Annotated in this window: 115 protein-coding genes, 2 tRNA genes and 1 pseudogene (1 of these 118 running past the window's edge); 83 read left to right on the top strand and 35 right to left on the bottom strand. The window is 61.5% G+C overall.

Translation table 11 applies throughout. The annotated features are described in order from the left end of the window. Positions 1–930: the 5' portion of a FliM/FliN family flagellar motor switch protein gene (locus tag ACX3P0_RS12740; protein ID WP_459088950.1), read on the bottom strand. 42 nt of this gene lie to the left of the window's left edge; only the first 930 of its 972 coding nucleotides appear in the window; its start codon is at positions 928–930; its stop codon lies beyond the left edge, outside the window. After that, positions 927–1,802, bottom strand: coding sequence for a flagellar motor stator protein MotA (gene motA, locus ACX3P0_RS12735; RefSeq protein ID WP_459088948.1), 876 nt, complete (start codon positions 1,800–1,802; stop codon positions 927–929). The genes ACX3P0_RS12740 and motA overlap by 4 nt, the downstream gene beginning before the upstream one ends. Positions 1,803–1,942: 140 nt before the next feature. Between motA and ACX3P0_RS12730 the strand changes: the two genes are divergently transcribed. From ACX3P0_RS12730 to fliP, 14 genes are all read left to right on the top strand, one after another. After that, a complete protein-coding gene (locus ACX3P0_RS12730) occupies positions 1,943–4,372 on the top strand; it encodes a DUF1217 domain-containing protein (RefSeq protein ID WP_459088946.1) in 2,430 nt (809 codons plus the stop codon). Positions 4,373–4,379: 7 nt separating this feature from the next. Continuing rightward, positions 4,380–5,102, top strand: a complete 723-nt coding sequence (flgF, locus tag ACX3P0_RS12725) for a flagellar basal-body rod protein FlgF (protein WP_459088944.1) — start codon at positions 4,380–4,382, stop codon at positions 5,100–5,102. Between the two features lie 10 nt (positions 5,103–5,112). Continuing rightward, a complete protein-coding gene (gene fliI / locus ACX3P0_RS12720) occupies positions 5,113–6,516 on the top strand; it encodes a flagellar protein export ATPase FliI (RefSeq protein ID WP_459088942.1) in 1,404 nt (467 codons plus the stop codon). Further along, entirely contained in the window at positions 6,503–7,228 is a 726-nt protein-coding gene (locus ACX3P0_RS12715; RefSeq protein ID WP_459088940.1) for a hypothetical protein, read from the top strand. The genes fliI and ACX3P0_RS12715 overlap by 14 nt, the downstream gene beginning before the upstream one ends. A gap of 79 nt (positions 7,229–7,307) precedes the next feature. Continuing rightward, positions 7,308–7,688 carry a flagellar basal body rod protein FlgB gene (gene flgB / locus ACX3P0_RS12710; RefSeq protein ID WP_459077991.1) on the top strand — a complete coding sequence of 127 codons (381 nt, stop codon included), beginning with the start codon at positions 7,308–7,310 and terminating at the stop codon, positions 7,686–7,688. Between the two features lie 2 nt (positions 7,689–7,690). Further along, positions 7,691–8,104, top strand: a complete 414-nt coding sequence (flgC, locus tag ACX3P0_RS12705; protein ID WP_459077990.1) for a flagellar basal body rod protein FlgC — start codon at positions 7,691–7,693, stop codon at positions 8,102–8,104. Positions 8,105–8,106: 2 nt separating this feature from the next. Beyond that, positions 8,107–8,433: a flagellar hook-basal body complex protein FliE gene (locus ACX3P0_RS12700; protein WP_459077989.1), complete on the top strand. Its 327-nt coding sequence runs from the start codon at positions 8,107–8,109 to the stop codon at positions 8,431–8,433. A 10-nt stretch (positions 8,434–8,443) separates the two neighbouring features. Further along, on the top strand, positions 8,444–9,232 hold the full coding sequence (gene flgG, locus ACX3P0_RS12695; protein WP_459077988.1) for a flagellar basal-body rod protein FlgG: 789 nt from the start codon (positions 8,444–8,446) through the stop codon (positions 9,230–9,232). Between the two features lie 6 nt (positions 9,233–9,238). After that, positions 9,239–9,751, top strand: coding sequence for a flagellar basal body P-ring formation chaperone FlgA (gene flgA, locus ACX3P0_RS12690; RefSeq protein ID WP_459088938.1), 513 nt, complete (start codon positions 9,239–9,241; stop codon positions 9,749–9,751). Further along, entirely contained in the window at positions 9,748–10,992 is a 1,245-nt protein-coding gene (locus tag ACX3P0_RS12685) for a flagellar basal body P-ring protein FlgI (protein ID WP_459088936.1), read from the top strand. Before flgA ends, ACX3P0_RS12685 begins: the two co-directional genes overlap by 4 nt. Positions 10,993–11,003: 11 nt before the next feature. After that, complete coding sequence (locus ACX3P0_RS12680) at positions 11,004–11,579, top strand: MotE family protein (RefSeq protein WP_459088934.1); 576 nt, start codon at positions 11,004–11,006, stop codon at positions 11,577–11,579. Beyond that, on the top strand, positions 11,576–12,280 hold the full coding sequence (gene flgH / locus ACX3P0_RS12675; RefSeq protein ID WP_459088932.1) for a flagellar basal body L-ring protein FlgH: 705 nt from the start codon (positions 11,576–11,578) through the stop codon (positions 12,278–12,280). The genes ACX3P0_RS12680 and flgH overlap by 4 nt, the downstream gene beginning before the upstream one ends. A 22-nt stretch (positions 12,281–12,302) precedes the next feature. After that, the gene (locus ACX3P0_RS12670) at positions 12,303–12,797 is read left to right on the top strand and encodes a flagellar basal body-associated FliL family protein (protein WP_459077983.1); all 495 of its coding nucleotides are present in this window, start codon (positions 12,303–12,305) and stop codon (positions 12,795–12,797) included. Then, positions 12,794–13,525 carry a flagellar type III secretion system pore protein FliP gene (gene fliP / locus ACX3P0_RS12665; RefSeq protein WP_459088930.1) on the top strand — a complete coding sequence of 244 codons (732 nt, stop codon included), beginning with the start codon at positions 12,794–12,796 and terminating at the stop codon, positions 13,523–13,525. Before ACX3P0_RS12670 ends, fliP begins: the two co-directional genes overlap by 4 nt. A 100-nt stretch (positions 13,526–13,625) precedes the next feature. On the opposite strand, the gene ACX3P0_RS12660 is transcribed toward fliP, so the two are convergent. Then, on the bottom strand, positions 13,626–15,260 hold the full coding sequence (locus ACX3P0_RS12660; RefSeq protein ID WP_459088928.1) for a hypothetical protein: 1,635 nt from the start codon (positions 15,258–15,260) through the stop codon (positions 13,626–13,628). Positions 15,261–15,587: 327 nt separating this feature from the next. On the opposite strand from ACX3P0_RS12660, the gene ACX3P0_RS12655 reads away from it, so the two are divergent. From ACX3P0_RS12655 to ACX3P0_RS12575, 17 genes are all read left to right on the top strand, one after another. After that, on the top strand, positions 15,588–16,496 hold the full coding sequence (locus tag ACX3P0_RS12655) for a flagellin N-terminal helical domain-containing protein (RefSeq protein ID WP_459088926.1): 909 nt from the start codon (positions 15,588–15,590) through the stop codon (positions 16,494–16,496). A 205-nt stretch (positions 16,497–16,701) separates the two neighbouring features. Beyond that, the gene (locus tag ACX3P0_RS12650) at positions 16,702–17,634 is read left to right on the top strand and encodes a flagellin N-terminal helical domain-containing protein (RefSeq protein ID WP_459077979.1); all 933 of its coding nucleotides are present in this window, start codon (positions 16,702–16,704) and stop codon (positions 17,632–17,634) included. Between the two features lie 117 nt (positions 17,635–17,751). Next, a complete protein-coding gene (gene fliF / locus ACX3P0_RS12645; protein WP_459077978.1) occupies positions 17,752–19,377 on the top strand; it encodes a flagellar basal-body MS-ring/collar protein FliF in 1,626 nt (541 codons plus the stop codon). Next, positions 19,377–19,997: a hypothetical protein gene (locus ACX3P0_RS12640; RefSeq protein ID WP_459088924.1), complete on the top strand. Its 621-nt coding sequence runs from the start codon at positions 19,377–19,379 to the stop codon at positions 19,995–19,997. Before fliF ends, ACX3P0_RS12640 begins: the two co-directional genes overlap by 1 nt. Further along, positions 19,994–21,256, top strand: a complete 1,263-nt coding sequence (locus ACX3P0_RS12635) for a MotB family protein (RefSeq protein WP_459088922.1) — start codon at positions 19,994–19,996, stop codon at positions 21,254–21,256. The genes ACX3P0_RS12640 and ACX3P0_RS12635 overlap by 4 nt, the downstream gene beginning before the upstream one ends. Then, on the top strand, positions 21,253–22,632 hold the full coding sequence (locus ACX3P0_RS12630; RefSeq protein ID WP_459088920.1) for a chemotaxis protein MotC: 1,380 nt from the start codon (positions 21,253–21,255) through the stop codon (positions 22,630–22,632). Before ACX3P0_RS12635 ends, ACX3P0_RS12630 begins: the two co-directional genes overlap by 4 nt. Beyond that, complete coding sequence (gene fliK / locus ACX3P0_RS12625) at positions 22,629–24,068, top strand: flagellar hook-length control protein FliK (RefSeq protein ID WP_459088918.1); 1,440 nt, start codon at positions 22,629–22,631, stop codon at positions 24,066–24,068. The genes ACX3P0_RS12630 and fliK overlap by 4 nt, the downstream gene beginning before the upstream one ends. Then, positions 24,022–24,597, top strand: a complete 576-nt coding sequence (locus ACX3P0_RS12620; RefSeq protein ID WP_459089252.1) for a transglycosylase SLT domain-containing protein — start codon at positions 24,022–24,024, stop codon at positions 24,595–24,597. Before fliK ends, ACX3P0_RS12620 begins: the two co-directional genes overlap by 47 nt. A gap of 214 nt (positions 24,598–24,811) precedes the next feature. Continuing rightward, positions 24,812–25,480 (top strand): response regulator transcription factor, encoded by a 669-nt coding sequence (locus ACX3P0_RS12615; protein WP_459077972.1) that lies wholly within the window; start codon positions 24,812–24,814, stop codon positions 25,478–25,480. Between the two features lie 82 nt (positions 25,481–25,562). Further along, positions 25,563–26,819, top strand: coding sequence for a flagellar hook protein FlgE (locus ACX3P0_RS12610; RefSeq protein ID WP_459077971.1), 1,257 nt, complete (start codon positions 25,563–25,565; stop codon positions 26,817–26,819). Positions 26,820–26,850: 31 nt separating this feature from the next. Continuing rightward, on the top strand, positions 26,851–28,302 hold the full coding sequence (gene flgK / locus ACX3P0_RS12605) for a flagellar hook-associated protein FlgK (RefSeq protein ID WP_459088916.1): 1,452 nt from the start codon (positions 26,851–26,853) through the stop codon (positions 28,300–28,302). Positions 28,303–28,305: 3 nt separating this feature from the next. Further along, positions 28,306–29,355 carry a flagellar hook-associated family protein gene (locus ACX3P0_RS12600; protein WP_459077969.1) on the top strand — a complete coding sequence of 350 codons (1,050 nt, stop codon included), beginning with the start codon at positions 28,306–28,308 and terminating at the stop codon, positions 29,353–29,355. A gap of 22 nt (positions 29,356–29,377) precedes the next feature. After that, on the top strand, positions 29,378–29,725 hold the full coding sequence (flaF, locus tag ACX3P0_RS12595; RefSeq protein ID WP_459077968.1) for a flagellar biosynthesis regulator FlaF: 348 nt from the start codon (positions 29,378–29,380) through the stop codon (positions 29,723–29,725). After that, positions 29,722–30,189: a flagellar biosynthesis repressor FlbT gene (gene flbT, locus ACX3P0_RS12590; RefSeq protein ID WP_459088914.1), complete on the top strand. Its 468-nt coding sequence runs from the start codon at positions 29,722–29,724 to the stop codon at positions 30,187–30,189. Before flaF ends, flbT begins: the two co-directional genes overlap by 4 nt. Before the next feature lie 2 nt (positions 30,190–30,191). Continuing rightward, positions 30,192–30,596 carry a flagellar hook assembly protein FlgD gene (flgD, locus tag ACX3P0_RS12585; protein WP_459088912.1) on the top strand — a complete coding sequence of 135 codons (405 nt, stop codon included), beginning with the start codon at positions 30,192–30,194 and terminating at the stop codon, positions 30,594–30,596. 3 nt (positions 30,597–30,599) lie between these two features. Beyond that, complete coding sequence (gene fliQ / locus ACX3P0_RS12580; RefSeq protein WP_459077965.1) at positions 30,600–30,866, top strand: flagellar biosynthesis protein FliQ; 267 nt, start codon at positions 30,600–30,602, stop codon at positions 30,864–30,866. 199 nt (positions 30,867–31,065) lie between these two features. Next, positions 31,066–32,739, top strand: coding sequence for an MFS transporter (locus ACX3P0_RS12575; protein ID WP_459088910.1), 1,674 nt, complete (start codon positions 31,066–31,068; stop codon positions 32,737–32,739). A gap of 29 nt (positions 32,740–32,768) precedes the next feature. On the opposite strand, the gene ACX3P0_RS12570 is transcribed toward ACX3P0_RS12575, so the two are convergent. Then, the gene (locus tag ACX3P0_RS12570; protein ID WP_459088908.1) at positions 32,769–34,556 is read right to left on the bottom strand and encodes a chloride channel protein; all 1,788 of its coding nucleotides are present in this window, start codon (positions 34,554–34,556) and stop codon (positions 32,769–32,771) included. Positions 34,557–34,740: 184 nt separating this feature from the next. Between ACX3P0_RS12570 and flhA the strand changes: the two genes are divergently transcribed. The 7 genes from flhA to ACX3P0_RS12535 all read left to right on the top strand — a co-directional run bounded on the left by flhA (position 34,741) and on the right by ACX3P0_RS12535 (position 40,197). Then, the gene (flhA, locus tag ACX3P0_RS12565) at positions 34,741–36,828 is read left to right on the top strand and encodes a flagellar biosynthesis protein FlhA (protein WP_459088906.1); all 2,088 of its coding nucleotides are present in this window, start codon (positions 34,741–34,743) and stop codon (positions 36,826–36,828) included. Positions 36,829–37,021: 193 nt separating this feature from the next. After that, positions 37,022–37,783 carry a flagellar biosynthetic protein FliR gene (gene fliR / locus ACX3P0_RS12560; RefSeq protein WP_459077961.1) on the top strand — a complete coding sequence of 254 codons (762 nt, stop codon included), beginning with the start codon at positions 37,022–37,024 and terminating at the stop codon, positions 37,781–37,783. 3 nt (positions 37,784–37,786) lie between these two features. Then, positions 37,787–38,176, top strand: coding sequence for a hypothetical protein (locus ACX3P0_RS12555; RefSeq protein ID WP_459088904.1), 390 nt, complete (start codon positions 37,787–37,789; stop codon positions 38,174–38,176). Between the two features lie 60 nt (positions 38,177–38,236). Beyond that, entirely contained in the window at positions 38,237–38,803 is a 567-nt protein-coding gene (locus ACX3P0_RS12550; protein WP_459088902.1) for a rod-binding protein, read from the top strand. Between the two features lie 3 nt (positions 38,804–38,806). Continuing rightward, a complete protein-coding gene (locus tag ACX3P0_RS12545) occupies positions 38,807–39,232 on the top strand; it encodes a hypothetical protein (protein ID WP_459077958.1) in 426 nt (141 codons plus the stop codon). Positions 39,233–39,239: 7 nt separating this feature from the next. Further along, on the top strand, positions 39,240–39,758 hold the full coding sequence (locus ACX3P0_RS12540) for a hypothetical protein (protein ID WP_459077957.1): 519 nt from the start codon (positions 39,240–39,242) through the stop codon (positions 39,756–39,758). A gap of 154 nt (positions 39,759–39,912) precedes the next feature. Then, on the top strand, positions 39,913–40,197 hold the full coding sequence (locus ACX3P0_RS12535) for an SCP2 sterol-binding domain-containing protein (RefSeq protein WP_459077956.1): 285 nt from the start codon (positions 39,913–39,915) through the stop codon (positions 40,195–40,197). Between the two features lie 28 nt (positions 40,198–40,225). On the opposite strand, the gene ACX3P0_RS12530 is transcribed toward ACX3P0_RS12535, so the two are convergent. Both ACX3P0_RS12530 and ACX3P0_RS12525 read right to left on the bottom strand, forming a co-directional pair. Further along, positions 40,226–40,801 (bottom strand): GNAT family N-acetyltransferase, encoded by a 576-nt coding sequence (locus ACX3P0_RS12530; protein ID WP_459088900.1) that lies wholly within the window; start codon positions 40,799–40,801, stop codon positions 40,226–40,228. 92 nt (positions 40,802–40,893) lie between these two features. Further along, positions 40,894–42,027, bottom strand: coding sequence for a type III PLP-dependent enzyme (locus tag ACX3P0_RS12525; protein WP_459088898.1), 1,134 nt, complete (start codon positions 42,025–42,027; stop codon positions 40,894–40,896). A gap of 668 nt (positions 42,028–42,695) precedes the next feature. Between ACX3P0_RS12525 and ACX3P0_RS12520 the strand changes: the two genes are divergently transcribed. The 3 genes from ACX3P0_RS12520 (at position 42,696) to ACX3P0_RS12510 (ending at position 45,456) form a co-directional block, all read left to right on the top strand. Then, the gene (locus tag ACX3P0_RS12520) at positions 42,696–43,595 is read left to right on the top strand and encodes a LysR family transcriptional regulator (RefSeq protein ID WP_459088896.1); all 900 of its coding nucleotides are present in this window, start codon (positions 42,696–42,698) and stop codon (positions 43,593–43,595) included. 104 nt (positions 43,596–43,699) lie between these two features. Then, on the top strand, positions 43,700–44,368 hold the full coding sequence (locus tag ACX3P0_RS12515) for a DUF1007 family protein (RefSeq protein ID WP_459088894.1): 669 nt from the start codon (positions 43,700–43,702) through the stop codon (positions 44,366–44,368). A 26-nt stretch (positions 44,369–44,394) separates the two neighbouring features. Further along, complete coding sequence (locus tag ACX3P0_RS12510) at positions 44,395–45,456, top strand: nickel/cobalt transporter (RefSeq protein ID WP_459089250.1); 1,062 nt, start codon at positions 44,395–44,397, stop codon at positions 45,454–45,456. Positions 45,457–45,472: 16 nt separating this feature from the next. Here the strand turns inward: ACX3P0_RS12510 and ACX3P0_RS12505 are convergent, their stop codons facing one another. The 5 genes from ACX3P0_RS12505 to trhO form a co-directional block, all read right to left on the bottom strand. Then, on the bottom strand, positions 45,473–45,679 hold the full coding sequence (locus tag ACX3P0_RS12505; protein WP_459088892.1) for a hypothetical protein: 207 nt from the start codon (positions 45,677–45,679) through the stop codon (positions 45,473–45,475). 65 nt (positions 45,680–45,744) lie between these two features. Next, positions 45,745–46,743 (bottom strand): cation diffusion facilitator family transporter, encoded by a 999-nt coding sequence (locus ACX3P0_RS12500; protein WP_459088890.1) that lies wholly within the window; start codon positions 46,741–46,743, stop codon positions 45,745–45,747. A 39-nt stretch (positions 46,744–46,782) separates the two neighbouring features. Continuing rightward, a complete protein-coding gene (locus tag ACX3P0_RS12495) occupies positions 46,783–47,457 on the bottom strand; it encodes a GNAT family N-acetyltransferase (protein WP_459088888.1) in 675 nt (224 codons plus the stop codon). Between the two features lie 375 nt (positions 47,458–47,832). Further along, positions 47,833–48,570 carry a tellurite resistance TerB family protein gene (locus tag ACX3P0_RS12490; protein ID WP_459088886.1) on the bottom strand — a complete coding sequence of 246 codons (738 nt, stop codon included), beginning with the start codon at positions 48,568–48,570 and terminating at the stop codon, positions 47,833–47,835. Positions 48,571–48,802: 232 nt separating this feature from the next. Continuing rightward, positions 48,803–49,729, bottom strand: coding sequence for an oxygen-dependent tRNA uridine(34) hydroxylase TrhO (gene trhO / locus ACX3P0_RS12485; protein WP_459088884.1), 927 nt, complete (start codon positions 49,727–49,729; stop codon positions 48,803–48,805). A gap of 171 nt (positions 49,730–49,900) precedes the next feature. Between trhO and ACX3P0_RS12480 the strand changes: the two genes are divergently transcribed. Together ACX3P0_RS12480 and ACX3P0_RS12475 are read left to right on the top strand one after the other, a co-directional pair. After that, positions 49,901–50,785: an N-acetylmuramidase domain-containing protein gene (locus tag ACX3P0_RS12480; RefSeq protein WP_459088882.1), complete on the top strand. Its 885-nt coding sequence runs from the start codon at positions 49,901–49,903 to the stop codon at positions 50,783–50,785. Positions 50,786–50,870: 85 nt separating this feature from the next. After that, entirely contained in the window at positions 50,871–51,512 is a 642-nt protein-coding gene (locus ACX3P0_RS12475) for a 2-dehydro-3-deoxy-phosphogluconate aldolase (RefSeq protein ID WP_459088880.1), read from the top strand. 80 nt (positions 51,513–51,592) lie between these two features. On the opposite strand, the gene ACX3P0_RS12470 is transcribed toward ACX3P0_RS12475, so the two are convergent. Together ACX3P0_RS12470 and ACX3P0_RS12465 are read right to left on the bottom strand one after the other, a co-directional pair. Next, positions 51,593–53,419 (bottom strand): DUF882 domain-containing protein, encoded by a 1,827-nt coding sequence (locus ACX3P0_RS12470; RefSeq protein ID WP_459088878.1) that lies wholly within the window; start codon positions 53,417–53,419, stop codon positions 51,593–51,595. A gap of 354 nt (positions 53,420–53,773) precedes the next feature. Continuing rightward, complete coding sequence (locus ACX3P0_RS12465; RefSeq protein ID WP_459077945.1) at positions 53,774–55,291, bottom strand: sigma-54-dependent transcriptional regulator; 1,518 nt, start codon at positions 55,289–55,291, stop codon at positions 53,774–53,776. 189 nt (positions 55,292–55,480) lie between these two features. On the opposite strand from ACX3P0_RS12465, the gene ACX3P0_RS12460 reads away from it, so the two are divergent. The 9 genes from ACX3P0_RS12460 to ACX3P0_RS12420 all read left to right on the top strand — a co-directional run bounded on the left by ACX3P0_RS12460 (position 55,481) and on the right by ACX3P0_RS12420 (position 64,930). Continuing rightward, positions 55,481–57,328 carry a M3 family oligoendopeptidase gene (locus ACX3P0_RS12460; protein ID WP_459088876.1) on the top strand — a complete coding sequence of 616 codons (1,848 nt, stop codon included), beginning with the start codon at positions 55,481–55,483 and terminating at the stop codon, positions 57,326–57,328. Between the two features lie 16 nt (positions 57,329–57,344). After that, complete coding sequence (locus ACX3P0_RS12455; RefSeq protein ID WP_459088874.1) at positions 57,345–58,502, top strand: aminodeoxychorismate synthase component I; 1,158 nt, start codon at positions 57,345–57,347, stop codon at positions 58,500–58,502. Next, positions 58,451–59,113 carry an aminotransferase class IV family protein gene (locus ACX3P0_RS12450; protein ID WP_459088872.1) on the top strand — a complete coding sequence of 221 codons (663 nt, stop codon included), beginning with the start codon at positions 58,451–58,453 and terminating at the stop codon, positions 59,111–59,113. The genes ACX3P0_RS12455 and ACX3P0_RS12450 overlap by 52 nt, the downstream gene beginning before the upstream one ends. A gap of 67 nt (positions 59,114–59,180) precedes the next feature. Next, positions 59,181–60,080 carry a heme-dependent oxidative N-demethylase family protein gene (locus ACX3P0_RS12445; protein WP_459088870.1) on the top strand — a complete coding sequence of 300 codons (900 nt, stop codon included), beginning with the start codon at positions 59,181–59,183 and terminating at the stop codon, positions 60,078–60,080. Between the two features lie 137 nt (positions 60,081–60,217). Next, positions 60,218–61,663 (top strand): homospermidine synthase, encoded by a 1,446-nt coding sequence (locus ACX3P0_RS12440; RefSeq protein WP_459088868.1) that lies wholly within the window; start codon positions 60,218–60,220, stop codon positions 61,661–61,663. Between the two features lie 85 nt (positions 61,664–61,748). Then, a complete protein-coding gene (locus ACX3P0_RS12435; protein WP_459088866.1) occupies positions 61,749–62,132 on the top strand; it encodes a hypothetical protein in 384 nt (127 codons plus the stop codon). A 181-nt stretch (positions 62,133–62,313) separates the two neighbouring features. After that, complete coding sequence (gene hemH, locus ACX3P0_RS12430) at positions 62,314–63,378, top strand: ferrochelatase (protein WP_459088864.1); 1,065 nt, start codon at positions 62,314–62,316, stop codon at positions 63,376–63,378. 108 nt (positions 63,379–63,486) lie between these two features. Continuing rightward, positions 63,487–64,437, top strand: coding sequence for an SPFH domain-containing protein (locus tag ACX3P0_RS12425; protein ID WP_459077937.1), 951 nt, complete (start codon positions 63,487–63,489; stop codon positions 64,435–64,437). A gap of 28 nt (positions 64,438–64,465) precedes the next feature. Then, positions 64,466–64,930 carry an NfeD family protein gene (locus tag ACX3P0_RS12420; protein WP_459088862.1) on the top strand — a complete coding sequence of 155 codons (465 nt, stop codon included), beginning with the start codon at positions 64,466–64,468 and terminating at the stop codon, positions 64,928–64,930. A gap of 205 nt (positions 64,931–65,135) precedes the next feature. Here ACX3P0_RS12420 and ACX3P0_RS12415 read toward each other — a convergent pair whose 3' ends face one another. Then, positions 65,136–66,116 carry a KpsF/GutQ family sugar-phosphate isomerase gene (locus ACX3P0_RS12415; RefSeq protein WP_459088860.1) on the bottom strand — a complete coding sequence of 327 codons (981 nt, stop codon included), beginning with the start codon at positions 66,114–66,116 and terminating at the stop codon, positions 65,136–65,138. Between the two features lie 167 nt (positions 66,117–66,283). Between ACX3P0_RS12415 and ACX3P0_RS12410 the strand changes: the two genes are divergently transcribed. Then, positions 66,284–68,041 carry an outer membrane beta-barrel protein gene (locus ACX3P0_RS12410; RefSeq protein WP_459088858.1) on the top strand — a complete coding sequence of 586 codons (1,758 nt, stop codon included), beginning with the start codon at positions 66,284–66,286 and terminating at the stop codon, positions 68,039–68,041. Positions 68,042–68,093: 52 nt separating this feature from the next. Here the strand turns inward: ACX3P0_RS12410 and galU are convergent, their stop codons facing one another. After that, positions 68,094–68,963 (bottom strand): UTP--glucose-1-phosphate uridylyltransferase GalU, encoded by an 870-nt coding sequence (gene galU, locus ACX3P0_RS12405; RefSeq protein WP_459088856.1) that lies wholly within the window; start codon positions 68,961–68,963, stop codon positions 68,094–68,096. 288 nt (positions 68,964–69,251) lie between these two features. On the opposite strand from galU, the gene ACX3P0_RS12400 reads away from it, so the two are divergent. Next, complete coding sequence (locus ACX3P0_RS12400; protein WP_459089248.1) at positions 69,252–70,439, top strand: lytic murein transglycosylase; 1,188 nt, start codon at positions 69,252–69,254, stop codon at positions 70,437–70,439. A gap of 30 nt (positions 70,440–70,469) precedes the next feature. Continuing rightward, positions 70,470–71,678 carry an SGNH/GDSL hydrolase family protein gene (locus tag ACX3P0_RS12395; protein WP_459088854.1) on the top strand — a complete coding sequence of 403 codons (1,209 nt, stop codon included), beginning with the start codon at positions 70,470–70,472 and terminating at the stop codon, positions 71,676–71,678. A 19-nt stretch (positions 71,679–71,697) separates the two neighbouring features. On the opposite strand, the gene ACX3P0_RS12390 is transcribed toward ACX3P0_RS12395, so the two are convergent. Both ACX3P0_RS12390 and gltB read right to left on the bottom strand, forming a co-directional pair. Then, complete coding sequence (locus ACX3P0_RS12390; protein ID WP_459088852.1) at positions 71,698–73,152, bottom strand: glutamate synthase subunit beta; 1,455 nt, start codon at positions 73,150–73,152, stop codon at positions 71,698–71,700. Between the two features lie 34 nt (positions 73,153–73,186). Then, a complete protein-coding gene (gltB, locus tag ACX3P0_RS12385; RefSeq protein ID WP_459088850.1) occupies positions 73,187–77,923 on the bottom strand; it encodes a glutamate synthase large subunit in 4,737 nt (1,578 codons plus the stop codon). A 484-nt stretch (positions 77,924–78,407) separates the two neighbouring features. On the opposite strand from gltB, the gene ACX3P0_RS12380 reads away from it, so the two are divergent. Further along, entirely contained in the window at positions 78,408–79,460 is a 1,053-nt protein-coding gene (locus ACX3P0_RS12380) for a threonine aldolase family protein (RefSeq protein WP_459088848.1), read from the top strand. Positions 79,461–79,521: 61 nt separating this feature from the next. Here the strand turns inward: ACX3P0_RS12380 and ACX3P0_RS12375 are convergent, their stop codons facing one another. Further along, a complete protein-coding gene (locus tag ACX3P0_RS12375) occupies positions 79,522–79,992 on the bottom strand; it encodes an Hsp20 family protein (protein ID WP_459088846.1) in 471 nt (156 codons plus the stop codon). 509 nt (positions 79,993–80,501) lie between these two features. Between ACX3P0_RS12375 and ACX3P0_RS12370 the strand changes: the two genes are divergently transcribed. Beyond that, a complete protein-coding gene (locus ACX3P0_RS12370; protein ID WP_459088844.1) occupies positions 80,502–81,461 on the top strand; it encodes an alpha/beta fold hydrolase in 960 nt (319 codons plus the stop codon). Between the two features lie 2 nt (positions 81,462–81,463). On the opposite strand, the gene hisN is transcribed toward ACX3P0_RS12370, so the two are convergent. Then, on the bottom strand, positions 81,464–82,237 hold the full coding sequence (hisN, locus tag ACX3P0_RS12365) for a histidinol-phosphatase (RefSeq protein WP_459088842.1): 774 nt from the start codon (positions 82,235–82,237) through the stop codon (positions 81,464–81,466). A 92-nt stretch (positions 82,238–82,329) separates the two neighbouring features. Beyond that, on the bottom strand, positions 82,330–83,223 hold the full coding sequence (locus ACX3P0_RS12360) for an N-formylglutamate amidohydrolase (RefSeq protein ID WP_459088840.1): 894 nt from the start codon (positions 83,221–83,223) through the stop codon (positions 82,330–82,332). 209 nt (positions 83,224–83,432) lie between these two features. Between ACX3P0_RS12360 and cpdR the strand changes: the two genes are divergently transcribed. Together cpdR and ACX3P0_RS12350 are read left to right on the top strand one after the other, a co-directional pair. Further along, a complete protein-coding gene (cpdR, locus tag ACX3P0_RS12355) occupies positions 83,433–83,795 on the top strand; it encodes a cell cycle two-component system response regulator CpdR (protein WP_459078236.1) in 363 nt (120 codons plus the stop codon). Positions 83,796–84,002: 207 nt separating this feature from the next. Then, positions 84,003–84,077, top strand: a tRNA-Val gene (locus ACX3P0_RS12350). A 67-nt stretch (positions 84,078–84,144) separates the two neighbouring features. Here the strand turns inward: ACX3P0_RS12350 and ACX3P0_RS12345 are convergent. From ACX3P0_RS12345 to ACX3P0_RS12320, 6 genes are all read right to left on the bottom strand, one after another. Beyond that, positions 84,145–85,314, bottom strand: coding sequence for a tyrosine-type recombinase/integrase (locus ACX3P0_RS12345; protein ID WP_459088838.1), 1,170 nt, complete (start codon positions 85,312–85,314; stop codon positions 84,145–84,147). A gap of 540 nt (positions 85,315–85,854) precedes the next feature. Then, entirely contained in the window at positions 85,855–86,046 is a 192-nt protein-coding gene (locus ACX3P0_RS12340) for a hypothetical protein (protein ID WP_459088836.1), read from the bottom strand. Continuing rightward, positions 86,037–86,753 carry a hypothetical protein gene (locus ACX3P0_RS12335; protein ID WP_459088834.1) on the bottom strand — a complete coding sequence of 239 codons (717 nt, stop codon included), beginning with the start codon at positions 86,751–86,753 and terminating at the stop codon, positions 86,037–86,039. The genes ACX3P0_RS12340 and ACX3P0_RS12335 overlap by 10 nt, the downstream gene beginning before the upstream one ends. Beyond that, positions 86,746–87,003, bottom strand: coding sequence for a hypothetical protein (locus tag ACX3P0_RS12330; protein WP_459088832.1), 258 nt, complete (start codon positions 87,001–87,003; stop codon positions 86,746–86,748). Before ACX3P0_RS12330 ends, ACX3P0_RS12335 begins: the two co-directional genes overlap by 8 nt. Then, positions 87,000–87,404: a twin-arginine translocation signal domain-containing protein gene (locus ACX3P0_RS12325; protein ID WP_459088830.1), complete on the bottom strand. Its 405-nt coding sequence runs from the start codon at positions 87,402–87,404 to the stop codon at positions 87,000–87,002. Before ACX3P0_RS12325 ends, ACX3P0_RS12330 begins: the two co-directional genes overlap by 4 nt. Before the next feature lie 119 nt (positions 87,405–87,523). Beyond that, positions 87,524–88,135, bottom strand: a complete 612-nt coding sequence (locus tag ACX3P0_RS12320) for a LexA family protein (RefSeq protein WP_459088828.1) — start codon at positions 88,133–88,135, stop codon at positions 87,524–87,526. A 277-nt stretch (positions 88,136–88,412) separates the two neighbouring features. On the opposite strand from ACX3P0_RS12320, the gene ACX3P0_RS12315 reads away from it, so the two are divergent. Genes ACX3P0_RS12315 through ACX3P0_RS12290 form a run of 6 tightly spaced genes read left to right on the top strand, consistent with a single transcriptional unit; the run spans position 88,413 to position 92,906 of the window. Then, on the top strand, positions 88,413–88,619 hold the full coding sequence (locus tag ACX3P0_RS12315; protein ID WP_459088826.1) for a hypothetical protein: 207 nt from the start codon (positions 88,413–88,415) through the stop codon (positions 88,617–88,619). Then, a complete protein-coding gene (locus ACX3P0_RS12310; protein WP_459088824.1) occupies positions 88,616–89,509 on the top strand; it encodes a hypothetical protein in 894 nt (297 codons plus the stop codon). The genes ACX3P0_RS12315 and ACX3P0_RS12310 overlap by 4 nt, the downstream gene beginning before the upstream one ends. Then, positions 89,502–89,852: a hypothetical protein gene (locus ACX3P0_RS12305; protein WP_459088822.1), complete on the top strand. Its 351-nt coding sequence runs from the start codon at positions 89,502–89,504 to the stop codon at positions 89,850–89,852. The genes ACX3P0_RS12310 and ACX3P0_RS12305 overlap by 8 nt, the downstream gene beginning before the upstream one ends. Continuing rightward, positions 89,849–91,423, top strand: coding sequence for a DEAD/DEAH box helicase (locus tag ACX3P0_RS12300; protein WP_459088821.1), 1,575 nt, complete (start codon positions 89,849–89,851; stop codon positions 91,421–91,423). The genes ACX3P0_RS12305 and ACX3P0_RS12300 overlap by 4 nt, the downstream gene beginning before the upstream one ends. Beyond that, positions 91,420–92,334 carry a toprim domain-containing protein gene (locus ACX3P0_RS12295; protein WP_459088819.1) on the top strand — a complete coding sequence of 305 codons (915 nt, stop codon included), beginning with the start codon at positions 91,420–91,422 and terminating at the stop codon, positions 92,332–92,334. The genes ACX3P0_RS12300 and ACX3P0_RS12295 overlap by 4 nt, the downstream gene beginning before the upstream one ends. Then, the gene (locus tag ACX3P0_RS12290; protein WP_459088816.1) at positions 92,331–92,906 is read left to right on the top strand and encodes a hypothetical protein; all 576 of its coding nucleotides are present in this window, start codon (positions 92,331–92,333) and stop codon (positions 92,904–92,906) included. Before ACX3P0_RS12295 ends, ACX3P0_RS12290 begins: the two co-directional genes overlap by 4 nt. 62 nt (positions 92,907–92,968) lie before the next feature. On the opposite strand, the gene ACX3P0_RS12285 is transcribed toward ACX3P0_RS12290, so the two are convergent. Next, a complete protein-coding gene (locus ACX3P0_RS12285) occupies positions 92,969–93,217 on the bottom strand; it encodes a hypothetical protein (RefSeq protein WP_459088814.1) in 249 nt (82 codons plus the stop codon). A 59-nt stretch (positions 93,218–93,276) separates the two neighbouring features. On the opposite strand from ACX3P0_RS12285, the gene ACX3P0_RS12280 reads away from it, so the two are divergent. Together ACX3P0_RS12280 and ACX3P0_RS12275 are read left to right on the top strand one after the other, a co-directional pair. Next, the gene (locus ACX3P0_RS12280) at positions 93,277–93,570 is read left to right on the top strand and encodes a hypothetical protein (RefSeq protein ID WP_459088812.1); all 294 of its coding nucleotides are present in this window, start codon (positions 93,277–93,279) and stop codon (positions 93,568–93,570) included. Continuing rightward, positions 93,567–94,223 carry a hypothetical protein gene (locus tag ACX3P0_RS12275; RefSeq protein WP_459088810.1) on the top strand — a complete coding sequence of 219 codons (657 nt, stop codon included), beginning with the start codon at positions 93,567–93,569 and terminating at the stop codon, positions 94,221–94,223. Before ACX3P0_RS12280 ends, ACX3P0_RS12275 begins: the two co-directional genes overlap by 4 nt. A gap of 137 nt (positions 94,224–94,360) precedes the next feature. On the opposite strand, the gene ACX3P0_RS12270 is transcribed toward ACX3P0_RS12275, so the two are convergent. Both ACX3P0_RS12270 and ACX3P0_RS12265 read right to left on the bottom strand, forming a co-directional pair. Continuing rightward, on the bottom strand, positions 94,361–95,140 hold the full coding sequence (locus tag ACX3P0_RS12270) for a hypothetical protein (protein WP_459088808.1): 780 nt from the start codon (positions 95,138–95,140) through the stop codon (positions 94,361–94,363). Between the two features lie 74 nt (positions 95,141–95,214). Further along, positions 95,215–95,841 (bottom strand): hypothetical protein, encoded by a 627-nt coding sequence (locus ACX3P0_RS12265; protein WP_459088806.1) that lies wholly within the window; start codon positions 95,839–95,841, stop codon positions 95,215–95,217. Positions 95,842–95,892: 51 nt separating this feature from the next. Between ACX3P0_RS12265 and ACX3P0_RS12260 the strand changes: the two genes are divergently transcribed. From ACX3P0_RS12260 to ACX3P0_RS12215, 10 genes are all read left to right on the top strand, one after another. Continuing rightward, positions 95,893–95,969: transfer RNA gene (locus ACX3P0_RS12260), tRNA-Met, on the top strand. Positions 95,970–96,245: 276 nt separating this feature from the next. After that, positions 96,246–97,061, top strand: a complete 816-nt coding sequence (locus tag ACX3P0_RS12255) for a DUF4214 domain-containing protein (protein ID WP_459088804.1) — start codon at positions 96,246–96,248, stop codon at positions 97,059–97,061. 17 nt (positions 97,062–97,078) lie between these two features. Beyond that, positions 97,079–97,462, top strand: a complete 384-nt coding sequence (locus tag ACX3P0_RS12250; protein WP_459088802.1) for a hypothetical protein — start codon at positions 97,079–97,081, stop codon at positions 97,460–97,462. 2 nt (positions 97,463–97,464) lie between these two features. Then, positions 97,465–98,016 carry a hypothetical protein gene (locus tag ACX3P0_RS12245; protein WP_459088800.1) on the top strand — a complete coding sequence of 184 codons (552 nt, stop codon included), beginning with the start codon at positions 97,465–97,467 and terminating at the stop codon, positions 98,014–98,016. Beyond that, on the top strand, positions 98,016–98,552 hold the full coding sequence (locus ACX3P0_RS12240; RefSeq protein ID WP_459088798.1) for an Lcl domain-containing protein: 537 nt from the start codon (positions 98,016–98,018) through the stop codon (positions 98,550–98,552). The genes ACX3P0_RS12245 and ACX3P0_RS12240 overlap by 1 nt, the downstream gene beginning before the upstream one ends. A gap of 10 nt (positions 98,553–98,562) precedes the next feature. Continuing rightward, positions 98,563–99,132: a DUF4376 domain-containing protein gene (locus tag ACX3P0_RS12235; RefSeq protein ID WP_459088796.1), complete on the top strand. Its 570-nt coding sequence runs from the start codon at positions 98,563–98,565 to the stop codon at positions 99,130–99,132. 2 nt (positions 99,133–99,134) lie between these two features. Further along, positions 99,135–101,006, top strand: a complete 1,872-nt coding sequence (locus ACX3P0_RS12230) for a hypothetical protein (protein WP_459088794.1) — start codon at positions 99,135–99,137, stop codon at positions 101,004–101,006. A gap of 6 nt (positions 101,007–101,012) precedes the next feature. Then, complete coding sequence (locus ACX3P0_RS12225; protein ID WP_459088792.1) at positions 101,013–101,885, top strand: hypothetical protein; 873 nt, start codon at positions 101,013–101,015, stop codon at positions 101,883–101,885. Then, a complete protein-coding gene (locus tag ACX3P0_RS12220; RefSeq protein WP_459088790.1) occupies positions 101,885–102,484 on the top strand; it encodes a hypothetical protein in 600 nt (199 codons plus the stop codon). Before ACX3P0_RS12225 ends, ACX3P0_RS12220 begins: the two co-directional genes overlap by 1 nt. Beyond that, positions 102,481–103,485, top strand: a complete 1,005-nt coding sequence (locus tag ACX3P0_RS12215) for a hypothetical protein (protein WP_459088788.1) — start codon at positions 102,481–102,483, stop codon at positions 103,483–103,485. Before ACX3P0_RS12220 ends, ACX3P0_RS12215 begins: the two co-directional genes overlap by 4 nt. A 179-nt stretch (positions 103,486–103,664) precedes the next feature. Here ACX3P0_RS12215 and ACX3P0_RS12210 read toward each other — a convergent pair whose 3' ends face one another. Both ACX3P0_RS12210 and ACX3P0_RS12205 read right to left on the bottom strand, forming a co-directional pair. After that, entirely contained in the window at positions 103,665–103,928 is a 264-nt protein-coding gene (locus ACX3P0_RS12210) for a hypothetical protein (RefSeq protein ID WP_459088786.1), read from the bottom strand. Between the two features lie 405 nt (positions 103,929–104,333). Beyond that, complete coding sequence (locus ACX3P0_RS12205) at positions 104,334–106,124, bottom strand: DUF4214 domain-containing protein (protein WP_459088784.1); 1,791 nt, start codon at positions 106,122–106,124, stop codon at positions 104,334–104,336. 838 nt (positions 106,125–106,962) lie between these two features. On the opposite strand from ACX3P0_RS12205, the gene ACX3P0_RS12200 reads away from it, so the two are divergent. The 5 genes from ACX3P0_RS12200 to ACX3P0_RS12180 all read left to right on the top strand — a co-directional run bounded on the left by ACX3P0_RS12200 (position 106,963) and on the right by ACX3P0_RS12180 (position 108,956). Next, the gene (locus tag ACX3P0_RS12200; RefSeq protein WP_459088782.1) at positions 106,963–107,844 is read left to right on the top strand and encodes a hypothetical protein; all 882 of its coding nucleotides are present in this window, start codon (positions 106,963–106,965) and stop codon (positions 107,842–107,844) included. Between the two features lie 2 nt (positions 107,845–107,846). Beyond that, positions 107,847–108,065 (top strand): hypothetical protein, encoded by a 219-nt coding sequence (locus ACX3P0_RS12195; RefSeq protein WP_459088780.1) that lies wholly within the window; start codon positions 107,847–107,849, stop codon positions 108,063–108,065. Continuing rightward, complete coding sequence (locus tag ACX3P0_RS12190) at positions 108,062–108,307, top strand: hypothetical protein (protein WP_459088778.1); 246 nt, start codon at positions 108,062–108,064, stop codon at positions 108,305–108,307. Before ACX3P0_RS12195 ends, ACX3P0_RS12190 begins: the two co-directional genes overlap by 4 nt. Next, the gene (locus ACX3P0_RS12185) at positions 108,292–108,483 is read left to right on the top strand and encodes a hypothetical protein (RefSeq protein ID WP_459088776.1); all 192 of its coding nucleotides are present in this window, start codon (positions 108,292–108,294) and stop codon (positions 108,481–108,483) included. The genes ACX3P0_RS12190 and ACX3P0_RS12185 overlap by 16 nt, the downstream gene beginning before the upstream one ends. A gap of 65 nt (positions 108,484–108,548) precedes the next feature. Further along, positions 108,549–108,956 carry a hypothetical protein gene (locus ACX3P0_RS12180; RefSeq protein ID WP_459088774.1) on the top strand — a complete coding sequence of 136 codons (408 nt, stop codon included), beginning with the start codon at positions 108,549–108,551 and terminating at the stop codon, positions 108,954–108,956. A gap of 74 nt (positions 108,957–109,030) precedes the next feature. On the opposite strand, the gene ACX3P0_RS12175 is transcribed toward ACX3P0_RS12180, so the two are convergent. Further along, complete coding sequence (locus tag ACX3P0_RS12175) at positions 109,031–109,468, bottom strand: hypothetical protein (RefSeq protein ID WP_459088772.1); 438 nt, start codon at positions 109,466–109,468, stop codon at positions 109,031–109,033. Positions 109,469–109,717: 249 nt separating this feature from the next. On the opposite strand from ACX3P0_RS12175, the gene ACX3P0_RS12170 reads away from it, so the two are divergent. Beyond that, the gene (locus tag ACX3P0_RS12170; protein WP_459088770.1) at positions 109,718–109,939 is read left to right on the top strand and encodes a CsbD family protein; all 222 of its coding nucleotides are present in this window, start codon (positions 109,718–109,720) and stop codon (positions 109,937–109,939) included. A gap of 81 nt (positions 109,940–110,020) precedes the next feature. On the opposite strand, the gene ACX3P0_RS12165 is transcribed toward ACX3P0_RS12170, so the two are convergent. From ACX3P0_RS12165 to ACX3P0_RS12155, 3 genes and pseudogenes are all read right to left on the bottom strand, one after another. Beyond that, a complete protein-coding gene (locus ACX3P0_RS12165; RefSeq protein ID WP_459088768.1) occupies positions 110,021–110,341 on the bottom strand; it encodes a hypothetical protein in 321 nt (106 codons plus the stop codon). A 226-nt stretch (positions 110,342–110,567) separates the two neighbouring features. Beyond that, positions 110,568–110,789, bottom strand: a complete 222-nt coding sequence (locus ACX3P0_RS12160) for a DUF6447 family protein (RefSeq protein WP_459088766.1) — start codon at positions 110,787–110,789, stop codon at positions 110,568–110,570. 76 nt (positions 110,790–110,865) lie between these two features. Then, positions 110,866–112,100 (bottom strand): annotated as a pseudogene (locus ACX3P0_RS12155) (hypothetical protein); the annotation flags it as partial.

Below are 112,100 nucleotides of genomic sequence, written 5' to 3'. Positions count from 1 at the left end.
GAAGGGATGCCTGATTCGGACGGTGTAATTCTGCCCTAGTTTCCCGAATTCGCATACGAACAGCGTCTTGCCGCGCGCTGATAGGCGGGCCTGCGTCTGCGCCGTTTCATCGAACTCGATGACCATGCCCTGCTCGAAGCCGGCAAGGCCGCCAAGCGTCAGCCGGCCAAGCGGCATCGTCGCCTCGAGGTTCACGGTGGAGCGCATGACTTCTTCGGAAAAGCGGTCGCGCCATTCGGTGGCGGGAACCGCGTCGCGGGCAGCGGCGCCCGTATCGCCGCGGTGCTTCAGCAGCACGCGCTGCGGCATCGTCAGCGCCATGGTCCCGCGCGACGACGGCGTCGCCACGGAAAACGTCACGCGCACACCCGGGCCGTCGCGCAACAGGTGCCTGGTCATTTCCGTTCCGGTAATCGCCAGCGGCAGCGGCAGCTTGAATTCGAAGGCACGCGGGCCGGAACCGTTGACTGCCTGGGCGACCTGCTCAAACACCATGGTCGCGACTTCGGTTTCAAGCGGCGACAATTCTCGCGCAATGGGCGCTGCCGCAACCTGTGGATCACCGCCGAACAGGGTGCTCACGATCACCGCCAGCGCATCGTTGTCGATCGACAGGACCAGCGCATCGGGCGAGGACGCGGATGCCGCGATGGTCATGGCATGGTTTGTTTGCGGCGGCCGCGCCTCGACAAAGCGAATGACCTCCACGTCGATGACTTCAATGGCGATGCTGATCGCCATGTTCTGGTGCATCCCGGCCATGATGGCCGGCACGGCGCGCTCGGCCAAGGCCCGCGCGGCGGCGATCACCTGCTCGGGCTCGCCGGTGTCGCCGACGAGCCGCTCGATGATGAAGGCACGAGTCTCGGCCGGGCTAGACGCGCTGGTCATGCCGTCCGCCGTCGCTTTAGCGCCAGCCGCACGGCTCATGCCGCCTTCTTTTCGGCAGCGCCGGTGTTCATCGTGCTCTGCTCCACCGAGTCGATGGACGGGCGGTCATGCGACGAGATGGTCTTGCGGCCGAACTCGATCGCCACCTGCGGCAGCGCGCCGTTCATATAGGCCAGCAGCGTCTGCTTGACGATGACGTAGAGCCGGTTCTTCTTCTCGCGCACCGTCTTGATCTTGGTGGCGATGGGACCGACCACGGTATAGGAAAGGAAGATGCCGAGGAACGTGCCGACCAAGGCCGCGCCGATCAGTTCGCCCAGAACCTCCGGCGACTGATCCAGCGCGCCCATGGCCTTGACCACGCCGAGCACGGCGGCAACGATGCCGAGCGCCGGCAGCCCGTCGCCCACTGCGACCATGGCGTGGTAGGCTTTCAGCTTGTCGGTGCGGATCGTTTGAATCTCCTCGTCCATCAGCGCTTCGATTTCATGCGAGCGCGCATTGCCGATGATGATGATGCGGCAGTAGTCGCAGATGAAATTGCGCAGGTCCGGATTTTTCATCACGGTCGGGAAAGCCTGGAAAATCGCCGATTCCTCGGCGTTGTCGATATGCGCCTCGACTTCGCTGCGCGATTTGGAGCGCAATTCGCGCATCAGCGCGTGCAGCACGCCGAGGGTTTCGAGATAATCCTGTTCCTGGGGGACGGAGCCTTTGAGCGCTTCGACGATGCCCCTGCCGGTATCCTTTACCGTCTTCATCGAATTGGCCACGATGAAGGTTCCAAGGGCGGCGCCACAGATCACGACCGCTTCATAAGGCTGGATCAGCACCTGCAGATGCCCGCCCATGGCCATGAAGCCGCCCAGCACACAGCCGAGCGTCACTACCAATCCGATCAGAATGCCCACGGCCGATCCTTCCGACTCACGTCAAGCGTATCGAATCGCACGCGTGCCTTGTGTGAGGCTTGAATCGCAGGCGGGGGCCGATTCAGTTTCGCGCAAGGAAGTTCGGTTATCTTCCGGATAGATTCGGCCGGAGACGCGCCATGATAAACACCTATACGAGCTATCAACTGATAGCGCGTGACATTCCCAAGGCGATCGACAGCGTCGAAATCCAGCCCGCGGTCAAGCGCGAGACCGACTATTATCTCGCCAATATCACCAAGGTGAAAAGCGCGGAAGAGTTCGTCAACGACTACCGCCTCTTCAACTATGCGATGAAGGCTTACGGGCTGGGAGACATGGCCTACGCCAAGGCGTTCATGATCAAGGCGCTGAATGAAGGCGTCAGCGACCCCGACAGTTTTGCCAACAAGCTGACCGACAAGCGCTACGCCCAGTTCGTCTCCGCCTTCAATTTCGCCAAGAACGGCGAAACGGCTACGTCCTACAATATGGCCCAGCAGGGCGTGACCAAGAATTTTGCGATCCAGGTCGAGCTTAACGCCACGCAAGGCGGCCTCGACGGCCACCGGGGCGAAACGATCAACTTCCTCGCCAATATCGGCAATGTGAAGTCGATCGACGATTTGATGGGCGACAAGCGCCTGCTCGGCTACGCGATGGCCGCCTTCGGGCTGGACGTCGCCGCCGAGCCGCCAGCCACCGTGCGGCAGATGCTGGAGGGCGGCGTCAGCGATCCCAACAGCCCAGCCAACCAGCTTGCCGACAAGCGTTACGCAAATTTCGTCTCGGCCTTCGACTTCGCTCAACACGGTGACCAGACCACGCAGAGCAGCGCCGTGCTCACGCAAACCCCGCAAGCCTATCTCAAGGAAACCGGCCTCACCCTGCCCGGCGGCGGCTCGAGCGCGATGCAGGCCGAAACCGATTACTACAACGCCAATATCGGCAAGGTGACCTCGATCATCGACCTGATCGGCGACAAGCGCCTGCTGACTTTCGCGATGTCCGCTTTCGGCCTCGATGCGAAAACGGAATCGTCCGTCAAAGTCCGCGACATGCTGGCGGGCGGCGTCAGCGACCCGAACAGTCCCGCCAACCAGTTGACCGATAAGCGTTACGCTGCGTTCGTCAGAGCCTTCGACTTTTCGCAATATGATACGGCGACGACCGCGCGCGACGAGGTAACCCAGGCCACGCCGGCTCTCTACCTTCAGAGCGACGATCCCGACAACGCCTATTTCCGCGCCAATATCGGCAGCGTGAAGTCGGTCAACGACCTGCTCCTCGACAAGCGCCTGCTGACCTATTCGATGGCCGCCTACGGGCTCGACGCGACGAAGGAGCCGCTGGACCGTGTCCGCACCATGCTCTTGGGCGGCATCAGCGATCCCAGCAGCCCGGCCAACCAGTCGACCGACAAGCGTTACGCCGCGTTCGTCGCCGCCTTCGACTTCGCCGACTACGGAGCCGCGACGACGTCGCGCCTCGAGGTGATCGAGCAGACCCCCCGCTACCATATCGAAAACGCCGACCCGGAAACCGCCTATTTCCGCGCCAACATCTCCAAGGTGAAGTCGATCAACGGCCTTATGGCGGACACGCGCCTGCTGACCTACGCCCTGGCGGCTTACGGGCTGGACGCGTCCCTGGAGGACCCGGCGACGATCCGGAAGATGCTGACCGGTGGCGTCAGCGATCCCAACAGCCCGGCCAACAAGCTTGACGACAAGCGATACGGCGCCTTCGTCCATGCCTTTAATTTCGAGGCATACGGTTCCAACGCCACGTCCCGATCGGTCGTGCTCGACACCACGCCTGCCGGCTATACGACCTTGAACGCGCTTGGCCTGGTCAAGCCGCCGGACAGCTATGTGAAGGCGGAAACCGACTATTACCAGACCCATGTCACGAAGCTCACGGCCATCGACGACCTGATGGCCGACAAGCGGCTGCTCAACTACGCCCTTTCCTCTTTCGGGCTCGATCCGCAAACCGAGAACCCGGCCCACCTGCGCTCGTTGCTCGAAGGCGGCGTCCAGGACCCTGACAGCCCCGCAAACAAGCTTTCGGACAAGCGTTATGCGGCCTTCGTATCCGCCTTCAACTTCGAGCAATATGGCGAGGAGGCGACGACCTATGTCGCCGCGGGCCAGCCTGCCGTCGACAAATACATGCGCCAGACGCTGGAAGAAAACGCGGGCAAGACCAATGACGGCGTGCGCCTCGCGCTCAACTTCGAACGCAAGGCGCCCGACATCACCAACTGGTACGATGTACTGGCCGACAAGGCGCTGGCTTCCGTGGTGCGCACCGCGCTCGGCCTGCCCGATTCCTTCGCTACCGCCGACATCGACAGGCAGGCAGCACTTTTCGAAAGCAAACTGGACATCGCCGATTTCACCGATCCGGTCAAACTCGACAAGTTCCTGACCCGCTTCACCAGCCTCTATGAAATCAACCACCCCACCTCCAGCGCGGTGACTTCGGTCAGCGTGCTGTTTGCGCAGCCGACCGCAATCGGCATTTCCACCGATCTGATGATCGCCATGCAGAATTTGAGATACTGAGGACCCGATGCAGGATAGTCTCTACGTCTCCCTATCGGCCCAGATCGCGCTGGAACGCCGCCTCGACACCATTGCCGACAACGTCGCCAATGCCTCGACCGTCGGCTTTCGCGCCACCGGGGTGAAATTCGAAGACGTCGTGTCGGGCACCGGGCAAAAGTCCGTTTCCTTTGCTTCCACGGGCAAGACGTTCCTGTCGGGCGCACATGGCGCGATGACCCAGACCGGCAACCCGTTCGACTTCGCCATCCAGGGCGACGCGTGGTTCGGCATAGAAACGCCGGCCGGTACGGTGATGACGCGCGACGGCCGTTTCTCGATGGACGAGAACGGCCAGCTCATGTCGATCGAAGGCTATCCGGTACTGGATGCCGGCGGCGCGCCGATCCAGCTCGATCCACGCGGCGGTCCGCCCAAGGCCGGGGCGGACGGTTCGCTGCGCCAGGGCGCGCAGTCGGTCGGCACCATCGGCCTGTTCGACTTCGATCCCGGCCCGAATTTTGTCCGTTACGGCAATTCAGGCGTCGTGCCGGCAAGAGAGCCGGAACCGGTGGTCGACCGGACCGACGCCGGCATGGCGCAGGGCTTCATCGAGGAATCCAACGTCAACCCGATTCTCGAAATGACCCGGCTGATCCAGGTTCAGCGTGCCTTCGAGAACACCGCGGCCCTGATGCGCCAGGTCGCTTCGTCCAGCGACGAAGCGATCAAGGCGCTCGGCTCCAAGTAGCGCCGCCTGAATGTCGCCCGACCAGCCCCTGGTGCGCGTGGCGGAACGCGCCGTCGATGCCGACCCGCAGGGCTCGCTGTCGGCGCTTGAGCATGTCTGGCGCCGTTTCGGCGACGAGGAAACGTTGCTGCGGCGCGGCGGCCGGATCGTGGAGGTCTCTCCCACCCACTACAAGGCGCACGGCCTTTCCGGCATCGCCCGGCTCGGCGACGTCGTCGAGCACCGCAGCCAGGCAGGAACCAAAAGCGGCGAGATCATCAAGATCGCGCGCGAAGAGGTGGTGGTCGCCCCCTTCGAGCGCAGCGCCGACGCCGGCATCGGCGATGCCGTATTCCGCCGCGGCCCGTTGACGGTGAACCCGCATGCCTCATGGCGCGGCCGCGCCATCGACGCGCTTGCGCGCGCCATCGACGGCGGGCCGGCACTGATCCGGGGCGATGATGCCGGCTCCGGCAACGATGCCACGCCGGGCGCCATGGAGCGCCAGCGCGTCGGCACCTCGTTCATGACCGGTGTGCGCGTCATCGACATCTTCACGCCGCTGTGCCTTGGGCAGCGTCTCGGCATCTTTGCCGGCTCCGGCGTCGGCAAGTCGACGCTGCTCGCCATGCTGGCCGGCGCCGACGCATTCGATACCGTGGTAGTGGCGCTGATCGGCGAACGCGGCCGCGAAGTGCGCGAATTCCTCGAGGACACAATCGGCGAAAGCATGGCCAAGACGGTTGCCGTCGTCGCCACCAGCGACGAGAGCGCCATGATGCGCCGGCGCGCGCCGGACACCGCCATGCGGGTGGCCGAGCATTTCCGCGACCAAGGCCATCGCGTGCTGCTGGTGCTGGATTCGATTACCCGCTTTGCGCACGCGCTGCGCGAGGTAGCGACAGGGACCGGCGAGCCCCCGGTCGCGCGCGGCTATCCGGCATCCGTGTTCACGGACCTGCCCAAGCTGCTGGAGCGGGCCGGACCGGGCGTCGAGGGAACAGGCTCCATCACCGCCATCATTTCCGTGCTGGTCGACGGCGACGACCACAACGACCCGGTCGCCGATTCGGTGCGCGGCATCCTCGACGGCCATGTCGTGCTGGACCGCGCCATCGCCGAGCAGGGCCGCTATCCGCCCGTCAACCCGCTGTCATCCATCTCGCGCCTTGCCGGCAAGGCCTGGAGCCCCGAGCAGCGGGGACTGGTGACGAAACTGAAATCGATGATCTCCCGATTCGAGGATACGCGCGACATCCGCCTGCTCGGGGCTTACCAGGGCGGCGTCGACGCCGAACTGGACATGGCCGTTCTGCAGGTTCCGCTCATCTATGAAGCCCTCACCCAATCGCCGAAGGACCGGCCCTCCGCCGATCCGTTCTCCGATCTCGCCCGTCATTTGAAGGTAAAGCAGAATGCCGATGCCGGAGAGTGAACGGCAGCGCACCGAGCGCGTGCTACAAGAACTGCTTGCCGAGAAGCAGGTTGGCGAAGGCGGCGTCGAAGAAAGCCGCCGCTCCCTGCTTTCAGGGCTTTTCGCGAAAAAGCAGCCGGGCAAGACGCCAGCCGACGGCGCGGCTCCCCGTGCAAAAAATTTGCTCGCGGCAGACTGGCCGTCGCCGCCTCAGGCTCAGTTTCCGAAACCGAAGATAAAATCCGACCGGCGCAGCGACCTGGTGCTTGCCGCGCTTGGTGTCACGCTCGGCCTGATCTGCGCGCTGTTTCCCTGGTACATCTTCTACAACGACATCCGCTTCAGCAGCCACGGTTTCAAGCTGGGCGGCCACGGCAACAGGAGCGGCCGGATGGTCATGTCGGATCGTCCCATGGGCATCGCGTCGGATCCATCATCCGATATGTCGGCCCGCAACCTCGATCTGTTCGCCACCGGCACGCCTGCCGAAAGACCGGAGGACCCCGACAAGGCGCCCGGCCTCGACCAGCAGCCCTTCCCCGCGGAACATACCGAGTTCCAGTTGGTGCATGTCGCCAATGGCCGCGCCATGATCGAGGACAATGCCGGCCTGTGGATCGTCCAGCCCGGCTCCACGCTGCCGGACAACAGCAAGGTCGCCTCCATCGAACAGCGTGGCGGCAAATGGGTTCTGGTCACCAGCACCAACCGCGTCGTCGCGCTGACGAAATAGCGGCCTGATCCGGGAGAACCTGCGCAAGGCCCGCGCAAGACTGGCGACGTAGTCTGCGGCAACCTGCCCGGAGATTCTCATGGAGCCCGTCAACCTTTTCGGTCTTGCAACCAAGCAGGCGCAATGGCTCGCCGTGCGCCAGTCGTCGATTGCCGGCAACATCGCCAACGCCAACACGCCTGGCTACACCGCCACCGACGTCCAGCCTTTCGAAAAGGTTCTTGATCAGTCCGAAGTGTCACTGCGCGCAACGCAATCCGGTCATCTCGGCACCGGCGCCACGCAGGCCGGCTACACCATCCGCCAGCAGGAATATAACGGCGCGATCCTGCCCTCGAAAAACACCGTCGTGGTCGAAGACGAACTGGTGAAGGCCGGCGAGGTCCGCCGCGGCTTCGAGCTGAACACGGCCATCGTCAAGGCCTTCCATACCATGATGATGACCGTGGTGAAGGGCTGACCATGGACGCGCTCTCCGCCGCATTGAAAGTCGCAGCATCCGGCCTCGGCGCGCAGTCCGAACGCCTGCGCGTCGTTTCGGAAAACCTCGCCAACGCCCAGTCGACCGGCTCGACGCCGGGCGCCGATCCGTACCGCCGCAAGACCATCAGCTTCGTCTCCGAACTGGACCGCGCCTCGGGCGCTTCGCTGGTCGATGTCAGCGCGATCGACCGCGACCATTCCGCTTTTCCCGTCGAATTCCAGCCCGGCAACGAGGCCGCCGACGCCAAGGGTTACGTCAAGATGCCCAACGTCAACGTGCTGGTCGAAATGGCGGACATGACGGAGGCCAACCGCTCCTACGAGGCCAATTTGCAGGTCATCAAGCAGGCGCGCGACCTCATTTCCATGACCATTGACCTGATGAGGAACTAGGCATGATCGGCGGCATCGGCGCTCTTCAACTAAAACCCGCCATCGGCGGCACGGATGCGGCAACCAGCCTGTTCCAGGGCGGTGCCGCACCGCTGTCGGGCGACAGTTTCGCCACGTCCTTTACCGACGCGCTGAAGCAGGCCGCCACAAAGACGATCGACACCTTGCAGAACGCCGAACAGGTTTCGCTGCAGGCGCTCAAAGGCGACGCCGACACCCGCGAGGTTGCCGACGCGGTCATGAGCGCACAGCAGGCACTCCAGACGGCCGTCGCCATCCGCGACAAGATCGTTTCCGCCTATCTCGACGTCAGCCGCATGAGCATCTGAGGGAATTTCCGTGAAAGCACTCGCCATCGCCGCCACCGGCATGAACGCCCAGCAGACGAACCTGGAAGTGATCGCCAACAACATCGCCAATATCAACACCACCGGCTACAAGCGGGCGCGGGCCGAATTTTCCGACCTGCTCTATCAGGTCGACCGCACGCAGGGCGTGCCCAACCGCGCCAATTCCTCGATCGTTCCGGAAGGGGTCTCGATCGGTCTTGGCGTCAAGACCACTGCCGTCCGCAACGTCCACACTCAAGGCTCACTGACAAGCACCGGCAACAATTTCGACCTGGCTATCACCGGTAAGGGCTGGTTCCAGATCGAAGCCGCCGACGGCTCCACGCTCTATAGTCGCGCCGGCGCTTTCAATACCAATGCCGACGGCCAGTTGGTGACGGTCGACGGCGCGACCGTGATCCCGGCGATCACCGTTCCGCAAGACGCCGTCGAGGTCATCGTCAACAAGACGGGGCAGGTATTTGCCCGCATCGACGGCCAGACCGACCTTCAGGATCTCGGTCAGTTGACGCTGGCCAACTTCGCCAACGAGGCGGGCCTTGCCCCGCTTGGCGACAATCTGTTCCAGGAAACGCCGGCATCCGGCGCCGCCAATATCGGCATTCCCGGCGATCCCGGCTACGCCACCATCGAACAGGGCTATCTCGAAGCCTCGAACGTGGACCCGGTCAAGGAAATCACCGAGCTGATTTCCGCGCAGCGCGCCTATGAAATGAATTCCAAGGTCATCCAGGCGGCCGACGACATGGCTTCCGTCGTATCCAAGAGCATCAGGTAACGAGCCGTGCTGCTGCCGATCCTCCGCTTCGCTTCTTGCCGTGCAGCCCTTGTCGGGGCGCTGCTGGCGGTCGGCGTGCCTGCCTTCGCGCAGGACAACGCGGCGGCGGTTTCGGGCACACAGGCAACAAGCGAAGTCGTGCTCATCCCCAACCGGGTCATCTATCCCGGCGAAACCATCGCGCTCGCAGCCCTGAAGAAAGTGACGCTGGTGCCAGGCAAGCGCAAGCCTGCCTCGGTAGCCACGAAAGTCGACCAACTCGACGGCCGGATCGCCAAGCGCACGCTGCTGCCCGGCCATTATATCCCCATCAACGCCATTCGCGAGCCGTGGGTGGTCGAGCGGGGTGCGCCGGTCCAGGTCATCTTCGCCGTCGGTCCGCTGACCATCTCGGCTGCGGCCGTGACGCTGGAACCCGGCTCTACCGGCGATTTCGTCAAGGTGCGCAATATCGACAGCGGCAAGGTCTTTTCCGGCACAGTCATGGCCGACGGCACCGTTCGGGTCGGCGCGTCATGAAGCGCTGCCTCGTCTTTCTTCTGGCCGCGACCGCGTTTTGCCTGCAGCCTGCCCTTGCCGATGGGCTGACGGCCAGGGCCAAGCGCGAGCTTGCGGCCAGGAACGGCGCGGCGTCCATCGATCCCGACTATGATCCGAAAACCACGGCGCGCATGTTCCAGGTGTCGACAGGCCCAAGTTCGCTGCCGCCCGGCCAGGTCGCCTCGCGCATCAAGGACATCGCGCAATTGCAAAGTGCGCGCGACAACCAGCTTGTCGGCTACGGCCTTGTCATCGGCTTGCAGGGTTCTGGCGACAGCCTGCGCAACTCGCCCTTTACCGAACAATCGATCCGCGCCATGCTGGAAAACCTCGGCATCGCGACGCAGGGCGGCAGCGCCCGCGCCAAGAACGTCGCCGCCGTCATCGTCACGGCCAACATGCCGCCCTTCGTCCAGTCGGGCGCCCGCATCGACATCGACGTTTCCTCCATGGGCGACGCCACGTCGCTGGCGGGCGGCACATTGGTGATGACCCCCCTGAAGGCCGCGGATGGCGAGATCTATGCCGTGGGGCAAGGTTCCGTCATCGTTTCCGGCTTCAATGCGCAGGGGCAGGCCGAACAATTGACGCAAGGCGTGCCGACTTCCGGACGGGTGCCTAACGGCGCCATCGTCGAGCGCGCGGTCGATGCGGAATTCGGCGACCAGCAGGTCCTGACCCTGCAACTGCGCAACCCCGACTTCTCAACCGCCGTTCGCATCGCCGACGCCATCAACGACTATACCGGCCAGCGCTTCCGCGTCCGCGTCGCCGCAGAGCGGGATGCACGCACCGTTTCCGTCAAGAAGCCGAAGGGCATTTCGGCGGCGCGCTTCTACGCCGAGATCGAGAACCTGATGGTCGAGTCGGACACGCCGGCCCGCGTCGTCATCGACGAGCGCACCGGCACCATCGTGATCGGCAACGAGGTCAAGATTTCGCGGGTGGCCATCAGCCACGGCACGCTGACCGTGCGCATTACCGAAGCCCCGAAGGTGGTGCAGCCCGAACCGTTCTCCAACGGCGAAACAGCGATCGAACCCTACACCGCCATCGATGCGACGCAGCCGGACGCGCGGGTTGCCGTCCTCGATGGTTCCAATCTCGAGACGCTGGTTTCGGGGCTGAACAGGCTCGGCGTCAAGCCTGACGGCATCATCGCCATTCTTCAGGGCATCAAGTCGGCCGGGGCCTTGCAGGCCGATCTGGTCGTCCAATGAGAGGCTTGCCGATGACCCTCGTCTCGCATCATCCTTTTTCCGGCAGCAGCGGCCTTGCTGTGGCGCTCGCCGCCATGCTCGCCGCATCCGGTGCCGCGCATGCGCAAACCATTCGACAGGTATTGCCTGGCGCGCCCGCCGCCGCGCCAGCGCCTCAGGAACTGGCCAGGGTGACCCCGCCCACCGGCGACGAAAGCGAGGTCGAGCGCTTCTGCTCCAACATCGCCGACGCGGCGCGCGACCGCCGTTATGCAATTCAGGCAGCCGAACTGAAGCAGTTGCAAGCCGATATCGACACCCGCATGAAGGCGCTCGATGCCAAGAAGGCGGAATACGAAACATGGCTGAAACGGCGCGAGGTATTTTTGGCGCGGGCGCAAGACGGTGTCGTCGAGATATATGCCGGGATGAAGCCCGACGCAGCCGCTGAACGCCTGGCGATCGTCGATGCCGATCTCGCCGCCGCAATTCTGATGAAACTCGACACGCGCAAGGCCAGCGTCATCCTGAATGAAATGGACGGCAAGGCAGCCGCCGCCCTCACCGGCATCATGGCCAGCGCTGTCCGCAGAGTAGACCCCTCATGATCCGCAAATCCCTCATGCTGCTGGCTTTCATATGCCTTTCCGGTTGCGCCACCGATCTCAGGGAGGTCGGCAAGGAGCCGGCCCTGTCGCCGGTCGGTTCCGGCATCGAGGACGGCAGCACCTCGGTCTATCGCTATCCCGAAACGCCTTCGACCCCTGTCAGGAAATTCTCGCTGTGGGACGACCGCCAGAGCCGGCTTTTCACCGATCCACGCGCACTCAGGGAAGGTGACATCCTCACCGTGAGGATCAGGATCAACGACAAGGCCAAGTTCAAGAACCAGAACGACAGGAGCCGCACCGCAACGCGTTCGCTCGGCTTTGGCGCGGACCTCGGCTGGGACGGTTATTCGACCAGCGGCAAGGGCAAGGGCAGTCTCGATTCGGCCACCAAGACCAATGCCGACGGCGCGACGGAACGCTCGGAATCGATCGATCTCAATGTAGCGGCCGTTGTCACCGACGTGCTGCCCAACGGCAATCTGATGATAAAGGGCTCGCAGGAAGTCCGCGTCAACGCTGAATTGAGGGTGCTGACCATCGCCGGTATCGTGCGCCCGTCCGACATCGGCGCGGAAAACACGATCTCCTACGAGCGCATCGCCGAGGCCCGCATCGCCTATGGCGGCCGTGGCCGCATCACCGAGGTTCAGCAGCCGGCCTATGGCCAGCAACTGCTGGACCAGGTGCTGCCGTTCTGAAATGGCGAGAGGCAAGACGGCCGTGGCAACCGTGGAACAAGCGCCCTCGAAAAACGGTCCCTCGACGGTTGTCCAGGTAGCGATGCTGGCCGCCATGACCGTTGCTGCGCTCGGCATCGGCTGGCTTTCCGGCTCCTACCTGAAAAGTTCGGAAGCTCCGCCCAGCGTCAAGCCTGCTACCGAGAGGCAGGAAGACGATAAGGCCGGTTCCGAATCCCATGGGCCGGACGCCGCCGCACTTCTGGTCGAACTGGCGCCCATCACGACCAATCTAGCTTCCCCGGACACCGTCTGGGTTCGTCTCGACGCATCGATCGTGTTCGACGCGCCCCAGCCTCCGGAAATGGCGCGGGCGGTCCACGAGGATTTGCTGGCTTTCGTGCGCACGCTCAAGCTGCATCAGATAGAGGGCGCCAGCGGCTACCAGCACCTCAAGGCCGACCTGCAGGAACGCGCATCCATTCGCAGCGGCGGCCATGTGAAGGCTGTGCTTATCCGGACGTTGTTGTTTGAATGAAAATTTTCCTCGCCAGCATAGCCATCGTCCTTGCCGCCGTTTCCGTCGCCTCTGCCCAGCAGATCGACCTTAGCGGCATCGCCCAGGCGGACGGCAGCACCGTCGGCACCATCATCCAGATGTTCGGCCTGCTCACCGTCTTGTCGGTGGCGCCCGGCCTGCTCATCATGGTCACCAGTTTCACGCGCTTCGTCATCGCCTTTTCCATCCTGCGCGCCGGTATCGGCCTGCAGTCGACGCCCGCCAACATGATCCTGATCTCGCTTTCGCTGTTCATGACCTTCTATGTCATGGCGCCGACCTTCGACCAAGCGTGGAACAATGGCGTCAAGCCGCTGATGGCCAACCAGATCACGCAGGAAGAGGCGTTCGAAAAGATTTCCGATCCGTTCCGCACCTTCATGCTGCGAAACGTGCGCGACAAGGACTTTGACCTTTTCGCCGACCTCGCCCGCGAACGCGGCCAGCAGGTAGCGCGCGACACGGTGGATCTGCGTGTGCTTGTTCCGGCCTTCATGATTTCCGAGATAAGGCGCGGCTTCGAGATCGGCTTCCTGATCGTGCTGCCGTTCCTCGTCATCGACCTGATCGTCGCCACGATCACCATGGCCATGGGCATGATGATGCTGCCGCCGACCGTGGTGTCGCTGCCGTTCAAGATCATGTTCTTCGTGCTGATCGACGGCTGGAACCTGCTGGTCGGCAGCCTGGTGCGATCGTTCAACTGAACGCCGGGCTTGACCCAGCCCTTATCCGCCGTTTCCACAAAGAAAGAGACCGGCAATCACGCCGGCCCTGATCACTCGTAACCGATTCGGTAACGGCCTTTCAGCCAGCCCCTGGAAAGGACAGACCCCAGTCGATGCTCCGTCCGGAAATGCTCGCTTGTTCAGCCCAGGGGGCGATTTCCTTCCAGGTGAAGAGAACGGATTTGGCAACGCCAATAGGGTCGTCCGGGTCCAACGCCAGGTAACGCGACGCCGGATGCCAAGGCACGCCATCCGTTCCAAGCTGGATGTGGGAATTCCTGGACCCGAACATTATGGTGGGAACGCCAAGCCCCGCCGAAAGCTCGGCGGTGGCCGTCGGGGCGGAGATAACCAGATCGCAGGCCCCCAGGAGATAGGACGCCGACACCAGATCATTCATCTGGTCGATGTTGGGGAAGTCATATATCGGCAGGCCCAACTCGCGCATCGAGGCAACCTCGTCCCGGCACTCGTCATACTGCACGCAAAGAAATTTGCTCCCGCCGAGCAGCTTTAGCGGCGCAAGGTAGTCGGCACCCACAAAGTGCCGGTTCCTTTGCAGGTTCCGATTGGTCGACCGCCAACTGAGACCGATGACCGGCTTGTGCGGGGCCACGTTCATGTCGGCGCGCATTTTGTTCTCGATCTCGGCGTCGCGCTTGAGCCACGGCCTGCATTTCGCCTGCATTTCCGCCACCGTCGGCCGGAAGTGCCGCGTGAGCGAGCCAATCGGAACCTCGAAATCGAAATCCCGATAGTCCCGCTGCCGGCGCATGTCGGCAGGCTGCACGGCGCGGACATCGATTTCCGGAAAGGACGCGCGAAAAAGCGCGGCAAGCTTGCCGCTGCACTCGAACGTTATTTGCGCTCCGGTAGCGATGAGATCGGGCAAGATGCCCGAAAATCGGATTTCATCGCCTACCCCCTGTTCGCGCCAGACGAGGATGCGTTTCCCTTCGAGGCTCTCCCCGTTCCATGGCGGCACGTCGAAGGTGCGGCGTTCCGAGGGAAAATCCGGCCATTGCCAGCGGGCCTCGTAATTGTCGAAGGCTTCGGGCAATTCGCCTGCCTCCAACTGGTGGATGGCAAGGTTCCAACGCGCAAGTATATGCGACGGCTCGGTTTCTAGAATCGACTTCTGGATGGCGATTGCCTTGTCAAGATTGCCAAGCTTGGCGTGGATCACGCCGGTGGCGGACTTGATCGAGGCCCAGGCACCGGTTTTGCGGGTAGACAACAACGTCTCGGCTTGCCGCAACGCTTCATGAAAGAAGCCTCCGGCCGAGAGACAGTCGATCCAGGCGCGATCGACCACGACCAATTCCTCATCGCTGGAAGCGAGAGCCCGGATACGCTCGTAATTGTTGACGACGTATTCGTAATTGTCCCCCTTGGACGCGGCGACAAGGCGATAGCACCACAAGCGCGACGGCGGCGTGTCTAGCAGGGCGATTGCTTCATCGAAGAGCGCCTCCGAAGCCTTGTAGCGACGCGCATCCAGGGCTTCGACCGCTTGCTTCAGAATTCGGCCAGCCTTCTTGATCGTCTTCCGGTCTTGGGAAATGTCCTGTGTGGAACCGATCAGATCGGCAGCGCTTGTTCCACCACCGGTCACGGCCCGCACGAGCGCGTCGGCGCCGCGAATACTACCGCCTGCCGGCGAGCGATGGCCGTTTGCCAAAAAGTCTTTGCGAGCGCCTTTTGCTGATGCCATGTCTTCCCCAGCCCAGATATTTTCGTGCCGCTTGGGCATCCCATGCGCCGATTTTAACCGGCATGGATTGCGCGAAGCTGTCCCTTTCAGGGGGAAATAACGGGTTGCCTCGCCCCTAAAAAGGGCATTGCCGCCAGGCCATGCGTCGGCGAAGCAACTTCATTCTCCGTTAACCATAAAGCTTAGCCCTTTTGCAGGAACTCTCTGTCATCTTCCAGCAAATGGCGGGTGATCGGGTTTCAGCGATCATGGGCATGATGCCGTACCGTCATACCGGACAGCCCGGTATGTCAAAAGTTTTCCAGTAAAAACAAGGTACGCGTACTCATGTCCAGCATCATGACCAACACCGCTGCGCTCACCGCGCTGCAGAGCCTGAACTCCACCAACAAGGCTCTCGAAACCACCCAGTCGCGCATCTCGACGGGCTACCGTGTTTCCACCGCCAGCGATAATGCCGCCTACTGGTCGATCGCCACGACCATGCGTTCCGACAACAAGGCCAATTCGGTCCTCCAGGATGCGCTCGGCCTCGGCGCCGGCAAGGTGGACACGGCCTACACCACCATGAATTCCGCCATCGAGGTCGTCGACCAGATCAAGCAAAAAGTCCTGCTGGCCAAAACCTCGAGCGACGACGACCGCGCCAAGATCCAGACTGAAATCTCGTCGCTTCAGGCGCAGCTCAAGGACAATATCGGTGGCGCCAGCTACGCCGGTTCCAACCTGCTGAAGAACGACTCCGCGACCGACACCACGCTTACGGTCATGACCTCCTACAACCGTGATTCCTCGGGTGCTGTCACGACCGGCACAATCGACGTCGATCTTGCCAATATCCGCCTTATCGGAGTGGGCAGCGGGGACACCGGCCTACTGGACGCGGGAGCCACCGGCGACGTCTCGATCCTGGATCTCAAGGTTTCCGGAACCGGCGCCGCGACGACGGGCAGCGGCTTCGACGACCTGCTCACGGGTATCGAAACGGCTCTCAAGGGCATGGCCACCGGCGCTGCCGAACTCGGCGCAGCCAAGGCCCGCATCGACATGCAGAAGGACTTCATCTCCAAGCTCTCCGACTCACTCGATCGCGGTGTCGGCCAGTTGGTCGACGCGGATATGAACAAGGAATCGACCCGTCTGCAGGCGCTTCAGGTCCAGCAGCAGCTCGGCATCCAGTCGCTGTCGATCGCCAATTCGAACACGCAGTCGATCCTGTCGCTGTTCCGCGGCTAAGGCTCGCACCCGGCACTCCAGCCGGGTATCAAACTGAAAAGGCCGCGCTTCTTCTGGAAGCGCGGCCTTTTCGCGTTCAACCCGCTTCCCAAGCTCCGCCCGTTTAATCGTCTGTTAACCATGCCTTTGTAAATATGGTTAACCGAACGTGTGTGCTGGGTTTCACCAGCCCGGACCGGCGGGTGGTTTGAGGAAGGGGTGTCCCGTGGCAAGCATCATGACGAACGCTTCTGCAATGACTGCATTGCAGAGCCTGAACGCGACGAACAAGCAGCTCGAGCAGACGCAGGCCCGTATCTCGACAGGTTTCCGCGTCGCCGATGCCAGCGATAACGCAGCCTATTGGTCGATCGCGACCACGATGCGTTCCGACAATAAGGCGAACTCGGTCGTGCAGGATGCGCTCGGCCTCGGCGCAGGCAAGGTCGACACCGCCTATACCGCGATGAACTCGGCCATGACCGTCATTGACGATATCAAGGCCAAGGTGCTTCTGGCCAAGACCTCCAGCCCGGAAGATCGGGCCAAGATTCAAAGTGAGATCAAGGCATACCAGGATCAGCTCAAGGACTCCATTGGCGGCGCCACCTACGCCGGAGCCAATCTGCTCAAGACGGACTCGACCTCGACCAACCTCTCCCTGGATGTGATCTCGTCTTACAACCGTGATTCGACCGGCGCCGTGATCACCGGATCGATCAGCATCCTGTATGGCAATATCCGCCTCATCGACGCCTCGGCGTCGACGCATGCCGGCATCCTCGACGCGAGCGGAACGAATTCCGGGGTATCGCTCCTCGATATCGACCTGTCTGCGACTGGTATGGCCAGCGTCACCGGCTCCTCCGATGCTGTCCAATTCGACAACCTCCTGACCGATATCGAGAAAGTGCTTGGCACCATGACGGCCGCCGCCTCCGAACTCGGAGCCGCCAAGTCCCGCATCGACATGCAGAAGGACTTTGTTTCCAAGCTGATGGACTCCATCGACCGTGGCGTCGGCCAGCTTGTCGATGCCGACATGAACCAGGAATCGACAAAGCTGCAGGCGCTCCAGGTCCAGCAGCAGCTCGGTATCCAGTCGCTGTCGATCGCCAACGCGACATCGCAAAACATCCTGTCCCTGTTCAAGGGCTGAACGTCCGGATCTGCGTAGAGATTATCGGGCCGCGTCAATGATGCGGCCCGATTTCATTTTCGCACAAGCTTCGCGGTCTAGGGTCGGCATGGGCAATGATGCGGGAGCCATCGATCCGTGCCGGAACAGATCCAGACTATCATCTCGAACCTCAAGGGTTTCGGCACGAAGAGGCTGGCCATCCTGGCCGGCATAACGGCGCTGGTGTTTGCGGTGATCGGCATCGGCGCGGTCTATCTCAACCGCCCCGCCTACGAAACGCTCTATGTCGGGCTGGAGCGGTCCGACGTAAACCAGATCGGCATGGTGCTCGGCGAAGCCGGCATCGACTTCGATGTCGGCTCGGATGGAACCACGGTTCTCGTTGCGGCCGGCGCCACGGCGCAAGCGCGCATGCTGCTGGCCGAAAAGGGTCTGCCGACCAGCGCCAATGCCGGATATGAGCTGTTCGACAATGTCGGCTCGCTCGGCCTCACCTCCTTCATGCAGCAGATCACCCGCGTGCGGGCGCTCGAAGGCGAAATTTCCCGCACCATCCGCTCGATTTCCGGCATCAAGGCGGCACGCGTCCACATCGTCATGTCGGAACGCGCGAATTTCCGCCGCGAGGAGCAGCAGCCGTCGGCCTCCGTCGTCATCCGCTACAGCGGCGTCGACGCCCAGAAGACCGCCATGTCGATCCGCCATCTGGTCGCTGCGGCGGTGCCGGCGCTGGCTGCGGACCGGGTAACGGTGCTTGATTCCAGCGGCAACCTTCTCGCATCGGGCGACGATCCCTCGAATTCGAGCGCCGCCCGCACGCTGGGCATCGAGCAATCGGTCGAAGCGCAGATCGAGGACAACATCCGCCGCGCGCTAAGCCCCTATCTCGGCCCCGATAATTTCCGCGCCAGCGTCAAGGCCGACGTCAACACCGACACGCGCCAGATCGAGGAAACGATCTTCGATCCGGATTCGCGCGTCGAGCGGTCGGTGCAGACGGTGCGCAACAACGAGAACAGCAGCCAGAAACAGACCTCCACGCCGGCCAGCGTCGAACAGAACCTGCCCGAAACCCAGACCACCACCACGGAAGGGCCGCAATCGACCTCGCAGAACGACCGCAAGGAAGAGATTACCAATTACGAGATCAATTCCAAGAAGATAGCCACCGTTTCCAACGGCTATTCGGTCAGCAAGATGTCGGTTGCCGTCGTGGTCAACCGGCAAAGGCTGGTATCGATCCTTGGCAAGGACGCCACGCCGGAAAACATCGCGGCGCGGGTTGCCGACATCCAGAAGATGGTGGCGTCGGCCACCGGCTTCGACGACAAGCGCGGCGACGTCATCGACGTCTCCTCGGTGGAGTTCATCGACGGCCTCGACGGCGAGGCGATCCCGAAGACCAGCATCCTGGAATCCATCGGGCATTATACCGGCAGCCTGATTAACGCCGCCGCCTTCATCGTCGTGGTTTTCCTGGTGGCGTTCTTCGGGCTGCGGCCGATGGCGGCGGCCCTGACCGCACAGGCGACGCCGGCGCTGGCCGAACCGAGCTTCGACGAGGTTCAGCGCGCGCTGCCAAATCCTGACGGGGCAGCCGATGCAGCGGCCCTGAGCCGCACGGGGCCGACTGCGCTGGACGATCTTCGCCAGAAGCTGAGGCCGGCGCCGCAGGATCGGCTTGCCCGCATGGTTGACATCAACGAGGAGCGCACCGCGCAGATCCTGCGTAAATGGGCCGCCCAGGAAGCCGTCGGCTGATGCCCTCCGCAGCCCTTTTCGACCTGTTGCCGGATTTCGGCGCAAGCCTCCCGCGCCATGGAACGGCTCCGACGGAAGCTGACCAGCCCAAACGGCATGTCCAGCCGGCGGTGGATGTCGAGGCCATCGTCGCCCGCTCCGTTGCCGAGGCCGAGACCGCGCTGGAGGCAAGGCTGGCCGCAGCGCACCAGGCAGCACTGGAGACCGAGCGCGAGGCAAATGCGCAAGAGGCCAAGGTATTTCTCGAAAGCCTTGGCGACGATGTCGGCAAGCGGATCGCCGAGCGGATCGACGCCATGGAAGCCCGCATCGGCGAAGTCGTCGGGGCTTCCGTTACCCGCATTCTCGGCAACGCGCTCGGCGACGATCTGCGCAAGCGCTCGCTGGAAGCGCTCGCCCATTCCATTCAAGCGAGCATTGGCGGAAGAGAGGCAACGCGCATAAAGGTGCGCGGGCCGCAATCGCTGTTCGAGCCGCTTGTCGCCGCACTCGGGGTCCATGCCGAGCGCCTCGATTTCGTCGAAGCGCCCGGTTTCGACCTGACCGTCATCATAGACGATGCCGTGATTGAAACCCGCATGGGCGAATGGGCCGACGCATTCGGCGAGATTCTCGCATGAGCGCCGTCGATACCCACGATGCGCGGCAAGAAATCATCATCGTCCGGCGCGCCCACAGCGACCATGACGAAGCCCCTCACGGCGGCGTCTGGAAAATCGCCTTCGCCGACTTCATGACCGCCTTGATGTGCTTCTTCCTCGTCATGTGGCTGATCAACGCCGCCAACGAGCAGACGAAAGCAGCCGTTGCGAGTTACTTCAACCCGGTCAAGCTGATCGACCGCGATGCCAGCCGCAAGGGCCTGGAGGATCTTGGCGATGGCCCGCGAGAATCGGGACTGACGGCCGATTCTCCTGAGAAATCGACCTCCAAAGCAGGCCAGGGCGGCGACAGCGGCGCCAAGTCTTCGCAAACCCAGGATTCCGCGGCGGCCCCCAAGCGAGCCGACAATGCCGACGAACGCCTCTTCGCCGACCCGTATGCCGTGCTGGCTGAAATCGCCATGGACACCGGCACGATGCAAAACGTCAGCCAGAAAGGCGATGGCGGCATGCAAAATGCAGGGCCTGCGACAGGCGCATCCGGCGGCACCTCCTATCGCGACCCCTTTGCTCCCGATTTCTGGTCCCAGCAAATGGCCGAGCCGGCAGCCGAAGCCAGCGCCGAGCGGGCGAAGATAGAGGGCGACCCGGTACAGCCCGGCGACAAGGCCGCCGAAACGCAGGTGGCCAGAGTCAAGGCCGTCCCCCCCTCTTCCGGCACGCCGGCGCAGCCAGGCGAAACCACCACTGTCAACGACTCCGCGAACACGGTGCAGGACAAGATCGGCAAAGCGGAAAACGCGCCGTCCGCCAGCGCTCTCAAGACGACCGCGGAAGTCAGCAAGCAAATTGAGGAAGCGTTCAAGGCAGGCGACAAACTGCATGACGGGGTTTCGGTCCAAGTGACCGACAAGGGCGTCATCATCTCGATCACCGATCAACTGGATTTCGGCATGTTCCAGATCGGTTCGGCCACGCCCAACCACGACCTCGTATTGGCGATGGACAAGATCGGCCGCATCATCAACGGCCAGAAGGGCAAGATCACGATAGAAGGGCATACCGATGCCCGCCCCTTCAAAAGCGCCACCTATGATAATTGGCGGCTATCCACGGCGCGTGCTCAATCGGCGTACTACATGCTGGTTCGCGGCGGTGTCGAAGAGAGCCGCGTCGTCGAAGTATCCGGTTTCGCCGATCGCAAACCCAAGGACGCGTCCGATCCTCTGGCCGCCGTCAACCGCCGCATTGAAATCCGCCTGGAAAACGACGGATGAGACGCCTCGCGCCCCACCATCCATCGGCCTGGCATTGCATGATCGGCCTTGCTCTTTCGGCGATCATCCTGCCTGGCGCGTCGATGGCGGGCGAAGAACTGCAGCCCTACCAACTCGTGCGCTCGCTGCAACTCGTGCAGGACCGCATCGCCAATGGTGACCATGCCGCGCTGCCGATGCAGGGGAAACTGCTGGAGATGATCGATGCGCGGCTGCGCGCAGCTTCGCCGGACCTCTTCAAGGAGCCGAAGAATTTTCGCGCGCTGCTCGTCTATGGCATGAGCGGCGGCAACCCCACGACCCTCAAGGTGGCCACGTCGCGCATCGAGCTTGACGGCAATAATCGCGCCATCTCCGAGGGAGTAATCGACTATCTGAGCGGCCATCCGGCCGCCGCCATCGAAGCCCTGAAACCCGTCGATCCGATGCAATTGCCGAGCGACCTTGGTGCGTTTCTCGCGCTGGTCAAGGGATCGCTGCTCGCTTCGGAACAACCCACGGAAGCACTTGCGCTACTCGATCAGGCACGCCTGCTCAGCCCCGGCACGCTGGTCGAGGAGGCCGCACTTCGCCGTTCCGTCGCCATCGCCACCGCACAAGGCGACGCCGCGCGTTTCGCGCTTGCCTCCACCCAGTATGTCGAGCGCTTTCTTCGTTCACCCTACGCCAGCCAGTTCGCCGACGCCTTCGTCGCGGGCGCGATCGCGTTGCATGAGGGAGTCAGCCAGGACAAGCTGGCCGACATCACCGCGATGATGGATGCCGAGCGCGAGAAGGTAATCTACCTGCGCATCGCCCGGCGCGCGGCAATCGAGGGGCTGATCGACCTTTCGACCTTCGCCTCGGCCAAGGCCGAACAGGGCCGCAACGGCAACAGCAACGAGGACGACCCGCGCGCATTGCTCTATGCCAGCCTCTCCACCGTTACCTCGGCCACCGTCGAAGAGGTGCGCGAGAAACTGAAATCGATCGATCGCAGCAAGCTTTCGCTAGGCGATCAATCGCTGCTCGATGCCGCCCGCGCCGTTGCCAGCGAGATGGTCGCCGCCCCGCCACCTGTTGCCGCGCCAAGGCGCGCGCCCGTCGCAGGCCCGCCGCCCCCTGATGCCAGCCAGCCAGTGCCTGACGTTGCTGTTTCGGAAGCGACCGACCTGCCCGCTGTCGAGGGCGCCATGCCGGAAAAGCCGATTATCGAAGCATCCGCCTCGCCTGCCTCTGCCGCGCCAATCGGGGCCGCTCCAATCGAGGCCGCATATGCGGAACCTGTTTCGACGAACGAGACAACGCTCGCACCCGATCACACCGACACCGCCATTGCCGCAGCCCAACGCAAGCTAGCAAAAATCGACCAGATGCTGGGAGCCTCCCCCAAATGAATGTCGGCGCAACTTTACCCGGTCCGGTTACTTCCGGCGCCCAGCCTGCCCGAACGACCGGCGACGACAAGGGCGACGCCGACTTCGGCAGCCATTTGCGGAATGCCGAGCAAACCGCGCAACCGCCAAGAGCGCAGGATCAAGCCAAGTCCGCTGCCTTCCTTCAGCCACACTGGCCGGACTTGGTCACGAAATTTACTGATAGCGACGACAAGGCCATGGCGACCGCGGACGACGCTACCGACCCTTCGCCGGAAGGCAGCGATGAGGCGACGACATCGGCCACAGCGGAGCCGAAAGACAAGGACCGCAAGGCAAAGCACGCCGAAGATCACCAGCCGCACGCCGAAATACCCCTGCTTATCGCCCTGAGCGAGCCTCGCACTGCGCCGGCGTCCGGCGAAGCGGACGCCAAGGCAAAAGCAGGGATAACGGCCGACATGCCGCAGGCACCAACAGGCGAGACGTCTGCGCCAGCACCGGGTCGATTGGAAACGATGGTCGCGTCGGTGGCCGCGAACGAGCCCGCAGCCATGCCGCGCGACAAGGCCAGAACCTCGGCCACGGAAGTACGAAACGGCAAGCCCGACGTTCTGCAAACCCCGTCGCTGGCCGGTCCCGCCAATTCGGCAAACCCGGCAAGTTCAGCCAATCCAGCCAAGCCAGCCAAGCCGGCCGGCCCAGTCGGTCCGGCCAATCCGACCGACCCTGCCGACCTGGCCGGGCCTGATCGTGATGAAAAAACCTCGCAAGAGCCAGTCTCGGCCCTTGACAGGAAAGCCGACAAGGAGTCGCCGAAGACCACGCTCCGCAATTCTCGCGTCGACGGACAAGCGGCATCTCCCGCGCATGTCGTCGTCACCGGCGAACACAACTTTCCGGCGCCCGCCCAGCATCCGGCAAGCCAGACGGTAACCAGCCTCGCCAGCGCCATCGCGATGGACGGCAGCGCGCGCGCGGCCTTTTCGCCGTCCAATGGGCTTCCCCAATGGGCTTCCACTGTTGCGCAATCGTCACACATTTTGAAGATCGAACTGCATCCTGCCGAACTCGGCATGATCACGGCCAGTCTTCGCCTTTCGGGAGGCCAGCTTTCGATCGAACTGACACCCGAAAATCACGAAGCGCACAGGCGGCTGTCATCCGATGCGGACAGCCTCGTCAAGTCGCTCCACGCGATGGGTTTCGACGTCGACAAAGTGACCGTCCTACAACCTTCGATAGCAGCGCCTGCTGCCACCCGCGCGGATAATGCGGCCATGGGCAGCGCTCCAGGTGGCCGCGATTCCTCGTCTTTCCAGCCAGGTAATTCCGGTGGCGACGGCAACATGTCTGGAGGCCAGCAATCCGGAAGGAACCGCAACAATGACGGTCAAAATCACGAGCAGAATGCTGCGCCTACTCGCCTGCGCCCTGGTGGCGATCGGTTCATCTAGCCTGCCCGTCCTTGCCGCCAGCACATCCGGAAATCCGTGCGAAGCCGAAATCCTGCGCGCCTCAGACCGGTATGGAATTCCTGCCGGCATCCTCTATGCCGTGGGTCTGACCGAGACCGGAAACAAAGGCAGCCTTCAGCCTAATGCATTGAATATAGAGGGGAAAGCCGTATTTCCGAAAAGCCGTAGCGAGGCGCTCGTAGCGTTCGCGAATGCGCAACGCGCGGGCAAAAAACTGATCGATCTCGGCTGCATGCAGATCAACCATCACTATCACGCCTCGCATTTCCGCAGCGTCGCGGACATGCTCGATCCACGCCAGAATGTCGATTATGCGGCGCGGTTCCTGGCCAGCCTGCATGCCCGCCACGAGACATGGTCGATGGCCGTCGCGCGCTATCATGCCGGGCCTGACAACGACCCCGCGCAGAAACGCTACGTCTGCCGCGTCATCACCAATATGGTCGCGGTCAGCTTCGGTAAATGGACGTCCAACGCGCGTGCGTTCTGCAATCCCAAAGTGTATTGATCGATCCCTATCCGAACCGGCTAGATGCCGTTTCGGAGGGCGGAGAGCCATGCTCCTGGACCGCCCCCAGGGGCCGCCAAGGACCGATTCCGCAAGGGGGCATTCCGCGAGACTCCCAAGAAACTAGCTACAAGAATTGATGGTTGTCCACGATTCCCGACTGCGACTACCCCTTTGACCCAGGGGCAGATGAACTGATTCGGGGGACGGGCCAATGATCGTGGTCGTAGATGAACGCGAGCTGGTAACCGAGGGCTACAACTCACTATTCGACCGCGAGGGGATAGCGTGCGCCGGGTTCGCACCCGGCGACTTCGACGACTGGGTATCGGGCGCGGCGGACGGCGACCTCAAGTCGGTCCGGGCCTTCCTTATCGGAGATTGCCGCGAGAGCACGATTTCGCCGCGCCAGTTGCGCAACCGGACAGGTGCGCCGGTCATCGCGCTCAGCGAGCAGCACTCGCTTGAAAACACCCTTCGCCTGTTTGAATCCGGCGTCGACGACGTCATTCGCAAGCCGGTCCACATCCGCGAAATCCTGGCGCGCATAACCGCCATCCGCCGCCGCGCCCACGAGGACGTGGCCTACACGGAAATCGGCGCGATGCGCATCTTCATGGACGGTCGCGATCCCGAGATCGACGGCCAGCCGCTTCCCCTGCCGCGGCGCGAGCGGCGCATTCTCGAATATCTGGCGGGCAACCGCGGCCGGCGCGTGACCAAGACGCAGGTTTTCAACGCGATCTACGGCATCTTCGACGAGGATGTCGAAGAAAACGTGGTGGAAAGCCACATCAGCAAGCTGCGCAAGAAGCTGCGCGAACGGCTGGGTAGCGACCCCATCGATTCCAAGCGCTTCCTCGGCTATCGGCTGGTTTTCTGATGGCTGCCAATTGCGCCAGCCTCGCGCAAGACAGAAGCGCTAACCTTGTCACCTGCCATGCGGGATACGGGGAAACACTTCAATGAGCCTATATGGAATGATGCGGACCGGCGTGTCCGGCATGAACGCGCAGGCCAACCGCCTGTCCACCACCGCCGACAACATCGCCAACGCCGACACCACCGGCTATAAGCGCGCCTCCACCGAATTCTCCACGCTGGTCATGCCCACGACAGGCGGCGCCTACAATTCCGGCGGTGTTTCCACGACGGTCATGAATTCGATCAGCGCGCAGGGCGTGATGCAATACACGACCTCCGTTTCGGATCTCGCCGTTGACGGCAGCGGTTTCTTCGTGGTCCAGAGCCCAAGCGGCACCCCCTTCCTGACGCGCGCGGGCGCATTCGTTCCAGATGGCGAAGGCAGACTGGTCAACGCTGCCGGCTACCAGCTCATGGCTTACAATTATGAGAACGGAACCCCCGCCGCGACCGTCAACGGCTTCGATGGCCTTGAGCCGGTTATAATCTCCGACAAGGAAATGTCAGCGACGCCCAGCACCGAAGGCTATTACACCGGCAACCTCGCAGCCAATGCCACACCGGTCACCGGCGACCTGCCATCGGCTAACCTTTCCACCAGCGAGTATTCGGCAAAATCGTCGATGGTCGTCTATGACAATCTCGGCAACAAGAAGTTGCTGGACGTGTATTTCACCAAGACGCCCACGGCGGGGCAGTGGGAAGTCACGGTCTTCGACCAGTCGCAGGCCACCCCCGGCACGTCGTTCCCCTATACCGGCGGCGCGCTCGGCACGGCAAACCTTGCCTTCGACGCCACCACCGGCAAGATGATAACTCCGCCTGGCGGTGTTACGGTGCCTGTCCCCGGCGGCGCATCGTTCACCCTCGATCTTTCCAAGATGAGCCAGCTCGGTGCAGGCTTCACCGTGTCCGACGGGGCGGTAAACGGCAGCGCGCCCGGCACCATCGACAAGATCCAGATCAGCAAGGATGGCACCATCTTCGCGCAGTACAAGGACGGTTCCACCAAAGCGCTCTACAAGATACCGCTGGCGGACGTCCAGAGCCCGGACAATCTCACGGTGCTGCCGGGCAACGTCTATTCGCAGGGCACCGATTCCGGCGCCGTTCGCATCGGGTTTGCCAATGAAGGCAAGCAGGGCTCCATCGTTTCCGGCGCGCTGGAAAACTCCAACGTCGATATCGCCGAGGAATTGACCGACATGATCGCGGCACAGCGCAGCTACACCGCCAACTCGAAAGTGTTCCAGACCGGTTCGGACCTCATGGACGTCCTCGTCAACCTGAAGAGATAGAGGAGAAGCCTGAGGCTTCTGAAAGACCCGCATGTCGCTGTCCTCAGCATTGAACATCGCCCAGTCGGCACTTCAAAACACGTCGCGCCAGACCAGCGTTGTCTCCCGCAATGTGGCGGACGCCTCCAATCCGGACTATTCACGCCGTACCGCGACCGTCATCTCCACCGCGCCCGGCGCGCGCTATGTCGATATCCAGCGCGCGACCAACGAACTGCTTTTTCGCCAGAACCTGTCGGCGCTGTCGTCATGGGCGGGCCAGAGCGCACTTTACAACGGCATGGACAGGCTGGACCTGTCGGTCAACGGCGTCGATAACGCCTCGTCGGCGTCGACGGCCATCGGTGCGCTCCAGAATGCGCTGCAGCTCTACTCGACCTCGCCATCCAACCAGAATCTGGGCGCCAACGTCATCGACGCAGCCCGCCAGGTGGTGCGCTCGCTGAACGACGGCACCAACGCGATCCAGGATTTTCGCACGCAGACCGATGGCCAGATCGCCGCGGCCGTGGGCGATTTGAATTCGCTACTCGGCCAGTTTCAGGATGCCAACACGGCAATCGTGTCGGGAACACGCTCCGGCTCCGACGTATCCGACGCGCTGGACCAGCGCGACGCGCTGCTGAAGAAGATCGCCGAATACGTGCCGGTTTCGACCTACACGCGCGGCGGCAACGACATGGTCATCACCACGACCGACGGCACGACGCTGTTCGAGACGATCCCGCGCTCGGTCACGTTCTCGCCCTCGCCCGGCTATGCGGCCGGCATGGCGGGAAGCGCCGTCTATATCGACAATGTCCGCGTTACCGGCGGCACGGGCGGCAACACCGACGCTTCGGGCAAGCTTGCCGGGATGGTGCAGCTGCGTGACGGCGTCGCCGCCACCATGCAGAGCCAGCTCGACGAAATAGCGCGCGGGCTGGTCACGGCCTTTGCGGAGACATCGCCGGGCAATCCCGATCTTGCCGGCCTGTTCACCTGGTCCGGCGGGCCTGCGGTCCCGGCTTCCGGCACGCTGGTCAACGGCCTGGCTGGTTCGATCAAGATCAACGCGGCGATGGACCCTGCCACTGGGGGCGATCCTGCAAAATTGCGCGACGGCGGCGCCAATGGCGCGGCCTATGTCGTCAACACCAGCGGCTCCGCCTACGCGGACCTGCTGATCGCCTATGGCGACCGGCTCGACGAGCCGATGGCTTTCAGCCCGGCAGCCGGCATCACCAGCGATTCCAGCGTGACCGCCTATTCGGCCAATGCCATCGGATGGTTCCAGGGCGTGCGCCAGCAAGCCTCAAGTGCCGCCGATTCCAAGGAAGCGCTGGCCACCCGCTCCGCCGAGGCGCTGTCCAACGACACAGGCGTCAATGTCGACACGGAAATGTCGATGCTGCTCGACCTGGAACACACCTATCAGGCTTCGGCGCGCATTCTCAGCACGGTGAACCAGATGCTGGACTCCCTGCTTCAGGCGGCGGGGTAAGCCATGAAAGCCACCTCCGTCTCATCCTCGGGCATTTCCAACGCGATGCGCTATTCGCAGATGCGCATGCAGGTGGATCTCGTCAAGGCACAGAAGGAAATGGACACCGGCAAGGTGGCCGACGTCGGCCTTGCCTTGGGCAGCCGCACGGCGCAGTCCGTCACCTTTGCCCGCGACCTCGACCGGCTGAACGCAATCGTAGATTCGAACGGACTTGTCGCAGCACGGCTGACGGCCACGCAGGATGCGCTCGATCAGCTTGCCGACAAGGCGCAGACATTGCTTTCCAGCCTTGCCAGCGCCACCTCCGGCGACCTGACCGACAACATCACCCGCGACAGCGGCAAGGCGACGCTGCAGGCGCTGGCATCGATTTTGAACACCAGCATCAACGGCGAATACCTGTTTGCCGGCACCAATACCGACATCAAGCCGATGGGCGATTTCACCGAGGCCGGCTCGCCGGCACAGGCGGCATTCGACAGCGCCTTCGTCGCCCGTTTCGGCTTCAGCCAGAACGATCCGGCGGCGGCAGGCATCAGCGCCGCCGACATGAACGATTTCATCGACAACGACATCCAGCCGCAATTTTTCGGCACCGACTGGCAAAACTGGTCGACCGCCACCGACGAATCGATCGTCAGCCGCATCGCCTTGAACGAGACGACGCAAACCTCGGTCAGCGCCAACAATGACGGTGTGCGCAAGCTGGCCATGGCTGCTTCGCTGGTCACGCAGCTGATGGGAAGCAATGTGAGCGACGACGCCAAGCGGGCGCTTGTCACCCGTTCGCTCTCTCTCGTCGGCGAGGCGTTGAGCAATCTCGACCAGACGCGGTCGCAGACCGGTATCGTCCAGCAGCGGGTGACGGACGCCAACACCCGCATGAGCACCCAGATCGACCTTTTCAACCGCCATATCCTGGATCTGGAAGGCGTCGACCCCTACGAAGCGGCCAACCGCGTCAACGATCTGGTGTCGCATATCCAGACATCGTTCGCTCTCACCGCGCGCATCCAGCAGCTTAGCCTGCTCAACTTCCTCACCCCGTGATCCAGACCCGACGGAACCCGCGATGTACCAATTCTCATACGCCGATATTCAGACCGACTCGGTGGCAGACGCGAAGGATCGCGAGCGGCAGCTCCTCAGCCGTTCCATCGACCTGCTGACGGCGGCGGCGGCAGCGGGCCATCAGTCGATGGAGGCCATCGAGGCCCTGCACTTCACCAACCGCGTCTGGACGAATTTCGTCGAGGATCTTGGCTCGAGCGACAATGCCTTGCCCAAGGAACTGCGCGCCAACCTGATTTCCATCGGCCTGTGGGTGCTGCGCGAGGCCGAGGACATCCGGCAGGGCCGCACCGACAATTTCGAAGGCATCATCGAAGTCTCCCAGATCATCCGGGACGGCATTCAATGAAAAACACGCTGAAACTGTCGCTGAAGCCGAACGAAAAGCTCTATGTCAACGGCGCGGTCATCCGTGTCGACCGCAAGGTGACGCTCGAACTCCTCAACGACGTCCAGTTCCTGCTGGAAAACCATGTGCTGCAGCCGGAACAGGCATCGACGCCGCTCAAGCAGCTTTACTTCATTTTGCAGGTCATGCTGATGAACCCGCAAGGGGCCGTCGACGCGCGTGAAATGGTTCGCCGCTCGCTACCGCTTTTGCTGGTGACCTTCCAGGACGAGCAGGTACGCAGCGCGCTCAAGAACATCGACCGAATGGTCGGCGAAGACAGGATCTATGAGGCGCTGAAGGCGATCCGCGCGCTCTATCCTATCGAACACAGCCTGCTTTCCGGCAGCGAAAATCCGGTTCTGGACGACAACAGGGTTCGGGACGACAATAGCGGTCGCCCGATGGCAGTGGGAGCACGCTGAATATGAACGTGGATATGACGACGACACTTCCCGTGGGCACCAGCCAGGCCGCCCAAAAATCCAAGACGGCGGTTGATTACGACTCCTTCCTGAAACTCCTCATCGCCCAGATGAAGAACCAGGATCCGACACAGCCGATGGATTCCACCCAATACGTTGCCCAGCTCGCTACCTTTTCCCAGGTCGAGCAGACGGTGCAGTCGAATGCCAAGCTCGATCAGATTCTCCAGACCTCGGCATTGGCGCAGGCCGACAGCATCATTGGCCGCTCCATCACTTCCGCCGATGGCGCCACCACCGGCACGGTCGCGGAGGTGCGCCTCGCAAGCTCCGGCCTGATCGCCGTGCTTGGCGATGGCACGGAGGTCGCGGTCGGCCCCGGCATAACGATCAAGCCGGCCAGCTAAAGCATGAACGAAGCCGACGCGCTCGACATCGTCCAGTTTGCGGTGTGGACGGTCCTGACCGCCTCTGCTCCCGTCGTCCTTGTCGCCATGGCCGTGGGCGTCGGCATAGCGCTCATCCAGGCGCTCACCCAGATCCAGGAAATCACGCTGACCTTCGTTCCGAAGATCGTTGCCATCATGCTCGTCGTGGCGCTTACCGGCCCGTTCATCGGCAGCCAGATCTCGGCATTCACCAACGTCATCTTCGAGCGTGTCCAGACCGGATTCTGACGGTCTTTCTCCAAAAGGCAATCGACCTTTGCAAACCGTAGGTTACATTAGAGCGCCGTGCGTCCGATTGGACGCACAAAGGACGCTCTAACATTTTGATTGAGCATCGGAATAATCCGAAAACCGTCGCCACTTTTCGGTCCGATGCTATAACGCCAACGCGATTTGCGCCGCCTGAAAGTCCTGCCGGGGAAGCCGAATGCCGCACGAAAGCGGAACCACGCATGTAATCGACGACGAGCCGGAAAGCGAACGTGTCTCGGCATTGGCCCCCTTCCAGCACGGCATCTTCCGCGCGGTCTGGGGCGCCAGCCTCGTCTCCAATTTCGGCGGCCTCATCCAGGGGGTTGGCGCTGCATGGCTGATGACCACGATCGCCACGTCGCCCTATCAGGTTGCGCTGGTCCAGGCCTCCACCACCTTGCCCATCATGCTGTTCTCGCTGGTTGCCGGCGCCATCGCCGACAGCTTCAACCGGCGCACGGTCATGCTGACCGCACAGTGCTTCATGCTCGTCATTTCGGTCGTCCTGACGGTGTTCGCCTATAATGGCCTACTGACGCCCTGGTCGTTGCTCGCCTTCACCTTCCTGATCGATTCCGGCACCGCCCTCAACAGCCCGTCCTGGCAGGCGTCGGTCGGCGACATCGTGCCGCGCGCCAAGGTGCCGGCGGCCGTGGCCCTCAATTCCCTGGGCTTCAACCTGACACGCAGCGTCGGACCGGCAATCGGCGGCATCATCGTCGCCGCCGCCGGGGCCGCCGCCGCCTTTGCCGCGAATGCCTTCAGCTATATCGCCCTGATCGTCGTGCTGTTTCGCTGGAAGCCGCAATTGCCGGACGCTTCGCTGCCACGCGAAGCATTCGGCGCCGCTATGGCCGCCGGCCTGCGCTACGTCGCCATGTCGCCCAACATCGGCAAGGTGCTGGTGCGGGCATTCGCCTTCGGCTTCACCGCCGGCTCCGTGCTTGCGCTGCTACCGCTGATCGCGCGCGACCTCATCCATGGCGATGCGCTGACCTATGGCATCCTGCTCGGCGCTTTCGGCGTCGGCGCCGTCTGCGGCGCACTCGCCAGCGTTCGGCTGCGCGCGCTGCTTTCCAGCGAAACGATGGTGCGCTGGGCCTTTGCCGGCTTCGCGTTCTGCGCGGTCAACGCGGCCTTCAGCCATCAAGCGTGGCAAACCGCGATCGGCCTGTTCGTCGGCGGCGCCTGCTGGGTGATCGCTCTTTCGCATTTCAACGTAACCGTTCAGATGTCGACGCCGCGCTGGGTGGTGGGCCGCGCGCTGTCGATCTACCAGACCGCCAATTTCGGCGGCATCGCGCTCGGCAGCTGGATCTGGGGCGTCGTCGCCGACGCACATGGCGTCGATGTTTCGCTGATCGCCGCAGGCATCGCCATGCTGGCCGGCGGTGCCATAGGCCTGCTTTTGCCCTTGCCTGAGCATGCCGCGCTCAACCTCGATCCGCTCAACCGCTGGACCGAGCCGATGCTTGCGCTCGATCTCAAGCCGCGCAGCGGCCCCATCGCGATCATGATCGAATATGTCATCAAGGAAGAAGACCTGCCGGAGTTCATCGCGCTGATGGCCGAACGCGGACGCATCCGCCGCCGCGACGGCGCTCGCAACTGGACGCTGGGGCGCGACCTCGGTAATCCCGAACTATGGATGGAAAGCTATCACACACCGACCTGGCTCGATTATATCCGCCACAATACGCGGGCCACGCATGCGGATTCAGCAATTACCGAGCGCATCCGCGCTTTGCACAGCGGCAATGAGCGGCCACGCGTGCGCCGCATGATCGAGCGCCCGACAAGCGCCGACCACGGCCTTGGCGCGGCAAGCGAGCCAAGAAACCGACATTGATATGGGTTTCCCCGCCGGCAAACGGCGGTTCAGTCGCTCTCGCCCGAAAGATCCCGCCGCGCCTTGTCGAGTTCCTCAGCATAGCGCCGCATCAGGTGCCCTTCGGTGAGCAGGCCGACGACGATGCGATCGGTAAAGTCCTTGACCACCGCCAGTTCCTCGGCCCCGGCCCGCTCGAAGGTTTCGGCCGCCGATTGCACGTTCATGGTGGGAACCAGAACCGCGTCCTTGAACTTGGCCAGCGCCAGCACCGGGCTTTCCGCATTTGAAAGGTCGCTGTGCAGTTCGGCGACGATCAGCACGCCGGCATAGCGCTTCTCGCTGTCGATGGCGATGACGCGCTGCGCCGAACCCAGCGGCACCGCCGTGCGAAAGGCAGCCAGCGTCGTCGAGCCGTCTATGGTCTTGACGTCCTTGCGCATCATTTTCTCGACAGTGAGGCTGCGCATCCAGCCGATATCGTTGGCGCCGCGAATGGTTTCGCCGCGCAGATGAAAGCGCCAGGTGGAGAAGGAATACCCGAACGTTTCCCGAACCAGGATAGCCGACATGATCGAAGCCGCCAGCACCACGCCGGTCAGCGTCAGGTCGCGGGTGGATTCCAGCGCCAGGAACGTCATCGTCAACGGCCCGCCGACGACCCCGACCGCCAGCGATGTCATGCCGACGACCGCTGCCACGGACGGATCGATGCCGGTCGCCGGCGACACGAAGGCCATCACGCCCGCAAACATCTTGCCAAGCAGGGCGCCGAGAAAAAGCGAGGCGAAGAACAGGCCGCCGCGAAAGCCGGACCCGAGCGAGATCGATGATGCGGCGAGCTTGAGCAGGAAAACGCTCGTCACCACGGCAAGGCCGTAATTCATGGCGAATTCACGATGCAGCGCGCCATGACCGCTGGACAAGACCTGCGGCGTGACCAGGCCCAGGAGGCCGACCGCGCAGCCGCCGATGAAAGGCCGCAGCGGTCCGCTGATCCTCATTCTGGCGAAGGCCCGTTCGGTCAGGTTTACCAGGCGCATGATGGCAATGGATACGCCGCCGCCCAGCAGCCCCAGCAGGATGAAAGGCAAATACTGGCTGGCGGTAAGCGCCGGCAGGCCCGAAAGCTCGAGCGGAAACGGCACGCCGCCAAACATTTCGGCGGTAAGCGACGCACAGATCGCTGCCGCCATGACCGGAGCGACATTGCCGATCGAGTAAATGCCGATAATCAGTTCGAACCCGTAGAAAGCGCCGGTCAGCGGCGCATCAAACGCGGCCGCGATGGCGCCGGCGGCACCACAGCCGACCAGAATGCGCGTGTCGTTGCGGCGCAGGTTGAAGGTGCGCGCCAGCCGCGACGCCAGCCCCGACCCAACCTGCGTATAGCCCGCCTCCAGCCCGACTGAAGCACCGAAGCCGCTGGAGATCATGGTCTGTAGAGCGATGATCCAGGTGTCGGTAAGCGACATGCGGCCTCCATAGAGCGCGTTGGCCTCGATGGGGTCGACGGGCGTGCCGTATTTCCGCCTTTTAAGATAAACGAACGTCAGCCCGAGCAGGATACCGCCCACCGCCGGCATCAGCGCCTGGATCGGACTTTGCAGCGAAAACATCGCCGACAGGCGTGCGCCGGGCTGCAGGCCGAACAGCAGCCAGTGCAGGCTTTGCACCAACTGGCTCATCGCCGTGACGATGAAGCCTGCCGCCACGCCCACGCCGGCAGCAAGCACGACGACCGCTATGCCGCGCGCCTGCAGCATCGGAATGGACCGGATGAACACGGCGCGAAGGCGACGAGCACGCAGGGCGTATTGGTTTGCTGAAGGCAACATACGGCTCAGGATCGAACAAAAGTTGCGCGCTGATACGCCCGCCGCCAGCGCCTGACAACCGTCTCCCCGCACGCGAGGCGGTTTCCGGCGCGCTGCCTGCCACCCTCGCGCAAGCTTGAACGACTAGTTTCGAACTTGCGGGCCTCTGTCTGATGCCCGGCAAGACGGTTGGGCCGGAGCACAGATGGCAATCAGCGAAAGCATCTCGACGGTTCCGCTGCCCAAGAACGGCCGCGACGTCTTCTTTGCGCTCGGCATCGTCTTCATCCTGGCGGTGCTGTTCCTGCCGATCCCGGCCTTCCTCATCGATATCGGTCTCGCATTTTCCATCGCGCTTTCGGTGCTGATCCTGATGGTGGCCCTGTGGATCCAGCGGCCGCTCGACTTCTCGTCTTTCCCGACCATCCTGCTGATCGCCACGATGCTGAGGCTTTCGCTCAACATCGCCACGACACGCATGATCCTGGCGCATGGCAATGAAGGTACCCATGCCGCCGGCTATGTCATTTCGGGCTTTTCCAAGCTGGTCATGTCGAGCGACTTCGTCATCGGCCTGATCGTCTTCATGATCCTGGTCGTGGTCAACTTCATCGTCATCACCAAGGGCGCGACGCGTATCGCCGAGGTCGGCGCACGCTTCACGCTGGACGCCATTCCGGGCAAGCAGATGTCGATCGACGCGGACCTGTCGGCCGGCATGATCGACGACAAGACCGCCCAACTGCGCCGCCGCGAACTGGAAGAGGAAAGTTCCTTCTTCGGATCGATGGACGGCGCCTCCAAATTCGTGCGCGGCGACGCCATCGCCGGCCTCATCATCACCGCCATCAACATCGTCGGCGGCATCGCCATCGGCTATATCCGCCACGACATGGGCATGGGCGAAGCCGCCGATGTCTTCATCAAGCTTTCCGTCGGCGACGGCCTCGTCACCCAGATCCCGGCGCTCATCGTCTCGCTCGCCGCCGGCCTGCTCGTTTCCAAGGGCGGTACCCGCGGATCGACCAACCAGGCGGTTTTCGGCCAGCTTGGCGCCCATCCGCGCGCCCTCTACGTCGCCGCGTCGATGTTGACGCTGCTTGGCTTGATGCCCGGCCTGCCGATGTTCCCGTTCTTCGCCATGGCAGCGGCCATGGCCGCTCTCGGCTACATCATTCCGCTGCGTGAAAATCGTCGCGTCGCGGAGGCGGACGCCGTCAAGGAGCAGCAGAGCGTCGACAAGGTCGAGGAGGAGAAGAACTCCATCAAGGCGTCACTCGCCACCGCCGAAATCGAGCTTCTGATCGGCAAGCAGTTGTCGACCAAGCTGGTCTCATCGCATCAGGAACTGGCGTTCCGCATGGCCAAGATGCGCAAGAAATTCGCCACCCAATACGGCTTCGTCGTGCCGGAGGTTCGCCTGACCGACGATTTCGCCATCCCGCCGAAGAGCTACCAGATCAAGGTGCACGGCACGGTCGTTGCCGAATACCAGATGCGGGTCGGCGAAATCATGGTCCTGCTGGGCACGCGCGACCTTCCCGACATTCCGGGCGAAGAGGTGCGCGAGCCGGCATTCGGCATGCGCGCCTTCTCGGTGATGGAGACCTTCGCCGAAGATTTGAAGCGCGAGCAATATACCTATGCGGACAACATGTCGGTGCTGCTTACGCATCTGTCGGAAGTCATCCGCAACAACCTGCCGCAGCTCCTGTCCTACAAGGACATGAAGGCACTTCTCGAGCGGCAGGACCCGGAATACCGCAAGCTTGCCGACGAGATTTGCACCACGCACATCTCCTATCCGGGCCTGCAGGCGGTGCTGAAACTGCTGCTGGCCGAGCGCGTCTCGATCCGCAATTTGCATCTCATCATCGAGGCCATCGCCGAAATCGCGCCGCATGTGCGCCGCACCGAGCAGATCGTCGAGCATGTGCGGGTTCGCATGGCCCAGCAGATTTGCGGCGACCTTTCCGAAGGCGGCGTGCTCAAGGTTCTGCGGCTCGGTAACCGCTGGGACCTCGCCTTCCACCAGAGCCTCAAGCGCGACGCCAAGGGCGAGGTGCGCGAATTCGACATCGACCCGCGCCAACTCGAGGAATTCGGCCAGGACGCCACCAAGGCGATCCGCAAATTTCTCGAGGCGGGAGAGCGCTTCGTCCTCGTTACCGCCCCGGATGCGCGGCCCTATGTGCGCATGATCGTGGAACGCCTGTTCACCACGCTGCCCGTGCTCAGCCACGTCGAAATCGCCAAGGGCGTCGAGGTCAGGGTGCTGGGCACCATCTCGTAGGCCACATGAAAATTTTCGAACGTTCGCCCGACCTGCCCCTACCCCCGAACCCTACCCACAAGGGGGAGGGAAATCTTGTGGCGTCTTGCCGCAAAGGTTGGCGGCTTGCTTGCGACTGGGCGCTGCAGAACCCTCCTCCCCCTTGGGGGCAGGGGTCAGGGGCGGGGGTAGCAACCTCGTCAGGCCGCGCGCCATGACCGGCCTCCCCATTCTCTCGCAAGATGTCATCATCGCGGCGTTCCTTGCCTTCTGCCGGGTCGGCGCCTGTTTCATGCTGATGCCCGGAACGTCGAGCGTGCGCGTGCCGCTGCAGATCAGGCTGTTCGTATCGGTCGCCGTGACCTTCGGGCTGCTGAGCTTTCTGTGGGACAAGATTTATCCCTTCGCCGATCCCCATCCGGCGGTCCTTTTGCCGATGATCGCCTCCGAACTTCTGGTCGGCGGGCTGATCGGCGCGATGACAAGGCTTTACATGGAAGCGCTGCGCTTCATCGGCGCCGCCATCGCCATGCAGATCGGCCTGACCAGCATGGGCGGTCCCGCCATCGAGGAACCGGAACCGCAGGCGGCGCTGGCCGAAATCATCTCGCTGTCGGCGCTTCTGTTCCTCTTCGTCTTCGACTTTCATCATGAGGTGATCCGCGCGCTGGTGTCGTCCTACTCGGTCGCCCCGGTCAACGTTTTCTTCAACCCGCAAACGGCACTGGTCGATGTCACCGATACGCTATCGGATTCCTTTTTCCTGGTGCTGCGCCTCGGCAGCCCGTTCGTCGCCTATGCGATCCTGGTCAACCTGACGATCGGCTTCGTCAACAAGCTGACCCCGCAGATCCCGGTCTATTTCATCTCGCTGCCCTTCGTCATCGCCGGCGGCATGATCATCTTCTATTTCGCGATCGGTACGCTGCTATCGCTGTTCGCCGACAATTTCATCGACATGACCTTGGCACGATAATTCATGACCACCCGCAGGCAACGACTGAAAAAACTGGTCCTCGTGCAGGAAAAATTGAAAGCCCTGCACGAAACCCGCCACGCGACATTCCTGTCCCAGGCACACGAGGCCCAGGCCGAAGCAAGCGCATTGGTCGAACGGTTCGACGCCGCCGATTCGCTTTCCAGTCTGTTTCCCGATCTTTATCACCGCCGCATCGCCAATGCCGCCGCACGCCAGCAGCAGAACCTCGACAGCGCCCGTCAGGAGGCCGGCGCCATCGTCGCGGCCACCGCGCGAACCAACATGGTCGAGCGCGCCTACAAAGAGGTCAGCCGCAGCGAAGAGCGCGAACTAGCCGACCGCGACAGGCTCGACCTCATCGGCTTGCAGCGCAAAGGCGAACCTTCGTAAGCCTGCCACAAGCTTGTTTTGCAAGGATACGATCAGGAAACCACGCGAGGGCCGGAACTTTTGGCAATCTCCCCACCCAGCGACATCGTATTGGACGTTGCCCGCGCCGTCGGCCCGACCGAGATCGAGGCAGCGCGTGCGGCCCTGACCAAGCGGGCCGGAGCCGCTTCGCCCGCCTTCACGATCGACGACGCCCCAATGCTTTCGCGGACAACGACACTTTCGCGCACGACGGCGGCCCAGACCGATTCCGGCGATGCGACGAAATTCAAGCGCTTCGAGGCGATGGTCCTGCAGACATTCATCCAGAACATGCTGCCGAAAGACGCGGAAGGCGTTTACGGCAAGGGCCTCGCCGGCGACATGTGGAAGTCGCAGATGGCCGAGCATATCGCCGACGTGATGGCCGAACGTGGCGGCATCGGCATCGCCCGGTCGATGCTCGCCGACCACTATCTCGATGGCAAGCGCAAGGTTCCCATCGGCCCCGTTTCGGGCGGTCCGGAACGGGTCGAGAGCGACCGCCAGGCCGCTTTGTCTACCTCGCTGGTCCAGGAAGTCGAACGCCGGATGGCGCGTTCCATGACCGGTGACGAGACAGCCGCGCAAGTCAAAGGAAAGGTCTAGGGCATGGCCGACTATTCCGAATTCACGTCGAACCTGCCCGCGCTGACGACGGCAACGGACGCGCCGGTTCCTTTCGTGCGCACTGGGAATCTCGACATCATCATCCGGCGCATCGAGGATGCCGTCGAAGAGGAAACCGCCGGTATCCGCGCCGATCCCCGCTTCGACCTGAAGGCGTCGAACGCGCGCAAGAGCCGCTGCCTCTACGAGTTGAACCGCGCCATGAAAGGCATGAGCCAGGGCGAACATATGGAACAGCACCGGGACGGATTGACCCGGCTGAAGGAAAAGCTGACTGCCAACGAAGCCGCGATTGTCGCCCATCTCAACGCCGTTACCGAAGTCGCCAACCTCTTGAAGAACGCGATCCAGCGCGCCGAAGCGGACGGCACCTATTGCGCCAGCGAGTTCGGCTGGGCGCGGCCGTGAGCACGCGATGATAAAATTCATCGCCGCGGCAATCTGGATCTGCGTGGCCACGGTCGGGGCGGTGTTCTATTCGTTTCAGGCGGCAGGCGAGGCCGGCGCGGACAAACCGCCCAAGCCGATGCTGGGCGGCCTGGACTACGTCAACACCGACGTCATTTCCGTGCCGCTGGTGCGCAATTCGGCAATCGAAGGCTATCTGCTGACCAAGCTCGTCTATACCGTCGAGCCGGAGCAGGTGAAGAAATTATCGGTTCCAGCGGAGGCCCTGATTACCGATGAGGTCTATTCCTATCTTTACATGAACCCGCAGATCGACTTCACCAAGAAGACGGAATTCGACATCAATGCCTTTCGAGAGGCTATCCGCACCTCGATCAACGCGCGGGTAGGTGAGGAACTGGTGCACGAAATCCTGGTCGATCAGATCGACTTCCTGACAAAAGACGAGATTCGCGACAATTCCATCCGGCGAAAAAAGGGGGCCGAGAACACCGCTCCCCTGATAAAACCGAAAGAGAGCCAGTAGACACCGTGCGCCCGATTGGACGCATAGGCTCGGCCGCCCCCATCCAGTTGACGTAAACGTAAGATAAAGGGTATAGCGCGTGGTGCTGCCTTCGTGCATGGCGAGGCGGCTATACGGGCAGCGCGCCTGCCAGCCGATGACAGGAGAAGCCACGATGAGCATTCACGACATTGCCGAACAGATCAGGGCGCGAGTGGAAAGCGGCGGCTTCGACCGCTCCGTGAAGTTCGATACGGGCAGCGACGGCGTGATCGTCATCGACGGCGCCACCATTTCGACCACGGACGGCGCGGCCGATTGCACCATCAAGCTGTCGCTGGACGATCTGGAATCGCTGATCGCAGGCGACCTCAACCCGACCATGGCGTTCATGACCGGCAAGATAAAGGTCGAAGGCGACATGACCGTCGCCATGGCCCTCAGCCAGTTGATCGGCTGACCCGGCCAGGCCCGAGGCTCTACCCCGGTCAGGCCGCCAGTATTTCGCGCCTGCCTGCCGCATTCAGCTTGCGGCCCGCAGGCTTCAGCGTACCCTTTGCGTCATCCAGCGCCCCCGGCGTCAATTCCAGCGCCAGGAAGCGGTGCCGTTCGTACGGGCCGGGCATGGAAAGCGCTCCGGTGCTTGTGGCCGAAAAGCCGAAGCGGGCGTAATAAGACGCATCGCCGACAAGCAGGATCGCCGAATGGCCAAGCCGCGCGGCTTCCGCCACGGCATAGCGCATCAGCGCCGAGCCGATACCGGCATTCTTGCATGTGGGATCGACCGCAAGCGGCCCAAGCAACAGCGCCGCAGCACCGCCCTCGCCCAGCGATACATCCCAAAGACGGACGGTGCCGACAACGGTTCCAGCAGGGTTGCGCGCAACAAAAGCAAGGCCCTCGGCGGGCCGGCGGCCACGGCGCAGCTTTTCCGATGATTTGCGGCGACGCGCCAGTCCCATGGCGCGGTCAAGCAACGCTTCGCGCGCCGCACCGTTGGCGGCGGCTTCCGCCCCAACCTCAAAAAGAGGCGAGCCATCCAGGATTTCGACGGACATTTCCATTTTCGCGATCCTTCACGAGCGGATTTTCCACAAGCGAATCCGTCGCCGACATCAACGCCGGCGGCGGATCGATCTGACGGCTCGATGAGCCGTCAGATCACGTAGGATCGGAGCGGTTCAAAGCCGTTGAAGGCGACAGCCGAATAGGTTGTCGTGTAGGCGCCGGTGCCCTCGATCAACACCTCGTCGCCGATGGTCAGCGACAGCGGCAACGGGTACGGCGTCTTTTCATACATGACGTCGGCCGAATCGCAGGTCGGGCCAGCCAGCACGCAAGGCGCGGTCTCGCTGCCGTCGTGGCGCGTGACGAGCGGGTAGCGGATCGCCTCGTCCATCGTCTCGGCCAATCCGCCGAACTTGCCGATGTCGAGGAAAACCCAGCGCACATTGTCGTTGTCGGCCTTCTTGGAAATCAGCACGACTTCGGACTTGATGACACCGGCATTGCCGACCATGCCGCGACCCGGCTCGATAATGGTTTCGGGAATGGCATTGCCGAAATGCTTGCGCAGCGCTTCGAAAATGGCGTGGCCATAGGCCTGCGCCGCCGGCACGTCGCGCAGATAGCGCGTCGGAAAACCGCCGCCCATATTGACCATCTTCAACACGATGCCCTCTTCGGCCAACCTGGCGAATACCTGCCGCGCGTCGCCCAGCGCCCGATCCCAGGCGTTGAGGTCGGTCTGCTGCGAGCCGACATGGAACGACACACCATAAGCGTCCAGGCCAAGCGCCTTGGCACGGCGAAGCACATCAACCGCCATGGCCGGCACGCAGCCGAACTTGCGCGACAGCGGCCACTCGGCGCCCTCGCCGTCGGTCAGCACGCGGCAGAATACGCGGGCGCCCGGCGCAACGCGGGCGATCTTTTCCACTTCCTCGACGCAATCCACGGCAAACATGCGGATACCAAGTTCGTAGGCGCGCATAATGTCGCGCTCCTTCTTGATCGTGTTCCCGAAGGAAATGCGGTTGGCCGTAGCGCCCGCATTCATCGCCATCTCGACCTCGGCGAAGGAAGCGGCGTCGAAGGACGACCCCATCTGCGCCAGCAGGCGCAGGATCTCGGGCGCTGGGTTCGCCTTGATCGCGTAGTAGATTTTCGAATCGGGCATGGCCCTTTCGAACGCGCGGAAATTGTCCGCGACGACTTCGAGATCGACCACGAGGCAAGGACCTTCCGGTCGTCGGACTGCAAGGAAATCAAGAATGCGCTGGGTTGCCATAGCTCTCTCCAGACGCGCTCGTTCAAGCGCGCGCAAGGGTGCGGAACACGGGCCTCGGCCTCGCGATCGCGCTCGTCAAACAAAGGCGAGATAGAAATGCATGGAACCAGCCGGTGGAAACACCGGAACCATGAAACGCCATCTCGCGGCGATGGGTCGATGGCCTTGCCCGGCCAGAAACCCGCTTTGTCTGCCTTGGCTTGGATTGGGAGTACCCCGTTCCGCACTGCCGGCAATGATGGTGTGCCTCTTCAGTAATTCCGACTTTTGGACAGCCGGAAGAGAACCAGAAAGGCCCGCACCGTCGTTGCTTCAAGGTGTCCTCGATTTCGCGGTTGGCCGCTAAACCGACCGGAGGGGTTAGCTCCGGTTACCTTACCGATTTTCTCGCCATTCGAGGATCGGCGGACACCCACAGGCACGTGCGACTTTGGGCAAGCGCGATATAGGCAGAGAATCATGTCCAATCAATGACTAAATTCGATTTTCGCATTTAATTTCGACTACCCGTTTCGGGGCCTGGAAAGCGCCCGCCGCAGCCCGTTCTTTCAACTGGTGAAGCGCTCGGCTATAAGCCTGCCCACGCCTGATGGATTCTCGCGGAATGGCCCCAGCCGCGGTCTGCTCTTGATGATTCGTTGCGACCAACAGACTGAAAGACCCACGCCATGGACACCCTGACCCGCATGCGCGCCTTCATCGATGTCGTCGAGGCGGAGGGGTTCTCGGCGGCGGCCCGCAAGATCGGCCGCTCCAAGGCGCTATTGTCCAAATATGTGCGCGAACTGGAGGACGATCTTGGCGCGCTGCTGCTCAACCGCACGACGCGGCAGTTCTCGCTGACCGAAGCCGGGCACACCTATTACCGGCGCGCATCGGAGATCATCCGCGAGGTCGACAGCCTGTCGGATGCGGTGCGCGAATCATCCGGCGACGTGCGCGGCCGCATCAAGCTGTCAGCGCCGCGCACCTTCGCTGACGCGCCGATCGGCCAGTCGCTGATCGACTTCGCCAAACAGCACCCCGATATCGTGCTCGACATTCACCTCGACGACCGATTCGTCGATCTCGTCGAAGAAGGTTTCGACCTCGCCGTGCGTATCTCGCGGTTGGAGAATTCCTCGCTGATCGCGCGGCGGCTTGCCCCGTTCTCGGTGCGGCTGTGCGCCTCGCCGGATTTTATCGCCAAGCGTGGCATGCCCGAGCGGCCGCAGGATCTTGCGCGCATTCCCTGCATCGTCGACACCAACGGTCGCGGGCTTTCCAACTGGCAGTTCAAGGGCGACAGCGGCGACCCGGTAAGCGTTGCGGTGTCGGGGCCGATTGTGGTCAACAGCCCCATGACCGCGCGGGCGGCAGCGGTCGCGGGCCTCGGATTTTGCATATTGCCCGATTTTATCGCCGCGCCCGAAATTGAAAGCGGTCGTCTGGTCACCGCCTTGGACGGCCGCATTCTGGCCGGGGCCGGCATCTTTGCGGTTTACCCGCATCGACGCTACCTGCCGGCGAAAGTGCGCGTTTTCGTCGATTTCCTGGCGCAATGGTTCAAAAATGCGGAACCCCGGTAAACGCTTTCGGTCGTGGTGACGGATTAGGGTGCGGCCGGTCCGAATTTCGCCCCCTTTGTGATAACTCTCGGCTTTCTTGACCGCCGACGAATCTGCGATGGACCATGCCGCTCAAAAGACGAATTTTCACGCTGGCCGCCGCTGCGGCATCGCTGCTGGCTGCCGCTGGGACGGCCGACGCGCACCCGCACGTCTTTGCCGAAGCCCGGCTGGACGTGGTGCTGAGCGCGGATCACCAAAGCGTGACGGCGCTACGCCACGTCTGGCGCTTCGACGATCTGTTTTCGAGCACGGTGCTGATGGAATTCGACAAGAATTCCGACTTGAAGCTGGACGATACCGAACTGAAGGAAGTGTCGGACACGATCTTCGCCTCGCTGGCCGAATACAAGTACTTCCAGCTCGTCACGGTTGACGGCAAGGACGTGAAGATGAAGCCGCCTTCGCATCTGATGGCCAATTTCGACAATAACCAGCTTATCGTCCTGTTCGAATCCGAGCCCGACACCCCGATCAAGCTGGCCGGCAAGATCGATTTCGGCGTCTATGATCCGACCTTCTATACCGCGATCGACTTTCCAGAGGACGCCAACATGGCCGTCGACGAGATGCCCGCGAATTGCACGAAAACCGTTATCCGGCCAGACCCGGACACCGCGATTGCCGAGAACCAGAAGACGCTGACCGATGCCTTCTTCAACGATCCGACCGGCACCGACATGAGCAAGATTTTCGCGACCAAGCTGGAACTGAACTGCCGGGCGAGCGGATAGACAAGGTGACTAAAGCCAACCTTCGCATGATCTTGTGCTTGCTGGCCGCGGCTTTCGTTGCGTCGCATTTCACCGGCCTCGCGCAGGCCCAGAGTTCGCTCGGCATCGGCACCAACGACGCAATGCCGGCCGGCACCGGCCTGTTCGCGCACCAGTTGCTGTGGATCAACCAGCAGCAACAGGCGTTTTACCGGGCGCTGGCCAACGCCATGAAGGCCATGCGCCAGGATGAGAGCAAGCTCTGGCTGCTCATTGGCCTGTCCTTTGCCTATGGCATCTTCCACGCCGCCGGCCCCGGCCACGGCAAGGCGGTCATTTCCTCGTACATGGTGGCGAACGAGGTAGCGCTGCGGCGCGGCATCCTCCTGTCGTTCGTTTCGGCGCTGCTGCAGGCGATAACCGCGATCGTGGTCATGCTGCTCGCCTATTTCGTTCTGCGCGGCACATCGGTGTCGATGACCGATGCCGCCCGCTTCCTTGAAATTTCGAGCTACGTCTTTGTAACCGGTTTCGGCGCATGGTTGTTGTGGAAGAAAGCCGGGCCTTCGCTGCTCCGGCTGTTCGGCGCACGCGCTGCCCGCAGCCTTTCGGCTGCCCATGCGTCGGCGGCGGGCCATATCCATGCCGACGGCTCCTATTGCACGCAAACACACAGTCGCCTGCGCTACCCCGCGCATAACCGCGAAGAGCTTCCCAGCCAGGGAATCGAGGTTTGCGAGACCTGCGGCCACAGCCACGCACCCGATCCAGCACTGCTGTCCGGCGACCGTTTCGACTGGCGCACGGCCTGGACCGCGGTCGTCGCCGTCGGCATTCGCCCCTGCTCCGGCGCGCTGATCGTGCTTTCCTTCGCGCTGCTTAACGGCCTGTGGGTGGGCGGTATCCTGTCGGTGCTCGCCATGGCGCTCGGCACCGCCATCACCGTCTCGGCGCTGGCCACCATCGCGGTGACCGCCAAGAACTGGGCCGTCTATTTCGCCGGAGACGGACGCCTCGGCAATCGCATCCATGCGCTCGTCGAGATCGGCGGCGCGGCCTTCGTCTTCCTGTTCGGGCTGCTGCTTCTTTCCGCCGCTCTGAGCGCCTGAGAGCGGCTCAACCAGATCAATTGCCCTTGCGGCGCTGGCTGCGGCCACGCAGCCAGAAAACCACGAACAGCACCAGCATGAAGACGGCCACGACGAGGCCCGCCAATATTCCCGAGACCTTGCCCGCTGCCAGCATGATGACCGGCAGGTAATAGGCAAAGGCGAAGAACAGCACCAAGATCACAGCAGCGGCGATTGCCGCATTCCTGTTGTCGCGATCCATTTTCTTAACCCCGGTCCGGAAATTGAAGTGAGGCAGACAGCACGGGTCTTACTCAACGCGGCCCGCTAATGATAGTGCCGGGGCCGCGGCGTATTGTGCGCATGATCGTGATCGTCGTCCGCTTGCGCGTGGTCATGATGATGGTCCGGACCATCGGCGCACCGGCCGAATTCAGGCTCGACCGTGGCATGGTCGATGCCGTGCTTTGCGCTCAACCGCTGCTTGACGGCAAGCACCGTTTCATAAGGATCGACGCCCTCGACGAGACAGGCGTGCAGCGTTGCCATATTGCTTGTGCCGTCGAGCGACCAGACATGCATATGGTGGACTTCACGCAGGCCGGGAATATTCTTCACCAGATCGGCGGCAACCCCGTCGCGGTCAAGGCTGGAAGGCGTTCCCTCCAGAAGCACGTGTGCCGCTTCGCGCATCAACCGCCAGGCGCTGAACAGGATCAACACCGCCACCAGCACCGACAGGATCGGGTCGATCGGCATCCAGCCGGTAAGCAGGATGACGATGGCCGCCGCGATCGCCGCAACCGATCCCAGCAGATCGCCCAGCACATGCAATATGGCGCCGCGCATGTTGAGGCTTTCGCGGTCGCCGCCATGCAGCACCAGGAACCCGGCAATATTGACCAGCAGGCCGAGCCCGGCAACGATCAGCATCGGCCCACCCAACACAGGCGATGGCGCCTCGAACCGTCTCCACGCCTCGTAGCAGATCCACAGCGCCACCACGAAAATGGCAAGGCCATTGGTGTAGGCAACCAGCGTCTTGACCCGGCCGAAGCCATAGGTGTGGCGGCCGGTGGCCGGCTTGTCGCCCAGATGAAACGCATACCATGCGAGCGCCAGCGCCACCGAATCGGTGAGCATGTGGCCGGCATCGGCCAGCAGCGCCAGAGAACCGGTGAGCCAACCGCCAATCGCCTCGGCGACCATGAACCCGCCGGTCAGGCAGGCCGCGATCAGCACGCGTTTCTTGTCCGTGCCCGCATGGACATGCGCCCCGCCGCTATGGCTGTGGCCATGCGGCCCGTCATCGTGGGCGTGTGTCATCACATACCTTCCGTGTGATGAAATAACCTTACGCCTCAATTACTTAGAGAAATCCTCGAGGCGCTTTTTCTGTACGCCTTCGCTGTCGAAGTTGCTAGGGTCAAGCCAGTTTTCATAGGCCTTTTTGAGCGCCGGCCATTCCTTGTCGATGATCGCATACCAAGCCGTATCGCGATTTCCACTCTTGGCCACCATGTGCTGGCGGAAGATGCCCTCGAACTTGAAACCGAACCGTTCTGCCGCGCGCTTGGATGGCGCGTTATCGTTGTGGCACTTCCATTCGTAGCGGCGGTAGCCCAATTCATCGAACACATAGCGAGCGAACAGATACTGCGCCTCCGTGGCTGCCGGCTTGCGCGAAATCAGCGGCCCCCAATAGATGCTGCCTATCTCGATGACGCCATGGTTCGGCTCGATCCGCATCAGCGTCTGCCGCCCGGCGACCTTGCCGCTGGCCTTGTCGATCACTGCAAACTGCAGGGGGTCTTCGCTGGCTTGCGCTTTATCGATCCAGGCATCGAACGCGGCGCGGCTTTCGGGGGGATTTTCGAACAGCCAGGTAAATCGGCCGTCGGCATCCGGTACGGTCGATGCCGCGAACAGGCCGTCGCCATGCTTGCCCGCATCCAACGGCTCAAGCCGCACGAAACGGCCATCCATGATCTTGCGTTCGGGCCGCGGTCGCGCTTTCCAGTTCTTGAGATCGTCGGACACGCAAAAATCCCCCTTGTTTTGATACCACGCGCAGGCTTTCAAAAATGCCGTGTCGAATGAGCAACCTGTCGAAAGCTCGATTTAGCACCTAACTGGACCAATATAATGATCCACCCGGACCGTGGGCTTCGACCAGCGCGGTTTCCGCGCCGTCGCGACATCGAGTGCCCGCGCGGCAGACAAATGGCCATCGGCTGCGCCATCCCGGTCGGCGCATTGCTGAGGTCGATCTGGCCGCAACAAAAAGGGCGGTCATTGGCGACCGCCCCGATCCGGACTGGCTTGGGAGGAGGAAAGCCTATCCGACTGATGAAAATCATGCGCTTGTTCGGTTAACGAAATCTTAACGCGAAAAGCGCCGTTCCCATGTCACGGTCACCAGCGCGGGTTCGGCGTGGTTCCGGCCGGTGCGGGCACTTTTACGGAGGAGATCGTAGCCTCGATGTGATCGACCAGCGCGTCCGGAAGGCCGAGGCGTCCCGCAAGCAGATCGAGATAGCCGCGCTCGGCGCGGGTGTCGGCATCTATGGCAAGACGCGAGGCTGTATAAAGCTCGACCTTCTGCTCTTCGCTCTGGGCAGACGCGACCAGCGCGCCAATATCGAACGGCGCGTCAAGTTCCGCCTTCAGGAAAGCTTCCGTTTCGCCGGCCATACCCGAAAGGCTGAGCTTCTCGCCGATCTTGCGGCGCTCCTCGTCGTCGATCCGGCCATCCGCTTTGGCTGCGGCGATCATCGCCCGGACCAGCATCAGCGCGAATTCGGTTTCGCCCTGCGGCGCCTGCGACGGGTGAAATCTTGTATCGGACGGCGGCGGCAACAATTCGGGCTCGCTCGCGACCGGTGCATCGGCGGGCGCCTTGCCGCTCTGGTAGTTCTGATACGCCTTGTAGGCGAGGCCGCCGATAGCCGCCAGACCGCCGAGCTTGACCGCCGCGCCGGTAACCTGCCGGCCCGTTCCGGTTCCAAGCAGCACCGCAGCCAATGCGCCGGCGGCCAGCGGATTGTCCTTGGCGTACTGCACCGCCTGCCCCGCCTTGTCGCGCACCGTCCCGCTCGTACCGGGAACTTGCGAACCAAGCAGATCGTCGAGCAGCTTCTTGGGATCGAACATCAACGCCTCCAGATTGGCCAGCCATGGACCGGTTTCAGGTGCCGATGAGGTAGGGGTGCAACCTTGGCATTACAATGACGGCAAGCTCTTAGAGTCCGTTTGATAATTCGCCCTGCCGAGGCATATGGCGTGGTTTTCGAGAACCGAAGCGGAGCGTACATCAGTACGTGAGCACCGGAAGCGCAGAAAATTGCGTCAGATGACCGGCTGGGTAGAGTTAGCAAATGGGCTCTTAGCCGCCGATATGTTCCTCGCCTCGTGCCGCCGCCAGTTCCACCTGGCGCTGGCGCTCGGCATAGCGCGCGCGATCGTCCTGCGAACGGCCCTCATAACAATGCGGGCAGGAAACGCCCGGCTCATAGCGCGGCGAAAGCCGGTCGTCTGCCGTCAGCGGGAAGCGGCATGCGCGGCAAAGTTCCGCCTCGCCCTCGACAAGCCCGTGCGACACCGAAACACGCTCGTCGAAGACGAAGCACTCGCCCTCCCACAGGCTTTGCTCGGCCGGCACCTCTTCGAGGTATTTCAGGATGCCGCCCTTCAGATGAAACACGTTCTCGATACCCTGCGCCTTTACGAAGGCCGTCGCCTTTTCGCAGCGAATGCCGCCGGTGCAGAACATGGCGATTTTCTTGCCTTCGAGTTCCTCCCGATGCGCTTCGACCCATGCCGGAAACTCTCGAAAGCTTTCCGTGCCGGGATCGAGCGCCCCTTGAAACGTCCCGAGCGAGACTTCGTATCCGTTGCGCGTATCGATGACGACCGTATCCGGGTCGGTGATCAGGGCGTTCCAGTCCGACGGCGCTACATAGGTGCCGGCGCTTCGTTCCGGATCGATCCCGTGGACGCCCATGGTGACGATTTCGCGCTTGAGCCGAACCTTCATGCGGCGGAACGGCATGGCGTCGGCGCTGCTGAATTTCACCTCGAGGCCGGCAAATTCCGGGATGGCCCCAAGATAGGCGATCAATCCGGCGATCGCCGCTTCCGTGCCCGCGACCGTCCCGTTGATGCCTTCCGAGGCGAGCAGCAGCGTGCCCTTGACGCCATGCGAGCCGCAAAACGCCACCAGCGGCGCGCGCAATTCCTCGAACCGCTCAAGCCGGCAGAACCGGTAGAGCGCGGCGACGCGAAACGGATGCAGGGATGTGGAAACGCTCATCGCAAAAGCCCCTAAACGGTCAGGCGCATCGGATCAAGCCAAAGCCTGTTTCGGTATTCGATCAAGGCCTTACAGGCGCGCCGCGAAGAATACCCGATGCGGCCTTGCCGGCAGTTTGTCCACAGGCCGGGCAATGGCGTGAGAATCTCGCCAAACGGGAGGTTTTTCGCCATGTTCGCTGAAGAGATTATTCTGGAGATCACCAAGGCTGCTCAGAGCCTCGACATCGAGCCAGCAGCGCTTCTGGCGGTTGCGGATGTGGAAAGCGGTGGCACCGCCTTTGCCGATGTCGATGGCAGGCGAGAACCATTGATACGCTTCGAGGCGCATTATTTCGACCGGCGGCTAAGCGACAGGAAGCGGGCCGTCGCCCGTGAAAAAGGCCTCGCCGCACCGGTAGCCGGCGCGATCGCCAACCCCAGGACGCAAACCGCCCGCTGGCGAATGCTGGAGCAGGCGGCAGCGATAGACGCCAAGGCCGCCTATGAATCGGTGTCCTGGGGCCTGGGGCAGGTGATGGGCGCGCACTGGGCATGGCTTGGCTATGCCGACGTCGATGCGCTCGTGGCCACCGCCCGCTCGGGCGTTGCAGGCCAGGTCCGCCTTATGATGCAATACATCGACAAGGCCGGCCTGCGCGACGCGCTGCGCAAGCACGACTGGGCAGGCTTTGCCCGCTCCTATAACGGCCCGGCCTATAAGCGGAACGCCTATGAGACCAAGCTCGCCACCGCCTATTCGCGCTATTCGTCCGGCGATCCGAAGGCACGGCCTGCCATGCCCCTGCTCAAACGCGGTTCGAAAGGAACGTCCGTCGCCGATCTGCAACACGATCTGACCGCGCTCGGCTATCCGCTCGCCGCCGATGGTGTTTTCGGGCCGGCCACAGTGCAGGCTGTCAAGGCGTTCCAGCGCGATCACGCCCTGGCGATAGACGGGATCGTCGGCGCAAGAACGAACGCCGCCATCGAGGGCGCGTTGACAGCCCCCGGCCCCGTGGGGAAAGTCTGGAACCGGCTCACCGGCTGGCTGGCGGGGCTGTTCGGGCGAAGCTGAAACGGCCTCGCCGCGCGCATCGTGGACAGCAAACCGCCCTCATGTTAATCGGTTGAAATTCACCACGCCTTCCAGAAAGATCGAAATGTCCAGCAAGACCGAACTGCTTATGTCCCTTCTCAACGGCCAGCCGGTGATCCCCGTGCTGAAGATCGCCGATGTCGCCCATGCCGTTCCGTTGGCGCGGGCGCTGGCGCGGGGCGGCCTGCCGATGATCGAGATCACGTTGCGCACCGCCGATGCGCTCGAGGCGATCCGGCGCGTTGCCGCGGAAGTCGAAGAGGCCGTCGTCGGTGCAGGCACTATCCTGAATGCGCGCCAGTTCGAGGATGCTGCCAAGGCAGGCTCGAAATTCATCGTCAGCCCCGGCATCACCCGCGAATTGCTGGCCGCCGCTCAAGACAGCCCGGTCCCGCTGCTTCCCGGCGCCATCACGCCGGGCGAAATCATGGCCGCGAGAGAAGCCGGGCTTAATTTCCTGAAATTCTTCCCCGCAGAGCAGGCCGGCGGCGCGGCATTTCTCAAGGCGCTGGCCTCGCCCATCGCCGACGTCCGCTTTTGCCCGACGGGCGGCATCGGCCTGAAAAACGCCGGCGACTATCTGGCCCTGCCCAATGTCGCCTGCGTCGGCGGCTCCTGGGTTGCCCCGGACGACCTGGTCAAGGCCGGCAAATGGGAAGCCATCGAGGCGCTGGCTCGCGAGGCAAGCAGGCTCGGCCAAAGCTGAGTCTGATCCTCAAACTTCTTCGCCCATCAACGAAAAAGGCCGCGCAAACAGCGCGGCCTTTTTTGCGGTCGAATGTATTTTTACTTGGTCTGGAAGCGGGCCACCGACAGGAATTTCACCGCATTGCCGGTGAAGCGGTTGGCGGCGGCCATCTCGTTGCCGGACTGGAAGCCATTCGTATAGACTTCGCTCGGCGCGGTACGCACGAGGTTGTAGGCATAACGCGGCGCGGTCGTGGAATCCGAAACCGTCGCGACATAGTCCGCGCTGTGCAGCGCCCAGCGGGCAGCCTTCGGCTCGGCCGACACCACGATCGCCTTTGGTTCGGGCTTGAGGTCGCGCGCGCTGGCGCGGGCTTCCTTGCGGGTCGTCTTCACCCCGGCACCGATGGCTGAGGCGGGATCGGACCCGGACGGGCGGCTAGCTATAGCCACGCGCGGCGATGCCGCATCGATCCCGGCCGGATCGCTGAAGGCCGAGCGTGGCGCGGTTGCCAGCGAAGCCACCTGATAATCGGCGGTAGAGACACGATCCAGAACCGCCTTGATCTCGTCGCGCGTAACCTGAGCCTGCCTGACATCGGCCAGTTTGGTGTCGACGGGCGTGGCAACGGCCCGCCGCGCCGAAGGCAACACCGCCAATACGTCGCTTGCCGCATTGCCGCTGACGGTCGTATCGGCAAGCGCCAGCAGGATCGCATCCTTGGGCATCATATCGGAGGTCGTCCTCATCTCCGGCCGCCAGCTGGGCAGCGGGACATGGTTTGCGGCAATTTGCGGCGCGTCGTCGGAAGACGGTACTTCGCTTGCAGCCTCGAAGGGGACGTCGGCCGTTGCCGGAAGTGCTGCCTCTACCGGCTGCGCGGACGCGACCGCGAACGGAACGCTATCCGGCTCGGCCGGCTGTGCGACTTCGGCCACCTGCACGCCGACATCCACCTTGGGCCGAGGTGCAAAGCCGGGTAGCGGGATGCTGCGCGCCGGCAGTTCGGCGATGATCTTTTCAGGCGTTTGCGGCTGCAAATCCGCTTCGGGTTCAGGCGCGGCTTCCGCGACCTGGACAAGGTCGGTGCGCTTCGCGTTCTCAGGCGCTACGATGGTGATGCCGGGCAGGCTATTCTTTGCCGCTGGGGCCGCCTTTGCGGTTCTGGCCTTGGGAGCCGCCGTCGCGACATCGGCAACGTCGTCCTCTTCGTCGGCACCGCCGCCAAACAGGGCGGCAAGCAGGCCGCCGGACCGGCTGGAACTGGTGGCGCTGGCGAGAGCGATTGCCGTCGTCCCGCTGCTCTTGCGCGATTTGTAAGAGGCGAGCGCCTGCGCATAACCGGGCAACGGCTTGCCGTCGCTCGGCACATGCAAGGTCTTGCCGTTCGGGAACACGCGCACGAGTTCCTGACGGCTGATGCCCGGCCAATGGCGAACATTGCCTACATCGATGTGGACGAAGGGCGAACCGGAAGTGGGATAGTAGCCGACGCCACCACCCTGCATCTTCAGGCCGATATCGCGCAGCTTCTTGAGCGGCACGCCTGGAATATAGAAGTCGAGCGCTTTGCCGAGAACGTGCTGGCTTTTCTGCGCCACGCCCTTGCTGCGGCTGCGCAGCATCGAATTGGTGGCTGACGCGCGGTAGCCGCAAATGACCTGGATATATTCGTGCGAGCCTGTGGCTCGATAGGCCTCCCAGACCAGATCCAGCAGGCGCGGATCGATCTTGACCGGCTCGTTTCGCCGCCAGTCGCGCAAGATATGGTCGATCTTCTTCAGGCCGGCCGCATCGTAGCGGCCATTGCGCTTGTAGACGATTTCGGCCTTTTCGTGTGTGTGAAGGTGATAGAATTTCAACGACCGCGTCGAGGCGGATGCACCGCCCGAACTCATGGCTAGAAGGCCGGTAGCAAAGACCATCGCGGCCAACCATCGCGGCCAGACTGGCTTACGCCGCCCATGTGCGTGTCGTTCGATTCTGTTCAAATCAAATGGCCCTAAAGGCTGCCGTTTGTCCCCGGATTTGACCAAACGGATGTACCGAGTCACATCCGATTATCGATCCTAATGGTTAATCATCGCTTATTGAAGTTCAAATGCGGTAACACCATGGCGATACCCTGGCGAAAACCGGCATCAGCCAATCGTGGTAAACCGTTGGTTTAGATGAATTTTCGGCGTAGTCACCAACACTATCTGTTACCGTCCGCCACAATGCGTGATTGTCGCTCGCATTCCCCGGGCAAGTGCAAGGCGTGGACACTGTCCACGCCGTCAGGATGCGAGCCTCTCCATCCGGCCGGTTTCAGGATCGATGCCGTATTCCTTAAGCTTGCGGTAAAGCGTCGACCGGCCGATGCCGAGGCGGCGGGCTACCTCGCTCATCTGTCCGTTGTAATGGTCGATCGCAAGCTTGATCATCTCCAGCTCGACCGAAGCAAGCGAGCGGACATTGCCCCGCTCGTCCAGCGCGTCCAGCCTTCCCGGCCGCGCTTGCACAAGATCGGCCCGCGCGCCGGTGGCCGTCAGTGCGGACGCATCCTCTGCCGGAGTTTCAGCCGCAACGGCGGGAGCCTCCGCCTCGGCGCCAAGACGCACGACGCCTTCGACCTGCGCCCGGATTTGCGGAAATTCCTCTTCGGTGAGCACATCGCCTTCGGCCAGCACCGAGGCCCGGAACACAGCGTTTTCCAACTGCCTGATATTGCCGGGCCAGTCATAGGCTCGGAGCATGGCAAGGGCCGCATCGGAAATGCCGCTCAGGCGGCGGCGCGGATCGGCTGGCCCGACCTTGTCGAGAAAATGCCTGACCAGATGCTCGATATCGTCGCGCCGGTCCCGAAGCGGCGGCACGAAGATGGGATAGACGTTCAGCCGATAGAAAAGATCCTCGCGAAAGGCTCCGTCCTTGACCCGTTGCAGGAGATCGCGGTGCGTAGCCGAGATCAGCCTTATGTCGACCCTCACCGTCGAGCGGGCTCCGACCGGATCGACCTCGCCGTCCTGCACAGCCCGCAGCAATTTGACCTGCACGTCGAGCGGCAGGTCGCCGATCTCGTCCAGGAACAGCGTGCCCGAATGGGCCTCGACGAATTTGCCGGTGTGTTTCTCGGTAGCGCCCGTGAACGATCCTTTTTCGTGCCCGAACAGAATGGATTCGACCAGATTGTCGGGAATCGCGCCGCAATTGACGGTGACAAAAGGCTTGGTCCGGCGATCGCCGCTGCCCTGGATGGCGCGCGCCACCAGTTCCTTGCCGACGCCCGATTCGCCTTCGATCAGGATCGGGATGCTGGACGCCGCGGCTTTCTGCCCGAGACGGATCACCCGCTCCATGGCGGGGCTGTGCGTGATCATGTCCTTGAAGGTGAGGCGCTGCCCGCCCTGGCGCGCCGAGCGCTTTATTTCGTCGCCGACAGCCTCGACCTTCAGCGCGTTGGTAATGGACGCATTGAGTTTGTCGGGAGAGGCCGGCTTGACGACAAAGTCGAAAGCACCATGCCGCATGGCCAGGACCACCGTCTCGATGCCGCCCTGCGCGGTCTGCACGATGACGGGAATGGTGATGCCGCGTTCGCGCATCGCCTTCAGCACGCCGATGCCGTCGAGGCCCGGCATCCCCAGATCGAGAATGACCACGGAAATGTCTCGGCCTTTAGGCCCGTCCATCGCCGACAAGCCGGCTTCGCCGTCATCCGCGACGATTGCCGTATGGCCGAACCGTGTTACCGCCGCTTCAAGCAGCCGGCGCTGCACCGGATCGTCATCGACTATGAGTATGGAACCTGCCATGACTGATGGAAATCGCCCGCCCGAGGAAGTTTGCCCTATGGATCATCTTGGCACAGGGTTCTAAATAAGCTTTCAAAAAAGCCGGTGAACGAATCCCTTAGGATTTGATCGGCTTTTCCTTTTCGGCAAGGTTCCTGCTCCACCCAAGTCTTCGTTCCACCCAAGACCCCGTTCCACAAGGTATCTGTTATGCGCACCGTTTCGCTTCGCCACAGGGCAACCGCCTCCCCCGCACAAGGCGCCGACCAGCGTGCAGCAGCGCTTGGCGATTTGCCGGAGTGGAACCTGGGCGATCTTTATTCCGGCATGGAAGCGCCGGAACTGGAGCGCGACCTCAAGACTGCCGCCGCCGATGCCGCCGCTTTCGAAAACCGCTGGAAAGGCACGCTCGCCGCCGAAGCCGGCCGCGGCAATTCCGGCAGGCTTGGAGAGGCGCTCCAGGCCTATGAAGGCCTGGAGGAACTGATCGGCCGGATCGTCTCCTATGCCGGCTTGATCTATGCCGGAAACACCTCGGACCCGCAGCGGGCCAAGCTTTACGGCGACATCCAGGAGAAAATGACGGATGCCAGCGCGCATCTCCTGTTCTTCGCGCTCGAACTCAATTTCATCGAGGACGCCGCTCTTGAAAAGGCGCTGGATACCGACCCCGTCTTCGGCCACTACCGGCCATGGGTGCTCGACCTGCGCAAGGACAAGCCGTACCAGTTGGAAGACCGCATCGAGCAGCTTTTCCACGAGAAATCCATCACCGGGCGGGGCGCATGGAACCGCCTGTTCGATGAAACGATGACCGACCTGCGCTTCGACATCGATGGCGAGGAAATGACGCTGGAGCCGGCGCTCAACCGTCTGCAGGATGCCGATGGCGAGGTTCGCCGCAAGGCTTCCGAAGCGCTGGCCGCAACCTTCCGCGAAAACCTGCGCAGCTTCACGCTGATCACCAATACGCTGGCCAAGGACAAGGAAATCTCCGACCGCTGGCGCGGCTTCGAGGACATCGCCGATTCACGCCATCTCGCCAACCGCGTCGAACGCCCCGTCGTCGATGCACTCGCAGCCGCCGTTCGCGAGGCCTATCCGCGCCTGTCGCACCGCTATTACGCGATGAAGGCGCGCTGGCTCGGCATGGACACCATGAACCATTGGGACCGCAACGCGCCGTTGCCCGAAACCCCGCAGGCGACGATTCCCTGGCGCCAGGCCAAAGACACGGTGCTGACGGCTTACGACCGCTTCTCGCCGGAAATGGCCAACATCGCCCGCACCTTCTTCGACCGTCACTGGATCGACGCGCCGGTGCGGCCGGGAAAATCACCCGGCGCCTTCGCCCATCCGACCGTGCCGTCGGTGCATCCCTATGTTCTCCTGAACTATATGGGCAAGCCGCGCGACGTGATGACGCTGGCGCATGAACTGGGCCATGGCGTGCATCAGGTGCTGGCCGGTGGCCAGGGCGCGCTGATGGCCTCGACGCCGCTGACGCTGGCCGAAACAGCCTCGGTGTTCGGCGAGATGCTGACCTTCCGCTCGCTGCTCGACCAGACGAAAGACAAGCGCGAGCGCAAGGCCATGCTGGCGCAGAAGGTTGAGGACATGATCAATACGGTCGTGCGCCAGATCGCCTTCTACGAATTCGAGCGCAAGGTGCATACCGAGCGCAAGAACGGCGAATTGACATCCGACAAGCTCGGCCAGTTCTGGCTGGAAGTGCAGGCCGAAAGCCTCGGGCCGGCGATCAAATTGCGTGAAGGCTACGAGACGTTCTGGACCTATGTCCCGCACTTCATCCACTCGCCCTTCTATGTCTATGCCTACGCCTTCGGCGACTGCCTGGTGAACTCGCTCTATGCCGTGTACCAGAACGCGGAGCGCGGCTTTCAGGACAAATATTTCACCATGCTGCGCGCCGGCGGCACCAAGCACCATTCCGAATTGCTCGCCCCCTTCGGCCTCGACGCGACCGACCCCGCCTTCTGGCAGATCGGCCTTGGCGTCATCGGCGGGCTGATCGACGAACTGGAAGCGCTGGACTAAACGGACCCTTCATTTCATGCCCGCGCCCATGACACCTCCCTTCGCCCTTTTCCGCGACGATCTTGCCGGTCGCGAGGTGTTGTTCGAGCAACCCTCTGCGATCATCGCAGCCTATGACGCGGTCGAATTCGAGCCGGCACTGGCCGCCGCGCAGGCAGCCCATGATGTCGGCAAATGGCTGGCCGGGTATTTCTCCTATGAAGCGGGCTACCTGCTGGAGCCCAAGCTGGTGCCGCTGCTGCCGCAAGGCCGCCGCGCGCCGCTTGTCTGCCTTGGCGTTTTCGACGGCCCGTCCGAACGTGAAGTCGCAGCACCGCGCCAACCCGCCACCAACGGGCCGATCTTCGACGCAAAAGCGGCATGGTCGTTCGAGGATTATGAAAAGCGCTTTTCGCGCCTGCACCGCCATATCCGCGAGGGCGACTGCTATCAGGGCAACCTGACCTTTCCCGTCAATGCGCAATGGTCCGGCGAACCGCTTGCCGCCTTCAACGCGCTGACCGAACGCCAGCCGGTGCGGTACGGCGCGCTGGTCGATCTCGGCTCGCCAATCGTTTTGTCGCGATCGCCCGAGCTATTCTTCAAGGTCGATGCGGAAGGCGTCATTGAAGCGCATCCGATGAAAGGAACCGCGCCGCGCGGGGAAACGAAGGCGCAGGACGCGGCGCTGAAAACCTTTCTGCGCAACGACGAGAAGAACCAGGCGGAAAACCGCATGATCGTCGATCTGCTGCGCAACGACATCTCGCTGATAAGCGAGGTCGGCACGCTGGAAGTGCCCGAACTTTTCAACATCGAGACCTATCCGACCGTGCACCAGATGGTCAGCCGCGTGCGGGCAAAGCTGCTGACCGGCCTGAGCATCCGCCAGGTGTTCGCCGCGCTGTTTCCCTGCGGCTCGATCACCGGGGCGCCGAAAATCCGGGCGATGGAAATCCTGCACGATCTGGAGCGCACGCCGCGCGGCGTCTATTGCGGCGCCATCGGCTGGATCGCGCCGGGCGGCACGATGCGTTTTTCGGTGGCGATCCGCACGCTGTCGCTCTTTCCGGGCGGCGAAGCCGTCTACAATGTCGGCGGCGGCATCGTCTTCGATTCCAAGGTTGAGGAGGAATACCAGGAGTGTCTGCTCAAGGCCCGCTTCGCGACGGGGAGCCTGCCGGCTTCGACCTGATCGAGACCATGCGCTGGGAGCCGGGCGACGGCTTTGTCCGCTTCGAGCGCCATTTGGCCCGGCTCCGTGCATCGGCAGCGGAACTCGGTTTCGGCCATGAGGCAGAAGAAATCGGCTCGACGCTCGAAAGCACTGTCAGCCGATCCGCCCTGCCGCTGCGCGTGCGTCTCGTGCTTTCGCGAAACGGCACGGCGAGCGCCACCACCCAGGCTTATGAACCGCTCCCGGCCGACACGGTCTGGCGCGTGAAACTGGCGCAGGCGCGGTTGGCTTCCATCGACGGGCTGCTTCGCCACAAGACCACGCGACGCGAAATCTATGCGCGGGCGCGCGCCGAATATCCGGCCACGCAAGCCGACGAGGTGCTGCTGGCCAATGAGCGCGGCGAGATTTGCGAAGGCACGATCACCACGGTTTTCGCCGATTTCGGCGGCAAAACCCTGCTGACGCCGACCCTCGGCTGCGGGCTTCTGGCCGGCGTGCTACGCGCGGAAATGCTGGATCGGGGATCGGCGAAGGAGGCGGTGCTTGCCATGGCCGACCTGCATTCCGCCAAGGCGCTTTTCGTCGGCAATTCGCTGAGGGGTCTGATCCCCGCACGGCTGGTCTAAGAGCCGCGCATTGCGCAGCCGGTTGCCGCTTGATACCCAAGGAATATATCAAGCGAGCACCCCAATCTTGACGAATCTGCCTGCCCATACGCCCTATGACGGCTCTTCAAAACTCTTCACCATCGGGCTGAAGCCGCTCGATCTCGACAACTGGATCGAGGTCGACGAGCACCATTCCGCTCATCTGGCGGAGAAGCGGCGGCTTTACGCAAAAATACCCGAAAAAATTCTCGTCGCCGAAGCAGGTACCCAAGCAGCGCAACAGGAAGTGCTTGATCTCGTTACCGATCACATGCGCCGGCATTTTCCGGACGTGTCGAGGGCCGCTTTGCCGGATCAATCGAACTGGCCCGCAAGCCAGCCGATCTACGCCGCCTCGCTGCTGGTCCAGGAAGACCTAATCCTGATGCGCCGGAGCGAGCAGGGCTGGCGACTGGTCGCCGGTTCGCTGTGCTTCCCGTCCTCATGGTCGCTTGTGGAAAAATTCGGCAAGCCGCTGCAGGAAATCCATATCCCGGTCCCGGGTTTCGGCCCCGGCTCCCGGCCGGACCTCTTGATCGCGCGCATGTTCGACGCCTTGCAGATCGACCAGCCGCTCGAGCGCTACAACTGGTCCATCCAGGCGGGCGATGCGCTCTATCAGCCGCTTTCCGACGTCGAGCGAGACGAGCGCGCCACCAGCCGCCCGTCGCGCTATCCGAACGGCGATATCGCCGCCCACGCCTTCATCCGCGTCGAGCGGCAGACGCTGCGGAAACTGCCGGCCTCAAAGGACATCCTGTTCACGATCCGCATCCATCTCGACCCGCTAAAGGTGCTGGCCAAGCATCCCGAACGGGCGACGCTGGCCGCGACTTTCGCCGAACAGCTTTCCGCGCTCGACGAGAAGCAACTCGACTACAAGGGCATGACGGCGGACCGCGACCGGCTCGTCGCTCTTTTGCAGGGCATGGCGGGCGCAGACTGACGACGGCCCGGATTCGCTTTTGCAAAGCCAGCCCTCTATAATTGCCGCCGACAATACGGGCCGCTGACGGCCCGTTTTTGTCTGGGAACCGACGTTCCACAACCCATCGTCTCAACAGCAAAGGAGTGCCCCCGAAAATGGCGAATGAAAAATGGCCCGTCTACGGTGAAATCAGTGGTCCCATGGTGATGATCGGCTTCGGCTCGATCGGCCGGGGCGCGCTGCCGTTGATCGAGCGTCATTTCAAGTTCGACAAGACGCGGGCAATCGTCATCGATCCGCGCGACATCGACCGCGCCCCGCTGGACGAACGCGGCATCGCCTTCATGCAGGCGGCGGTAACGAGGGACAATTACAAGGAATTGCTGACGCCTCTTTTGACCAAGGGGGGCGGCCGGGGCTTTTGCGTCAATTTGTCGGTCGATACCGGGTCGGTCGAGTTGATGCGGCTCTGCCGGGAACTGGGCGTGCTCTATATCGACACCGTCATCGAGCCGTGGCTCGGCTTCTATTTCGACGCCGAGGCCGACAATGCCAGCCGCACCAACTACGCGCTGCGCGAGACGCTGCTGAAGGAAAAGCGCGACAAACCCGGCGGCACCACCGCCGTTTCGACCTGCGGCGCAAATCCCGGAATGGTGTCCTGGTTCGTCAAGCAGGCATTGCTCAATCTCGCCACCGACCTCGGCCTGGACTTCTCCGAACCGGCTCAGCACGACCGCGCCGGCTGGGCAGCGCTCATGGAGAAAGCCGGCGTCAAGGGCATTCACATCGCCGAGCGCGACACGCAGCGCGCCGCCAAGCCCAAGCCGGCGGGCGTGTTCTGGAATACATGGTCGGTCGAAGGCTTTATCGCGGAAGGGCTGCAACCCGCCGAACTCGGATGGGGTACCAACGAAAAGTGGATGCCGGCAAACGCCAGGACGCACAAGGACCGTTCGGCTGTCGGGATCTATCTCGAACAGCCAGGCGCCAATACGCGCGTGCGCTCCTGGTGCCCGACGCCCGGCCCGCAATACGGCTTTCTGGTGACGCACAACGAGGCGATCTCGATCGCCGATTTCTTCACCGTTCACGGCGCGGACGGCAAGGCGAAATATCGCCCGACCTGCCATTATGCCTATCATCCCTGCAACGACGCAGTGCTGTCGCTGCACGAAATGTTCGGCGCAGAAGGCAAGGCCCAGAGCGTGCAGCACGTGCTGGAGGAGAACGAACTGGTCGATGGCGTCGACGAGCTTGGCGTGCTGCTCTACGGCCATGCGAAGAACGCCTACTGGTACGGCTCGCATCTGTCGCTGGAAGAAGCACGAAAGCTCGCGCCCTACCACAACGCAACCGGCCTTCAGGTAACCTCGGCCGTTATTGCCGGCATGGTCTGGGCGATGGAAAACCCTGAGGCCGGCATCGTCGAGACCGACGAGATCGACTATCGGCGCTGCCTGGAGGTCCAGTCGGCCTATCTTGGACCGGTGGAAGGCTACTACACCGACTGGACGCCGCTCGATAACCGCCCCGGCCTGTTCGAGGAAGACATCGACACGGCCGACCCGTGGCAGTTCCGCAACATCCTCGTGCGATAGCGGGGGTGGCCCCCCACCTGCGTGCCTTGCAATCACCCGGAAATCGGGCGATTGAAAAGGGGCGGACTGAGGAGAGGACTTTCATATGAAGCTTTTGCGCACCATTTCTTCGGGCGGCCTTGCCGTGGCGGCAGCTATGGCGCTCGCCGCCTGCACCACGAGCGGGCCTTCCGGACCATCATCTGTTGCACAGACTCCGGTTGGGATCGAAGGAACTTGGTTAGATGCAAAGGGCGTAGCCCTTTCTACATTTAGTGCAGGAAACTTCACAACCGTCGACGCTCAGACCGGGACCAAATTGGCCGAAGGTAGCTATACAAAAACCACAGAAAATTCGGTCCAAGTAAATGGCACGTCTTCGGCCCGTGGCAACGCGCCTCTTGGCCTTAATTGCCTGTTAGTTTCTGGAAGCCAACTCAACTGTACGGCAATAGATGGGAACCATTATACGTTCACCCGGAGAACATGATACGTAGCGCAAAGCTCGAGCAAACGGCTAAAATAACGGCGGCTAATGGCCGCCGTTTGTCTTGATAGCCTCAACGTGAACGGGTTCTCCTTGTCTTTGCCGGCCAAGGTGCGGCCAGACGCGGCATTGAAACATGGCTGCGCATCGTTAGGTATGCAACGATGCCCGGAGAAAGCCTGCCATGACCTTGCCAGACCTCGTCGATCCGATCGCCGCGAAGGCCGATAGCCCGCTGCCGAAGGGGTTTCCGCCGGTCAAGCCCGCCAAAGTCGGCGTCATGCTGGTCAATCTCGGCACGCCGGACGGCACCGATTACAAGCCGATGTGGCGCTATCTTCGCGAATTCCTGTCCGATCCGCGCGTCATCGAACTGAACAAGGCGATCTGGTATCCGATCCTCTACGGCCTGGTCCTGACCACCCGCCCGCAAAAATCGGGCGCCAACTATGCCCGCATCTGGAACCGGGAAAAAAACGAATCGCCGCTGCATACCTTCACCCGCGCACAAGGGCAGAAGCTGGCGCGGGCATTAGCCGATCTTCCCAACGTGGTGGTCGATTGGGCCATGCGCTACGGCAACCCTTCGACGGAAAGCGTTGCGCAAAAGCTGGTCGAGCAGGGCTGCGACCGCATCGTCTGCTTTCCGCTCTATCCGCAATATTCGGCGACCACCACGGCCACGGCCAACGATCAGTTGTTTCGTGCCCTGATGAAGATGCGCCGCGCGCCGGCCGTGCGCAGCGTGCCGCCCTATTATGACGAGCCGGTCTATATCGACGCCCTGGCCAGTTCAATCGAGACCCATCTGGCAACGCTCGACTTCGAGCCGGAAGTGGTGCTCACCTCTTACCACGGCATTCCCAAAGCCTATTTCGAAAAGGGCGACCCCTATTTCCAGCATTGCCACAAGACGACGCAACTTTTGCGCGAACGGCTGGGATGGGACGATAAGAAACTGATCATCACCTTCCAGTCCCGCTTCGGCGCGCAGGAATGGCTGCAGCCCTATACCGACAAGACGGTCGAGCAACTGGCCAAGGACGGCATAAAATCGATCGCCGTCGTCAATCCGGGCTTTTCCGTCGACTGCATCGAAACGCTGGACGAAATCGGCCGCGAAGTGCGGGAGGAATTCCAGGCCGCGGGCGGCAAGAACTTTTCGCATATCCCCTGCCTCAACGACAGCGCCGAGGGCATGGCGGTGATCGAGGCAATGGTTCGGCGCGAACTGTCCGGCTGGGTTTGATACCCCGGCCTAGCCTCCCGCGATTGTAACGGTGGCCAATTCCCCTTAAGTGTCTTTTACGGAGCAGACGGATGACCGTCCTGCCGTATAGCGTTGAGGGTAGGCGGAATGGATTTCTCTGGTTTCGACATTGCGGTCCTTGTGCTTGTCGCCCTCGTCATCCTGGTGCTCTTCAAAGGCATCAAGACTGTTCCGCAAGGCTATAACTACACCGTCGAGCGCTTCGGCCGTTACACCAAGACGCTGACGCCCGGCCTCAGCCTCATCGTCCCGTTCATCGACGCAATCGGCGCCAAGATGAACATGATGGAGCAGGTGCTGGACGTCCCAACGCAGGAAATCATCACCAAGGACAATGCCATCGTCGGCGTCGACGGAGTCGCCTTCTACCAGGTGCTGAACGCGCCGCAGGCAGCCTACCAGATCGCCGGCCTGCAGAACGCCATCCTCAACCTGACCATGACCAACATCCGCACCGTCATGGGCTCGATGGACCTCGATGAATTGCTGTCGAACCGCGATGCGATCAACGAGCGCCTGCTGCGCGTTGTCGATGAGGCGGCGCATCCCTGGGGCATCAAGGTCACGCGCGTCGAGATCAAGGACATCAATCCGCCGGCCAATCTGGTCGAATCGATGGGCCGCCAGATGATGGCGGAGCGCAACAAGCGCGCCCAGATTCTCGATGCCGAGGGCTTGAAGCAGTCGCAGATCCTCGAGGCGGAAGGCCGCAGGGAAGCCGCCTTCCGCGATGCGGAAGCGCGCGAGCGTTCCGCCGAAGCCGAGGCCAAGGCCACGCAGGTCGTTTCGGAAGCCATATCCAAGGGCGACGTTCAGGCGCTCAACTATTTCGTTGCCCTCAAATATACCGAAGCGCTGGCCCGGATCGGTTCGGCGACCAACTCCAAGGTGGTGTTGATGCCCATGGAGGCTTCGTCGCTCATCGGCACGCTTGGCGGCATCGGCGAGATCGCCAAGGAAGTTTTCCGGCCCGACGGCACCGCCGGCGCGCAGCGCCAGGCCTCGCGGCCGCCGGTGATCCGTACCGGTGAAAACTGAGGCCGGCCATGGTCAGACGGAAGCAGCCATGATCGAGCGCATCGTCTCGGAACTCGGCCCATGGACATGGATGGTGCTTGGCATCGTCCTGCTGGGCGCGGAGATTGTCGCGCCCGGTATCTTCCTGCTGTGGATCGGCATTGCCGCGCTGATCGTCGGGGCTATATCGCTGCTGCTGTGGGATGCCGGGTTCTGGGCCTGGCAGGTGCAGGTCCTGGTCTTTCTGGCGCTGTCGCTGTTGTCGGCCTATGTCGGCAAGAAGCTCATGGGCGGGCGCAACCAGCCAACCGACCAGCCGCTGCTCAACCGGCGCGGCGAACAGATGATCGGCCGGACCGCCACGCTTGCCGAACCGATCCGCGAAGGGCGCGGCCGCGTCCAGCTTGGCGACACGTTCTGGCGCGTGTCAGGCCCCGACCTGCCCGCCGGTACACGCGTGCGCGTCGTCTGTGCAGCGGAAACCGATCTGGAACTGACCGTCGAACCTGTCTGAATTCAGGCCGCTGACAAAATGCACGTCAAGTTCTTCCTCGTCATGCTCGGGCTTGTCCCGAGTATCTACGCACGGTTGGGAATAAGGATAGTTTTTAATTTTCAGCTACTTAACCAAAGATTGCAGATTCTCGGGACAAGCTCGAGAATGACGGATGTTGGAACGGCGGCGTTTGTCAGCAAGCCGAAGCTCTTCTAAACGGACTCTACGCCGCGCCGATGCGCAGCAGGTCGTGGAAATGCACCATGCCCACAGGCCTGTCGTCTTCCGCCACCACCAGGGCGCTGATATTGTATTTTTCAAGCAGCGCAATCGCCGCTCCAGCGAACATCTGCGGTTTGACCGTCTTCGGCGTACGAGTCATGATCTCGTCCACCGTGATGTCGGCGAGGTTGCGATGCAAGTTACGGGCGACGTCGCCATCGGTAACGATGCCGACCAGCTTTCCTTCCTCGTCGACCACGCACACGCAGCCAAGTTTTTTCCTCGACAGCGTCATCGCAGCTTCGGGCATCTTAGTGCCGACATCTACGAGCGGAATCTTGTCGCCGACGCGCATGATTTCACGAATCTGCGTCAGGTTCGCGCCCAGTTGCCCACCCGGATGGAATGTGCGGAAGTGATCTGGCGTAAAGCCGCGCGCTTCAAGAAGCGCAACCGCCAGCGCATCGCCGACCACCAGTTGCAGAAGCGCCGATGTTGTTGGCGCCAGGCCATGCGGACACGCTTCGGCAGCGCGCGGCAGCGCCAAAAGCACATCCGCCTCGCGCGCCAGCGCCGAAGTCTGGCCCGCCGTGATCGCAATAAGCGGAATGGAGAAGCGCCGCGAATAAGCGATGATGCCTTTCAGTTCCACCGTCTCGCCCGACCATGACAGGGCGATGATCGCGTCGTCCTCAGCGATCATGCCCAGATCGCCATGGTTGGCCTCGGCTGGATGCACGAAAAAGGCCGGCGTTCCGGTAGAGGCGAGCGTCGAGGCAAGCTTGGAACCGATATGGCCGCTTTTGCCGACCCCGGTAACGATGACACGTCCCTTGATGGCGGCCAGCGTCTCGACAGCCCGCGCAAACGGCTCCGACAGGCCGTTTTCCAGCGAATGGGCCAGCGCCTCAACGCCCGCCCTCTCCGTCGAGACGGTTCGCAATGCCGAATCGATCGATGCTTGCCGGTCCGGCTGCTTCATTCCAGGAACCCCAGAGATTGCCATCGGCATGCGATTACTGCGTTGACGGCCTCCTGTCCAACGGAATTGGCCGGGCCCCGCACGCAAGCACGCTGTTCTCAACCCTCCATTAACCATCCCCATTTACGGTTCGGTAAGCATGGCGCGCGTGCGCCGCCGAGGTGACGATGCCGCGTACCCATTCCACAAGCCGATGCGCCGGCGCAAGGCAGGCCGCTTTGGCGCTGCTGTTGACGACAAGCGTCCTGGCGTGGGCCGGCGCATCGTCGGCCTATGCCCAGCAATTGGGCCTGCGCGGCGAGGTTTCGGAAAATTCGGTCCAGCAGAACCGGATAATTACGGGTGCGGTCCCGGCGCGGTCGCAGGCCGGACAAGCCGTGACAGCGAATTCCGATGCGCTTCTTCCTCCCGCCTACGTCCCGGCCAGCACCGGCGCCCTGACCGACCCCACCGACGACCCAACCGCGCCGGCCGCAGCCGACGATCCTTTTTCCGAACGCCCGGCAGCCGCTCCGAAGCGCCAATCGTCCGCCGCGACCAGAAATAGAAAAACCGACGAAGAAATCCCGGCCACGTCAAATGGCAAGCCAGCGCCGACCAAACGAGCGACGGCGGCCAACACAAATTCGACCGACCCAAATGCGACCGACACCGACCCGGCCGGCGACGAATTGCAGCAGCGCGCGAATCGGCGGGCACGAACCGTCGACTATGACGACAGGCAGCAGCTCGATCCGGGCGTCGAGCGGACAGGCTCCATCGAAGCTGGGGACCGAAAGCCGGAAGAAGAAGACCCCTTCGCCGCCGTTGGGATCCGGGCCGGTTCTTTCATCCTGCGGCCAAGCCTCGAAGAGGGTGTCACGGCCACCTCGAACGCCGATTCGAGCTTCAACGGCTCCTCGGCGGTGCTGTCGGAAACGACGCTACGCCTCAACGCCGCATCCGACTGGAGAGAGAATTCCGCCAGCGCCGACGGCTATCTCACCTACCGCAAGACGCTGTCGGGCCAAAAGATCGACGATTTACGCGGCCGCGTCGAGGGAACGCTCAACATCGACCTGGCCAACGACCTGCGCGCCATCGCCAAGCTGGGTTATGAGGCGGCGCCGGAATCGGCATCCTCGCCAGACGCCATCGAAGGAGCGATCTCGCAGCCCTTGCGCCAGACACTGGACGGCAGCCTCGGCATCGAAAAGGATGTCGGCAAGGCCCGGTTCGCCCTAACCGGCGCCGTTCAACACGACATCTTCGGCGATGCGAAACTATCGTCGGGCGGAATCCTTTCGCAAAAGGATCGCGACGCCACGCTCTACACGGCCAAGCTTCGCGGCGGCTACGAGATTTCGCCCGCGCTGACGCCCTTCGTCGAGGTGGAAACCGGCCGTAGGGTATATGGCCAGCGCATCGACAACAGCGGCTATGAACGTTCGGCGACACGGCTTGGCGCGAGCGCCGGCGTCGAACTCGACCTGGGCGAAAAGCTTGCCGGAGAATTTTCCGCTGGCTGGCTGCGCGAAGCCATTGACGACGACCGGCTCGAGCCGGTCTCGGGCGCGACGGTGAACGCGGACTTGCGATGGTCGCCCGAGCGCGGCACCATGATCGGCCTTTCCGGCTCAACGATCGTCGAAGGCACGACAAATCCCGGAGAGAGCGGTTCGCTGCTCTATTCCAGCAGGCTGTCGCTGGAACGGCAAATTCGCGACAATTTGACCGGCAATGCCGCCCTGGGGGTCGACTGGCGGCGCTATGTCGGATCGGACGCGCGCGACCGGACGCTGAGCGCCGAGGCGAGCCTGACCTGGTGGCTGAACCGCTATACCGGCCTGACGACGCGCGCGCGAACGGAAAAGCTGACCAGCAACCTGCCTGGGCGCGATGCAACCACCAACAGCATCTTCGTCGGGCTGAAGCTGCAGCGCTAGTGCGGCAGCCGGGATTTATCCCCCCGCCGCACTAGCCCTTCCCGGACTTGGTTTAATCGAGAAGCTTGCGGATAACGTCGCGCATGCTTTCCTTGGTATCGGAGCGGGCCAGCGCGAAGGCGACGTTTGCCTCGACGAACCCTTCCGGAGAGCCGCAATCGAAGGTTCGGCCCCGATAGTGATAGCCATAGAACGCCTGCTGGGCCTGGAGCTTCAGCATGCCGTCGGTAAGCTGGATTTCGTTGCCCGCGCCGCGTTCCTGATCGGCCAGTATGTCGAATATCTGCGGCTGCAGGATGTAGCGCCCATTGATATAGAGATTGGACGGCGCGGTTCCCGGCTTCGGCTTTTCGACCATGCCGCTGATGCGAAAACCGCTGTGAACATCTTCGCCTTTGCCGACGATGCCGTATTTGTCCGTATCGGCCGGATCGCATTCCTCGACCGCGATAATGCTGCCGCCGGTCTGGTTGTAGAGGTCGACCATATCCTTCATGCAGCCATGCTCCGGCAGCGTGATCATGTCGGGCAAAAGCAGGGCGAACGGCTCGTCGCCGACCAGTTCGCGCGCGCACCATACGGCGTGCCCGAGACCGAGCGGCTCCTGCTGGCGGGTGAAACTCGTCTGCCCCGCCTTCGGCTGGAGCGCGTCCAGCTTCGCCAGTTGCGCCGTCTTGCCGCGCTGGTTCAGCGTGTGGTTCAACTCGAACTGGATATCGAAGTGATCTTCGATGACCCCCTTGTTGCGTCCGGTGACGAAAATGAAATGTTCGATGCCGGCATCGCGCGCCTCGTCGACGACATACTGGATGACCGGCCGATCAACGACGGTCAGCATTTCCTTCGGTATCGCCTTGGTGGCTGGAAGAAAGCGAGTGCCCAGACCTGCGACCGGAAAAACTGCCTTGCGAACTTTTTTCATGCGTTTGATTATCCGTTTCTGGAGGCTCTTCGGCAAATCCATTTGTCGATGCCACGGCCAAACCTTTCGGACGGCCTTTCAGGCGATAGTGTCATGCCGAAATTGAGGATTACTGAACAGCGGAGCATTGGTCGTTCACCGACAATAATCACTTTTGCATCTTTTCGTTCCCCAGCCCGCCTATGGTAAACTAATTCATAACCTGCATGGGCCATGACTGACCTTTCCCGGATAGAGAAGGAGGAAAAAGTGCCCCCTTGCAACGCAACCAGACGTTTCTCACGCACGATGACGGCCATCGGCCTCTCGCTCGCCGTACTCATGCCGTCCACCTCGGCGTTTGCCGACGCCGGCTTTCGCCAATGGGTAGCCGGGTTCCGCGCGACGGCAATCCAGCATGGCGTTTCCGGCAAGACTTACGACCAGGCCTTCAGAAACATCAAGGATATCGATCCCGTCGTCCTGGAGAAGGCACGCTACCAGCCTGAATTCACCGCGCCCGCATGGGATTATTTCGACAACCGGGTCCAGGACCACTCGATTGCCGTCGGCCAGGAAATGGCGCGCAAGTGGAAGCCCTGGCTCGACCGCATCGAGAAAAGATTTGGGGTAGACCGGTACATATTGCTCGCCATCTGGTCGATGGAATCGAACTATGGCGAAATCCTCAAGCGCGACGACGTCATGCGCAATGTCGTGCGCTCGCTGGCGACGCTCGGCTATGCGGACAAGCGGCGCGCCAAATTCGCGCGCACGCAGTTGATTGCCGCGCTGAAAATCCTGCAGACCGGCGACATCGACGAAAGTCATCTCAGCGGCTCCTGGGCCGGCGCCATGGGACACACGCAATTCATCCCGACAAGCTACCAGGCCTACGCCGTCGATATGGACGGCAACGGCCGGCGCGACATCTGGACCTCGGTTCCCGATGCGTTGGCGACCGCTGCAAACCTCCTGCACAAGAATGGCTGGCAGACCGGCAGGACATGGGGCTACGAGGTGGAACTGCCTGCGGGACGCAAATTCCCCAGCGGTTCGATGTCGGTGGCCAAATGGGAAGCGCTGGGCCTTATCCGCGCCAACGGAAAGCCTTTCACAAGCAAATCCGACAGTGCGACGTTGAAGGTGCCGGACGGCCGTGGCGGGCCGGCATTCCTGATGATCAAGAATTTTTCCGTCATCAAGCGCTACAACAACGCCGACAAATATGCGATGGCCGTCGGCCTGCTTGCCGACCAGATCGCCGGCTATGGCGGGCTGGTGCAGGACTGGAACCGGCCCTTTACCAAGCTGTCGTTCGAGGAACGCCAGGAACTTCAGCAAAGGCTGTCGGAACACGGCTATTATGACGGCAAATTCGACGGCAAGATCGGCAGCGGATCGAAAGCCGCCATACTGGCCTACCAGGCAAAGGCGGGCCTGACTCCCGATGGGCACCCGAGCCTGGAAGTGCTCAAATGGCTGCGCAAGAGGTAGGAGCGTTCGCTCCCGATACGGAGGAAGGACGTGGGGCCGGCTTTACGCATTAGAGCGACGCATCGCGCGTTACCGATCCTCGTTCTGGCACTCGTTGTCCTGGGCATCGCCGTTGCCGGTACGTTTTCCAGGCCGGCCATGGCCCAGGAGCAGGGCTGGTCCCTGCGCGACCTCCTGTTCCCGCGCAAGAGCCAGCGCGTACAGCCCCTGGACCGGTTTCCTGCTCCGCCAAAGGCGAAAAAGAGGCGGGTCGAGCGTCAGCCGGCGGTCGTCGAAACGCCTGCCGTGGAAAAGGCGCCGGATGCGCGCACGGTGCTGGTCGTCGGCGATTTCATGGCCTCCGGGCTGGCCGACGGCCTGGAACAGGCCTTCGAAGAAAATCCGAGCGTCGCCATCGTCAACCGCAGCAACGGCTCTTCCGGCTTCGTGCGCGACGATTATTACGATTGGCCAAAGCAGATCGGCAGCGTGATCGCCGAGGCAAAACCCGCTGCGATCATCGTCATGATAGGGTCCAACGACCGCCAGCAGATGCAGATCGGCGAGGCGCGCGAATCCCCTCGCTCCGAAGCGTGGACCAAGGAATATGAAGCGCGCACGCAAGCGTTCGGCAAGGCGATCGCATCTAGCAAGGTGCCGCTTCTCTGGGTCGGCATGCCGTCGTTCAAGAATGCCAGGATGACCTCGGACATGCTGGCGTTCAACGACATCTATCGCGAGGCCGCGCAAGCGGGCGGCGGCGCGTTCATCGATATCTGGGATGGCTTCGCCGACGAAAACGGCGCCTTCGTCATCACCGGGCCGGATATGAACGGCCAGCCGGTGCGCCTGCGCTCCGACGACGGCATCAACGTGACCAAGGCCGGCAGGCGCAAGCTCGCCTTCTATGTCGAAAAGCCCCTGACCAAGATACTCGGACTGGGGTCGCCAACCGATTCAGGCACTGGCACGCCCCCTGCGGGCGAACCGGTCAAGACACCCGAGGCCGGAACGCCGCCTGCCGCCATCGACAGGACCGTTCCCATGCTGCTGAGCGACCCGGCGCTTGACGGCGGCACCGAACTGCTCGGCGCGGCAATGCCTAGCCACGGTGGAAAAATTCCGGGCGAGACGACAGCGATTTCAGGCCACGGGTCCAGCGTGCCACCGGGCCGCGCCGACGATTTCTCATGGCCGCCCAAGGGTCAAACCGACGTGACGGCCGCGCCACGCCGAACGACAACGGCAAGCACCCCCTGACGACGTAGAGCCGATGCTGTCAGCGCGGCAGGACGCTTTCTCCCATCAGCGCCTCGTCGATGGAGCGCGCCGCCTGGCGGCCCTCACGGATAGCCCAGACCACCAGCGATTGGCCCCGACGGACATCGCCCGCCGCGTAAAGCCTGTCGACGCTGGTGCGGTAGTCGCGTTCGTTCGCGGCCACATTGTTCGAACGGCGGTTGTCGGTGGCAGTCTTCATCTGGCCGTCCAGTTCCGAAACCACGCCCTTGTCGAATGGCCCGGCGAAACCGATGGCGATGAAGGCGAGATCGGCGCGGATGACGAATTCGGAGCCTGCGATCGGCTTACGCGCCTCATCCACCTCGCAGCAACGAACGCCGGTAAGCTGCCCTTCTTCGCCGATGAACTCCAGCGTCGCCACCTGGAACTCGCGCTCGGCGCCTTCGGCCTGGCTGGAGGACGTGCGCATCTTGGTCGCCCAGTAGGGCCAGACCGCCAGCTTGTCTTCCTTCTCGGGCGGTTGCGGGCGGATGTCCAGTTGGGTAACGCGAACTGCGCCCTGACGAAATGCCGTTCCCACGCAGTCGGACGCGGTATCGCCGCCACCGACGACGACGACATGCTGGCCGCCGGCGTAAATCGCCTCCGATGGCCAGGCGACCGACTGGATATCCTCGCCGCCGATGCGCTTGTTCTGCTGTACGAGATAGGGCATCGCATCATGCACACCCTGCAGGTCGTCGCCCGGAATGCCGGCCGCGCGCGGCGTTTCCGAGCCGCCGCAATACAGCACCGCATCATATTCGGCGAGCAATTCGGCAACTGGCTTGTCGACCCCGACATTGACGCCGCAATGGAAGGAAACCCCCTCGCCGCCCATCTGCTCGATGCGCCGGTCGATGAAATGTTTTTCGATCTTGAAGTCGGGAATGCCGTAGCGCATCAGCCCGCCCGGCCGGCTCTCGCGCTCATAGACATGCACCTCGTGCCCGACGCGGCCGAGCTGCTGGGCCGCCGCCATGCCGGCCGGCCCCGAGCCGATGATGGCTACGCGCTTGCCCGTCTTCTGTGCCGGCGGATAGGGGCGGATATGCCCGGTCTCATAGGCCTTGTCGGCCAGCGCCTGCTCGATGGTCTTGATAGCGACCGGGTTGTCTTCGAGGTTCAGCGTGCAGGCTTCCTCGCAGGGCGCCGGGCAGATGCGGCCGGTGAACTCCGGGAAATTATTGGTCGAATGCAAATTGCGGATCGCGTTGTCCCAATCGCCTTGATAGACGAGGTCGTTCCAGTCCGGGATCTGGTTGTGCACCGGGCAACCTGTCGGCCCATGGCAATAGGGCACGCCGCAATCCATGCAGCGCGCCGCCTGTTTTTCCACTTCCTTGTCCGACATCGGCAGCGTGAATTCGCGAAAATGCCGGATGCGGTCGGAAGCCGGCTGGTACTTGTGTACCTGCCGGTCGATTTCGAGGAAGCCCGTTACCTTGCCCATGTCAAACTCTTCTTCGTAAGCCGATGTGCTTTCACTATTCCGCCGCCACGCCCATGCGCGAGCGCTCCATCTCGATCAGCGCGCGGCGGTATTCTACGGGCATGATCTTGCGGAATTTCGGCCTGAAACTCACCCAATCGTCGAGGATTTCTCTGGCCCGTTTCGAGCCTGTGTAGTGCACATGGTTGGAGATGAGCTGGTAAAGCCGCTCCTCGTCATGGCTGGTCATGTCGCCGGAAACGTCGACGCGGCCCTTGTGGTCGAGGTCGCCGCCATGGTGAAGCAGCTTCTCCATCAGATCGTCTTCCTCGGGAACCGGCTCCAGCTCGACCATCGCCATGTTGCAGCGCTCGGCGAAATCACCCGCCTCGTCCAGCACATAGGCGACGCCGCCCGACATGCCGGCGGCGAAGTTGCGGCCGGTCTGGCCGATGACGACGACGATGCCGCCGGTCATGTATTCGCAGCCATGGTCGCCGACGCCTTCGACAACGGCGGCAACGCCCGAATTGCGCACGGCGAACCGTTCGCCGGCAACGCCGCAGAAATAGGCCTCGCCCTCGGTCGCGCCGTAAAGCACCGTATTGCCGACGATGATGGCCTCTTCGGCGCGGACCCTGCTGTTTTCCGGCGGCCGTATGACGAGCCGACCGCCCGAAAGCCCCTTGCCGACATAGTCGTTGGCCGCCCCTTCCAGTTCGAAAGAAATGCCCCGCGCCAGAAACGCCCCGAACGACTGCCCGGCGGTGCCGGAAAACTTCACCGAAATCGTATCCTCGCGCAGGCCCTTGTGCCCGAAGCGCCTGGCGACTTCGCCCGACAGCATCGCGCCGACTGATCGGTCGACATTGCGCACCGGCACTTCGATGCGTACGGGCTGCCTGGCGTCGAGTGCGGGCTTGGCCTGTTCGATCAGCTTGCGGTCGAGAACATCGTCGATCGGATGCTTCTGGCGTTCGGTCCAGTGGGACTGCTCAGCCGGCAAATCCAGCTTGAAGAACATTTTTGAGAAATCGAGACCCCGCGCCTTCCAATGCTCGATCAGCGCCTTCTTTTCCAGCAGGTCGGTGTCGCCGATAATCTGGTCGAGATGGGTGAAGCCCATTTCGGCAAGCAGTTCGCGCACTTCTTCGGCCACGTAGAAGAAGAAGTTGATGACGTGCTCGGGCGTACCCTTGAAGCGCTTGCGCAGCACCGGGTCCTGCGTCGCCACGCCCACCGGGCAGGTGTTCAGATGGCACTTGCGCATCATGATGCAGCCGGCGGCGATCAAGGGCGCGGTCGCGAAGCCGAACTCGTCGGCACCCAGAAGCGCGCCGATCACCACGTCGCGCCCAGTGCGCAAGCCGCCATCCACCTGCAAGGCGACGCGGCTACGCAGACCGTTCAGCACCAGCGTCTGATGCGTCTCGGCAAGCCCCATTTCCCACGGACTGCCCGCATGTTTCAGCGACGTCATCGGCGACGCGCCGGTCCCGCCGTCATAGCCGGAAATGGTGATGTGGTCGGCGCGCGCCTTGGCGACACCGGCCGCGACCGTGCCGACACCCACCTCGGACACCAGCTTGACCGAAACATCGGCCGCCGGATTGACGTTCTTCAAATCGTAGATCAGTTGCGCCAGATCCTCGATGGAATAGATGTCGTGGTGCGGCGGCGGCGAAATCAGGCCGACGCCGGGCGTCGAATGGCGCACCTTGGCAATCGTCGCATCGACCTTGTGGCCGGGCAGTTGCCCGCCCTCGCCGGGCTTTGCCCCTTGAGCCACCTTGATCTGCATCATGTCGGAGTTGACGAGATATTCCGCCGTCACGCCGAAGCGGCCCGACGCCACCTGCTTGATCGCGGAGCGCTCGGGATTGGCCCCGCCGCCCGGCAGCGGCAGATAGCGGTCGGCTTCCTCGCCGCCCTCGCCCGTGTTCGACTTGCCGCCGATGGCGTTCATGGCGCGCGCCAGCGTCGTGTGGGCCTCCCTGCTGATGGAACCGAACGACATCGCCCCGGTCGAGAAGCGCTTGACGATTTCACTGGCCGGCATCACCTCGTCCAGCGAAACCTTGGTGCGCCCCGTTTCCGCCGCGGTCTTGATGCGGAACAGGTCGCGTATGGCGTGAGCATTCACGACCGCATCGTCGACCTGCGCCGAAAATGCCTTAAACGTCTCCCACGACCCCTGCCGGACCGCGTGCTGCAAGGTAGCGACGGCATCCGGCGTCCAGGCATGGGCTTCGCCGCGCATGCGGAAAAGATAATCGCCACCGACGTCGAGCGTATTGCGCAGCAGCGGATCGTCGCCGAACGCCGAGGCATGGCGCTTGACCGTTTCGGTCGCGATCTGCTCCAGGCCCACGCCCTCGATCAGCGTCGCCGTGCCGGTGAAATACTTGTCCACGAACTCGGACCTGAGGCCGATGGCATCGAATATCTGTGCGCCGCAATAGGACTGGTAGGTCGAGATGCCCATCTTGGACATGACCTTGAGAATGCCCTTGCCGATGGACTTGATGTAGCGCGACACCAGTTCGCCGGCGTCCACCTCGGGCGGGAATGCGCCGTTCTTGTGCATGTCGGCCAGCGTATCGAAGGCGAGATACGGGTTGATCGCCTCCGCGCCATAGCCGGCAAGGCAGCAGAAATGGTGGATTTCGCGCGGCTCGCCCGATTCCACCACCAGCCCGACCGAGGTGCGCAACCCCTTGCGGATCAGATGATGATGCACGGCAGCCGTCGCCAGCAACGTCGGGATGTCGATGCGGTCCGGGCCGATCTGGCGGTCGGACAGGATGATGATGTTGTAGCCGCCGGCGACCGCCGCCTCGGCCCGCTCGCACAGCCGCTCGACCGCCGCCTCCATGCCACCAGCCCCTTCGCTGGCCGAATAGGTGATGTCGATGGTCTTGGTATCGAAGCGCTCTTCGGTATGACCGATGGAGCGTATTTTCTCCAGATCGGCATTGGTCAGGATCGGCTGGCGCACCTCCAACCGCTTGCGGCGTGATGAGCCGACCAAGTCGAAAATATTCGGGCGCGGTCCGATGAAGGACACCAGGCTCATCACCAGTTCCTCGCGGATCGGATCGATCGGCGGGTTGGTGACCTGGGCAAAATTCTGCTTGAAATAGGTGTAGAGCATCGTCGGCCGGTCCGACATCGCCGCAATCGGCGTATCGGTGCCCATCGAGCCGATCGCTTCCTGGCCGGTGGTCGCCATCGGCGACATCAACAGCTTCAGGTCTTCCTGCGTGTAGCCGAAGGCCTGCTGGCGATCGAGCAGGGACACGTCGCGGCGCAGCGCACGCGGCTCCACCGGGTTCAAATCCTCGAGGATGAGCTGCGTGTTGGACAGCCACGTCTTGTAGGGATGCCGGGTCGCGATCTCCGACTTGATCTCGTCGTCGGAAACGATGCGGCCCTTGACGAGGTCGATCAGCAGCATCTTGCCCGGCTGCAAGCGCCACTTCTTGACGATCTTCTCTTCCGGCACGTCGAGAACGCCGGCTTCCGACGCCATGATGACGCGGTCGTCGTCGGTGACGATGTAGCGCGCCGGGCGCAAGCCGTTGCGGTCGAGCGTAGCGCCGATCTGGCGACCATCCGTAAAGGCCACTGCCGCCGGGCCGTCCCACGGTTCCATCAGGGCCGCGTGGTACTCGTAGAACGCCTTGCGGTCGCTGCCCATGAGCTTGTTGCCGGCCCAGGCTTCGGGGATCAGCATCATCATCGCATGCGCGAGGCTGTAGCCGCCCTGGAACAGGAATTCGAGCGCATTGTCGAAGCAGGCGGTGTCCGACTGGCCTTCATAGGAGATCGGCCACAGCTTGGAGATGTCGTTGCCGAAAAGTTCCGAATCGACCGACGCCTGACGCGCGGCCATCCAGTTGTTGTTGCCGCGCACCGTGTTGATCTCGCCATTATGCGCGACCATGCGATAGGGATGCGCCAGCTTCCAGGACGGGAACGTGTTGGTCGAAAAGCGCTGGTGAACGAGGATCAGCGCCGTTTCGAAACGCGGATCGGCCAGGTCCTTGTAGTAGGAGCCGACCTGATAGGCCAAAAACATGCCCTTGTAGACGATGGTCCGCGCCGACAGCGATACGCAATAAGCGCCGATATCCTTGTTGTCGTTCTCCGCATAGATGCGGCCGGAAATGACCTTGCGCAGCAGATAAAGCCGCGCCTCATATTCCTCGTCATTGTCGATATCGGGCGTACGCCCGATGAACACCTGACGATGAAACGGCTCTGCCGCGACGATTTCCGGTGCCTTGGACAGCGCCGAATTATCGACCGGCACATCGCGAAAACCGATCAGCGGCAGGCCTTCCGACTGGGCCGATTCGCGGATGATCTCGTTGATATGCTCGCGCAAAGCCGCATCCTGCGGCATGAACCAGTGGCCGACGCCATACTGCCCCTCGGGAGGCAGTTCGATGCCCTGCCCGGCCAGTTCCTCGCGGAAAAAGCGGTCGGGAACCTGCACCAGCAGGCCCGCGCCGTCGCCCATCAGCGGATCGGCCCCGACAGCGCCGCGATGCGTCAGGTTTTCGAGCATGGCCAGGCCGTCGACGACGATACCGTGCGACTTCACGTTCTTCATGTTGGCGATGAAGCCGACGCCGCAGCCATCGTGCTCGCGGCTGGGGTGATAGAGACCCTGCGCGGCCATTCCGTCCGTGGTTCGCAAGGCGGTGCGCAAAGGGGGGTGTTTGACGGTTGTCGCTTTCGTCTGCGCGGCCTGGCCGTTCGTCGCAGAAAGCGTCAACTTCGTCATGTCCTCATCCTTTTCGGTCGGCCGCTGGCTGCGTCAGGAAGCATCGGCTTCCCCCAAAATCTGCGGCACGAATTGCGAAACTCAACGTCTACAGCGGCGGTCCATTACGCGAACCCGACTGAACATCCCGCCGGCCATGGCGTGGCCGAAGACAGGTCGGTCGCTGCGCGCTGCTCTCGACAAACTGCCAGGACGAAGATGATACGCCAAGGAAGCCTATAGCGGGCGATTAAATAAGACAGCAATGCTGTCCTAAATTTATGACAGAATTGGAAACCCCGCACAAGACCGTTTCGTAAAAATCTTGAGGCGTCCGCGAACGAAAATTGCGTGACCCGCCGCGATCCTGAAATTATTTGCCGATGCCATCCGCCGCGCGCCTTTGGCTTCATGGATTTTTTGCCGCCTGGCTCTTGCGGCTTCGCGCCCAAACCCATCAATGTCGCGGCGAATTTCTTGTTCCCTCATCCAGGCAGATACATCCATGTTTTTCGCTTCCGACAATTGGGCCGGCGCCCACCCGAAGATTGCGGCCGGCCTTGCCGATAACGCCGCCGGCTTTTCCACCGCCTATGGCGACGGCGATCTCGACCGTGCCGTCTACGAGCGTTTCAGCGAGATTTTTGAGCGGGAAGTCGCGGTGTTTTTCGTGGCGACCGGCACGGCAGCCAATTCGCTGTCACTGGCCACCTACAACAAGACCGGCGGCTTTTCGCTGTGCCACCGCGAATCGCATGTCATGGAAGACGAATGCGGCGCCCCGGGATTCTTCATGGGCGGATCGCGGCTGCTGCCCGTCGACGGCGCGCTCGGACGGATCGACCCGAAGAAGTTGGAACAGGCGCTGAACCGCCTCGCCCCGGAAGTCGTCCACACCGGCCGCCCGGCCGCGATCACGATCACCCAGTCGACGGAAAGCGGAACGGTCTACAGCCTCGACGCCATCGACGAAATCTCGGCGCTCGCCAAGAAGCATAAGTTGCCGCTGCACATGGACGGAGCGCGCTTCGCCAACGCGATGGTCTCGCTGGGAACGACGCCCGCCGAAATGACCTGGAAGCGCGGCGTCGATATTCTGTCCTTCGGCGGCACCAAGAACGGTTGCTGGTGCGCCGAGGCGGTGGTGCTTTTCGACCTCGACAAGGCCAGGGAATTGACCTTCCTGCGCAAGCGCGCCGCGCAGCTTTTTTCGAAATCGCGCTTCATCGCCGCCCAGTTCGACGCCTATTTCAAGGACGACCTATGGCTCGAGACCGCCCGCCATGCCAATGCCATGGCGGCGCGCCTTGCAGCAGCAATCGAGAATTCCTCCGCCGCCCGGCTGGCCTGGCAACCGCAGGCGAACGAAGTGTTCGCGGTGTTGAAAAAGAAAAATGCCGAAAAGATGCTGGTGGCAGGGGCCGCCTTCTACGATTGGCACGCGCCGGCTGGCTTCGAAGGCCCGCTCGGGGAAGACGAGGGCCTCTATCGTTTTGTCGCAAGCTTTGCCACGACAGCCGACGATGTCGACAAGCTCGGCCATCTGCTCGCCAATTAAGAAAAGAGGGCGGCGCATCGCTGCGCCACCCTCTCGTCTCGGGAGGAGACGGTGGTATTCGTTACGCGGCTGCCTTGGCCTCGATCTGCTTGGCCTTCGCCGGGGTCGAAGTGATCGCGATCTTGCGCGGCTTCAGCTCCTCGGGAATGTTGCGCTTGAGATCGACGTAAAGCAGGCCGTTCTTCAGCGCTGCGCCGGTGATGTCGACATGGTCGGCAAGCTGGAACCGGCGCTCGAACGCGCGGCTGGCGATGCCGCGATAAAGCAGTTCGCTGCCCTCGTCGTCGGCCTCTTCCTTGCGCTCGCCCTTGACGGTCAGCACATTGCGGTGCGCTTCGATCGAAATCTCGTCTTCCGAAAAACCCGCTACCGCCATCGAAATCCGATAGGCGTCCTCGCCGGTCTTCTCGATGTTGTAGGGCGGATAGGTCTGCGCGCCGCCATCGGGCTGAGCCAGCGAATCGAGAATCGTAAACAGCCGGTCAAAGCCGACGGTCGAGCGATAAAGTGGGGAAAAATCAACATGACGCATGGTCTGTTCTCCTGGTGAGCAACATGGTTTGCGATTGGTCTTGGCCGAACCCGTCAACGGCGTTTCGGCTGGACCAGCGGCCCCTATAGCGGCTGCCGCAGGAGACATTTGGGGGGCGCCAAGCGCCTTTTCAAGATTTCCCCGACAGCAAAATTCCCGACAGGCGCGCGCCTTCGATGAACGGCGAATGAACCACTGCTTCGGGTTGCGTTCAGCGGGACCGCGCTAGATTGGCCTCGACATCAACGAACAAGCGGTGCCGCAAACCACCGCGAAGAGGCCGGTCCGGGTGTAACGTCCCTTCCCCTGGATCGACAGAGGCCGGAAGCGCACCGCAGGTCGCTTCCGGCCTTGCTTGTCTGGCACTGTGAGCGAGCGTCGGGATAACCCGAAAACCGGCAACCCCTTTCGGTCCGACGCTCAAAGTCCATTTGCTTTTGGCTGGTTTGCTTTCTATCACCATGGCAGGCCTGTCGACGCACAGGCGCAGATGCCAGCCGAAGCGTTGAATGACGGACATTTTCCACGAAATCCCCGGCAATCCGACGCCCAAGAAAGCGACAACCGGCTTTCTCACCGCGCGTGACGGGAAAAAAATCCGCTACGCGCATTTCGCAGCCACCGGCCGCCCGATGAAGGGAACCGTGGTCATCCTTCCCGGCCGCAACGAATGCATCGAGAAATATTTCGAGACGATCCGCGATCTGTCCGGCAGGGGGCTGGGCAGCGCCCTGATCGATTGGCGCGGGCAAGGTGATTCAGATCGCCTGGTACGCGACCGCCAACGCGGCCATGTAAGGCGTTTTTCGGATTACGCCGACGATCTCGAACAATTCTTCGAGGAAATCGTGCTGCCCGACTGTCGCGGCCCCTACTATATCCTCGCCCATTCGGCCGGAGCGCTGATCGCGCTGCTGGCGGCCCCTTCCATGGTCAACCGGGTTCGCCGCATGGTGCTGATCGCACCGTTCCTGGCATTACCCGGCCAGCGGGTCTCGACAAAGACCATGCGCCGCGTCACGACGGTTCTTTGGCTGCTTGGCCTTGGGCGGCTGTACGCCGCGTGGGGGCCACGCCAAAAGGGCGGGACGCCGTTCGAGGTGAACAAGGTGACGTCCGATCCGGCGCGATATGCGCGCAACACCCTGCTTTACGAAACCTGGCCACAATTGGCGCTCGGCGGGCCGACCATCGGCTGGTTGAGGGCCGCCAGCAAGGCTTCCGGCATCGTGTCTGCTCCAGAGTTCATGGCCGCCATCAACGTCCCCACGCTGGTCATTGCCGCCGGTGCCGATCGGGTCGTCTCGACGCGCGCCGTCGAAGCCTATGCAAGGCGTCTGCGCCTTGGCGCGCTGCTGACCATCGACGGCGCCGCCCATGAAATCCTGCAGGAAGCCGATCTTTACCGCGAGCAGTTTTTCGCCGCTTTCGACGCTTTCATACCCGGCACCGACGACGGTACTTTGTAGGCTCAGCCCCGCAACGCGGCCATCGCGGCGGCGTGCAACTCTGGTGTGGCGGCGGCCAGTATATCGCCGCCCTTTTCCGCCGGCCCGCCCTCGAAGGTGGTGATGACGCCGCCCGCCTTCTCGATGATCGGGATCAGCGCGACGATGTCATAGGGTTTCAGGCCGGGGTCGACGACGAGATCGACGCTGCCCGACGCCACCATGGCGAAGGCGTAGCAATCGGTGCCGTAGCGCGCCAGTTGCACCTGGCGCTCGAGATCGTCGTAGATCGCCCTCCCCGCGCCTTTGAACAGCGCCGGCGTCGTGGTGAACAAGGTCGCATCGGCAAGTCGCGTCGTTTTGCGCGTGGCAAGCTTTCGCGGACCGCCCGGTCCCTCATAATGCGAACCGGAGGCGTTGGCGTAGAAAAGCTCGCCCGTGAAGGGTTGCGACATCATGCCGGCGACCGCATCGCCATCCACGGTCAGGCCAACCAGCGTTCCCCACACGGGCAGCCCGGAAATATAGGCGCGCGTGCCGTCGATCGGATCGATGACCCAGACATGCCGGCTGCTGATGTTCTCGCTGCCGTGCTCTTCGCCCAGAATGCCATGATCGGGAAACTCCGCATTGATCAACGCGCGGATGACGCGCTCCGCCTCCCGGTCGGCTTCCGTCACCGGATCGAAGCTGCCCTGCTCCTTGTTGGACACCACGCCCTGCTTTCGAAAACGAGGCAACGTCTCGGCTGCGGCCGCCTGTGCGAGGCGGCGCATGAAATCGGTGGATATATCCAATTCTTGTCTCCTGAATACTGCCGAACGAAGCGCCTTCGGTGTGCCGTGAACGCTCCGACTTGTCTGCGTGAATGATCCGTAAAAGAACTCGCTTATTCCGCGGCCAGCGGCAGATCCAGGAAATAGGCATCGGGCAGCGCCATCAGGTCAGCGCTAAACCGCGCCAGATCGTCAGCCAGCGCGTCGAAGCCGACCGACTTCTGCAAGGTCCGCTCGTTCATGTACAGACCGCGATTGACCTCGATCTGCAAGGCGTGGAGGTGGCGGGCCGGCCGGCCGTAATGCTCGGTAATGAAACCGCCGGCGTAAGGCTTGTTGTGCGCAACGCTGTAGCCCATGGCGGAAAGCATGTTGATCGCCGCGTCGGAAAATGCGGTCGAGGCTGAAGTTCCGAAACGGTCGCCGATGATGAAATCGGGTCGGGCGCCATTGTCGCCGACGCGAATACTGGCGGGCATGGAATGGCAATCGACCAGAACGGCGAAGCCGAAGGCGGCATGCGTCCTCGTCAACAGCCGCTTCAGCGTTTCATGAAAGGGCTTGTAGATCGCCTCGATGCGCTCGACCGCCTCGGCGAGCGGCAGGCGACCGGCATAAATGTCGAGCCCCTCGCCGACCAGCTTCGGCACCGTGCCCAGGCCGCCAGCGACACGCGCGGAGCGGATGTTGCAATAGGAAGGCACCGGCTCCGCGAACATGCGCGGATCGAGTTCCCACGGCTCGCGGTTGACGTCCAGATAAGCGCGCGGGAAATTCGCCGCCAACAGCGGCGCGCCGAGCGGCACGACGCTGCCGAACAACTCGTCGACGTAACAATCCTCCGAACGGCGGATCGCGCTGCGGTCAAGCCGCGCCATGGCGAGGAACCGTTCGGGATAATGGCGGCCGCTATGCGGCGAACTGAAGATGAAGGGAACGCGCTGTTCGGCGCTCGCCCTGATTTCAAAGGGCTGAACGAGCGAAAAATCCTCGGCTGCCGTGTTCAATTGAAGCCTACCCGCCTACATCCAGACACTATCGCCGGACCGTGCCACCTCACCGGGCGCATGTCCAGTTTTTCAACGGCCAGAGCCAGCTTGAAGCGCTTGCCTTCTGGCTCATCATTCACTTGATCTTTACCGTCGGCAATTCATATACAGGATGGTTAACGGGTTCGCGCAGCAGCAACCCTGATCTGTGATTCGGACGGGACATGATGACACGCATTCTTCTGGCGGAAGACGATGACGACATGCGCCGTTTTCTGGTGAAGGCGCTGGAGCGCGCCGGCTACCATGTCAGCGATTTCGACAATGGCGCGAGCGCCTATGAGCGCCTGCGCGAGGAACCCTTCTCGCTGTTGCTGACGGACATCGTCATGCCGGAAATGGACGGGATAGAGCTGGCGCGCCGCGCGACCGAGATCGATCCCGATCTTAAGGTGATGTTCATCACCGGCTTCGCGGCGGTCGCTCTCAACCCGGATTCCAAGGCGCCGAAAGACGCCAAGGTGCTCTCCAAGCCCTTCCATCTTCGCGATCTCGTCAACGAAGTCGAGAAGATGCTGCAGGCCGCTTGAGGTAAGCCGCACCTGAACGGATCGCCGCGCTTCAAGCGCCAGTTTCGATGCATGGCCTTGCCCCGAAACCAGCGGGCACCTTCGGGCGGCATGCATTATTCCATCGCGTTCCAGCCCGCATTTGCGCCAGCCTGACGAACCGCACTTCTTTCCTCTCCGCAGCTATTGACGCATTGCACCAAAAGTGGTGTAAGCCCGGCGTCGGATGGGCGTGTAGCTCAGCGGGAGAGCACTGCATTGACATTGCAGGGGTCACAGGTTCAATCCCTGTCACGCCCACCATCCTTTCAAAGACTTAGCGGTTTCGTATCTTCTCTCCGCACAGAAACCGCACAGAAACTCCCCGCTTTCAGACCTCTGCGGCGTTCTTCTGGAAGTCGACGTGATGGTGGCCATAGACCTTGTCGAGCGTCTTCGCCGACATGCCCAGCGCGCCGGCCGCCTCCCATATATCGATGCCCGCGAACATCATCCACGTAGCCCTGGTGTGGCGAAGGACGTGCGGTGTGATCGGCGGCTGGCCGGTAAACGCCGGATCGAGCCAAGCGTTCTCAACAGCCATTTCCCAAGCCGTTCGCACTGAGGCAACGCCGCGCCCCATGTAGTTGACGACGTGCAGGTAGACCGACACAGGTTCATCAGCCAACCGAGCGGCCTCGTCGCGCGCCATGTCGTCAATCCGCTTCCATCGAGCGAGATGCGAACTGATTCGCTTGCCCAGGCGGACAGGTGGCTGGCGCTTGTTCGTTTCGGAGATGCCCTCCCCGCGTCGGTGCATGACGCAGCGGTCGCTGTCGATCCAGCCGCCGGTGGTGTTTGCCATCCACTGGACATTGAAGATCGCTCCCCGACGAGACCCGGTGTAGAGCCCGAGCAAAATAAATCGTGCCAGGTGGCGATTGATGACAAACCGGTTTCGGCGCCAGCGCGAATGCTCTCGGCGTGTTGCCACATCGCACCATTTTTCTCGGTAAAATCCTAGCGCGCCGGCTAGCAGCATCGCCGCCTCGGAACGGGTTAGCCATCGATCCCGCGCAGGCGGCACGTCCGGCATGGTTACCTCAGGGACTGACGCCAGAGGACCATGCTCCTTGTGCCAGTGATTGATCGCTTTCGATAGGGCGGCAAGTTCCCGTCGGATAGTCCCGGCCTTCACCATCTTGCCCCTCGCCCTTGCGTAGGCTCGACAGGTTTCGCCGCGCACATCGGCCAGCGTTTTCCCTCCCCACCATGGCGCAAGGGCTGCAATGGCGTAGCCGCTACGTTCGGCCGACTTCTGGTGCGGCGCATACTCCCGACCGTAAGCAGTTAGGACTTCGGCGATCGAGAGTTGAGCGAGATCACTTTCGCGGGTGACGGGTTTGAATTTTGCCGCGATGTACTCGCCGAGCCTCTTTTCAGCTCTTGGGCGATCTGCTTCGCCGCAGCCAGTGCGTCTCGTGATCGATCCGTCGCGGATAAGCCAGACTCGTTCTTCGGGGTGGAGGTAGAGCCGTGCTCCTCGTGTGGGTCTAGGCATTTCGTCATCATCCCTCTCATCGCCGAGGGCGTTACAAAATCCGCCCTGCCTATACGCATGATCCTAAGCGTGCCACGCCGGGCTTCCGCTCGCAACGTGGCCGGTGTTATGCGCCCTCGGAAGAACAGATCGCAAGCTTCCCGCAGGGTCAGCGGCGCATCGTCGTATGCGTCGGGGGCGCTCATTCGCCCCTCCCCAACGATTTCAGCGAGGGTTTGGACACGCCTGGAACCAACTCAACTGGATCGCAGTTGGTGGGCTTGAAGGGAGATTGAGCGATGCCCGACCCACGCAAGCCAAATCCAGACCCAGATGTGCCACCGATACCTGGACGCGAACCAAGGCCGATTGATGAGCCGGACCCAGATCGACTGCCGGACGAGGAACCAAATCCGAACCCCGACGAAGTCAGGAAGCCGCCTTTGCAAGGCACGGCAACTCCGCCGCGTCCAGTGCCTGATCCACAGCCGCCGATGCCGCCGGGGCCGATGCCTGACCCCGGTGACCCGGCGCCGATACCGACGAGGTGAAAGGGCGCGCTCATCGTCCTGCCCTCGCGCTGGTCCATATCCACAAGGTGCAGATGGCAAGGCCTACGATAGAGCCGAGAAGCATGCGCTCGACGGGGCGAAGTGGAAGCCGATCTGTGAGTGCCGGACCGGCGATGGCCCCGGCTAGAAGGCCGGCACCACGTAGGATCGATATGGCAAGGTAGAGGCGGATCAGGCGCATTGCGTGCCTCCCCGCTTCTTGACCACCTTCGCGATGTCGCGCGCCAGCCGGTACAGTTCGCGCTCGGCAACGTCGGTAGGCACCGGATCACAAACTTCGAAATCGGACTGATCGAAGACGACTGCGGCGACCTTGACGGCAAAGCCTTCCAGCGTTGTCGCCTTGGTCCGGTGGATTGCCTTCATCAGCCTGACAGCTTCACTATGCTTGGCCATGAATGCTCTACGAACAGGCTCGTATCCAGTCTCTCGGGATATTTCCCGCCACGCCTTTTCGATTTCCGGCGTGAACACATCGAACTCGCCTAACCCGGCATCTTCTCTGGCTTTCGCAAAAACGCGTTGAAGCTTTTTCCATTCCCGCTCCAGCGGCCTGCATTCAGCCTTGACCCGCTCGAACTGCTTGCCGAGTTCGATCAGACGCGCGTCGGGGCGCTCACTGACCTCGAGTAACGCCAAGGCTTCATCCAGGACGCCACCGTCACCAGCGCAATCCAGCGCAAAATCACCATAGCGAGTAAACACTATCACCTTGGCGGCGAAGTCCCGCGCGCTAGTCGATGGAGCCGCCAGCATGCGTTTTTCGAGGCTGTTGCATTCATCGAGCAAACCGTTGGCGACATCCTGTTCGACAGACAGGTCAGCGGCCTGCTCGTACTTTGCCTCGAATTCACGGAATAGGGTCATGATCGGAGAGAGGTCAGCCATTGCGCTGCCTTCCCGTCATGAAGGCGGGGCGAGCATCTTCGAGCGCAGAGACGAGGTCCGATGCGATATTTTCTGCAAGCTCCAGTGTCGTGCCTAAGCTATCCGTAACCGCATCACGGTATTTCCCGTCGCCGACATTGCTGAGCGATGCTGCCGCCCGTTCGCATACGGTAAGCAAAGCGCGAAGCTGATAGCCACGGTTTAGGATTTCCGGCTCGCCAAGGTAGTCGACAGCGGTGAAGGCGCTCATTTCGCACCGCCTTTCGGAGCGAACATTCCGTCCCTGTCAATGAGCTTCTGGCTTCCTGTTTGGATGGCCATCGCGCGAACATCGCCCTGCCCATATGTGGCGATGATAGCGACGTGTGCCGAAGACGCTCCGTCCGCAAACGCGAGCTTTTTCAACTCGCGCAGGTGCCAGATTACCCGTTCTCGGCGCGAAGGCTTCGGGTGATCCACCTCCCACATATTCACGCGGTCCTCCGCATAGACGAGAGGTTCGAATGTGGGCCTTGCTGGCTCAGCAGCAGCTGCCGGAGCGGCTACTGCAACAACAGCGCCGGCCATTGCAGTACCTGTCAGAAAGCGTCTGCGGCTGATTGTAGGCATAGCTTCGGCGGTCGCCCGCCTGGCGTCGGTCGTCTTGTGCATGTCGGTGGTTCCCATCGGTGGATGATGGGTTCATACATACACAGTATGGGTATGCTTAACAACCCCATACTGTGTACATTTATTAGAATTCGACCTAAGCCGTTGTGTCGCTTATCGAATCACATGTCGATCATGGATCGTCTGACGCGCCCGACCACCGGAACGTCGTTGTCGGGGAATATCGGCTCATGGTTCGGATTGGTGGAAACCGGCTCGAAACGATCCGGGCTGGGCCGGTATCGCTTATAGGTGGCGTTGCCGTGCTGGTCTGCGATGACGTAGCAGGCGTTATTCACCAGCCGTTTGTCCTTGCGGTTTACCAGAATAATCGAGTCCGGCGGTGATATGCGATCCATCGAATCGCCATCCACTCTCAAGGCAAACCAGTCGCCGGGCGGGAGATCGGCAACAGCCAGTGTTCGAATGGCCTCGTCAATGAGATCGTCGCGCATCATTACACCAGCGCTGATAGTCGAGATCAGTGGGACGCTTTGAAGCTGTGACGCCGCCTGGTCAAAGAGATCGGCCGGAGATATGCGCAGCGCCTCCGCTATTCGCTCCATCCATTCCTTTGTCAGCTTACGCTCGCCGCGCTCCAGCTTCGTCAGCTGAGACGTGGAAGTGTTCATCCGCGCCGAAAGTTCGTCGCGAGTGAGGCCGGCTCGATCTCGGAAATATCTGATGCGGTTGTCCATATACCCAATATGGGTCAAAACCATCAAAAAAGCCATATCCCAGTCTGTGCAACTGACTTCTTGCTTAACAACCCCATAATGTGTATGTACGGGGAATGAAGCTCTCCCGATACCTCAAAGACAACAAGATCACCGACGCTGAGTTCGCGGCGACGGTCAGCGCAACCCCTTTCGCCGTAGGGAAGTGGAGGCGCGGAGAACGAACGCCGCGCGACTCTTTCATGAGACGGATCGTCAAGGCGACGTGCGGTGCTGTTACCCCGAATGACTTCCTGAATTTTTCGGACGAGGTGGGGTCGGCGAGGTCGGCGGCATGAGCGACATCGACGATGCCATGAATGCCCATCGCGAGGCAGAGATCGACGCTGCCTATGAGGCTTTCGAGGTTTACGCGAGGGCGAAAAGAAAAGCTGACGCCACGCTGACCTTCCCCGCTTGCCACGATGCGGCTCAGGCGTGGGTGCGGTTCGTGAACCTGCACCTGCCCGCCGACCAGAAAATGCCCGAGGTCGCGGCGTGATCCACTACGAGGACGACAAGCCCATGAAGAACGTGACGCCGGCCGAGTTGTCAAAGGCCGAGGCGAAGAAGCTGACGCAAAAGATCAAGACCGCCGTCGACGAATTATGGCCCTTATTTACCAAAGCGCACGAAGGCAAGGCCTGGAAGGCCCTCGGCTACCTGACATGGGAAGCCTATGTCAAAGCCGAGTTCGGGATGGGGCGAAGCCGCGCATACCAGCTTCTCGACAAAGGCGAAGTGATCCAAGCCATAGCCGATGCGACCGGCACAGATGTCCAACGCGTTGGACAAATTTCGGCGCGCGATGTCGAGGCGGTGAAGGACGATTTACCGGCCGTCACCGAGCAGATCAAGGCCAAGGTAGACGCCGGTGAGGTACCGTCAAAGGCGGTTGCCGAAACAGTCGCGGCCGCCCGCGCCGCTAAGGAAAAGGCGAAGGCTGAAAAGACCGCCCAACAGGCAGAGAACGATCGCCAGCGCGAGGAACATGCCGCCGCACTTCCTGATGCGATCAAACAACGTGAGCAGGCCAAGGCAGAGGCCATCGCTGCCCGAAAGGTCAAACCCGCCGACGCCGACGCGCTAACCGCCGAGAACGAGGAACTACGGGAGGCGAACGCGGCGCTCGAAACTGAACTGGCGGCGGTGAAAGCCGACAATGCCAATTGGGAAGGCATGCGCGTCCAGTTTGAGTTAGGCGGCTTCGAAAAGGTCATCGCCGGCAAGGACGAGGAAATCCGAGTCCTTGAAACCCGTCTCTATCGCGAGAGCGCCGACAAGGCATCATGGATGCGGCTCTCCAAATATTGGCAGGAAGAGGCGAAGAAACTCGGCTTCTCCAATGACACGGTCATCGACATCGAAACCGGCGAGGTCGTTGATGGTTGATGTCGCCAAGCTCATTGAACGCATCCGGGTCAACGGCGCCAACGTCATCATCGACGCCGGCAAGCTGCGGATCATCAACAGCAAGAAACTGCCGGATGGCGCACTCGACTTCATCAAGCAGCACGGCAAGGACATCGCCGGCTTCATCGAGCAGGAAGCCGAGGCCGACGAACGGGCCGCGATCATCGAGTTTGACGGCGGGCTAACGCGCCCGGCCGCTGAATACCTCACCCGCCTGCTTCTTTCATCTGCCCCGCACGGTGTCGTGCCGGCTGACTGGACCTGGTTCGTCGGCAAGGCCGCGAAGATCATGGACGCTGCACCTCTGCGGAGGGCTGCATGAAAGCGGTTGTCCTTCGCCCCTACCAAACAGAAGCCGAGGAAAAGTTGCGCGACCGCATTCGGGCGGGATACCGGCGCATCATTCTCGTTGCTCCGACCGCCTTTGGGAAAACCGAAACCGCGCTCGACCTCATCATCCGCAGTCAGGAAAAAGGTGCCGTTGCGTGGTTCATCGTAGACCGCGTGACGCTGGTCAATCAAACGAGCGATCGGTTTCGCGACTATGGCATCGATCATGGCGTCGTGCAGGGCCAAAACAACGAACGCTATGCGCCGGAAAAGAACGTCCAGATATGGAGCGCGCAGACCCTCGCCAGGCGTGAGATCGAAACAGAGCCCGACCTGATTTTTGTGGATGAGGCGCACAGCCAGTACAAAGCAGTGATCGAACTGATCGGCCGCTGCAAGCGTGCCAAAATCATCGGTTTGACTGCAACGCCATTCGCGGCGGGCATGGCGGAAAATTGGGACTGCATTGTCAACGGTGCGACGGTCAACTTCTTGCTCAGTCAGGGTTGGCTCACGCCCCTCAAGATCAAGGCATGCGTCTCACCCGACATGAAGGGCGCGAAAAAGAAATTCGACGGCGAGTACGAGGAAGAAGAGGCCGGGCAGCGCGGCATCACGATCATCGGCGACGTGGTGCAGACATGGATCCAGCAGACGGCCAAGTTCTTCGGCGGGCCGGTCAAAACCCTCGTTTTCTCACCATCGGTCAGGCACGGCGAGGAACTGTGCCGCCAGTTTGCCGAGGCCGGCTACAATTTCCAACAGATCAGCTACCTGGACAAATCCGACAAGGATCGCGCCGATAAGATTGCGGAATTCCGCAAGCCTGACAGTGCCATTCACGGTCTGGTTTCGTGCGCGGTGCTGACGAAAGGTTTTGACGTACCGGACGTGATGTGCGGCATTTCCTGTCGCCCTTATGCGAAGTCGTTTTCCTCCCATATACAGGAACTCGGTCGCGTGATGCGCATCGCGCCCGGCAAGGAGTTTGGATTGTGGCTGGACCATTCCGGCAACTGCATCTCCTTCGCCGATGACGCCGCATGGCTCTATGAATACGGCGTCGACAGCCTGTCCGAGGCGCAGAAGAAGGACAGTGAGGCGCGCGAGCCAGCAGAACGTATGAAGTCCAAGCACTTCTGCGGCGATTGCGGCATGCAGATGGATCCCGCCTCATTCGTCTGCCAGTCCTGCGGCTGGGAACGTCCAAAGCGCGGAGAAATCCAGACCGTCGAAGGCGAGTTGATCGACTTCGAAATGAGTACCAAGGCGGCGTTCCAACCACGTGCTGGCCTGCATGCCGAGTGCCTGAAGAACCCCCGGACTATCTGGAATGCTGCCCTCGCATACTGCTTTGCGCATGGCCGTGGCGGGCCAGAGAAATCCCGGAAGTGGGCTTATGGCATATGGGCCGGCATCTACCCGAACAGCAAGCTTCCTTACGGCCTGTTTGATGCGGTTTGCCAATCTGACACCGTCAAGGTCGATGAGTGGAGCCTGATCGAGCGTGAGGTGAAGCGCTTCCGCAAGTGTCACAAGCCCGGTCAGCGGAGGGCGGCATGAACGTCGATCAAGCCATAGTGCAGGCATGCGGGGACGTAGGCATTTACCCGCCGAAGAATACCGGGTTCGGCAAATGGCTCAACACCGACACGCTCGCCGGAAAGAGCGGCAAGGGCGATGGTCGCGTGATTGTCCAGGAGCATTTCGTCACCGCGTGGAACTGGCAGACAGGCGAGAAGTCGACCGTCAGCCTGCGGGATGGCTTGTCGGCCAAAGAGCAGCGAGCCGTGGCACAGAGTGTCGCTTGGTCGAAGGTCAAGGCCGAGAAGGACGCGGCGCGCGCCGTCGGCATGGCGCAGGCCCTGATCGGGGCGGCAACCCTCGCGCAGCACCCATATCTCGCCGCCAAGGGCTTCCGCGACGAACAGGTCATGGTCGTGAAGGCCGCCACGGTGCGCGAGGTGGTCGGCGACTATATCGTCCCGGCCGGGGCCAGTAGCGCAATCCTGATCCCCGCGCGCCGCGCCGGAAAAGTGACCAGCGCGCAACTCATATGGGAGGACGGGACCAAGAAATTCCTGTTCGGCGGTGAGATCGGCGGAGCTGGTCATCGCATCGCCTCCGGTGCTTGCACGTGGCTTTGCGAAGGCTATGCGACGGGCCTTTCGCTACGCGCGGCCCTGAAAGGGCTTGGCATGCAATCGACGATCCTGTGCTGCTTCTCGGCGTCAAATATCGTCGCCGTAGCGCGACAGGTTCGTGGCCGATCATTCGTGGCCGCCGACAATGACAAGCCCCTGGAGCAGTTCGGCGGGCTCGGAACAGGCGAACACTATGCCCGGCTGACTGACCTATCCTACAGCATGCCGCCGGCGGTCGGGACGGACTTCAACGACATGCACCAGCACGATGGCATCTTTGCTGTCCAGCGCGTGTTGACCGCCGTCATGGCAGGAAGGAGCACGGCATGAAAGCCGAATTGGACCGCTCGAAGGCATCCTTCAAGCTCGATCTCGTAGAAACCGCGAACGCCGACCCTGCGCTCAACCCGGCCGATCTGAAGGTGCTGGCAGCGTACGTTGCCGTCATGGCGTGGCCTTCATGCAAGGCGTGGCTGGCCGCTGCGCAAGCCATGGCAATGACTGGCCTGAGCGATCGTCAGTTTGAGAAAAGCCGTGTTCGGCTGCTCGGGAAAAATCCCGCTGGACGCGCCTATCTTGTCGCCGCACGGCAATCCCGATCAGTGTCAACCTACGTGCTGATCAACCCATGGAGAGACGAAGCTAGGGCCCACGTCGAAGCGATGCACGCCTATCACAAGGAGGTCGCGCGCCTGAAAAAGGCCCGTCAGCGCGCGGCTTTGTCCCCGAAGAATGTTCAGGGACAAATACCCCCTCGTCCCCGAACTGAGTTCGGTCCTGTCCCCGAAAAGAATTCGGACAATACCCCCTTAATGATTACCCCAAGAGAAGAAGGGGCCGTGAAAGATAATCCTCACGGTTCGAACGTGGTGCCTTTCAACAACCCGAGGAAGGCATCATGACCCTTCGCCCCATCTACCCGATCAACACCAGCGACCTGACACCGACCACCTGCAGCTTCAGCTCAAAGCGCTATTCTGTCTTCGGCGAGCAGCCCCGCTTTTTCGCAGAAGTCGAGGAAATGCGGCTTCGCTTGGTCCGGTTTTATATGCCCAGCTTTGGCGGACTCAATCGATTTGCCCGCGACATATGCGAATGGATGATCAGCATCGTTGGGATAGCCGCCGATAATTGCGGCAGCCTCTTCCATGGTTGTGATCGGGCTCACGCCCAACTCGCCGTCCTTCACCCACACGGTAGTCGTGAACCTCATGGCTTCCTCCTTGGTCTGATTTACGCGCCGCGTAAACGCGCATCTCGGCAGGAGGTTGCATGACTATCGCAGAGCGCAAGGCGCGTGAAGCCTACGACCGCGAGAACCCATGGCGGCCAATGTCCGAGGCCAAGCCGGACGGCACGGTCTGCGAGTTGCTGTTCAACGACATGGCCGGGAATTTCACCTGCGAGGACCATCGATATTTCCTCGACCACGACGGCGACTGGTATCGGATCGATCCACCGGCCCGCGTCTTCCCATGGCCTTCATCTATGAACTGGCGACCCGCATTCGCCAAGATTACGCCGGAGCGCCGGCACTACCTCAAGAAACAGGTTGAGCGAGCATGACGAAGGCGAAGCAGGAACCAGAGATCAAGCCTGGCATCCGTATCGACGGTGCGAACCGCCGTGACCTGAATAAGGAGCGAGTGGCGGGGCGCATGGCGGGCGTCGTGAAGCCACCGCGCCCAACGGCCCAGATTGAGGCCGACCGAAGGGCACAGCGAAAGGTCGACGAGCGCGCGCATCGGCTGACGGCCAAGCTCCAGCGGGAAGACGGCGGCAAGGAAGGAACCAAGCTTGCGAAGGTCAAGGTCAAGATTTCAGCAGAGCGCAGCGAACGCCAGACGATCAGGTGCCGGCCTGGCACATTCGACTGGCGCTATGGCCGAGACAAGCAGGACGCGCTGTTCCATGCTGGCAATCACTTCGCTCGACTATGGGAACGGGCCGGTACTGCCGCTGCGTGCTCTCCATCCATGGACGGTGCTAGCGGCGCTGCATGGCGTGGGATGCCCGATGGACGGGTTGCCGCGATTGATGTTCTGAATGCCGCTTCGTTTGAACTTGGCAGGATGCCGCTATCCCGGCTCATCGACTATTGCGTCAACGGGCTGACATCAGCAGAAATCGCCCGGAAGCACGGTCAGAAGGAACGCGACATGGCCCCGGTCCTGCATCAGGACCTGCGGGCTTGTGCAATGCATTTCCTCTACCTGTGAACATCCGACAGTTTCGGTAGCGAAATGAATTGACCTTCACGCGCGAAACCCCTATACAGATGTTCATGCGCGGAATTGCGCCGGTGACCCGCCCCACGAGGCGGGTTTTTTGTTGGGCTGAGACTAGGGCATTGACTTTAGCACAGATCAACCTCAAGCGTGGCTGCAGCGAAACCCTTGGAATAGTCGCCCATGGCGGGGTACCAGCCGCTCCCTTGAGGACCGCCTGCCCACGCGATGCGCTTGTTCGCCATATGCCACTTGTCGAACTTTGCATCCGCAAGTGCCGCATATTCTGGCAACTCGCATAGCACATTTAACCAGGGGTCGGCAGCCCAAACTCCGATTGCTGCAGAACTCTCGGCCAATGAGCCGATCGTTCTGCCATCCAGTTGAGAGCATTTTGCACGAGGGCCTACCACGCAGAAAATGTGGTCCGCTGGAGCCACTAAGCTAGCCAGAGCGATGGATGGCGGCTGGCTTTTTCCAAGGTACGACCAAGCGCTCGCAGCAGCCATCAGGGCGAGTTCGTGGCAGTTAGAGGCAGAGGCCTTTACCTTAATTAGCAATTCTCCAAACACTAGGGCTCCAAATTTTTTCTGAGATTGGAAAGCCCTAATTTTTGAAAGCGTATCATTTGCACTAAGAAGCTTATTCTCTCTCGTCTCTTCAATTTCATCTAATGTGAAACCGATATCTATCGGTTTATAGTTGTGTAGATTGGCTCTGTAATCAGAAGAGTCTTTGAGGTGTAGTTTGTTGACGGATTTGTACCCCCCTTCATATATTGATCTTGCCTCTTGGAACCCCGCCCGAGCGGCTGCGGCGTATTGCATAGCGGCATCTCCTTCCTGAAGAATGGAGGCAGAAAACCACCAATGTCCCGAACCGGCAAGCAAAAGCGCTTCGTCCACCATGGCTCGTAACGCCCATCCAGTTTCAGGAGGTCGCCAACCTCGCCAAGAGGCCGGCAGCGTGTCGAGATACGGGATCAAGTCGTCAGCGAGAGCGGCACCAAAGCCTTTCTCAATTGGGCCATGGTGGCAACGTCCAACATGGAAGGTTGAGACCCACCGTTTCGATACTTCGACCAAATTGCAGCCGCCTTATCGAAGTCTTCTGGTCTGTCACCCAGCCGCAGGTCCTTAGCCAGAGCTTCAACCAGCTCGGCATATCTTCTTCGATCCAAGCGGGCGTATCGTCCACGCGTTCTCCCATCAACGGATGGTGAGGACGCGATGGCCTCGATATGGTCCCGTATGGCGTTCCAGTCGTCTTGTAACCGTTCCCGTGTAGCCTCGACTGCCATCGTGTAGACTTTGGCTTCAGTTTGGTTGGGCGTGCCTCCCGTAAACTCTTGCAGGGTGCCAACGTTGTTCATCGTCGAGCTTAGCAAGGATTCGAAAAGCTGCAGTCTGGATCGAAAGTCGGCAAGCGATGCGTCAACTTTCGCCTTGTGATCAAGGACGAGTTGGTTCGATGCCGCCAGAGCTGCATTGAGTTCCCTCACCCTGTTTCCAACCAGCTTTGCGCCAACCAGAATGCCCGCGACCACTGCAGCTATTGTCAGAACCGACGATATAATGATCGCTTGCGGTGCAGTAATTGACGCCCACATACCCATTCCCCCAACAACCAATGCCTCTGGCCGACAAGCATAGCATCGTTCAGCAGGATAGAGCAGCCCGGTAGCTCGCATGGCTCATAACCCAGAGGTTAGCGGTTCGAATCCGCTTCCTGCAACCAGTTCAAGTCGGCCGGATAGGTTCGTACGCGCTAAGCCAGTGACCCCGACGAAAAAGGCCGAGCACGAATGCCCGGCCAAAAATGAAGGTTTAAAACCTCCAGAGGGGAACACGCGGGTCACAATGGGAGGAGAATGACCAGCGTCCAACGCAGATAGGCATTCGCTGCACCGGTTCAATGATCCTGCTTGGTCCATGTGCTGAGTTCGATGGAGCCAACCTCCTATGCCGAGCAAGCCACCAGTTCACCGTCCTTCAGGCACAGGCGACAGGAAGCATGGCTCGTAACGCCTACTACCGATCTGAGCATTGGCTAAAGCTTCGGGCCGCAGCCATCCGTCGAGATGGTGGCAGATGCACAGTGCCAGGCTGCACCGCCAAGGGCAAGGCCGGCCTGCAACTCACACAGGCGCAGCAGCAGCTTGCGGCGCTGGATAAGCAAGTCGCGGGGCTCATCAACATCAACGACAGCGTGCTTACCGTCGCGCAGGCCATTGCGAGCCTCAGTGCGGCGCTCGGTGCTCGTGATACAGCGCTTCAGGACCAGATCAACGCAGCGAGGGACGCGGGCCAGACCGCCGATCCGTTCGTCACGTCGCTGTACAAGTCGGTTCTGAACCGTTCGCCGGATGCGGAAGGTGCTGCTTATTACACGGCCTTCCTCAAAGCCGGCATGTCGCAGGAAGACTTGCGGGCCAAGTTCATCGCCAATGCCCAGCCCGAAATCGACAGGGGTTATCCGCAGTTCGCATCGGGCGGCGATCACATGGGCGGACTGCGCATTGTTGGTGAGCGCGGGCCGGAACTTGAAGCAACGGGCGCATCTCGCATCTTCAATGCCAGGGATACCGAACGGATGTTGCGGCAGTCGTTTGCGCCATCCCACGCGCCCAGCAACGACAATTCCGGGGCCGAACTGGTCAAGGAACTCCAGGCCGTGCGTGCGCAGTTGGAGAGGCTGGAGCGCGGCCAGAGCCAGACCACCGCCGCCGTCGGCGCATCCGGTGCTGCGATCACTGGTGCCGTCGAGCGTGGCAACGAAATCAATAAAGATACCGGGTCGGCAATGAAGCGTGTCGCGTCTCGTTCATAAACTCAGGAGCCAACACCATGGCAGTAACACCCTCGGCGGCCGTGCGAACGGCGCTGATCACTAAGTTGCGCGATCTCGTTGCCAGCGGCACGCTGGAACTGCTGTCAGCGGCCAACCAGGTGCTCGCGATATTCACCCTAAGCGCGAGCGCCGGGACCGTCTCTGGCGATGTCTGGACCTTGACCTTTGTCGCCAGTGAGGTCCTTGGCGAGACGGTCGCTGGCGACGGCACGACTTCGACCAAAGCGCAGATAAAGGATGGTTCCAGCACTGTTGCCATTGACGGTCTGACCGTGGGCCTGCCTGCATCATCGGCGGATATAAAGCTGATCAATGTGTCGATCTCGCAAGGTCAGGCCGTCGAGATCACCGCCGCGACCATCACGATTTCGGGTGCTTGACCATGGCAATCGCGATCACGCCGAAATTCGAAATCACGATCCCCGACGATCCTGCGGCGGAAGCGGCCGGAATGCTCACGCCGACGCGGTTCAACAGCGGTTCCGACATGATCATGGCCACGGCGCGGCTGCTCGGGCGTCTCACGGCAGATGCGGGTACGGTTGAGGAACTGGACGCCGCTGCCGTGAAGACGCTGCTCGGGCTGGTCAACGCGGTTCTGACGAGCGCGGCTCAAACCTTCACCAAACCACAGCGCGTGTCCTTCACGACGCTGACCTACGGCTCGACGGTGACACCGGACCTCAACGACAATAACGGCTTCATCCTGACCATGACCGGCAATCCGACGATTGCGAACCCTTCGAACATCGCAAGCGCTATCGGACAGGAAATCATGATCGTATTCCGGGGCGCGTTCCAGCCGAGCTTCGGCAGCTACTGGAAGTTCGCCGGTGGGGATGCCCCGACCTTTGACGGTTCTCTCAATGTGGTCGGTGGGGTGGTTATCTCCGCTACTGAAATCAGCGCCTTTGCTGGTCTGGGGGTGGCCTGATGTTTGGGTTCAGCCCCGTGATGATGGGCGGGAAGATCAAGCCGCCAGCACTTGGTGAATTCTGGACCGGACAGGGCGGCTATTACATCGGTGATATTCTGGATGGGGGAGTGCTCTTTCACCTCGTCATCGCGCCGAAGGCCAGTGGCCAGAATAATTCGGTTCAATGGAAAACCACCAATACAGCCACGGCGGGGACATCCAGCCTGACGAACGGGTTGGCAAATCTGGCCGGAATGGAAGCGGCGGGACTGTCCGTCCACCCGATGGGGCAATTCTGCAAGGCTCTGACGATTGGCGGCAAAACTGACTGGTATCCTCCAGCCAAGGATGAACTGAATGTGATTTATACGAACAGAACTTCTATCATCGGTGCGGATGCCATAAACGTGGATGCGACCTTTTATTGGTCGTCTTCATCTATCTCTACTTCCTCTACCCTTGTGTGGCTTCAGAGGTTCGACCTCGGTACCTTCGACAGCAACAATAAGGCCAACCTCTTTCGGGTTCGTGCTATTCGTCGCGTTGCAGCATAGGAGGCGGATCATGACACTTTACACCCATCCTAATCTCCCCGACTTCACCAGCCCCGCCCCCTTCAAGCTCGGGGAAGGCGATGAAACCATTTCCTATGCTCGCGGCTGGTGGCAGAAGACCACGCCGCAGAAGATCGCATCGCTTGGCTTTGTCGAGTACGTCGCGCCGGGACCGGAGACGCCGACACTTGAGCAGTTGCGGGAAGCCAAGATAGCTGCCGTCAATGCCAAGGTCAGCGCCGTGCTTTCGGGCGGCTTCACCGTGCCGACAGGCGCGATGGCCGGCGAAGTCCTGCAAACACGGGATAACGCCGACCGCATCAACTGGCTGGTCAGCCAGGCCAGCTATTCGGCGGCGGTCGCAGGCGGACAGGGCGCGGTCGAGGATGCGAAATTCCGCACCGCCGACAACGACACATTCACCATGAGCTATGCGGACGGCCTCAACGTGCTTCTCGCCATGGCGGCATGGGGTGCTGCCTGCATGGACAATAGCTGGTCGATCAAGGATGCCGTGAACGCTGCCGATGATCAGGCCGCGCTCGACGCAATCGATATCGATACAGGCTGGCCGGCTTAGCCATGGCTTTTCAACCCGGTGCATTCCAAGCCGATGCCTTTCAGGGCGCGGACGGCAAGAACAGGCTCGTCCTCGATGCCGTGTTCACCCCCGTGTTTCAGGCGGCGATCACCGGCACCGTTTCCGCCACAGGCACGCTGGACGGCAATGTCCAGGTTGCCTTCGCCGCTGATGTCTCGGGTTCCGTTGTCGTCACCAGCGTGCTGGATGCGCAGTTTACCCCGCTGTTCACCGCCGCTTTCACTGGCGACAGCGACGGCACGATCATCATTATCCCGCGCGATATCGCGGGCGGCATTGCCTATCTGATCGAGATCGAGGCGCACGACCCGGTGCTGGGTGAGACGGTCACGCTTCGATATTCGTCCGATGGCTTCAACACGACGCCAAGCGATGTTGCTCCGAACGCGTTCTACGGGCCACGGATCAAGGTGCCGGGCAACTACGAGCGCTCCATGTTCGGCTCGGGCATGACGACGGGCGAACAGCGTGTCGGTGCCGGCGTGGTCGAGTTGATCAATGCCGATGGTGCTTTGAGCGACGGCGGGCGCGACAGCATCTACGATCATGCTTTTGACGGCTACGACCTGACGATCCGCACCGTCTCACGGATCAAGCCGCGCTATGAGAACTCGGTGGTGGTCTTTAGCGGCACGATGGAGCAGGCGGAATTTCCATGGCAGAAAGTCGTCATTCGCATTCGTGACAGGCTGGCGGTGCTGAACGAGCCGATCCAGCCTGTGCTATTCGCCGGCACGACCATAGCCGGGGGGATGAATGAAGCCGAAGGCCGGCCGGACGATCTGAAGGGCAGGCCGAAGCCATTGTGTTTCGGAGCACCCCGCAATGTCCCGGCTGTCCCTTCAAACATTTACGACAGGATCTTCGACCTTGGCCAGCTTGGCCTCGACGGTATTGCTGAGTTCCGAGACAGGGGCGTGCTGATCACCGCAGCGGGAACGGATTATTCCACCGTAGCCGCCCTATGCGCCGCTTCCATTGCACCAGGTAAATATGCAACGGCGCTCAATCTTGGCTTAGCCAGGCTGGGCAGCGTGCCACAGGGCACGATCACGGCTTCGCCCATTGTCGGGGCAACGGCGGTCGACCGCACGGCAGGGCAGCTTGCACGGCGCATTCTGCTGCATATGGACCTGGTGGAAGGCGTCGACTTCCACGCATCTGATGTTGCCGCGCTCGATGAGGCGAATAGCGCCGAACTCGGCTACTGGATCGGAACCGACGAAGAAACGGCGCTGTCGGCCTTGTCCAAGATCCTTGGATCGATCGGCGCGACCATCGTTCCTGACCGACTCGGCGTGTTTCGCATGTACCGGTTTGACGATCCGGTCGGCATCATCCCGGTCACGACCTTCACAGCGGCAGAGGTGCTGGAAACAGCTACCGTCGGCATAGAGCGGTTGGTGACCGGGGATCAGGGCCGGGGCGTTCCTGCATGGCGAATTACACAGCGCTATGGCCACAACGCTGCCGTCATGAACAAGAGCGAACTCGACGTCTCCACGACCGATGAGTTCAAAGGGTTCGCGGTCGAGGAATGGCGCAATGCCGTTGCCGATGACGACACTATCCTTGCCGTCCACCGCCTTGCGCCGGAACTGACATTCGACAGCTATATCGTCCACGAGGTCGACGCACAGGCCGAAGCGGAACGCCGCCTGTCGCTCTATGGCGTGGCCCGCGATTACTTCGTGGTGCCCGTCAAAGCCTATCTGGTGGAACAGGTGGACCTCAACAGCGTGGTTCGTCTGACCTTGCCGCGCTTCGGCCTCGACGCCGGCAAGCTGTTTCGCGTCGTCGGCATCGTCGAGGATTTCGAAGCCGGCATCACCAAGCTGGAACTCTGGGGATAATCATTCATGTCTGACTACCGGATGATCATCCTGTTTCCGAACAGGATCGACGGCGCAACTGTATCTGGTGGCGCCTATTTCGAGGCCACGCCGCTCGCCAACCTTCAGGATCGGCAGTTGTCGCGTGTGGCGCGCACAATTGACCTGTTGCCGTCATCGACATGGTTCGCCGTGGACTTTGGCAGGCAGCGCAGCATTCGCGGCTTCGCCTTCGTAAACCACAATTTCTCATTCTCCAGCCGCATTCGGGCACGGGCTTCGAACGTCGCGGATTTCTCGACCACGATCTACGACAAGACGCTGGACACCTGGGCGGCGGTGGCTGGCGACTGGAACATCGATGAGCTGGAGTGGGAGAACGACAATTACTGGCTCGGCACCTTCTCGCCTGAAGAAGTCGAGGGGCAGACACCTGCCTCGGCGCGCATCCTGCCGGACACGGTCCAAGCCAGATATTGGCGCTTCGACATCATCGATACGCAAAATGAGGCGGGCTATCTCGACATAGGCCGGTTGTTCATCGGCGACGGGTTTTTGCAGCCCACATACAACATGAGCTTTGGCGCGCAGTCGGGTTATGAGACCGCGACGAAGGTGGATACGTCGCTGGGCGGTGCCGAGTATTTCGACCGGCGCGAAAGCTTGCGCGTCATCCGGTTCGATCTCGGCCTGCTGTCGAATGAGGAGGGTTTTGGCAAGGCGCTGGAGTTAATGCGCCGCGCCGGGATCGATGGGGAAATCTTTGTTATCCCCGATCCTCTCGATACGGTTTACGGCGAACAACGATCGTTTCTCGGACGGAACCGGCAACTCAATCTGCTGGAGGCTACTGCCTTCCAACTCAATTCGATGTCGTTTGAAATCAAGGAGCTGCGCTGATGGCGACCTATCCACAGACCCAAGCTGATTATGTCGCCGCGCTTGACGATGAGGACTTTCTCGCGGGGGGGCATCGGACCAATTTCCCGCTCTCTCTCATCGCCGTACTGGCCTTCATCGATTATTCCAAACTCACGGCTGATGAACTGGTCATATTGGCCGCGCAGGTCACCGCCGACGCCGCGTCTGCCGCTGCCGGATCGGGTACGGAGGCGAGCGTAGCCAATATCCGCGCCGCTGCTGACCTGGCGCACTACATCTCCATGCGTCGGGCGGTTGCGGCGCAAGCCCCCGTCGCGCTCACCGATGCCGCCTCAATCGCATGGGATATGGCAACGGGCATCAACTTCAAGGTGGTGATCGGCGCTGCGGATCGCGCTCTCGCCAATCCGACAAACCAGATCATCGGCAAGAACGGCTTCATCAACGTCCATCAGGACGCCACTGGCGGGCGATCAATCACCACATGGGGCAGCAACTTCATCTGGATCGGGCCGGAGGCTTCATGGCCATCTACGCCTAACGCCAGAACGAAGATCGCCTATTTTGTGACGGCGTCCGGTGAAGTCGAGCTTGCATTCGCGGGGAACTCGGCATGATCCTTTCCCCGACGCCTTTTCTCGGCTGGAGTTCGGTCTACCGAGGCGAGGTTAAATATATCGCGTTCGGCCGAAGCAACAGCATCCTCAGTCCTACCTATTACGACGACGCAGGCTTTCGCGTTTCCAGCGATGGTCGCAAATGGTTTCGGTACGGCGTTGCAGGCGATCTCGCCCGTTATCTTGGCAATTTCTCAGCCACGATTATGAAGCGGACGCGCCATTGCCTGGTGTTGGGCGGACGGATCAGGCTACCGAACGGTTCGACTGAGGCTGGCCTGTTCGTGTCCGATCTTGACGATGGCGTGACATGGAAGCGCAAGCGGACTCTCGCGGATCAAGGGCCGTCTCAGTCTCGAGGCTATTATGTCGCCATCACTGACAATGCGAATATGATCGCAGCCGCAATCCCTGATGGTGCCATAGCCTACACGACCGATTTTGAAAATTGGGCTGGCCTCGCCTCAATCGGGGTGACACTTCCGAATATCGTCGGACAGATCGCCGCAACGGATAGTCGTATTCTCGCGTCTTTGGGGAAAAGCATGCGACAGAGTGTGACCCCTCCCGGCCCATGGTCGAGCGGGACCGCACCATTTCCCTCGACGAACCTGCAGGATTTCCATGGTGAGGATATTTTCTGCGCTGTTGACCTTACATCGCTGAGGACCGCTCCGGCGACCGGATCGCCTTGGACTACGAGAGCGATACCAGCCTCAACCGATCTATCGACGGTCATGTATGGCGATAGCCGTTGGCTCGTCGGAGACAGGACCGGCCACCTCATCACGTCAACCACTGGGATTACCGCATGGTCGTCCGTTACTGGCGGATATGGTGGAGACGCGAACATTGATGCTTGGCTGTTCGATGGCGATCAATGGTTGATGTTCTGGGGCGCCGACAGTCTCTCGTACGGCAGTTATGACGCGATGGAGCCGCTTACAGGCATCGGGCTGGCCGGCGAAAGAACTGCTGGCGCCGCCTATATCGGGACTTAACCCTTAGCGGCTCTTTGCCATTGTAGCGGCTCCCGTCGACGGGCGGGGTTTTAATCACGAAAGGAAAGCGCCATGCGTCTGGTTGGTTCAACCGGTCCCGAGATCGAAGCCACCGGGGTGGCCGGCATGACTGGCAAGGGCATAGAAGCCGGTTGCAGGCGGCCGTCGCAGCTTGCGCGTTACCGCTGTCGCAGCAGTTTCCTGAGTTCCTCGACTTGCCGTGCAGACTGGTCAGGCCGCGCCTGGCGCTCGGCTTCGTCTCGATCCTCGATTTCCTGTATGTCGCGGCCAAGCGAAAGCGCCGCGATGCCTGCGACGATGATTATCGACAGAAACAAGACCATGCTGGTCGATGGGCGATTGATCTCAGACAGTACGCCACCGCCCGCGATCGCGATGATGATCCAGCATGCTGTCCGGCACTCGGATAGGCTCTTGATCATACCTTTCCAATCCTCAAGGCGGCACCTAGCCGGCAGCCTAGGCACGTCGCCGACACGATCGAATAGAGACCGGGCGGCTCCCCGTCGACGGGCGGGGTCTTTATTCCCACAGCCACCACGCGACTGCCAGGATAACGACGGTCCAGATGGCGCCGCGTACGAAACCGCGCCGGCCGGGCTTCCAAGGGTCGTTCTGATCTTCGTTTGACATGCACCAACCCGGGAAGAGGGTGCCCGGTCGCTGGAATGTTGTAGGCTTAGACTAGCGACCGGGCGTGCTGCCATGGATCCGGGCAGCCTCTCACCATAGCCGGACAGGAATAGGCCGGCAATCAACATTCTCGGCAAGCAAAACCCGCCACCAGTGGTCTCTGGTGGCAGACTTTGAAGGCAAAATGGCGAGGATTAGACGGGGACAGGCCCAATATCCAATACGATATGATTCATGCCGACCACTGTCACGCCGTCTGCACCGAGCGCTTCGAGCATGATGTCGTAATGCCCTGACTCTCCTGCAGAGGATTCAAGATTATTATCGAACCAGGCAACTTTCTCGATGTTCTGAGTGATCTTACCAATAATTCCGTCTCCGCCATCATCGGTAATAGAACCCGCTGGACCGTTACCAGAGATATGGTTCCACTGATAATTGGAGTCGCTGATATTGCCTCCGTCCGCCGTGTTCCCCGTCTCCCCGAGAGAGGCGAGCTCAAAGACCTGATAGTGAGTAGCTTCCGATGCGTCAGTGTCGATCGACAGTCTGAACGTGTTGGCCGAGAGCAGATCAGCGTCCTGTGACTCGACAGAATATACAAAGCGGGCGGTGTCTGCATTGTCGAGGGTGTAATGCAACAGGCCATCTTCGGAATTCAATACGCCGACCACTGCTCCTTGCTGATCAATCCAACCAGTCAGGCCGAGTTCGATATTCGAAGCGTCCGAAACCACAGTTGCAAAGCCATCGTTCGGATTGGTTTTCCCAGCAAAAAGATGATCGTCATCGTTGCCGGCAACCGCATCCGAAGGTAAAAATGTCATTGATCCCTCATTGCTTTGGATCACAATGCCGGTTTCGGCTACGACCGTATCGGTGCCCTTGAGGGTAGCGGTGAGATTTACATCATACGTCTCGGCACCTTGAACGCCATGGTTATCGTTGTACCATTGAATAGCCTGTATGTTTTGGGTTGTAGTGCCGCCAGCGTCACCGCCATCGTCTACGATGCCGTCTCCATCGACTCGCACCCAGTCATAGTGAGATGGGTTCAGATCGTCCGAGGCTCCGGTGGCGGCGTCCGGAACAAGCTGGAAGGTCTCGAAGTGCTCTCCCCCGCCCGGGTCGGTGTCGATTTGCAGCGTGTAATCGTAATGATCAAGATCGACGCCGCTAACAGAATAGGCGAACCGCACAGCGTCTCCCCGATCCGCGTCTACGGCGAAAACATTGGTACCAAGATCTGGAGCAACGTCAGTCCCGTCATTGTCGTAGCGCACGTCCAACCCGAGTTCGATCTGCCCAGAGCTATCTTTACCGATCATGAACCCGTTTGCGGGGTTGCTTGCGCCGACGAAAAGGTTGCCACTGCCGTCGGTTGCTGCGGCACCAAGATCGCCGTATTCGGCAGGCGGGACATCAATAGGTGGGTTAAAGAAATCGTCCGCACCGCCATGGGACTCCTCCACAGTGCCAGGATCGGAGGTGACACTTTCGATCACGCCGTGCGCTGAATCATTGGCAGCTTCGTTCAAGCGCCCGTTGGGCAGATAAAGGTCAACGTCGCTTTCGCTCGCTTGCTGCACCCAATAGAGGCCGGCATCGACCTTGTTTTGGATATACTGCTGATCTGGAGTGCCGGTGTTAGTGTCGGCATTGCCGAGGATAGATGTCACCAGGCTGCCCGGGTCCTCACCGGCCTCAAGACGCGCCGAATAGTACGCCAGGCCATCTGCATCGATCGGGCGACCAAACACGTTCATGTAAACCTGGCTTAGAAAACCTTCGATATCGGTGCCGGGGTCTGAAAAGAAAGGATAGGATTCAGACGCCTCAGGCGAGGCCGCAAATGAATCGCCAATATCTTGGATAGAAATACCAGATTCAAGACGGCCTATCCAGTATTCTAGGCCGATTGGGTCGGGAGCTCGATTGTAAAATCCAATATAGAGCTGTGTAATCAGTTCTGAGTTCGTAGCCATTTTCTATCCTCATTTCATTAAATGTTTACAAATCCAGATCGCTCCCCCATGCGAGATGGCACAGTTATTAACGTTCACCGCTTTTGTCGTGGAGTCAATCTATTCACCAAAATCGCTTGGCTACAGCTGCAGGGTTCCGCCATGGCAGAAATGGCACCCGATCCGGTCAGGATCATCCTGGGAGAGGGTGCCGAGCAGGCTTACAATTTGGGGTGTGAAACTGCCGCGCACCGGTATTTCCCGGATAGAAAAACCGGGTCACTGCTGCAGTCGCTGGATATGTGGCTAACGCCGGGTGCCAGCCAACTCGCTGTTGCGATAGGCGCGATAATTTAGGGCTTTGGCGTCGATTCCGGTTATCGAAACCGACGAGCCAAAGCGCAGACAGCAAATGCTTGGATAACAATCAGACCAGCATCGTCCAAACCACAGCCACGCTGCATGCGATCACTACTGCTACCGCAAATCCGACCCGATGGCGCTCCCATGGATAGGGTTCGCGCTGCCAATTGTACGACACTGAAAATGTCTCCCCCGATAAACGGGCAATCTAGCCGCTAGCGTTTTGCAACGTCAACCGACGTCATCCGGCTCAGGCCGGCAATCACCACAATCTATCCCATGGCAAGCATTGAAGTGTTTGCCTACCGTGTGGCCGATCCAGCCATCGCGAAGACAATGACAATCACGCTAGCGGCGATCACCGCCCATAGCCAGATCGGCAAGCCCCAAAACTGAAAATGCCAAATGGGAGGTCTCCTCTTGCTTGCCACCCGTCCGATAGAAAAGCGGTGCGGCTGAAGAAGTTCCCAATCGATCAAATCTGAAAGGACTGACCATGAACAGACCCGCGTTTTACGCGGCGCTGCGACAGCGCTCGTCTGGTGTTTTCGGGACCAGTTTATCTCAAGGGCAGGTGACGGCGCTCGGTCTGATCCTTGACGAAGGCGAGCAGCGCGGGCTGATCCTGACGCATCTGGCCTATGTGCTGGCAACGCCATATCACGAAGTCGGGTCGGCTCTACAGCCCAAGACGGAGAGCCTGACATACACCACGGCGGCGCGGATCCGGGCTGTGTGGCCGTCCCGGTTCGCCAGTGCCGCCGCTGCGCAGCCATATGTCCGTCAGCCTCAGAAACTCGCCAACAAGGTCTATGGCGGACGCATGGGCAACACCGGCCCGAATGATGGCTGGACCTATCGCGGGCGCGGCCTCTGCCAGATCACCGGCCGGGAGATGTACACGAAGCTCGGCAACCTGATCGGCGTCAACCTTGTCGGCGATCCTGACGCGGCGCTGGAACCAGACATTGCCGTCGCGATCATGTTCGAAGGGATGATCTTCGGCCTGTTCACCGGCAAGAAGCTTTCTGACTATCTCAATGCGCAGGCGACAGACTATCGCGGGGCTAGGGCGATCATCAACGGCGACGTGAAGGCCAATGGCGACAAGATCGCCGGTTATGCCCGCGCCTTCGAAACTGCCCTGAAAGCTGCCAGCTATTCCAGCCTGAAACCGAAGTCCGGCCCAATATCCGGCCCGCCACCGCTTGGGCCGGGGGCAGCTGTCCGCGATAATCGGACAACTGAGAGCACCACCCCTAAACCCATCAAACCCAAGGCTTCCAGCCCGGAAACGGGCGATGCGAGCACCACCCCCAAGCGCTCGATTTGGGCCGCACTTCTCGATCTCATCTCCAAGCTGTTCGGAAGGAAATAACCATGGAACAGGAACCTATCAACCAGCCAAGCGCCAACCCAACTCGGAAGCTTTCCGCCGCCGTCATCGGGGCGGCGCTCATTGCTGTGGCTGGCCTGATCGTCAAGAACGCCGCTCCCGAATGGTATGACCCGGAAGTGTTCGCGGCTCTTACGCCAATCGTGATCTTCGGCCTCGGATATTACGTCCGCGATCGTCCAAATGTCGTGGTGTCGGAATGACCGCCCTCCTAACCCTGCTGGCTTCAAAGGCTGGCACATACATCATCGGCGGGGTTGCGATCCTTGCGGCATTCGTCGCCACCTACGTCAAGGGTCGACTGTCCGGGGCCAAGTTGGAACGGGACCATCAGGCCGCTTCCGAAGCCAAAGCCCGCGACATTGCCGATCAGGTCGATAACGACATTGGCGCGTTGCCCGGCTCAAAGGCGAGGGAGGAACTGGGCAAATGGTCAAAGCACTAACCCTTGCCGCGCTCTTGGCCGTAGCCGGCTGTCAGACGCCCAAGGCGTCGTTCTGCACCGTCGCCAGTCCGATCCGGCCGTCAGCCTCAACCATCGCCACCATGACTGACGCGGAAATCCGGGACGTACTGGCGCACAACGTCAAGGGCGCGAAGCTTTGCGGCTGGCATCCGTGACGGCAACAAACATCACCATCGAAGCATTGAACTAAGGGGTTGGGGAATTGCACGAGGATGACGAGATGACGAACGCTCCGCAGAAGATTGCCGAGAACGTGCTCCTACTGGCATTCGCCCGCGTGTCTATGGCGCTGGCGCTGCCGACCATCGGGCTTATCGCCTTGCTCGGCTCGCAATGGCTGGAAGGGAAATTCGACGCACAGGCCAAGGTCGTCAACCAGCAGATCACCACGGTAACAGCGACCGCCACAAGAGCGAATGACGTTGCCAGCAAGGTCAATGACCGGCTGATCGCAGTCGAGACAAAGCAGGTGCAGGATGGTGCTTCGAACGACAAGTTCCAGACCGCGACCCTGGCCAGGCTCGATAGGGTGCAGGATTCAATCGTGGGCCTGTCGAATGCCGTGTCGGCTTTGACAGCCACGCTCCAAGCCTTGGTGAGCGATCAGAACCGTAAGCAGCCGCTGTAAGCCTTCGCATTACCACCTACTACCCAGCCCGCGTGTCCTGATGGATGCGCGGGCTTTTATTTTGTCCTGGCTGATCAAATGCGCGCCCCCAACAGTTGGCGCAACCCAGCCATAAAGCCGCGTCCCTTAATTGCCCGACGAACGCAGCGCGCGGCCCTCGAAGCTAGCATCGAGGCCCCGACATGGCAGTAGCAGACGATTTCGTGCAACTGGTTGTCTTTCAGCTCGAAGAAACGCTTAGCTTCCCCATAGCTGTCGTCTGCCAGACCTTCCTCGCGCAAGATCGGGTCATAGAACGCGACTGATATCGGTGAACCTTCGGCGCGCATCGTATCCCGCTCGGGCTGTGGACGATGCTCCGTGCCTTCGAGGGCGGTAAGTATCCGATGCGGTTTATCTTCCAGCAGTTCTGCCCAGCGTTCGAGGCGCTGGGTTCGAGACATTCCAAGCTGCGTCGGGTCTGTGTGGACTTTAGCAACCGTTTGCATCCGGTCTAGTGTTTGGTGCTTCATCGCAACCTCCAATAAAGCCCCGGCACCCTGTTCGAAATGTAGCGCGGATGTAAAAACGGCAATGGAATAATTAGGCTTGAGGGTAGTTTTTTAGCATCGCGTGGGTGCATGCGATCGAGGATGCCCATCCTCGGCCTTCAGAGAGCCCGTCACCTCCGGCGTGGGTGGTGGGCTTTTTGACGTTTGTGAGAACAAAATGGTCCATCAGGCGTTTCTTGGACAGGCGATCCCCGCCGTATGGAGAAAACCATGGACTGGAACCGCATCGAAGGGAATTGGAAGCAGGTTATGGGCAAGGTCAAAGAGCAGTGGGGGAACCTCACCGATGACGATCTTGATCAGATCGCCGGCCGCCGCGACCAGCTTGAAGGGAAAATTCAAGAACGCTACGGTCTCGAAAAAGATCGCGCAAAGCGGGATGTAGACGATTGGTTTGTTGGCCAGACTTGGCTTGATTACCCCACCCGCTAGATGTGAGTTCGCACCCAAAGCCCGCCGCCTCAGGAGCGACGGCGGGCCTTTCTCTCGTTTAATTCCTAACTCACGCGTAGGTTAGTTTGCGCCGCCGAGTTGCTTGGTTTTTTCGCAAAAATCGTTGTGTAGCTTTTCAGTATCGGTGTCGCATTCCTTCGAGAAGGCGTCCCGATCTTCCTGCGTCAATGCCATCCATGCAGCTTTGAAGTCCTCGTCCGACTTTAGCGTCTTCATTTCCGCGTCGGAATAGAACGTTGCCATGGCACCGGGCTTGTCGAACACCGATGGATCAGGGGTTTCTGTAGGCGTCGCGGTGGCGTCCGGAGTGGTTGATTGGGCCATCGCTGCCGTCGCGAGGCCAAATGTTAAAACCGACGCCGCTAGAATTTTTATCAACATCACGTTTCTCCATTTTTGGTCGACCGCGTGAATGCGGACTGATCCCAAACCTGAAGGATGCCGAAACGTTCCAGCTTTTCTACATGAGCTTTTCCCTCAGCTCGGAACAAGTCGGCCCACAATCGATTATTTGCCTGCGTCCGGACACACCATCCTCGCACCCTTGCGAGCCCGTCACTTTCCACCCAGTGGCGGGCTTTTCGAGCGTCGGCCTAACCGATAGCCGTCAAAACAGCGGCTTTTCCCGGTCGCGCTCGTTCCCAAGCGCTTTCGTCAGCTCTCGCGCATAGGCTGCGCGGGCCGTCTGCATGATGGCTAGGTCCTGCTGAAGCTCGGCGATCTTGCGGTCTACCGTCTGGACGTTGACGAGTTGCGCCTTGGTGGCCTCGGAGAGGCTGTTGAGATCGTATGTCTTGCCGTCGATGGTGATGCTCGGGCGGGCGCTCATTCTAGGCTCCTTCAAGAAAAACCCCGCCGGCCTAAGCCAGCGGGGTCGATTGTTGGATCACTCTCAGATGAGAGGATTAGGCGAAGATGCCAAAATCCGCAGCAGTTAGCCCTGTTACAGCGGTGAGTTCAACAGCGTGGTCGGCCGAACCGTTGTTATCAAGGTCGGCGAAGACCCAAGTGTCGGTACCGTCGCTAACGGCCATGTAAGTCAGGTCAGCATCCAGACCGAAGGCAGTATTGGCGTTAACGAGGGCATCGAGGTAACCGCCAGCGCTGGCATCGACGTCAAAGTTATCCGCCGTACCCGAAATACCAAAGTTCAGCGTGTCTTCAGTACCGCCGAAGTTGGCAATCGTGTCGATCTCACCGAGAGCAAGACCGGTGTCGCCAGCGTTGATGACCACTTCCTGAGCGGCGCCAGCAACACCGAGATCGATGGCATCGGCACCGGCACCACCGATGATGACTTCACCAGCCACGTTACCAGCAATGATGGTGTCAATGCCTGCACCACCGTCGATGAGCTGGCTAGCAGCACCACCGGTGAGCGCATCGTCACCCGAGCCGCCCAAGACAGTCTCAGTGGTGGCCGTAGCAGTAAGCCCCAGGTCACCAGTCGAAGCCGAAGCGTCGATGGTCGTGACTGCACCACCAGTGAGGGTGACGATTGTATCGGACGACAGCCCAATATCCACCGTTTCCGTCGTGGCCGCTGCGTTCACGGTCAGGGTCGCACCCGCCGAACCCTCTACGTCCAGTGTCGTGTTTGCGGCACCAACCAGCGTGACAGCGGTTGCAGCGGCTGCGCCATCCAAGTGGATCGTCGTAGCGACTTCCTCTGCATCAACAGTAAGCGTGGTAGTAGCCGCTGTCGTATTCGACAACGTAACCGACTGACCTTCACCAAGGGTAATGGCAGTTGCACCAAAACCACCGACGTCAAGGCTCGTAACGTCCAGAAGGGCGGAGGCGTCAAGAGCCGTGATCGCAGCAGTAGTAGCATCAACGTGGATGTTTTCCACGTTGCTCATCTGGGCAGCGGTCGGAAGACCACCGGCAGCCGTTGACAACAAGAGATTGAGCGTGTCGTTACCGCCCGCGCCGTTGATCACATCGAAGGTGTTCAGCGTTTGATCAGCACCGTCGCCAATCACGTTGAACGTGTCATCAAGTTCCGTACCAACAACATTCTCACCAATAGCAGTAGTGAGCGTGAAGGTCGAGCCAACGCCAAAGAAGTCGCTGGTTTCCGTGTTGGCTTCCGTCACGGAAGCTTCGGTTTCATCAACGCCATCGATCACACCATGCG

The sequence above is a fragment of the Mesorhizobium sp. A556 genome, assembly GCF_054489545.1.
Note: the sequence above shows the minus strand (reverse complement) of the source record. Positions and strands in the feature narration are given on the sequence as shown.

Bases quoted from the DNA above. Each gene is read 5' to 3' on its own strand.
- ACX3P0_RS12535 (WP_459077956.1), top strand. From the start codon at position 39,913: ATGAGCATTCACGACATTGCCGAACAGATCAGGGCGCGAGTGGAAAGC.
- flaF (WP_459077968.1), top strand. From the start codon at position 29,378: ATGTACCAATTCTCATACGCCGATATTCAGACCGACTCGGTGGCAGAC.
- ACX3P0_RS12230 (WP_459088794.1), top strand. From the start codon at position 99,135: ATGGCTTTTCAACCCGGTGCATTCCAAGCCGATGCCTTTCAGGGCGCG.
- ACX3P0_RS12715 (WP_459088940.1), top strand. From the start codon at position 6,503: ATGCCGGAGAGTGAACGGCAGCGCACCGAGCGCGTGCTACAAGAACTG.
- flgD (WP_459088912.1), top strand. From the start codon at position 30,192: ATGAACGTGGATATGACGACGACACTTCCCGTGGGCACCAGCCAGGCC.
- ACX3P0_RS12325 (WP_459088830.1), bottom strand. From the start codon at position 87,404: ATGCACAAGACGACCGACGCCAGGCGGGCGACCGCCGAAGCTATGCCT.
- ACX3P0_RS12700 (WP_459077989.1), top strand. From the start codon at position 8,107: ATGATCGGCGGCATCGGCGCTCTTCAACTAAAACCCGCCATCGGCGGC.
- ACX3P0_RS12470 (WP_459088878.1), bottom strand. From the start codon at position 53,419: ATGGTCTTTGCTACCGGCCTTCTAGCCATGAGTTCGGGCGGTGCATCC.
- ACX3P0_RS12205 (WP_459088784.1), bottom strand. From the start codon at position 106,124: ATGGCTACGAACTCAGAACTGATTACACAGCTCTATATTGGATTTTAC.
- ACX3P0_RS12475 (WP_459088880.1), top strand. From the start codon at position 50,871: ATGTCCAGCAAGACCGAACTGCTTATGTCCCTTCTCAACGGCCAGCCG.
- ACX3P0_RS12425 (WP_459077937.1), top strand. From the start codon at position 63,487: ATGGATTTCTCTGGTTTCGACATTGCGGTCCTTGTGCTTGTCGCCCTC.
- ACX3P0_RS12160 (WP_459088766.1), bottom strand. From the start codon at position 110,789: ATGAGCGCCCGCCCGAGCATCACCATCGACGGCAAGACATACGATCTC.
- ACX3P0_RS12655 (WP_459088926.1), top strand. From the start codon at position 15,588: ATGTCCAGCATCATGACCAACACCGCTGCGCTCACCGCGCTGCAGAGC.
- ACX3P0_RS12480 (WP_459088882.1), top strand. From the start codon at position 49,901: ATGTTCGCTGAAGAGATTATTCTGGAGATCACCAAGGCTGCTCAGAGC.
- flgC (WP_459077990.1), top strand. From the start codon at position 7,691: ATGGACGCGCTCTCCGCCGCATTGAAAGTCGCAGCATCCGGCCTCGGC.
- ACX3P0_RS12390 (WP_459088852.1), bottom strand. From the start codon at position 73,152: ATGGGCAAGGTAACGGGCTTCCTCGAAATCGACCGGCAGGTACACAAG.
- ACX3P0_RS12180 (WP_459088774.1), top strand. From the start codon at position 108,549: ATGACGAACGCTCCGCAGAAGATTGCCGAGAACGTGCTCCTACTGGCA.
- ACX3P0_RS12570 (WP_459088908.1), bottom strand. From the start codon at position 34,556: ATGTTGCCTTCAGCAAACCAATACGCCCTGCGTGCTCGTCGCCTTCGC.
- ACX3P0_RS12300 (WP_459088821.1), top strand. From the start codon at position 89,849: ATGAAAGCGGTTGTCCTTCGCCCCTACCAAACAGAAGCCGAGGAAAAG.
- ACX3P0_RS12250 (WP_459088802.1), top strand. From the start codon at position 97,079: ATGGCAGTAACACCCTCGGCGGCCGTGCGAACGGCGCTGATCACTAAG.
- ACX3P0_RS12270 (WP_459088808.1), bottom strand. From the start codon at position 95,140: ATGGTGGACGAAGCGCTTTTGCTTGCCGGTTCGGGACATTGGTGGTTT.
- ACX3P0_RS12275 (WP_459088810.1), top strand. From the start codon at position 93,567: ATGACGAAGGCGAAGCAGGAACCAGAGATCAAGCCTGGCATCCGTATC.
- ACX3P0_RS12630 (WP_459088920.1), top strand. From the start codon at position 21,253: ATGAGACGCCTCGCGCCCCACCATCCATCGGCCTGGCATTGCATGATC.
- ACX3P0_RS12210 (WP_459088786.1), bottom strand. From the start codon at position 103,928: ATGATCAAGAGCCTATCCGAGTGCCGGACAGCATGCTGGATCATCATC.
- ACX3P0_RS12225 (WP_459088792.1), top strand. From the start codon at position 101,013: ATGTCTGACTACCGGATGATCATCCTGTTTCCGAACAGGATCGACGGC.
- ACX3P0_RS12525 (WP_459088898.1), bottom strand. From the start codon at position 42,027: ATGGCAACCCAGCGCATTCTTGATTTCCTTGCAGTCCGACGACCGGAA.
- ACX3P0_RS12635 (WP_459088922.1), top strand. From the start codon at position 19,994: ATGAGCGCCGTCGATACCCACGATGCGCGGCAAGAAATCATCATCGTC.
- ACX3P0_RS12335 (WP_459088834.1), bottom strand. From the start codon at position 86,753: ATGGCTGACCTCTCTCCGATCATGACCCTATTCCGTGAATTCGAGGCA.
- ACX3P0_RS12615 (WP_459077972.1), top strand. From the start codon at position 24,812: ATGATCGTGGTCGTAGATGAACGCGAGCTGGTAACCGAGGGCTACAAC.
- ACX3P0_RS12455 (WP_459088874.1), top strand. From the start codon at position 57,345: ATGCCCGCGCCCATGACACCTCCCTTCGCCCTTTTCCGCGACGATCTT.
- ACX3P0_RS12330 (WP_459088832.1), bottom strand. From the start codon at position 87,003: ATGAGCGCCTTCACCGCTGTCGACTACCTTGGCGAGCCGGAAATCCTA.
- ACX3P0_RS12170 (WP_459088770.1), top strand. From the start codon at position 109,718: ATGGACTGGAACCGCATCGAAGGGAATTGGAAGCAGGTTATGGGCAAG.
- fliR (WP_459077961.1), top strand. From the start codon at position 37,022: ATGACCGGCCTCCCCATTCTCTCGCAAGATGTCATCATCGCGGCGTTC.
- ACX3P0_RS12265 (WP_459088806.1), bottom strand. From the start codon at position 95,841: ATGTGGGCGTCAATTACTGCACCGCAAGCGATCATTATATCGTCGGTT.
- flgB (WP_459077991.1), top strand. From the start codon at position 7,308: ATGGAGCCCGTCAACCTTTTCGGTCTTGCAACCAAGCAGGCGCAATGG.
- ACX3P0_RS12295 (WP_459088819.1), top strand. From the start codon at position 91,420: ATGAACGTCGATCAAGCCATAGTGCAGGCATGCGGGGACGTAGGCATT.
- ACX3P0_RS12345 (WP_459088838.1), bottom strand. From the start codon at position 85,314: ATGCCTAGACCCACACGAGGAGCACGGCTCTACCTCCACCCCGAAGAA.
- ACX3P0_RS12680 (WP_459088934.1), top strand. From the start codon at position 11,004: ATGACCCTCGTCTCGCATCATCCTTTTTCCGGCAGCAGCGGCCTTGCT.
- ACX3P0_RS12320 (WP_459088828.1), bottom strand. From the start codon at position 88,135: ATGGCTTTTTTGATGGTTTTGACCCATATTGGGTATATGGACAACCGC.
- ACX3P0_RS12685 (WP_459088936.1), top strand. From the start codon at position 9,748: ATGAAGCGCTGCCTCGTCTTTCTTCTGGCCGCGACCGCGTTTTGCCTG.
- fliI (WP_459088942.1), top strand. From the start codon at position 5,113: ATGTCGCCCGACCAGCCCCTGGTGCGCGTGGCGGAACGCGCCGTCGAT.
- ACX3P0_RS12165 (WP_459088768.1), bottom strand. From the start codon at position 110,341: ATGTTGATAAAAATTCTAGCGGCGTCGGTTTTAACATTTGGCCTCGCG.
- ACX3P0_RS12505 (WP_459088892.1), bottom strand. From the start codon at position 45,679: ATGGATCGCGACAACAGGAATGCGGCAATCGCCGCTGCTGTGATCTTG.
- ACX3P0_RS12435 (WP_459088866.1), top strand. From the start codon at position 61,749: ATGAAGCTTTTGCGCACCATTTCTTCGGGCGGCCTTGCCGTGGCGGCA.
- ACX3P0_RS12215 (WP_459088788.1), top strand. From the start codon at position 102,481: ATGATCCTTTCCCCGACGCCTTTTCTCGGCTGGAGTTCGGTCTACCGA.
- ACX3P0_RS12530 (WP_459088900.1), bottom strand. From the start codon at position 40,801: ATGGAAATGTCCGTCGAAATCCTGGATGGCTCGCCTCTTTTTGAGGTT.
- galU (WP_459088856.1), bottom strand. From the start codon at position 68,963: ATGAAAAAAGTTCGCAAGGCAGTTTTTCCGGTCGCAGGTCTGGGCACT.
- ACX3P0_RS12190 (WP_459088778.1), top strand. From the start codon at position 108,062: ATGACCGCCCTCCTAACCCTGCTGGCTTCAAAGGCTGGCACATACATC.
- ACX3P0_RS12200 (WP_459088782.1), top strand. From the start codon at position 106,963: ATGAACAGACCCGCGTTTTACGCGGCGCTGCGACAGCGCTCGTCTGGT.
- ACX3P0_RS12440 (WP_459088868.1), top strand. From the start codon at position 60,218: ATGGCGAATGAAAAATGGCCCGTCTACGGTGAAATCAGTGGTCCCATG.
- ACX3P0_RS12660 (WP_459088928.1), bottom strand. From the start codon at position 15,260: ATGGCATCAGCAAAAGGCGCTCGCAAAGACTTTTTGGCAAACGGCCAT.
- ACX3P0_RS12500 (WP_459088890.1), bottom strand. From the start codon at position 46,743: ATGACACACGCCCACGATGACGGGCCGCATGGCCACAGCCATAGCGGC.
- ACX3P0_RS12290 (WP_459088816.1), top strand. From the start codon at position 92,331: ATGAAAGCCGAATTGGACCGCTCGAAGGCATCCTTCAAGCTCGATCTC.
- fliQ (WP_459077965.1), top strand. From the start codon at position 30,600: ATGAACGAAGCCGACGCGCTCGACATCGTCCAGTTTGCGGTGTGGACG.
- flbT (WP_459088914.1), top strand. From the start codon at position 29,722: ATGAAAAACACGCTGAAACTGTCGCTGAAGCCGAACGAAAAGCTCTAT.
- ACX3P0_RS12245 (WP_459088800.1), top strand. From the start codon at position 97,465: ATGGCAATCGCGATCACGCCGAAATTCGAAATCACGATCCCCGACGAT.
- ACX3P0_RS12510 (WP_459089250.1), top strand. From the start codon at position 44,395: ATGATCTTGTGCTTGCTGGCCGCGGCTTTCGTTGCGTCGCATTTCACC.
- ACX3P0_RS12555 (WP_459088904.1), top strand. From the start codon at position 37,787: ATGACCACCCGCAGGCAACGACTGAAAAAACTGGTCCTCGTGCAGGAA.
- ACX3P0_RS12540 (WP_459077957.1), top strand. From the start codon at position 39,240: ATGATAAAATTCATCGCCGCGGCAATCTGGATCTGCGTGGCCACGGTC.
- ACX3P0_RS12220 (WP_459088790.1), top strand. From the start codon at position 101,885: ATGGCGACCTATCCACAGACCCAAGCTGATTATGTCGCCGCGCTTGAC.
- ACX3P0_RS12730 (WP_459088946.1), top strand. From the start codon at position 1,943: ATGATAAACACCTATACGAGCTATCAACTGATAGCGCGTGACATTCCC.
- ACX3P0_RS12490 (WP_459088886.1), bottom strand. From the start codon at position 48,570: ATGTTCGATCCCAAGAAGCTGCTCGACGATCTGCTTGGTTCGCAAGTT.
- ACX3P0_RS12255 (WP_459088804.1), top strand. From the start codon at position 96,246: ATGGCTCGTAACGCCTACTACCGATCTGAGCATTGGCTAAAGCTTCGG.
- ACX3P0_RS12280 (WP_459088812.1), top strand. From the start codon at position 93,277: ATGACTATCGCAGAGCGCAAGGCGCGTGAAGCCTACGACCGCGAGAAC.
- ACX3P0_RS12600 (WP_459077969.1), top strand. From the start codon at position 28,306: ATGAAAGCCACCTCCGTCTCATCCTCGGGCATTTCCAACGCGATGCGC.
- ACX3P0_RS12575 (WP_459088910.1), top strand. From the start codon at position 31,066: ATGCCGCACGAAAGCGGAACCACGCATGTAATCGACGACGAGCCGGAA.
- ACX3P0_RS12285 (WP_459088814.1), bottom strand. From the start codon at position 93,217: ATGAGGTTCACGACTACCGTGTGGGTGAAGGACGGCGAGTTGGGCGTG.
- ACX3P0_RS12460 (WP_459088876.1), top strand. From the start codon at position 55,481: ATGCGCACCGTTTCGCTTCGCCACAGGGCAACCGCCTCCCCCGCACAA.
- flgH (WP_459088932.1), top strand. From the start codon at position 11,576: ATGATCCGCAAATCCCTCATGCTGCTGGCTTTCATATGCCTTTCCGGT.
- flgK (WP_459088916.1), top strand. From the start codon at position 26,851: ATGTCGCTGTCCTCAGCATTGAACATCGCCCAGTCGGCACTTCAAAAC.
- ACX3P0_RS12195 (WP_459088780.1), top strand. From the start codon at position 107,847: ATGGAACAGGAACCTATCAACCAGCCAAGCGCCAACCCAACTCGGAAG.
- ACX3P0_RS12640 (WP_459088924.1), top strand. From the start codon at position 19,377: ATGCCCTCCGCAGCCCTTTTCGACCTGTTGCCGGATTTCGGCGCAAGC.
- ACX3P0_RS12315 (WP_459088826.1), top strand. From the start codon at position 88,413: ATGAGCGACATCGACGATGCCATGAATGCCCATCGCGAGGCAGAGATC.
- ACX3P0_RS12415 (WP_459088860.1), bottom strand. From the start codon at position 66,116: ATGAAGCAGCCGGACCGGCAAGCATCGATCGATTCGGCATTGCGAACC.
- hemH (WP_459088864.1), top strand. From the start codon at position 62,314: ATGACCTTGCCAGACCTCGTCGATCCGATCGCCGCGAAGGCCGATAGC.
- flhA (WP_459088906.1), top strand. From the start codon at position 34,741: ATGGCAATCAGCGAAAGCATCTCGACGGTTCCGCTGCCCAAGAACGGC.
- ACX3P0_RS12545 (WP_459077958.1), top strand. From the start codon at position 38,807: ATGGCCGACTATTCCGAATTCACGTCGAACCTGCCCGCGCTGACGACG.
- ACX3P0_RS12240 (WP_459088798.1), top strand. From the start codon at position 98,016: ATGTTTGGGTTCAGCCCCGTGATGATGGGCGGGAAGATCAAGCCGCCA.
- ACX3P0_RS12305 (WP_459088822.1), top strand. From the start codon at position 89,502: ATGGTTGATGTCGCCAAGCTCATTGAACGCATCCGGGTCAACGGCGCC.
- ACX3P0_RS12520 (WP_459088896.1), top strand. From the start codon at position 42,696: ATGGACACCCTGACCCGCATGCGCGCCTTCATCGATGTCGTCGAGGCG.
- gltB (WP_459088850.1), bottom strand. From the start codon at position 77,923: ATGACGAAGTTGACGCTTTCTGCGACGAACGGCCAGGCCGCGCAGACG.
- ACX3P0_RS12400 (WP_459089248.1), top strand. From the start codon at position 69,252: ATGACGGCCATCGGCCTCTCGCTCGCCGTACTCATGCCGTCCACCTCG.
- ACX3P0_RS12410 (WP_459088858.1), top strand. From the start codon at position 66,284: ATGCCGCGTACCCATTCCACAAGCCGATGCGCCGGCGCAAGGCAGGCC.
- ACX3P0_RS12420 (WP_459088862.1), top strand. From the start codon at position 64,466: ATGATCGAGCGCATCGTCTCGGAACTCGGCCCATGGACATGGATGGTG.
- ACX3P0_RS12370 (WP_459088844.1), top strand. From the start codon at position 80,502: ATGACGGACATTTTCCACGAAATCCCCGGCAATCCGACGCCCAAGAAA.
- cpdR (WP_459078236.1), top strand. From the start codon at position 83,433: ATGACACGCATTCTTCTGGCGGAAGACGATGACGACATGCGCCGTTTT.
- ACX3P0_RS12340 (WP_459088836.1), bottom strand. From the start codon at position 86,046: ATGCGCCTGATCCGCCTCTACCTTGCCATATCGATCCTACGTGGTGCC.
- ACX3P0_RS12375 (WP_459088846.1), bottom strand. From the start codon at position 79,992: ATGCGTCATGTTGATTTTTCCCCACTTTATCGCTCGACCGTCGGCTTT.
- trhO (WP_459088884.1), bottom strand. From the start codon at position 49,729: ATGAGCGTTTCCACATCCCTGCATCCGTTTCGCGTCGCCGCGCTCTAC.
- fliK (WP_459088918.1), top strand. From the start codon at position 22,629: ATGAATGTCGGCGCAACTTTACCCGGTCCGGTTACTTCCGGCGCCCAG.
- ACX3P0_RS12380 (WP_459088848.1), top strand. From the start codon at position 78,408: ATGTTTTTCGCTTCCGACAATTGGGCCGGCGCCCACCCGAAGATTGCG.
- flgF (WP_459088944.1), top strand. From the start codon at position 4,380: ATGCAGGATAGTCTCTACGTCTCCCTATCGGCCCAGATCGCGCTGGAA.
- ACX3P0_RS12185 (WP_459088776.1), top strand. From the start codon at position 108,292: ATGGTCAAAGCACTAACCCTTGCCGCGCTCTTGGCCGTAGCCGGCTGT.
- ACX3P0_RS12620 (WP_459089252.1), top strand. From the start codon at position 24,022: ATGCTGCGCCTACTCGCCTGCGCCCTGGTGGCGATCGGTTCATCTAGC.
- ACX3P0_RS12235 (WP_459088796.1), top strand. From the start codon at position 98,563: ATGACACTTTACACCCATCCTAATCTCCCCGACTTCACCAGCCCCGCC.
- fliP (WP_459088930.1), top strand. From the start codon at position 12,794: ATGAAAATTTTCCTCGCCAGCATAGCCATCGTCCTTGCCGCCGTTTCC.
- ACX3P0_RS12465 (WP_459077945.1), bottom strand. From the start codon at position 55,291: ATGGCAGGTTCCATACTCATAGTCGATGACGATCCGGTGCAGCGCCGG.
- ACX3P0_RS12175 (WP_459088772.1), bottom strand. From the start codon at position 109,468: ATGAAGCACCAAACACTAGACCGGATGCAAACGGTTGCTAAAGTCCAC.
- ACX3P0_RS12610 (WP_459077971.1), top strand. From the start codon at position 25,563: ATGAGCCTATATGGAATGATGCGGACCGGCGTGTCCGGCATGAACGCG.
- ACX3P0_RS12515 (WP_459088894.1), top strand. From the start codon at position 43,700: ATGCCGCTCAAAAGACGAATTTTCACGCTGGCCGCCGCTGCGGCATCG.